This is a genomic window from Streptomyces sp. NPDC001549 (assembly GCF_042894025.1).
Classification (GTDB): Bacteria; Actinomycetota; Actinomycetes; order Streptomycetales; family Streptomycetaceae; genus Streptomyces; species Streptomyces kutzneri.
In genome coordinates this window covers 1-106,163 of sequence record NZ_JBIAVJ010000008.1, presented here as the reverse complement: position 1 = coordinate 106,163, position 106,163 = coordinate 1, and the positions used below count along the sequence as shown (strand labels likewise).

Below are 106,163 nucleotides of genomic sequence, written 5' to 3'. Positions count from 1 at the left end.
AACCCCGGGGGCCCCCCCCGCCGCCCCGGCCCCCCCCCCCCCCCCCCCGCCCCCCCGGGGGGGGGGGGGGGGGGGGGGGGGGGGGGCCCCCCCCCGGGGCCCCCCCCCCGGGGCCGGGGGCCGCCCGCACGGGCCGACGTGACGACGGACGCGCACCCGGGTGCCTCCCGGAGTCCGGTCCGGGCCCGCACCTTCGACATCGCGCCCGCGCGGGCCGCCCTGCGGCGGCTGCTTCCGCGCCACTGGGGGCAGTTCACCCTGGTGCCCGACACGACGGCCGCCTCCGACACCTTCACCGTGTCCGGCACCCCCGGCGCGATCACCGTGCGCGGCAGCACCGGGGCCACCCTGCTCACCGGCGTCGGCTGGTACCTCCAGCACGTCGCCGGGGTCGACATCGGCTGGCCCGGCGACAGCATCGGCATGCTGCCCGGCCGGCTGCCGGCGGTCCCCGCACCGGTCACCCGCAGCGCGCAGGTCCCGCACCGGTACGCGCTGAACGACACCGACGACGGGTACTCCGGCCCGTACCGCTCCTTCGAGGAGCACCAGCGGCAGATCGACCTGCTCGCCCTGCACGGCATCAACGAGGTGTTCGTACAGGTCGGCGCCGAGTACCCGTACTACCGGGCGCTCCAGGAGTTCGGCTACTCCGCCGGGGAACTGCGGGAGTGGATCCCCGGCCCCGGCCACCAGAGCTGGTGGCTGCTGCAGAACCTGAGCGGATTCGGCGGCCCGGTCACCGAGCGGCTGATGCGCGAGCGTGCCGAGCTGGGCGGGCGGATCGCCGAGCAGCTGCGCGGGCTCGGCATGACCCCGGTGCTGCCGGGCTACTTCGGCACCGTGCCGCCCGGGTTCGCCGCGCGCAACCCGGGGGCGGCAACGGTCGCCCAGGGCGACTGGGCGGGCTTCGACCGCCCGGACTGGCTGGACCCCGCCTCGCCCGTGTTCGGGAGGCTGGCCGCCGCGTACTACGCCGAGCAGCGCGAGGTGTTCGGGGACAGCACGATGTACCGGATGAGCCCGCTGCACGAGGGCGGCCAGACCGGATCCGTCGACGTCGGCGCCGCCGCGGGCGCCATCCAGGGCGCCTTGCACGCCGCCCACCCGGGTGCGCTGTGGGCGGTGCTGGGCTGGCAGGACGACCCCGCCCCGGAGCTGCTGGCCGGGGTGGACACCTCGAAGCTACTGATCCTGGACGGGCTGTCCGACCGCTACAACCGGCTCGACCGCGAGTCCCGTTGGGACGGGGCCCCGTACGCGATGGGCACCATCTACAACTTCGGCGGGCACACCACGGTCGGCGCGAACAGCTCCGTGTGGATCGAGCGGTTCGGCCCCTGGCGGGACAAGGCGAACAGCGCGCTCGCCGGGATCGCCTACCTGCCGGAGGCCACCGGGACCAACCCGGCCGCCTTCGACCTCTTCACCGATCTGGCCTGGGAGCGCGGGCCGGTCGACCAGCGCGCGTGGTTCGCCGGCTTCGCGGCCCGCCGCTACGGCCGTCCGGACGCCGAGGCCGCCGCGGCCTGGGAGGAGCTCCGCAAGGGGCCGTACAGCACCTCCTCGGGTCTGTGGTCGGAGTCGCAGGACAGCCTGTTCACCGCCCGGCCGAGCCTGACCGCGGCGGGGGCGGCCTACTGGAGCCCCCGGTCCATGCGCTATCCGGCCGGTTCGGTGCGCAAGGCCCTGGACCACCTGCTGAAGGTGGATCCGGCGCTGCGCGGCTCCAGCGCCTACCGCTTCGACCTGGTGGACACCGCCCGGCAGGCCCTCGCCAACCACTCGCGGGTGCTGCTGCCGAAGATCAGGGCGGCCTACGAGGCCAAGGACCTGGCCCGTTTCCGGGCCCTGACGGCCGAATGGCGGGACGGGGAGCGGAAGTTGGAGGCGGTCACCGGATCCGACCCGGCCTTCCTCCTCGGCACCTGGCTCTCCGCGGCGCGCTCCTGGGGCGCGGACCGGGCCGAGCAGGACCGGTACGAGTACGACGCCCGCTCGCTGCTGAGCGTGTGGGGCCGCCGCAGCACCAGCGAGGGCGGTTTCCTGCACGACTACGCGAACCGCGAATGGAGCGGCCTGATCTCGGAGTTGTACGCACCCCGGTGGGCGCACTACTTCGCTTCGCTGGACGAGGCACTGGTGCGGAAGACCGCGCCGCGGGAGATCGACTGGCACGCCTTCGAGGCGGAGTGGGCGGGGCGCACCACCCGCCATCCGGACCGGCCGACCGGTGACCCGTACCGGCTGGCCGCACAGATCGCCGCGGCCCTCCCGGCGGCTGCCGCCACCCGCTGACCCGCGCCACCGGCCTGCCCGGACCCCGGGCAGGTCCGGACCCCGGGCAGGTCCGGACCCCGGGCAGGTCCGGACCCCGGCAGGCCCGGACCCCGGGCAGGCCCGGACCCCGGGCAGGCCCGGACCCCGGGCAGGTCCGTGCACGGGGTCATGCACCTCGTTTCCGCCCCGCCCATGCGGCTCCGGCGGCCGCCAGGCCGAGGACGGCGATCGAGGCGGCCGAGAGCAGCAGGGTCTCCCGGGCTCCGAGCCCGGCCACCAGCGGGCCGCCCAGCACGGTACCGAGCGGCACCGCGAGCACCCCGACCGCCGAGCTCGCGGCCAGCGTCTGGGGAAGCAGTTCCGGCGGGGCCGAACGCTGGAAGAGGGCGGTGGAGAGCGAGGCGTACGGAGGCCAGAGCAGCCCGGCAGCCGCGAACCCGGCGACGGCGACGGCCGTCGGCGCTCCCAGCCCCGTCGGCAGCATGAAGGCACCGACGGCGGCGACGATGCCGGTCGTGGTCGGCCACACCGGCAGGCGGTTCAGGTAGCCGGTCAGGACGGAGCCGAGGACGGCGCCGACCCCGAACGCGGTGTAGAAGGCTGCGAGCAGTCCCGCCGGAGCGCCCAGCCCGTCCGACACGTACAGCGGCAGGGCGACGTACACGGGACCGAAGAGGCAGAAGAAGGCGAAGCTCAGGGCGAGCAGGCCCAGCAGGGCCGGGGTGCGGCGGATGACGGCGAAGCCCGCGGTCCGGGAAGTGCCCCCCTCGGGCGCGGGCGCGGCGTCGTGCGGCACGCCGAAGAGGAAGGTGGCGGCCAGGACGAGGAAGGTCGCCGCGTCGACGGCGATCACCGTCGCAGCGCCACCCCACAGGATCAGGGCGCCCGCGAGCGGCGGGCCGAAGACGGTGGAGAGCGAGCGGACGCCGGACAGGACGGCGTTGCCGGCCAGGTGGTCGCGCTCCGGCAGCAGCCGGGCCAGCAAGGTGTGGACGCCGGCCTGGCCCCAGGAGTGGAGGACGGAGGACAGGGCGAGCAGGGCGACGTACAGCTCGACGCTCAGCGTCCCGAGGGCGTGGCACACGGGGATCGCGCCCAGGGCGGTGGCGCGCAGCAGGGCGTCGCAGGCGACCAGCCGGGCCGGGGAGCGGTGCCGCAGGAACCGGCCGAGGAGGACGGCTCCCGCGGCGCCCGAGAGCGTGTAGGCCGCGGCCGCCAGGGCCACCCACATGCCGCGTTCCGCCGCCGGTGCGATCTCGATCGCCAGCCAGCTCACGGCGACCACGGCCATGCCGTCGCCGAGGGACGAGACGGTGAACCCCGGTAACAGGCGGCGCAGCGTCGAGTGGGTGAGTACGGGCCGGTAGGGCGAGGTCCGGAGGGTCCGGTCGGGTTTCAGGGGCACGGTGTCCACGCTTCCGGGGAACGATGAGGGGTCATGTCGTCATCGTTGCCGCGCGCCCGGCCGTCGCCGCGGCCCGTTCACTCCGGGCGTGGTCCTTTCACCCTGGGCGCAAGACGCCGGCACTGCCCGGCACGGCAAGGTCGGGCCCCGCGGCACGGCTGCGCGGCCGGGCCCGGCGGCACGGCGCCACCACAAGAGTGCCCGGGCGGGGGACACTGGCCGTGTGGAGTCAGACCCGAGCCGTTCCGCACGGCCGCGGCGTGCGATGGGCGCCGTCAGCGGGATCGTCGCGGCCGTGGCCGGACTGGCGTCCGCGCAGCTGGCCGCGGCGGCCGGCCGGCCCGAGGCCTCGCCGGTCACGGCCGTCGGCGGGGCCGTGGTCGACCTGACGCCGGTGGCCGTCCGGGAATGGGCCATCCGGCTGTTCGGCACCTCCGACAAGCTGGTGCTGGGCCTCGGCATCCTCGCCGTCCTGGCCGCGGTCGCCGTCGGCGCCGGGCTGCTCGCCGTACGCCACCTCCCGGCCGCGATCGCCGTCACGGGCGGATTCGGGCTGGTGGGAGCGCTGGCCGCGCTCAGCCGGCCGGATGCCTCCTGGCGGGACGCGCTGCCCTCACTGGTGGGCGCACTGGTCTCGGCCGGGGTGCTGTACCTGCTGGTCACGGCCGGGAGACGGACCCGCCCGGCCGGAGCCGTGCAGGGCGGGGCCGGGGCGATGGACCGGCGTGGCTTCGGCCGGCTGGTGGTCGCCGTCCTGGCTGCGTCGGCCGGGGTCGGACTCGGGGCACGACGTCTGGGTGCGCACGGCAGTGCCGACGCCACCGCCTCCCGGGCCCGCTTCGTCCTCCCCCGGCCCACCGTGCCCGCGCCGCCGGTGCCCGCCGGGGCGGACCTGCGGGTGCCCGGGCTCGGCCCCTTCCTCACCCCGGACCAGGACTTCTACCGGGTGGACACCGCACTGGTCGTCCCGCGCGTGGACGCGGACACCTGGCGGCTGCGCATCCACGGGGAGGGGGTCGCCCGGCCCCTGACCCTGGATCTGCGCCGGCTCCTCGCCCGCCCGGTGGTCGAGCACGACATCACGCTCACCTGTGTGTCCAACGAGGTCGGCGGCCCGTACGCGGGCAACGCCCGCTGGCTCGGCGTACGTCTCGGGGACCTGCTCCGGGAGGCGGGGGTGCGGCCGCCGTCCGAGGGCGGGCCCGCCGACCAGCTGGTGGCACGTTCGGTGGACGGCATGACCATCGGCACACCGGTCGAGGCCGTCATGGACGGCCGGGCGGCGCTGCTGGCCGTCGGCATGAACGGCCGGCCGCTGCCCTTCGCCCACGGGTTCCCGGTGCGGATGGTCGTACCGGGCCTGTACGGGTACGTCTCCGCCTGCAAGTGGCTCACCGAGCTGCGGCTGACCACCTTCGCCGCGTACGACGCCTACTGGGTGCGCCGGTCCTGGGCCCAGCAGGCCGTGGTCAAGACGCAGTCGCGGATCGACACCCCGCGCCCGTACGCCGACCTGGCACCGGGCCGGGTGCCGGTCGCCGGGGTGGCCTGGGCCCAGCACCGCGGGATCGAGCGGGTCCAGGTACGGGTGGACGGCGGCGCCTGGCAGGAGGCGCGGCTCGGGGCGGCGGACGGCGTCGACACCTGGCGCCAGTGGGTCTGGCCGTGGGAGGCCACCCCCGGGCCGCACACCCTGGAGGTCCGCGCCACGGACGGCACGGGCGCGGTGCAGACGGGAGTCCGCACCGGGACCGTGCCGGACGGGGCGACGGGGTGGCACACGGTGAACGTACGCGTCCGGGCTCTAGGAAGTGGCCTGTCGGCCGGGGCGGACCGGGAGTGAGCGGACGTTGTTGCTGATGAAGCTGTTCTGGTAGGGGAGTTCGGACTCCGGGACGGCGAGGTCGAGGTCGGGGAAGCGGGTGAAGAGCCGCTCCAGGGCGATCGTGGCCTCCAGCCGGGCGAGCGGGGCCCCGGTGCAGTAGTGGGCGCCGTGGCCGAAGGCGAGGCTGCGGGCGGCGGTGGGGCGGGTGAGGTCGAAGCGGTCGGCGTCCGGACCGTGGAAGGACTCGTCGCGGCCCGCCGCGCTGTATCCGGCGAGCACCGGGGTGCCCTGCGGGATCACGGTCCCGTCGACGGTCAGGTCGCGGGTCGGGTAGCGGAACGGGAACCAGCTGACCGGGGTGTCCCAGCGCAGGGTCTCGTCCACCACGTCCGACCAGGTGGCCTTGGCGTCCAGGACGAGCGCGAGCTGGTCGCGGTGGGCGCACAGCGCGCGGACCGCGTTGACGATGAGGTTGAGGGTGGTCTCGTGGCCCGCGACGAGCATCAGCCGCATGGTGCCGATGAGTTCGGCCTGGGTGAGCCGGTCCCCGTCGTCCTCGCGGGCGGCAATCAGGGCGCTGGTGAGGTCCTCGCCGGGGTTCGCGGCGCGGGCGGCCGCGATCGTGCCGGTCAGGGCCATGAGTTCCTGCAGGGCGGCCATCTTCTCGGCCGGGGTGATGTCGGTGGCGATGATCACCTGGTTGGTCAGGTGGTGCAGCCGGCCCCGGTGCTCGGGGTCCACGCCGAGCAGCTCGCAGATGACGTTCATCGGGAGCGGGAGGGCGAAGAGCTCGTACAGGTCGGCGGTCCCGTCGGGGGACCCGGCCGCGGCCCGCCCGAGGTCGTCGAGGAGTTCGGCGGTCAGCTCCTCGACGCGCGGCCGCAGCCGTTCCACCTGGCGGATGGTGAAGGCCTTGCCGACCAGCGCGCGCAGGCGGCGGTGGTCGGCGTCGTCCGCGGTGTGCATGCCCTGGGCATTGGCGAAGACCCGCAGGGGCCAGTCGGCGGGAATGGTGCCGTCCTGCAGGGCGGGGAAGTGCCGGGCGCCCTTGGCCACGTCGGGGTGGGCGAGGAACTCCTTCAGCGCGTCGTGGCCCAGGACGACCGCCCCGGGTACCCCACCGGGGAGCACGACCTCCGCCACCGCGCCGTGCTCGGCGCGCAGCCGGGCGTTGAGGGCGTGCGGGCAGCCGCCGGCGGGGTCGATCACGTGCGGGGCGGCCGGGCTCTGCGGGACGGGTGAGATGTGGGACGACAAGCCGGTTCTCCTGACCTGATGGACGAAACTCGGTCAACAGTGCGGCCTCGGGAGCGGGTTGGACAAGCCCGTGTCCGTCCCGTCTCAGAACCAGTTGAGGGTCAGGGTGAAGGTGGTGCCCGCGGTGGCTCCGGTGGCATCGCTCGCGGTGGCGGTGACCTGGAAGACGCCGCTGCCCCAGGGCTTGCCGGTGATCCTGCCGGAGGCGCTGTCGAGCGTGAGGCCCCAGGGCAGGCCTGTGGCGGCATACCGGACGGGGGGCTTCGCCCCGGTGGTGGTGAGCTGGACGGTGCAGGACTGGTTGAACCTGCACGTCTGCGGGCCGGGGCCGGTGAACTTCAGCCCGCCGGGGGTGGGAGTCGGGGTTGGGGTAGGCGTGGGCGTCGGGGTGGGAGTGGGCGTCGGGGTCGGGGTGGGGGTGGGGGTGGGAGTGGGGGTGGGCGTGGCGCCGCAGCCCGGGGTGGCCTCCGGTGGCAGCGGGACCCGCCAGATCTGCGTGTCGTTCTCCGAACCGACGAGCAGGTTCGCGCAGTCGGCGTACGTCACCGTCTCCCCCTGCGACTGGGCCGGGAGGGCGACGTCCGCGAGCTTGACCCCGGCCGTGTCGTACACGGAGGCCGTGTTCGCGCCCAGCGGCCCGCCACTGCGCAGGGTGTACGAGGCACCCGTCGGCGAGAAGGCGCCGTCGGTGGCGAACACGGGGCCGGGCCGGACCGCGGTGAGGGTGTTGACCTGACCGGTCACCGGCGGCAGCGGGGCCTGGTAGAGCCGGCCGGCGGCTCCGATGAGCTTGCTGGCGACGTAGAGGCGGCCGGTCACGGGATCGGCGAGCAGGGACTCGGCGTCGTGCTTGCCGTCGGCGTAGGCGAAGCGGTAGGTCACGGGCGTGACCGTGGCGTTCGTGAGCTGATCCGGCTCGGCGAACCGGTGCACGGTGATCTCCGCGCGCCCGCTGAGGTTGTCCCCGATGTCGCCGACCAGGATCGCCGGGCCGCCGCCCGCGTCCGTACCGAGCGCCAGGCCTTCCCAGTCGGTGTTGCCGACACCGGCGACGGTGAAGGTGGCCAGCAGGCGGCCGGTGGCGCCGTTGCAGTCGACGGCGAAGACCTGGTTGGTGTTCCCGCTGTCGTTGACGGCGTAGAAGACCCCGGGATGTCTGCGGCTCATGGCGAGGCCGCTGAGCTCGGCGAGCCCGCCGGGGAGGGTGCACTTCTTCTCCGGCGCCAGGGCCACGGCGGCGGCCTGCGGGGCGGCGGAGCCGGTGGAGACGGTGGAGGCGGTGGCCGTGGCCATCCAGGCGAGCGCGGGCAAAATCGTGGCGAGGACCGCGGTCGCGAGGGCGGCGGCCCGTGGGGGTGTCAGGAGTCGGGACATGCGCACAATGTGAGGGGACATCAGTTGGTGTGCCAGACCCCGCCCCCTCCTGTTCGAGCATCGTTCAATGCCGCGGCGGCATGTCCGGTCAGCGCACCGGCTCCCGAACGGGTGCCTTGTGCCCAGCCTGCGCGATGAACGCGCGGGCCGCCCGGCTGAGCGGCCGCCGGGCGTGGGCGATGCCCACCGGGCGCAGCAGCGGCGGTGTGAAGGAGCGGATCTCGGCCCGGCTCCCGAAGGCCCTCAGCACCACGTCCCGGTACCAGATGAGGGAGCCCCGGCCGTCCGTCACACCCGTCACCCACGCGAGGCGTTCGTCGACCTCCAGGGTGGGGACGGGCCGCACTCCGAGGCAGCTGAACATGGCCTCCATCTCGGTGCGCCGGCCGGTCCCCGGCGCGGGCAGCACCATCGGCAGCCCGTCGAGCATGCGCAGGGGCATCGGGTGGGGCAGCCGGGAGCCCGGCGGTGATATCAGCACCACCTCCCGCTCCTGGATGAAGTGGGTGGAGAGCTCCTTGTCGACGGGCAGGTCGACCAGGGCCAGCTCCGCGCGCCCCTGGGTCACCTCCTCGACCAGGGCCTCCCTGCTGTCGTGCTGCTGGAGCCGGACGTCGACGGCCGGGTGCCGTCCGGTGAAGGCCGCGATGAGGTCGGTGGCCAGGTCGAGGGCGAGCGTGGGAGTGGTGACCAGGGTCAGGACCGCCCCGGCGCCCCCGCCGTGCGGGGTCCCTATGTCGTCGATGGCCTCCACCGCGTTGAGCACGGTCCGGGCCAGCCGGACGACCCGGGCCCCCTCCGGCGTGAGGTCCACCCCCCTTCCCCGGCGGGCGAGGAGCTCGACGCCGAGATCGCGCTCCATGGCCTGCACGGCCCGGGACAGCGCGGACTGGGCGACGAAGACCGAGGCGGCGGCCCCGGTGATGGACCGGCAGTCGGCGACGGCGACGAGGTAGCGGAGCTGCGCGAGGGTGGGGGTCATGACCGGACGGTAACCGCGTGAGGCTGTACCTGTAAGGGCTCGTCGGGTGAACAACTGACCGGGTCCGGCGTGACGGTCATGCCCGGTCGGTGAGTAGGCATGCCGGCGCGGCATGCCCGCGAGGACGCGGTACGCCGGCCCGCGCGGCGGGGGCGGCCCCGCCCGGCGGAGAACGCCGCAGGCCACCGGCTCGGCCGGGGTGTGTCGTGGGTCCGCCCGGGCGGGAATCCGGGTGGCACGTGTATGCCGAGGGTGCGAAGCATCGTATTCCGCATGGCTGTTGACAGTGCAGGGTGGCCCCCGCACGATGCATCGCGGCATGCGGGTGTTTGATCACGGTTCAATCCCGCCGTACCCGCGGCGGGTGCCCCGGCCGGTGTGCGTGTGACCGCCGCGCTCCCCCTTCTTCCGCCCTGCCCCGCACCGCCGTTGCACGGCACATCGGCACATCGGCTCGTCGGCACTTCGGCTCATCGGCTCGTCGGTCCACCCGCCCGCCGTCCGTCCTTCCTTCCGTCCCGCACTGCGCCATGTCACACAGCATTGGAAGAGGAGCGCCCGTGACCCCCCAGCACCCGCAGCCCGCCGCCGCCACCCGTGACCTGGTCGTCGCGGTCAGCCCCTTCGAGGAACCCCACCCGGCCGTCGTGACCGCCGCCGAACGCGCCGGGGCCCTCGGCCTGCTCGACCTCGGCCGGGACGCCGATGCCGCGCGGCGCGGTTTCGCGGAGCTGGGCCGCCGGCTCGGCGGCGGCAGCGCCCGGTACGGGGTGCGGGTGCCGGCCGGCTGTCCGCTCGGCCCCGGGGAGCTGCCCGCCGCGGTGGACACCGTGCTGCTCGCCGACCCCGCCTCGCACACCCCCGAGCGGGTGGCCGCATGGGCCGCGGCGGCCGGGCGGCCCCGGGTGTGGGCCGAGGTCACCGGCGCGGCCGAGGCCGGGGCGGCCGTGGCCGCCGGGGCGGACGCACTGGTGGCCAAGGGGCATGAGGGGGGCGGCCGGGTGGGCCCGGCCACCACCTTCGTCCTGCTCCAGCAGCTCCTCGGCGACCCCGCGGTCCGGGTACCCGTACGCGCCTGCGGCGGGATCGGCCCGCACACGGCGGCCGCGGCCGTCGCGGGCGGGGCCGCCGGGGTACTGCTCGACGTACAACTGGCCCTGACCACGGAGGGCGAGGCCGGGCTCCCGGAGGAAGTCGCCGCCGCGCTGCGGGCGATGGACGGCTCCGAGACCCGGCTGGCCGACGGGCACCGGGTGTTCGCACGGCCCGGCCTGACCCCGCCCGAGGGACCCGTACCCACCCTGCTCGGCGCCCGCGACCTGCGGACCCAGCTGCTGCCCGTCGGGCAGGACGGGGCCTCGGCAGCCCGGCTGGCCGCGCGGCACCGGACCACGGGCGGCGTCCTGCAGGCCGTACGGGCGGCCGTCGCCGGGCACCTGGAAGCGGCGGTACGGGCCCGGCCCCTCGGGCGGTCGCACGCCGTCGCGCAGGGCCCGATGACCCGGGTGAGCGACCAGGCCGCCTTCGCCGCGGCGGTGGCGGCCGCGGGCGGGGTCCCGTACCTCGCGCTCGCGGTGATGGAGGGCCCCGACGTACGCCGGCTGCTGGCGGAGACGGCCGAGCGGCTCGGGGACCTCCCCTGGGGCGTGGGCCTGCTCGGCTTCGCCCCGCCCGGGCTGCGCCAGGAGCAACTGGCGGCCGTGACCGAGGCCCGCCCGCCGTACGCGATCATCGCCGGCGGCACCCCGGCGCAGGCGGCCCCGCTGGAGGCCGCCGGGATCCGGACCCACCTGCACGTGCCCTCCCCCGGCCTGCTGGAGCGGTACCTCGCCGACGGGGCGCGGCGGTTCGTCTTCGAGGGGCTGGAGTGCGGTGGACACGTCGGGCCGCGCGCCTCGTTCCCGCTGTGGGAGGAGCAGATCGAACGCCTGCTCACCTGCCCCGAACCCGAAGCCCTGGACCTGCTGTTCGCGGGCGGAATCCACGACGAGCGGTCCGCCGCCATGGCGGTGGCGGCCGCGGCCCCGCTGGCCGCCCGGGGCGCCCGGGTCGGGGTGCTGATGGGCACCGCCTACCTGTTCACCGAGGAGGCCGTGGCGGCGGGCGCCATCCGGCCGGGCTTCCAGCGGGCGGCGGTGGAGTGCGCGGACACCGTGCTGCTGCACACTGCGCCGGGACACGCCACGCGGTGCGCGGCCACCCCGTACGCCGCGGCCTTCGAGGCGACCCGCCACCGGCTCACGGAGAGCGGCATCGAGCCGCGCACGATGTGGGAGGAGCTGGAGCGGCTGAACCTGGGGCGGCTGCGGATCGCCAGCAAGGGCCTGCGCCGAAACCCCGACGGCACCGGCCTCGAACCGGTCACCGAGGAACAACAGCAGACCGACGGGCTGTTCATGCTGGGCCAGGCCGCCACCCTGCGCACGGGAACCACCACGATCGCCGCACTGCACGCGCAGGTCACCGACGGGGCCACTGTCCTGCTGGAGCGGCGGGCCCGCGAACTCGCCGCTGCCGGGGCGTCGGCCGAGGGGGCGCCGCACTCGGCCGACCCGCTCGACATCGCCATCGTCGGAATGGCCTGCGCCTACCCCGGCGCCCCCGATCTCGCCGCCTACTGGGCCATGGTCCTCGCCGGGACCGACGCCGTCACCGAGGTGCCGGCCGAACGCTGGGACCCGGCGCTCTACTACGACGCCGACCCGGCCCGGGCCGGGGAGCGCACCCCCTCCCGCTGGGGCGGCTTCCTCGGCCCGGTGCCCTTCGACGCCCTCGCGCACGGCATCCCGCCCGCCTCGCTCGCCGGGATCGAGCCGGTGCAGCTGCTGGCCCTGGAGATCTCGGCGCGGGCCCTCGGGGACGCGGGCTACGGCAAGGACCGTGCGTTCGACCGGTCCCGGACCTCGGTGGTCTTCGGCGCGGAGGCCGGTACGGAACTCGCCGGCGCGTACGGGCTGCGCGCCCTGCACCCCGCCTACCTGGGGGAGCTCCCGGCCGCGCTGGACGAGCAGCTGCCGCGCCTCACCGAGGACTCCTTCCCCGGGATCCTCGCCAACGTCATCGCCGGGCGGGTCGCCAACCGCCTCGACCTGGGCGGCGCGAACTGCACGGTCGACGCCGCCTGCGCCTCCTCGCTCGCCGCGCTGGACCTCGCCTGCCGCCAACTGCGCGACCACGACAGCGACATGGTGCTGTGCGGAGGCGCCGATGTGCACAACGGCATCAACGACTACCTGATGTTCGCCTCGGTCCGCGCCCTGTCGCCCGGCGGCCGCTGCCGGCCCTTCGACGCGTCCGCCGACGGGATCGCGCTCGGCGAGGGCGTCGGCGCGCTCGTCCTGAAGCGGCTCGCTGACGCGGAACGCGACGGCGACCGCGTGTACGCCGTGATCAAGGCGGTGGGCGCCGCCAGCGACGGCCGCTCCCTCGGCCTGACCGCGCCCCGGCCGGAAGGACAGCGGCGGGCCCTGGAGCGGGCGTACGCCCGGGCCGGCATCACGGCGGACGAGGTGGGCCTGATCGAGGCGCACGGCACGGGCACGGTCGTCGGGGACAGCACCGAACTCGCCGTGCTGAGCGAGCTGTTCACCGCGTCCGGGGCCGGGCCCGGGTCCTGCGCGCTGGGCTCCGTGAAATCGCAGCTCGGGCACACCAAGTGCGCGGCCGGGCTGGCCGGGCTGATCAAGGCGGCCCGGGCGGTCCACACGGGCGTGCGGCCCCCGACCCTGCACATCGACACGCCCAACCCGGCCTGGCGGGCGGAGAGCAGCCCGTTCTCCTTCGACACTGAGGCCCGGCCCTGGCCGGTGCCCGCGGAGCGGCGGTTCGCCGGGGTCAGCGCCTTCGGCTTCGGCGGTACCAACTACCACGCCGTGCTGGCCGGTCACGGCGGCTCGGCGGAGCCCCGGCACGGGCTGGAGGAGTGGCCGGCGGAGCTGTTCTGCTTCCGCGGCGAGGACCGGCGGGCGGTCGGCCGGGCGATGGCCCGGCTCGCGGGGCGGCTGGAGGAGAACGACGCGGCCGGGCGGCCCTGGGCCCTGCGGGACCTCGCGGCGGAGACCGCCGCGGCCCCCGGCCCGGTCAGGGTGTCGGTGGTGGCAGGCGGCCTGGACGAACTGGCGGCCCGCCTGGAGCAGGCCCGCACCTTCACCCCGGGCGCGGGGGTCCACGTACGGGAGGAGACGGCGGAGCCGGGCAAGGTGGCGTTCCTCTTCCCCGGCCAGGGCAGCCAGCGCCCGCGCATGCTCGCCGGCCTCTTCACCGCCTTCCCCGCCCTGCGCGCCCTGCTGGACTCGGGCCCGCCCCCGGTGGTGTCGACGATGTTCCCGCCGGCGGCGTTCACCGCCGAGGGGCGGGCCGCACAGCGGGCGGCCGTCACCGACACCCGCGTGGCACAGCCGGCCCTCGGCCTCGCGGGGGCGGCGGCGCACCTGCTGCTCGGCGAGCTCGGCGTACGGCCGGACTGCGTGGCCGGGCACTCGTACGGGGAGCTCACCGCGCTGTGGGCGGCCGGGGCCTACGACACCGAGAGCCTGCTGCGGCTGAGCGCGCGCCGGGCCGAGGCGATCGTGGCGGCCGCCGGCGCGGATCCGGGATCGATGGCGGCGGTGTCGGCCGCGCCGCAGGAGGTACGGGAGATCGCGGCCCGCGCCGGATGCGTGGTGGCGAACCACAACGCGCCCCGGCAGTGCGTGATCTCGGGCCCGACGGCGGCCGTGTCCACGGCGGTGACGGCCCTGCGCGAGGCAGGCCTCTCGGCCGAACCCCTCCCCGTGGCCTGCGCCTTCCACAGCGCGGTGGTCGCACCGGCGGCGGCATCCCTGAGCACCGAACTGGCGGCGACCCGGATGGCGACTCCCCACACCCCGGTCTGGTCGAACACCACGGCGGACCGGTATCCGGCGACGCCCCCAGAGATACGGAGCCTTGCCGCACGCCAGGTCGCGGAGCCGGTCCGGTTCGTCGAGCAGGTGGAGGCCATGTACGCGGCCGGTGTCCGGACGTTCGTGGAAGCGGGCCCCGGCCGGGTTCTCTCCGGTCTGGTCGGCCGGATCCTGCACGGCCGGCCGCACACGGTGGTCCCGCTGGACGTGCCCGGTGAGCACGGCCTGCTCAGGCTGGTCACGGCGGCGGCCGAACTCATGGCGGCAGGCGTTCCGGTGGCACCAGAGGCCCTCTTCCGCGGCCGCACCTCCCGCCTCCCGGACCACGCCCCGCGGCGACCGGGCTGGCTGGTGGACGGCCACCTGGTCCGCACCGCGGACGGCACACCGGTCCCGGGCGGCCTCCGCCCGGCCCGCCGGGTGGCTCCGCCGGCCACGGCAGCGGTCTCCGGATCCGACCGGCGGGAGGAGGCAGTACTGGAGTACCTCCGAGGCACCCGCGATCTGGTCGAGGCCCAGCGGAACGTCCTCCTCAGCTATCTGGGCTCCGTGCCGGCGGATCCCCTGGGCGGGGCCGGTGGGGCCGGGAGTGTGCCGGGGCGGTCCCCGCAGGGCGCCGAACGCACTGCCGCCGCGCCTTCCGGACCCTCGCCACGTTCGGCTCCCGAGGAGACGCCCCGGCGCGCGCCCGGCCACCCCGGAACCGGCCACCCCACCGGCCCCGCCCCCGCACAGCCGGGCCCCCGCACCGCCGAGGAGGTCATGGACCTCGTCCTGGAGATCGTCCACACCCGGACCGGATACCCCCGCGACATGCTCGACCCCGAACTGGACCTGGAGGCGGACCTCTCCATCGACTCCATCAAGCGGGTGGAGATCATCGGCGCGCTCGCCGACCGGATCGGACTCCCCCAGGACCCGGACGGCGGCGGCTCCGCCGAGTCCGCGGTCGAGGAGCTGTCCCGGATCAAGACCCTGCGCGGCATCGTCGCCTGGATCACCGCCCGCGCCCCCGCCGCACCCGCCACACCCGGCGGCGAACCCGTGGCACCCCCCGTCGGCCGGCTCCGGGTGGACCTGCTGCCCGTACCGGCGGCCGACGGCGCCCCCGGGACCCTGCGCGGCCTGCGCATCGGCGTCGTCGAGGACGGCCAGGCCATCGCGCCCGCACTCGTCGCGGCCCTGGACGCGCACGGCGCCATGGCGACGGTCCTGCCCTCGGCCGAGCCCGGCTTCGACGGCCTCGTCGACCTCTCCGCGCTGCGGACCACCGCCGATCCCGTACTGCCCGACGCCTTCCCGGGGCTGCGGGAGGTCCTGACGACCGGAACCCCACGGCTGCTGCTCGTCACCGGACCCGGCACCCCCGGCGCCGGTCTGCACGGCCTCGCCCGCAGCGCGGCCCTCGAATTCCCCGGCACGCTGGTCCGCGCCGTGGACATCCACCCCAAGGAGGACCCGGAACGTATCGCGGCGCAGCTGGTGGCGGAACTGAGCAGCGACGGCGGCAGCAGCGCCACCGACGCCGGCGGCGGTACCACAGGCGCCCCCGCCTCCGTGGGTTACACCGCCGAGGGAACCCGTGTCACCCGCCGCCCGGTACCGGCCCCGCTGCGCGCGTCCGACGGCCCACCGCCCCTGGACCGCGACGCGGTGGTCCTGCTCACGGGCGGGGCCCGTGGGATCACCGCCCGCACCGCGCTCGCGCTGGCCCGCGCCACCGGATGCCACGTGGAACTGGTCGGCCGCACCCCCGAACCCGCCACCGCGACCGCCACCGACGAATTCGCCCAGGCGCAGGACCGGGTCGCGCTGCGTGCGGCCCTGATCGCCGCAGGGCTGCGTACGCCGGCGGAGATCGAGGCGGCGGCCTCCCGGATCCTCGCCGAGCGCGAGGTGCGGGCCACCCTGGCCGCCCTCGGCACCGCGGCGGCATCCGTCCGCTACCACTGCGCGGACGTCACCGACGAGCGGGCCGTCCGGGCGGTCGTGGCCGGCGTACGGGAGCGCCACGGCCGCCTCGACGGCATCGTGCACGGCGCCGGGGTGCTGCGGGACGGGCTGCTGCGGGACAAGCAACCGGCCGACTTCAGCACGGTGTTCACCACCAAGGTCGACGGGGCCCGCCACCTGGCCGCCGCGGCGGCCGAGCACGGGCAGTGGCCCGCGCCGCGGTTCCTCGCCCTGTTCGGCAGCGTCGCAGGGGTGTACGGCAACCGCGGCCAGTGCGACTACGCCGCGGCCAACGACGCCCTCGACGGCCTCGCGCACACCTGGGCGGAATCCTTCCCCGGCCGGGTGCTGTCCGTCGACTGGGGCCCCTGGGCGGCGGAGGCGGGCGGGATGGTCGGCCCCGAGCTGGAGCGTGCGTACGTCCGGCGCGGGATCCCGCTCATCGCGCCGGAGGCGGGGACCGCCGCGTTCCTCGACGAACTGGCGTACGGGAGCGACGTACAGGTGGTCCTGATGGCGGAGGAGGGCCGGGGCGATGCGTGACGGAGAGCGGCGCGGCCCGCGCCCGGCCGATGCCGCGATCGTGGGGATGGGAGCGGTGTTCCCGGGGGCCGCCGATCTGGCCGCGTACCGGCGCAATCTGCTCGCCGGTACGGACTGCATCGGCGAGGTCCCGCCGGAGCGCTGGGACCCCGAGGTGTACTACGACCCGCGGGGCGCGGCCGGACCGGTGGCGGGCGACCGGTTCTACTGCCGGCGGGGCGGCTTCGTCGACGGTCTCGCCGCCTTCGACCCGACCCGGTTCGGGATCATGCCGACCGCCGTGGAGGGGGCCGAGCCGGACCAGATGCTGGCCTTGCACGCGACGGCCGAGGCGATCGCCGACGCGGGCGGCGAGGCCCGGCTGCCCGCCGACCGGTCGCGGATCGGGGTGGTGCTGGGGCGCGGCGGGTTCATGGGGGTGGCCACCGCGCGGCTGGACCAACGGGTGCGTACGGCACACCAGTTGGCGCAGACCTTGCGGGAGCTGGCGCCGGAGCTGGGTGAGCGGCGGATCGCGGCGGTGCGCTCCGCGTTCCAGGACGCGCTGGGGCCGGAGCGGCCGGACGCGTCGATCGGGCTGGTGCCGAGCTTCACCGCCGCCCGGACCGCGAACCGGCTGGACTTCCGCGGGCCCGCCTACACCCTGGACGCGGCCTGCGCCTCCTCCCTGCTGGCGGTGGACCAGGCGGTGGGGCTGCTGGCCGCCGGGCGCTGCGACGCGGTGGTCGCGGGGGCGGTCCACCACTGTCACATCGCGACGCTGTGGAGCGTGTTCACGCAGCTGCGGGCGCTCAGCCCGAGCGAGCGGATCCGGCCCTTCGACCGCCGGGCCGACGGAACCCTGCTGTCCGAGGGCACCGGGGTGGTGCTGCTGAAGCGGCTGGCGGACGCGGAGCGCGACGGGGACCGCGTGTACGCGGTGATCCGCGGCACGGGCGTGGCCGGGGACGGCCGTGCGGCGAGCCTGATGAGCCCGCTGGTCGCGGGCCAGGTGCAGGCCCTGGAACGGGCCTGGCGGGAGGCCGGGCTGGATCCGCGGGCGCCGGGCGCGCTGGGGCTGCTGGAGGCGCACGGCACGGGCACCCCGGTCGGGGACGCGGCCGAACTGGACACCCTGGCCCAGGTGTTCGGCCCGCCCGGGCCGACGGGCGGACGCGGGATCGGCTTCGGCTCGGTGAAGTCGATGCTCGGGCACACGATGCAGGCCTCGGGCATGGCCGGGCTGATCAAGGCCGCGCTCGCCGTGTACGAGGGGGTACTGCCGCCGACGCTGCACCTTGAGGAGCCGCACCCGGACCTGGCCCGGACGCGGATGCGGCCGGTGAGCGCGGCCGAGCCGTGGGAGCGCGGGCCGCAGCCGCGCCGGGCCGGGGTCAACGCGTTCGGCTTCGGCGGGATCAACGCCCATGTGGTGCTGGAGGAGGCGCCGACGGCCTCGCGCCCGGCTCCGGTGCGCCGGTTCCTGCCGCTGGGAGCCCCGGCCGCGCCGGTGGGGCCGGCCGCGGGAGGCGGCGTACTCCTCATCGGTGCGGACACTCCGGCGCAGCTGTCGGCCCGGCTGGCGTCCGCCGTCCCGGTGTCCGGCGGCGACGGGCCCTGCCGGGTCGCCGTGGTCGGGCCCACGCCCCAGCGGCTCGCGCTGGCCGCGAAGGCGGTGGCGCGCGGCCGGCCGTGGCGGGGGCGCGGGGACGTGTGGTTCACCCCGGAGCCGCTGGGCGGCCGGGTGGCGTTCCTGTTCCCGGGCCTGGAGCCGGAGTTCGCCCCTGTGGTGGACGACGTGGCGGAGCGGTTCGCGCTGCCGGCACCCCGGCTGACCCGCGGCGAGTCCCTCGTGGAGCGGGCCCTCGACGCGATCGCGACGGGCCGTTTCTTCGCCCGCGTCCTGCCCGAACTGGGCGTCGAGGCCGATGTGCTGGCGGGTCACAGCCTGGGCGAGTGGGCGGCGATGGTGGCCGCCGGCCTGTACCCGCAGGAGGCGGCCGACACCTTCCTCGACTCACTGCGACCGGGTGATCTCCGGGTCCCGGATCTCGTGTACGCGGCACTGGGCTGCGGCGCGGCGCGGGCCCAGGCCGCGCTCCACGGCCTGGAACGGGTGGTGGTCAGCCACGACAACTGCCCCCACCAGTCCGTGATCTGCGGGGATCCGGCACAGGTGGCCGCCGCCGTGGCGCGGTTGCGCGGTGACGGGGTGCTCGGTCAGGAGCTGCCGTTCCGTTCGGGTTTCCACACCCCGATGTGGAAGCCGTACCTCGGGCAGGTCCGGGCCGCCTTCGACCGGCTGCCGCTGCGGCCCGGGGGGCTCCCGGTGTGGTCGGCCACCACGTGCGCGCCGTTCCCGTCCGCACCGCAGGACGTACGCGACCTGGTCGTACGGCACCTGCTGGAGCCGGTCCGCTTCCGCGAACTGACCCTGCGGCTGTACGAGGACGAGGGCGTGCGCGGCTTCGTCACGCTGGGCCCGGGCAGTCTGCCGGGCTTCGTCGAGGACACCCTGCGCGAGCGCCCGCATCTCTCGGTCTCCACCTCCTCCCCGCGCCTGCCGGGCCTGGCGGCCCTCCGCCGCACCTGCGCCGCGCTCTGGACCGAGGGGTACGCGCCCCGGTGGGACCGGCCGGCCGAAGGGGCGGCCGCACCGGCTCCGGTGCGCTCCCCCGGGCGCGGGATGCCGCTGGACCTCGGGTCCCCGCTGGTCCGCCTCGGCGAGCCGGACCGGGCCGCACTCGCCGGCCTTCTCACTTCGTCACCCTCACCGTCACCGTCACTGTCACCGTCACCCTCACCGGCCCCGGACGGGCCCGCGGGTGACCGGCCCGTGCTGCTGTCCGCCCTGGACGCGGTACTGGCCGACGCGGGCTCGGCCGCCCGGGCCGTCACCGAGGCCTGGTCGGCCGTAGGACCGCCGAAGGCACCGGCACAGGAACCGCCGCCGGCCCAGGACCTCAATGGTTCGGGAAGGGCCACGGGGAAGCAGCTCCTGCGGCTGTCCCTCACCGCGCTCCCCTACGTACGGGACCACTGCGTGTACCTCCAGCCCGACGGCTGGCCGGAGGACTCCGACCGGTTCCCCGTCGTACCCATGACCACCATGCTGGAGCTGGCGGCCGGGGCCGCCCGGCGGCACGCCCCGCCCGGCCTCGCCGTCACCGGCTACGAGGACGTACGGGCCCTGCGGTGGCTGGCGGTCGAGCCGGCCGTCGACGTCGAGGTCACCGTCCGCGGTGACGGGCCGGGCCGGATGCGGGTCGGCCTCGGGGAGTACGCCTCGGTGGTCGTGCTGCTCGGCGAGCGGTACGGGGAGCCGCCCGCGCCCGACGGCACGCCCCTGCGCGACCCCGGACCCGCCCCGGTCAGCGCCGAGGCCCTGTACCGGGACCGGTGGATGTTCCACGGCCCGCGCTTCGCGGGGGTGCACGAGGTGCGGTCCGTCGGCTCGGACGGCATCCAGGGGGTCCTGCGGGCACTGCCCGACCCGGGCGCGCTGCTCGACGCCGCCGGGCAGCTCTTCGGGCACTGGATGCAGCTGCGCCTGCCGGTCGACCGGCTGGTGTTCCCGGCCACCGTGGACCGCATCCGGTTCTACGGGCCCCCGCCCGCTCCGCGGGAGCTGGTGACCGCCACGGCCCGGATCCGCGCGGTGCAGGACGTCACCGTGCGCGGTGACATCGAGCTGCGCGGGGCGGGGGGCGGGGTGTGGGCCCGGATCGAGGGGTGGACGTACCGCCGGTTCGGTGCCGACGAGCGGGTCTGGCCGATGAAGTTCACCCCGGAGGTGTGCGGGATCGGCGAACCCCGGCCCGAGGGCTGGTGTCTGGCCCGGCGCCGCTGGAACGATCCCGCCTCGCAGGAACTGGTGATGCGCCGCTACCTCGGTGCCGCCGAGCGGGCGGCCTACGAGCGGCTGGCGCCGCGCGCCCGGGCACCCTGGCTGCTGGGCCGGATCGCGGCCAAGGACGCGCTGCGGCAGCTTTTGTGGGACGGCGGGGCCGGTCCGGTGTTCCCCGCGGAGGTGCCGATCGGCAACGACCCGGCGGGCCGGCCGGTGGCCGGGGCCCCGCTGACCCGCGGCTTCCGGCTGTCGATCGCCCACAAGGACCGGATCGCGGTCGCCCTGGCCCACCCGGCCCGGCCGGTCGGCATCGATGTCGAGCAGGTGACCGCGGACCCGGACGCGCTGATCCGGATCGCCCTCGGACCGGCCGAACTCCGCCTCGCCGAAGGGCTGGCCGCCCGCGAGGGCACCGGTCTGCCCGCCGCGCTCACCGCCCTGTGGTGCGCGAAGGAGGCCGCGGCCAAGGCGGCCGGGGGCGGGCTGGGCGGCCGCCCGCGGGACTGGCGGGTGGCCGGGGACCCGGATTCCGGGGCGCTGCTCGTGACTTCCCCCGAGGGGGACCCGTACCCGATCCGCACCACACCGCTCACCACACCGCTCACCGCACCGCTTTCCGCACCGCTCACGACCCCGCTCACCGACACCGTGCCCGACCACGTCGTCGCCTGGACCGCCCACCTCGCGGCGCCCTCCCCCGTACCCGTCCCCCTTCCCCTCACGGAGGCCCGTCATGGCAACTGACATCCTCGCCGAGATCACCGGCATGCTCGTGGAGATCGTCGGCGACGAGTACCTGCTCGCGGAGGAGGTCACGATGAAGACGACGTTCAACGAGGACCTCGCCCTGGAGAGCATCGAGTTCGTCGCCCTCGCCGAGCTGCTCCACCACCGCTACGGCGCCGACGTGGACCTGATGGGCTTCCTGGCCGAGAAGGACATGGACGCCATCCTGGCCATGTCCGTCGGTGAGCTCGTCACCCACATCGGCCGGATCACCCACACCTCCCTGGCCCGGGCCGCGGCGGGGTCCTCCCCCGCGTCGGCCGGCTGAGCCGGCCATGGCCTTCGTCCGCGCGGGCTCCCTGCGCTTCCACGTCCAGCGGCTCCCGGCCACCGCCGGCGCCGCCGCCCCCGACCGGCCCGTCGTGGTGTTCCTGCACGGGCTGGTCGTCGACAACCTGTCCTCCTTCTACTGCCCCCTGGCCCTGCCCGTGGCCCGGACCGGGCACGAGGCCGTCCTCTACGACCTGCGCGGCCACGGCCGCACCGAGCGTCCGGGGTCCGGCTACGACAGCCGCACCGCCGTACGGGACCTCTTCGCCCTGCTCGGCGCGCTGGACCTCGGGCAGCGCCCGGTCCACCTGGTCGGCAACAGCTACGGCGGGACCCTCGCCCTGCACGCCGCCCTGGCCCGGCCGGACCTGGTCACCGGGCTCACCCTCCTCGAACCGCCGCTCGGCGGCGCCTGGGTGGAGAACATGGTGGACACCCTGTCGGCCGCCGCGCTGAGCCTGGAGGACAGCACGGTCCCCACCGAGCTGCTCACCCTGCGGCTGCGCAAGGCCGCCAACCTGACGGCCATCGCCGACGCCCTCCTCAACCGCACCACGCTCATCGACGACATCGCGGCGAGCCGCGTCTTCACCCCGGCGGACCACGCCCGGCTGCGCTGCCCGGTCCTGGTCGTCTGCGGCGAACACTCCGAACTGCTCGCGGGCGGGCGGGAGCTCGTGCACCACGCCCCGCAGGGCGCGCTGCGGATCCTGCCGGACCTGGGGCACGACGTCCTGAAGGAAAGCAGCGGGGTCCTGCGGGAGACCGTGCTCGCCCATCTCGACGCGACGGCCGGAGCGGTGAGGGCGGCGGCAGGGCCGCGGGTGGGAGCGCTGGTCCGGTGAGAGTGCTGTTCACGGTGCCGCCGCTGGCGGGGCACGTCAACCCGACCGTGGCCGTCGGGGCCGAACTGGCCGCCCGGGGGCACGAGATCGCCTGGACGGGACCGGCCTCGGCGCTGGCCCGGCTGCTGCCCGCGCAGGCCCGGATCCTGCCCGCCGGGGAGGAACCGGGCGCCGGCGGCTACGCGGCGCTGCACGAGAGCTGGCGCGATCTGCGCGGGGTCGGTGCACTGCGGTTCCTGTGGGAGGAGGCGCTGGTGCCGCTGGCCCGGGCGATGGTGCCGGGGGTGGCCCGGGCCGTGCGCGCCTTCGGGCCGGATGTACTGGTCGCCGACCAGCAGGCCCTGGCCGGGCCGCTGGTGGCCCGGCGGCTCGGGGTCCCGTGGGTGACGTCGGCCAGTACCTCGGCCGAGCTGACCCGGCCCTTCGCGGACTTCCCGAAAGTCGGGGAGTGGGTTTCCGGGCAGATCTCGGGCCTGCTCGCGGAGTTCGGAGCGGCACGGGATCCGGGGAGCCGCGCGGGCTGGGACCCGCGGTTCTCCGAGCGGCTGGTGCTGGTCTTCTCCACTCCCGAACTCGTGGGCGCGGGGCAGGACTTCCCACCCCACTACGCCTTCGTGGGGCCGGCCTTCGGGGCCCGTCCGCCGGCGCCCGGATTCCCCTGGCAGCGGCTGGACCCGGCGCGACGGCGGGTGCTGGTGTCCCTGGGCACCCTCAACCAGGCGGCCGGGGCCCGGTTCTACGGCGCGGTGCTGGGCGCCGCCGAACGGCTCGCCGGGGAGATCCAGTTCGTCCTGGCGGCACCCGCCGCCCTGATCGGGGCGGCACCGGACCACCTCCTGCTCCAGGAGAGCGTCCCGCAGCTGGAGCTGCTGCCGCACCTGGACGCGGTGGTCTGCCACGCGGGCCACAACACCGTCTGCGAGGCCCTCGCGCACGGGCTGCCGCTGGTCGTCGCCCCGATCCGGGACGACCAGCCGATCGTGGCCCGGCAGGTGGCCCTGGCCGGGGCCGGCGTCCGGGTCCGGTTCGGCCGGACCCGGGCCGAGGAACTGCGCGACGCGCTCACCGCCGTGCTGGACGACCCCGGCCCCCGCCGGGCCGCCCGGCGGATCCAGGCCTCATTCGCCGCGGCGGGCGGGGCCGCCGCCGCGGCCGACCGGTTGGAGAAACTGCCATGACGCCACCCCCGCTCTCCCGGGTCCCGTGGACCTCCGCCCTGTTGCTGGCCGCCCTCGGCGCGGGCACCGTACGCGCCAGGCGCCGGCTGCGGGCGATCCCGGTGCTGCCGGTGACCCCGCCCGCGGCGGCCGGGGTGCCGCGCGCCGCCGGATGGCGGCTGCTCACCGCCCGGGGGGTCGAGCCGGATCCGGCCACCTTCCTCGCCGCCTGCGCGTACGCCGAAGGGGAGGGCCTGCGGGTCCTGGACCTGCTGCCCGTGGACCTGGCCGCCGAGCGGGCGCTGGGGCTGCTGCGCCTGGTCGACCCGGCCCGGTACCGGCAGGACCGGCTCGGCGAGGGCCGCGGGGCCGGGTTCGCCGTGCTCGTCACCGAGGAGGTACTGGCCCGGGCCGGGGTGGAACCGGGCGGGCCGCGCCGGGATCCGGCGGAACTGCTCGCGCTGACCTGCCGGTTGAAGGAGTACGCCGCCGACGCCACCGGGCTGGCCGTCGCCCCCGGACTGCGCTGCGGTGGGGCCGGGGAGCCCGGGGGGCCGGGGCGGGCCGCCGAGCTGCGGGCCCAGGGGCTGCCGCCGGGGGCGCTGGCCGCCGCACAGCTCGGCGGGCTGGCGCTGCTCGCGGGGGTCGCCGCACGCCAGGGCCGGTGGGGCGCGGCCGCGGCCGGGCTGTACTGGCTCCAGCCGTACCTGGTCTTCGGCGGGCCCGGCTCCCCGCTGCGCCCCGCCGGTCTGGGCCGGGCCACGGCGGCCCGGCCGGTGCGCTCCCTCGGCGCGGGCCTGCGTACGGCGGCGGCAGCCGGCCGGGACACCCCGCCGGACGGCGCGGCGGAGGCCGCGCGGGCCGCCGCGTACCGGAAGGACCTGGCGGCGGGGGCCGGGCGGTTCCTCGAACCGCGCCGCACGGCCTGCCCGTGGTGCGGCTCCGGCCGGCTCACCGTCCGGGTCCGGGTGCCCGACCTGCTCCAGGGCAAGCCGGGCCGTTTCACGCTGGAGGGGTGCGGGGAGTGCCGGCACGTCTTCCAGAACCCCCGGCTGACCTCGGAGGGGCTGGAGTTCTACTACCGGGACTTCTACGACGGGCGCGGCGGCGAGGGCGCGGGCACGGTCTTCGGCAGGCTGGGCGCCGCCTACCGGGGGCGCGCCGAGATGCTCCTCCCGCACGCCGACCCGGCGTCCTGGCTCGATGTCGGCACCGGGCACGGCCACTTCTGCAACGCGGCGCGGGACGTCTGGCCGCGGACCCGGTTCGACGGGCTCGACATGGGTGACGGGGTGCGCGAAGCGGAGCGCCGCGGCTGGGTGGAGACCGGATACCTGGGCCAGTTCCCGGAGTTCGCCTCGAAGCTGGCGGGACAGTACGAGGTGGTCAGCATGTACCACTACCTGGAGCACACCCGGGAGCCGCTCGCCGAGCTGGACGCGGCGGCCACCGTGCTCGCCCCGGGCGGGTTCCTGGCCATCGAGCTGCCCGATCCGCAGTCACGGATGGCCCGGCTCCTCGGCCCCCTCTGGCTGCCCTGGTTCCAGCCCCAGCACCAGCACCTGATGCCCGCCGCCAATCTGCGCGAGGCGCTGGCCGACCGGGGGTTCACCGTCGTCGCCGAGGAGCACGGACCGGCCCACCAGGGCAATGACTTCTTCGGCGCGGTGGCCCTCGCGGCAACGCGGCTGGCCCCGGATCCGGACCGGCCGTGGGGCCCGGGGCCCACCCCGCGCGCCCGGCTCCTCGCCCACGCCGTACGGGGGGCGGCGCTGCCGTGCTTCGCCGCCGCGGCGGTGCTCGACGCGCTGCGCACGGTGGCGGCCCGGCGCACGGACGGCGGGAACGCCTACCGGATCCTGGCCCGCAAGGACACGCCGTGACGGGCGCGGCCGGCCACGTCGGACCGCCCGCGGGGAAGCGGCCCCCTTCCGCGGCAGCCCGCCGGGACACGGCAGGAGCATCCGCCGCCGCTGTACCGCCCCAGCGGCCCACCGCCTCGGCCGGCGCCACCGTGACCGCTGACCGCGCCGGAGGCGACCTGGCCCGGCGGGCGACGGCCGATCCGCTGTTCCGGCTCGTCGCCTACGCCCTGGAGGCCGCGCACGGCCGGCCCCCGGCCGCTGTGTGGAGCGCCCCGTACGCCTTCCACCTGGGCTCCCCCGGGCTGGTCGCGGCGGCCGGCTGGCCCACGGCCGCGGCGGCCGCCCCGCGCACCGACGGCCTGGTGCGGCTCAGCTCCCTCGGTCATCCCGCGGACAGCTGCGATCTGCCGCTGACCCTGTCCGGGCCGCCGCCCGCCGCCCCCGCCTGGGCGGCCCGGCCGTACGCCGTGCTGCGGGCGCTGGCCCGGGCCGGGTGCGGCACCGGCGGGACCGACCTGCACGTCCAGGGCTCGCTCACGGGCGCCGCCGGGCTGGCCACGGCGGAGCCCGCGGACTGCGCGGTGGCGCTGGCGGTGGCCGACGTACACACGGGGGCGGGTGAGGGACCGGACCGTGAGCAGCTGGCCCGGCTGCTGGCCGGGGCGCTCCCGGACGGGGACGACGGACTGCGCCGGGCGGTGCTCTTCGCCCGGTCCGGCAGGGCCCTGCTGCTGAGCGCGGAGCCCCGGCGGTGCCGGCGCTACGTCGCCTTCGACCCGGCGGCGTCGGGGGCGCGGCTGGTGCTGGTCGCCGTCCGCGGGGAAGCCGCGGACCGGCCGCGGGAGCTGGCGCGGGCCGTGGCCTGCGCCCGCCGGGCCGGGGCGCTGAGCGCCTGGCCGCCCGGGCAGGGGCGGGAGCCGGGGCGCAGCGTGCTGGTGCTGCTGCCCCGGGCGCGTCTGGCGGCGGTGCGGGCCTCGGTGGCGGAGGACTTCCGCGACCGGGGGCGGCCCGTACCGCGGTTCCTGAACATCGCCGTGGCCGGTGCGGCCCGGCGCGAGGAATGACCGGAGCGACCACGACCCGGGGCCGGACCCGGGCGACACCGAGGAGGAGAACACCCATGCCCACCCTTCGACCCTCACCGACGGCGCGCGCGAGACGCGGGGCCCGATGGCCGGCGCTCGTGGCCGGGATCGGCGCGCTCGGCCTGCTGGGCGCGTTCACCGTCGCCAACTCCGAGGCGGCCGTACCCGCCTCCGCCTCCGTCTCCGCGGCGGCCGCGGCCGCGGCCGCCGCGCTGCCGGCGTACGACCACGTGGTGGTCGTCGTGTACGAGAACAAGCAGTACGGGGAGATCATCGGCAGCGCGAACGCCCCGTACATCAACCAGCTGGCGAACGGCGGCGCGAGCCTGACCGGTATGAAGGCGCTGACCCACCCCAGCCAGCCGAACTACTTCAACCTCTTCTCCGGCGCCACGCAGGGCATCACGGGCGACGGCTGCTACACCCCGCAGTCGATGACGGCGGCGAACCTCGGCCAGGAGCTGATCGCGGCCGGCAGGACCTTCGCGACGTACAACGAGGACCTGCCGAGCGAGGGTTCCACGGCCTGCACGAACGGCCAGTACGCGCAGAAGCACAACCCGTGGTTCGCCTTCAAGAACGTGCCGCTGAACACGGGCAAGACCTGGGCGCAGTTCCCCCAGAACAACTTCGCGGCGCTGCCGAGCCTGTCCTTCGTGGTCCCCAACCAGTGCAACGACATGCACTCGTGCTCGGTCGGCACGGGAGACACCTGGACCAGGAACAACATCGACGCCTACGCCCAGTGGGCGAAGGCCAACAACAGCCTCCTGGTCCTGACCTGGGACGAGGACAACTATCTCGGCTCGAACCAGATCGCCACCGTCTTCCACGGCGCGAAGGTCAAGACGGGCAAGTACGCCACGGCCTTCAACCACCACCACCTGCTGCGGACCTTCGAGGACCTCTTCGGCACGGCAACGCACGCGGGCAACGCGGCCAATGTCCAGCCGATCACCGAGGTGTTCGACACCTCCACGGACCCGACACCCACCCCCACTCCGACTCCGACTCCGACTCCCACGCCGACCCCGACGCCCACTCCCACCTCGGGCGGCCTGCAACTGGCCAGCCCCGGCCCCCAGACCTGCAAGTTCAACCAGTCCTGCACCATCCAGCTCAGCGCCACCGGCGGCAGACCCCCGGTCCGGTACGCGGCCACCGGCCTGCCCTGGGGCCTGACCGTCGACCCCGGCTCGGGCCGGATCAGCGGCAAGCCGTGGGGCAGCGGCACGGTCCAGATCACCGCGACCGCCACCGACTCCACGGGCGCCACCGTCACCGCCGCGTTCCCGCTCACCGTCAACTGGTTCTAGACCGGGCCCGCCCTGGAGGCATCCGTGTACCTGTCGACCAGCCGGGCCTCGGACATCGCCGGGGACACCCCGGCCCCGAAGGGCCCCCTGCGGTCCGTCCCCGGCACGGTGTTCGCGCTCGGGCTGGTCAGCCTGGTCACGGACGTCTCCGCGGAAATGGTCACCGCCGTCCTGCCGTTGTACCTGATGGCCGGGCTCGGCATGTCCCCGCTCGCGTTCGGCGCCCTGGACGGTCTGCACCAGGGCGCCACCGCGGTCCTGCGCCTCGCGGGCGGGCGGATCGCCGACCGCACCCGGCGCCACAAGCTCGTCGCGGGCACCGGCTACGCGCTCTCCGCCGCCTGCAAGGCGGCCCTGCTCGCCGTCGCCACCCCCTGGTCGGTGGCGGCGGTGCTCGCCGCCGACCGGACCGGCAAGGGCCTGCGCACCGCCCCGCGCGATGCGCTGATCTCGCTGTCCGTTCCGCCCGGGGAGCAGGGCCGCGCCTTCGGGGTCCACCGCGCGCTGGACACGGCGGGCGCCCTGCTGGGGCCGCTGGCCGCGTTCGGGGTGCTGTGGGTGGCGGTGGACGGGTACGAGGCCGTGTTCACCGTGAGCTGCTGCGTCGCCGTCCTGGGCGTGGTGCTGCTCGCGCTCTTCGTCCGGGAGGCCCCGGTGCGGACTCCCGCGCCGGCCCGGGCCCGTCCTCCGCAGCCCCCGGTACGCACCCTGCTGCGCCTGCCCGGCCTGCGGGGGCTCTGCCTGACCGCCGCCGTGCTCGGCCTGTTCACCGTCGGCGACGCCTTCCTCTACCTGCTGCTCCAGCGCCGGCTCGACCTGTCGGCCGCGTACTTCCCGCTGCTGCCCGTCGGCACGGCGGCCGTCTTCCTGCTGGCGGCGCTGCCCGTGGGCCGGCTCGCCGACCGGCTGGGCCGGCGCCGGGTCTTCCTCGGCGGGCACGTGCTGCTGCTCGGCGCCTGCCTGCTGCTCCTGGCCCCGCTGCCGGCCGGGGCGCTGCTGGTCGCCGGTGTCCTCGCGCCGCTCGGCCTGTTCTACGCGGCCACCGACGGGGTGCTGATGGCCGCCGCCGGGCCGCTGCTGCCCGCCGAGCTGCGCACGACCGGGCTCGCGGTGCTCCAGACGGCCCAGGCACTGGCCCGGTTCGCGGGTTCCCTGCTGTTCGGGTCGGCCTGGACCCTGTGGGGGCCGGGCCCGGCGCTGGCTCTGGCGGCGGCCGGGCTGTTGCTGTCACTGGCGGCGGTGTCCGTCGTAGGGTCGGGGCATGCCGGGAACACAGCGGACTCTTGAAGGCAGGGTGGCCCTCGTGGCCGGGGCGACGCGCGGCGCGGGCCGGGGCATCGCGGTCCAGTTGGGCGCGCAGGGTGCGACCGTGTACGTGTCCGGGCGCAGCACCCGGGGCAGACGGTCGGAGTACGACCGGCCCGAGACGATCGAGGAGACGGCCGAGCTGGTCACCGCGGCGGGCGGGCGGGGCGTCCCCGTGGTCGCCGACCATCTGGTGCCGGCGGAGGTCGAGGCCCTGGTCGGTCGGATCGACGCGGAACAGGGCCGCCTGGACGTCCTGGTCAACGACATCTGGGGCGGGGAGCTGCTCTTCGAGTGGGACAGCACGGTCTGGGAGCACGACCTGGACAAGGGGCTGCGGCTGATGCGGCTGGCCGTGGAGACCCACGCCATCACCAGCCATTTCGCGGTGCCGTTGCTGCTGCGCGAGCCGGGCGGTCTGGTGGTGGAGATGACGGACGGAACCGCCGAGTACAACGCGAGCCGCTACCGGGTGTCCTTCTTCTACGACATCGCCAAGTCCTCGGTGCTGCGCATGGCGTTCGCGCTGGGGCACGAGCTGGGGCCGCGGGGGGCGACGGCGGTGGCGCTGACGCCGGGCTGGCTGCGCTCGGAGATGATGCTCGACACCTTCGGGGTGACGGAGGCGAACTGGCGGGACGCGCTGACCAAGGTCCCGCACTTCGGGATCTCCGAGACCCCGTCGTACGTGGGCCGGGCGGTCGCGGCCCTTGCCGCGGACCCGGAGGTGGCCCGCTGGAACGGCCGGTCCCTCTCCAGCGGACAGCTCGCCCGGGAGTACGGCTTCACGGACCTCGACGGCAGCCGCCCGGACGCCTGGCGCTACATGGTCGAGGTCCAGGACCCGGACCGTCCCGCGGACACCACGGGCTACCGCTGAGCGGTCCGGGCGAGCGGCAGCCGCGCGCGGCCCATCGGATTACCGCGCCGGACGGGAGCCGATCAGGTGGGCCAGGCCGTCCAGGACGCACCGGAGGCCGAAGGTCCAGAGCGTCTGCGGGTGGTATCCGGCGACCGTGGCGCCCACGCGGCCGGCCAGCGGGTAGCGCTCGGGGTCCAGTGCCCGGTTCAGCAGCGGCTCACTGACGGCCCACCAGTCATCCTGGCTCTGGCGGCTGTTGTGCGCCGCGTCGTCGGCGACCCCCAGGGCGTGCGCGTGGACGAAGCCGAGGAGGTGGGCCAGGCCCGCGTCCATCTCCACGTCGGTGAGGCCGATGCCCTCGAAGGCCGCCAGTTCGTACTCGTACTTCCCGATGACCCCGGGCCCCAGCGGCGGGCGGGTGACCGCCAGGTCCGCGATCCAGGGGTGGTGGACGAGCAGGTCCCGGTTGTCCTCGGCCACGCGGGTGACCTTGGCCTGCCACGGGTCCCGCGCGCCGGGCGCCCGGCGTTCCATGCGCTCGTACGCCTCGTCCAGCATGAGGTCGAGGAGTTCGGCCTTGCCGGGGACGTACGTGTAGAGGGTCATCGGTGTCACGGCCAGCCGCTGGGCCAGCGCCCGCATGGTGAGCGCGGCCAGTCCGGCCTCGTCGGCGAGTTCGGTCGCGGCCCGGACCACGGCATCGACGGTGAGGCCCTGCCGCGGGCCGCGGCGGCCCGGCCGGGCGGGCTGCTCTCCCCGCTCCCGCCACAGCAGCTCCAGCGTGCGGACGGGGTCGCCCGCCCCACTGCGGTCCTTCACCATGTGCGGTCCTCCGAGCGCGCGGCCAGTAATTCACTACACCGTATAGAGTACAGTGTATAAAGTAAGCTCGAGACACCGCCACGCGAGGAGTTCCGTGCAGATCGCCGCCGACAGTCATCAGGCCATCCAGGTCCGCGGAGCGCGGGAGAACAACCTGACGGACATCTCCCTCGACATCCCCAAGCGCCGGCTCACCGTCTTCACCGGTGTGTCCGGCTCCGGCAAGTCCTCCCTCGTCTTCGGCACCATCGCCGCCGAGTCGCAGCGGATGATCAACGAGACGTACACGGCCTTCGTCCAGTCCTTCATGCCGAGTCTGGGCCGGCCCGACGTGGACGGGCTGCACAACCTGAGCGCCGCCATCGTCGTCGACCAGGAGCGGATGGGCGCGAACTCCCGCTCCACGGTCGGTACCGCCACCGACGCCTCCACCATGCTGCGGATCGTCTTCTCCCGCCTCGGCGTCCCGGCCATCGGCGCGTCCACCGCCTTCAGCTTCAACGCCCCGGACGGCATGTGCCCGCACTGCGAGGGCATAGGGCAGGTCTCCGACATCGACGTGGACCAGCTCGTGGACCGCGAGCTCTCCCTCAACGAGGGCGCGATCACCGTCCCCGGCTTCGCCGTGGACACCTGGTACTGGCAGAACATGACCAACTCCGGCTTCTACTCCCCCGACGTGAAGCTCAAGGACTTCACGGAGCGGGAGTGGGCCGACTTCCTGCACATGAGCCCGGTGAAGGTGAAGTCCGGCTCCACCAACTTCACCTACGAGGGTCTGATCACGAAGATCCAGCGGACGTACCTGTCCAAGGACCGTGAGGCGATGCAGCCCCACATCAGGGCTTTCGTCGACCGGGCCGTGGTCTTCACCGACTGCCCGGCGTGCGGCGGCACCCGCCTGTCCGCTGCGGCGCTGTCCTCACGCGTCGAGGGGATGAACATCGCCGAGTGCTCGGCCATGCAGATCAGCGACCTGGCCTCCTTCGTCCGCCGGATCGACGACCCGGGCGTGGCCCCGCTGCTCGCCAGCCTGCGGGACCTGCTCGACTCCCTCGTGGAGATCGGCCTCGGCTACCTCAGCCTGGACCGCCCCTCCGGCACCCTGTCCGGCGGCGAGGCCCAGCGGGTCAAGATGGTGCGCCACCTGGGCTCCTCGCTCACGGACGTCACGTACGTCTTCGACGAGCCGACCACCGGCCTGCACCCGCACGACATCCGGCGCATGAACGACCTCCTGCTGCGGCTGCGCGACAAGGGCAACACCGTGCTGGTGGTGGAGCACAAGCCCGAGGTCATCGCGATCGCCGACCACGTCGTCGACCTCGGCCCGGGCGCGGGCACGGCCGGCGGGCGGCTCTGCTACACCGGGGACGTGGCCGGGCTGCGCGCCTCCGACACCCTCACCGGGCGCCATCTCGGACACCGGGCGCGGCTGCGGGAGCCGGTGCGCACCCCGCGCGGGCACCTGTCGGTCAAGGACGCCGATCTGCACAACCTGAAGGACGTCAGCGTGGAGGTGCCGCTCGGGGTGCTGACGGTGGTGACCGGGGTCGCCGGGTCGGGCAAGAGCTCGCTGATCCACGGGTACCTGGCCCGGCGGGACGGGGTGGTGGTGGCCGACCAGTCGCCGATCCGCGGCTCCCGCCGGTCCAATCCGGCCACCTACACCGGGCTGCTGGGGCCGATCCGGACGGCCTTCGCCAAGGCCAACGGGGTCAAGGCGGCGCTGTTCAGCGCGAACTCGGAGGGTGCCTGCCCGAAGTGCAACGGCCTCGGGCTGGTCTACACGGACCTGGCGATGATGGCTGCGGTGGCCTCGGTCTGCGAGGAGTGCGAGGGCCGGCGGTTCACGCCCGAGGTGCTGACGTACCGGCTGCGCGGCAAGAACATCAGCGAGGTGCTGAACATGCCGGTCGCGGAGGCGCACGCGTTCCTCCCCACCGGGCAGGCGCGCGCGGTCCTCGGCCGGCTGGTCGACGTCGGCCTCTCGTACCTGCGGCTCGGGCAGCCGCTCAACACCCTGTCGGGCGGTGAGCGGCAGCGGCTCAAGCTCGCCATCAGCATGGCCGAGAAGTCCTCGACGTACATCCTGGACGAGCCGACGACCGGCCTGCACATGGCCGATGTGGACCAGCTGCTGGCCCTGCTGGACCGGCTCGTCGACGACGGGAACTCGGTGATCGTCATCGAGCACCACCAGGCGGTGATGGCGCACGCCGACTGGCTGATCGACATCGGTCCGGGCGGCGGACACGCCGGCGGCGAGGTCGTCTTCGAGGGAACTCCGGCGGACCTGGTGGCCGGGGCGGACACCCTGACCGCCCGTCACCTGCGGGAGTACGTGGGCTCGTAGCACGGCGCCGGACGCCGTGCGCAGCCCCGAATGCGGTGTACGCAGGCTGCGTACGGTGTTCGCACCGTCGGTTAGGCTGGCGGTATGTCAGCAGAAGTGCAGCAGACCCGTCCCGTCGCACCGGCCGCGCCTGCCGTCGCCTCCGTCCGGCCCGGCCCGCGCCGCAAGGAACAGCAGCCCGCGCTCAGCCGGGCCCAGATCGTCGCGGCGGCCGTCCGGCTGCTCGACGCCGAGGGCATCGACGCGCTGAGCATGCGCAGGCTCGGCACCGGGATGGGCGCCGCCGCCACCTCCCTGTACCGGCACGTGACCGGCAAGGACGAGCTGATCGCGCTGGTCGTGGACGAGGTCTACGGCGAGCTGGAGGTACCCGGCGCGGCGAGCGCGGCCGAGTGGCGCGACGCCGTCTCGCGCGGCAGCCACAGCCTGCGCGCGATGGCCCTGCGCCACCCCTGGGTGGCCCCGGTGCTCGGCCAGGTGGGGCCGGCGCACCTCGGCCCGAACCTGATGCGCATGTCGGAGCGGATGCTGGCGCTCTTCCGGACGGCCGGCTTCCCGGCGGACGAGGCGGACGAGGCGGACCGCGCCATGAAAGCGGTCCTCTCCTACGTGGTCGGCGCCACGACCGGCGAGGCCGCCCACCTCTCGCGGCTCGCCCGCAGCGGGCGGAGCGAGCAGGAGTGGGTGGAGGGCCGGGACCCGCGGAAGCTGCGCGAGGAGACCTTCGACTACGGACTCCAGCGGGTCCTGGACGGCCTGGAGACGCGGCTCAGCCGCGGCTGAGGTCTTCCGGCGGCGGCAGGCGCAGTTCGCGGTCCTCCCCGAGCGGGGCGAAGAAGCGCTCCACGTCCGCGTCGGTCACCTCGGCCAGGGTCGCCGGGGACCAGCGCGGATCGCGGTCCTTGTCGACGACCTGCGCCCGGATGCCCTCGACCAGGTCGGGCGCGGTCAGCCCGTTGCAGGAGACCCGGAACTCCTGGGCCAGCACCCGCTCCAGCGGGCCGTGGTCCGCGGCCCGGCGCATTGCGGCGAGGGTGACCTTGAGGGCGGTCGGGGACTTGGCCAGGATCGTCTCGGCGGCCTCCTTGGCGGCGGGCTCCCCCTGGCCGAGCAGCCGTTCCACGATCTCCTCGACCGTGTCGGCCGCGTAGCAGTGGTCGATCCAGCCGCGCCGGCCGGCGAGTTCACCGGGCCCGGGGGTGGCGGCGTACCGCGGCAGCACCTCGTGGGCGGGTGCGCCGGCGAGGGCGGCGGTCAGCTCCGGGAGCCGCTCGGCCGGTACGAAGTGGTCGGCGAGCCCGCACAGCAGCGCGTCGGCGGCGCCGACCGCGGTGCCGGTGAGGGCGAGGTGGGTGCCGAGGTGGCCGGGCGCGCGGCCGAGCAGGTAGGTGCCGCCGACGTCGGGGACGAAGCCGATGCCGGTCTCGGGCATGGCGACGCGGGAGCGTTCGGTGACGATCCGGACCGAGCCGTGGGCGGAGACGCCGACGCCGCCGCCCATGGTGATGCCGTCCATGAGGGCGACGTACGGCTTGGGGTAGCGGGCGATGCGGGCGTTGAGCCGGTACTCGTCGCGCCAGAAGCCGGCGGAGGCGGTGTTCCCGGCCTTGGCGTCGTCGTGGATGGCCCGGATGTCCCCGCCCGCGCACAGGCCGCGCTCACCGGCGCCGCGGATCAGGACCTGCTGGACGGCGGCGTCGGCCGCCCATGCGGCGAGGGTTTCGTCGATGCGGATCACCATGGGGTGGGTGAGGGCGTTGAGGGCCCTGGGGCGGTTGAGGGTGACCACCCCGGTCCGGCCGTCGGTGTGGAACAGCACGGTGTCCGCGTCTTCCGGCTTCACGTCTTCGGTCTTCACACCGGCCAGTATCACCGCGGCCCGCGCCGCTCCCGCCGCCGGGCGCTCCCGGGGCGTACCGTGGGCTGTCATGCGGAAGATCGTGCTGATGGCGGGGATGTCGCTCGACGGGTACATCGAGGGGCCGGACCGGCAGATCGACTGGCACCGCGTCGACGACGAGCTGCACCGGCACATGAACGACGTACTCCGCCCGATGGGCGGTTTCCTCAGCGGACGCGTCACGCACGAGCTGATGGCGGACTACTGGCCGACCGCCGACGCCGATCCCGCGAACGCCGGCACGGTGGCCGAGTTCGCCGAGATCTGGCGGTCCATGCCCAAGTACGTGTACTCGCGCACCCTGCGGTCGGCCGAGTGGAACACCACGGTCGTGCGGGACGTCGTGCCCGAGGAGGTCGCCGCGCTCAAGGCGGCCCCGGGCGGCGACCTGACGCTGAGCGGGGCGGATCTGGCCGCCTCCTTCCTGCGCCAGGACCTCGTGGACGCGTACCGGATCTACGTGCACCCGGTGCGGATCGGGCGCGGCACGCCGCTCTTCCCCACCCTCGACTACGCTCCGGTGGCCCTGCGGCACACGGACACCCACACCTTCGGCAACGGCGTCGTCCTGCTGCGCTACGAGCGCGCGTGACGTGCCGGGGTACGACCCGGCTCAGTCGCGGGGGCGGGCCCGGTGAGCCTGCCACGCGGCCAGGGCCTGCGCTCGGTCCCCGTCCGGGTGCTGGGCGTGCCAGGCGCGCAGGAACCGGTTGAACTCGAACTGCGCGCCCACCTCCTGGGGTTCGGCCGCCCGCGCGCGGGTCGCGTGCCAGTGCGCGACGGCCTCGGCGAGGGTGTGCCCCGCGTGCCCGGCGACGTAGTCCCGCATGAAGGCGTCGAAGTGGAAGCCGGGTCCGATCTCGCGGACGAAGTACGCGCGCAGCACCTGGCTGCAGCGCTGGCCCGGCGGGATCACGGTCGCGCCGGTGACGGGGTCGGCCAGCTGGCGTCCGGCGCGGCGGGGTGCGGGGGCCGCCGGGGCGGCGGGCGCGGGAAGTCCGTCGAGGGCGGCGGCGAGCCGCGCGGTGACGGCTGCCTTGCCGCCGCCGGCCGGGAGTCCCATCTCCCGTGCGAGTGCGCTCAGTTCGGCCAGCGTCCAGTACCAGCGCAGCAGCTCGGACCCGGTCAGCGCGGCCGTCGGGGCGGGCCGGGATTCCCCCGTATTCGTACTCACGTTCCCATTCTACGTGCGGCGCCGACCCGCCGGCCCGCACTCCCCCACCCCCACCCCCACCCCCACCGCCACCCGAGGAGAGAACCCATGACCGCCGAACCCCACCGCCTCACCCTCGGCGGGGACACCGCCCTCGTGCTCATCGACCTCCAGACGGGCATCCTCGACCGGCCCGCCGCGAAGCCCACGCCCGAGATCCTGGGGAAGGGGATCGCGCTCGCCGAGGCCTTCCGCGCCCATCGGCTGCCCGTGGTGCTCGTCAAGGTGGCGTGGTCCCCGGACGGCGGTGACCTGCCCACGGCGAACGTGGACCGCCCCGGCCCGGCCGCCGCCCCGCCCGCAGCCTTCTCCGAGATCCCGGCCGAGCTGGCGGCCCTCGGGGACGTGGTCGTCACCAAACGCCACTGGGGCGCCTTCACCGGTACCGAACTCGACCTCCAGCTGCGCCGCCGCGGCATCCACCGCATCGTGCTGGCCGGCATCTCCACCAGCGTCGGCGTCGAGTCCACCGCCCGTACGGCGTGGGAGCTCAGCTACGACCTGGTCTTCGCGGAGGACGCCACCGCCGACACCGACCCCGACTCGCACGCCCACACCTTCGGCAAGATCTTCCCCCGCATCGGCAAGGTCAGCACCACGGACGAGATCATCGCGGCCCTGGACTCCTGACCCGGCCGCGCTCCGGGGGCGGTTCACCCGTAACCGGGCGGCCGCCCGCGGGTTAGCAGCACGGAAGGCGAGGGAGTTCTCATGGCGCAGCGGCACACGACGTCCTTACGGCTGCGTCTTCGGTACCGGTTCGACCATCTGGTCGCAGGAGGGACCACCGCGCTCATCGGCTGGTTCGCCCTGGCCTGTCTCGCCGTCGTGGTCCCGGCGAGCACGGTGCTCGTCTGGGCCGACCGGGCCGCCCCGGCGACCCTCTCCGGCCGGCTCACCGCCGTCTGGGTCAGTGTCGGGCAGACGCTCAAGATCGGGGGCGCGGTCGGGTCCCCGATCTACGTACTGGCCTCCGTGGCCCTCGCCCTGACCGCCCTGCTGTTCGTGTCCACGCTGGTCGGACTGATCACCACCGGCATCAACCGGCGCATCATGCTGCTGCGCCGCGGCCACTCCACCGTGCTGGAATCCGGGCACACCGTGGTGCTGGGCTGGTCGGACCAGATCTTTCCGGTGGTCGGGGAGCTGGTGGCCGCGAACGCCAACCGGCGCAGGTCGGCCATCGCCGTCCTCGCGCCGAAGGACAAGGTGGAGATGGAGGAGGAGATCTCCACCTCCGTCGCGGGCACCGGCACCGGCACCGGCACGACGCGGATCATCTGCCGCAACGGCCGCACCACCGACCCCGCTGAGCTGGCCCGGGTGAGTCCGCGGACCGCGAAGGCCGTGCTCGTCCTGCCCCCCGAGGGGGACACCGGTGACGCCCAGGTGGTGAAGACACTGCTCGCCCTCGGCGCCGCCGTCCCCGAGCCCGGCGGGGCGGTGGTGGTCGCCGCCGTGCGCGACACCCGCAACCATCTCACCGCCCGGCTGGCCGCCGGGCCCGGCGGGCACGTCCTGTGCGTCGACGACATCATCGCCCGGCTCCTCGTCCAGACCGCCCGCGAGCCCGGCCTGTCGCTCGTCTACCAGGAACTCCTCGACTTCGCGGGCGACGAGTTCTACACCGCCGCCGCCCAGGGCCTCGCCGGACGCACCTTCGGCGAGGCCCTGCTGGCGTTCACCACGTCCTCGGTGGTCGGACTGCTGCACGCCGACGGCCGCGTCGCGCTCAATCCGGCCCCCGGTACGACGATCGGCGCGGGCGACCGGGTCGTCCTCATCTCCGAGGACGACGACACGGCCCTGCCGGCGGACGCGTCCTCGTGGGTCGACGAGGACGCGATCGTCACGGCCCGCCCCAGGACGCCCGAGGCCGAACGGCTGCTCCTCCTCGGCTGGAACCGCCGCGCGCCGCTCCTCGTGGAGCAGCTCGACCGGTTCGTCGGCCCCGGGACCACGCTGGACGTCGTATCGCTCGCCGACGACGTGAGGACGCGCGCCGCCGCCGGCGCCACGGGGGCGCGCAGCCGCCTCGAAGTGACCTTCCGCAGCGGGGACATCACCGATCCCGGGCTGCTGGCCAAGCTGGACGTGCCCTCGTACGACAGTGTGATCGTCATCGGCGAGACGGGCCACGAGCCCGTCCCCCACGCGGCGGCGCTGCCGCCCGCCCGCGCGGTCGACCTCGGCCTCGCTCCGGAGACCGGGACGGAGACGGACGACCGGACGCTGGTCACCCTGCTGCACCTGCGGGCCATCGGGGAGGCGGCGGGGCGGGAGCTGTCGCTCACCACGGAGATGTCCGACGACGGCAACCGGCTGCTGGCGCCCGCCCGGGCGGGTGCCGACTTCATCGTCAGCGGCCGGCTGATCAGCCTCCTCATGACCCAGATCTCGGAGAGCCCCTATCTCGCCGCCGTCTTCGAGGAGTTGTTCGAGGCGGAGGGGAACGAGCTCCACCTGAGGCCGGTAGCGGACTACGTGCGCACCGGTCACGAGGTGGCGTTCGCGACCCTCGTCGAGTCGGCCCGCCGGCGCCGCGAGTGCGCGGTCGGCTACCGGCTGCGCGCCGAGGCCGCCGTGGGCCCCGCGTACGGGGTGCGGCTCAATCCGGACAAGGGGCAGCGGGTCCGCTTCGGCGAGCACGACTGGCTGATCGTGCTCGCCGAGAGCTGAGGCGGCCCCCCGGCCGGGGCCGTCAGAGGGTCGAGTGGACCTCCAGGGCGGTGCGTACCGCGGACTCCAGGGCTCCCTCGATCCACGCCGGCTTGATGGAGGTGTGGCACCCGGCGAAGTGCAGGTTCCCTTCGGCCTTGCGGACGTGGGGGAAGAGTTCGGTGTGCTGGCCGGGCAGCAGCACGGAGGCCTCGCCGTAGGCGTACGGGTCACGCATCCAGGACTGGGTGCGGCCGACGCCGGTGTAGAACACCTCGATCCGCTGCCCGAACACCTCCTGCACCCCGGCGAGCGCGCGCGGGTAGCGCTCCTCGTCGTCCAGGGAGTCCCACTTCAGGGCGTCGTCCGACCAGCTGTAGGAGGCGAGCACGACGCCGCCCGCGCTGCCCTCGACGGGGTAGGAGGGCTGGAACATGAAGCGGTTGGGGTTGTCGGTGGCCGAGCCGCCGCCGATGACGTGGGCCGCCTCGGGCTGGTCGCGGGTGACCGCTCGGCAGGCCGCGTAGTGCGCCCGCTGCCCGCTGGAGATGCCGCGGTCGGACACGGACGAGTGCGCGCCCAGCAGGGTGCCGTCCGCCGGGGTCTGCCCGAGCTGGTACTTGCGGTACAGGCCGGGCTGGACCGCCTCCAGCTCGCGCTTCCAGTCGGCCTCGTCGAACTCCCACCAGCGGCGGCTGAATTCGAGCAGGACCTTGGTCGCCGCGTCGTAGTGCAGCTCGGTGATCGCGCGCCGCTTGCCGTACGAGAGCGCGGGCGCGACCGGGATGTGGCGCAGCCCGGAGAAGGGCACGGTGATGATCGCGGTGTCGCCGGTGAAGGTCTCGCGCCGCACGGGGCTGCCGCCGCGGCCCTCGGAGACGGTCTCGATGCTGACCCCGCCCTCCCCGTGGGTGATCCGGGTGGCGCGGCGGTCGAGCCGGACGAGGTCGTCGACGCGGGCGTAGAGGGCGTCGGCCAGGGTGGCGGTGCCGCCGGGCAGTTCGAAGAAGGCGGTGTCCGGGCTGATCAGCGAGGCCCCGATGAAGCTGTGCACGAAGGCGAGGTGCAGGCGGGAGGTGAGGTTCTCGACGGTGCCGATCAGGTCGATCGTCCGCTCGTCGAGCTTCGCCTCCTCGGTCAGGTAGCGGTACATCGACATGTGGCCGTAGCGCTGGATCACGCGGGCCCAGCCCTCGACGAGCTGCTTGTCCTTCTTGCCCTCGATCTCCTTGCGTACGGGGGCGAAGGCGTTGCGGACGATCTGCGCGGCGGGCACGGCCTCGTAGGCCGCCGGGACCCCGAAGGACTTGTTGAGGGCCTGCGGGCTGCGCGCGTAGTCGGCACGGCGGACGCGGATGCCGTTGACGAAGATCCACGTACGGTAGGCGGGGCGGCCGGACCCGTCGACGTCGACCAGGTGGAAGCGTCGGCGCTTCAGGCCGAGACTGTCGATCAGCCCGGTGACCAGGGGGTGGCTGTCGGGAATGCGCATCGCGCCGGCCTCGGCGTACTGCTTCGGGTCGGCGAAGGGGGCCGCGGACCTCTCGTGGCCGCCGGCACGGAAGGTCTTGATCCGGCCGCCCACCCGGTTGCCGTTGGCCTCGATGACGGTGACCTGGTGTCCGGCCTCGCGCAGCAGGTGGGCGGCGGTGAGCCCGGCGGGCCCGGCGCCGACGATCAGTACCTTCTTGCGGGTACGCGACCGGGGCAGGCCGTTCTTCAGCAGGATGTCGGAGTAGCGGGGCACCAGGGGCTCGTCGTCTTCGTCGCGTACGAGGACGGCCCGGGCGATGGTGAGACAGGTCTCCCAGTCGGGGCGCGCCGATCCGGACGGGGTCTGCGGGGTCCCGGCGGAGGCGGCGGCGACCGACAGGGCGCCGACTCCCGCGACGGCGGCCGCACCGCCGATGACGGTACGGCGGGAGGGGCGGCGGGAAGGCGCCGGGGCGGGCTCGCCGGAAGGGCCGGGCGTGGGATCGGGCGCGGGCACGGGTTCGATGATCATGTATCAACTCTCCCGGCCCCCCGGCGCCTTGAGCGCCCAAAGGCGCCCAGGCGGGGAAGAATCACCCACACGTGCGGTGCGGACCTCCCGACGCTGACGAACTGGGATTCGTGCCGGTCCGGACCGGCCCGTCCCGCCGGACCCGGTGGACCCGCCGGACCCGGTGGACCCGGTGGACCCGGCGGGTCAGCCGATCCGGCGTACCCGCTGGCTGGTGAGTTCGTACCGGGCTCCGACGACGGCCAGGTGCCCGGCCGCGACCTTGGCGGCGAGCTCCGGTTCCGCGGCGAGCCGCGCCCGCACCAGCCGTACGTTCGCCGTGATCGCCGCGTCGATCCGCGCGGCCCCGCGCAGCGTGCGGTCGATCGCCGGGTGGATCTGATCGACCAGGTACTGCATGTGGCCCGGCAGCGGGGCCCCGCCCTCGTCGGCCCGGACGGCCGCGGCGACCGCCCCGCACGACTGGTGGCCCAGGACGACGACCAGCGGGATGCCCAGTTCGAGGACTCCGTAGGCGATGCTGCCGAGCACCGCCTCGTCCAGGACCTCGCCCGCCGACCGTACGGTCAGCAGATCGCCGAGACCCTGGTCGAAGACCAGCTCCGGGGGGACGCGGGAGTCGACGCAGCCGAGGACGACGGCGAAGGGGTGCTGGCCGGCGACCAGTGTCTGGCGCACGGTCCGCGTCTCGTCGGGGTGCCGCTCGTGCAGGGTCCGCCAGCGCGCGTTGCCCGTCTCCAGTTCCCGCAGCGCGGACGCGGGGCCGGCGGGCCGGACCCTTCCGGGGCCCCCGGTGACGGGAGCCCCGGGAGTGCGGGGGGAGCCGGCCACCAGGCCGGCTCCCAGGGCCACCGTGCCGGTCAGTACCACCCGGAGCAGCCGGCGCCGCCCCGGGACGCCGCGGCTTTCCGCAGGGATGCTCATATCAGCACAAGCTACGCATATCCATCCCCGAAGGGTGGGTGCCGCTCTCGGGTGGACCCGGGTGGGACCCGGGTGCGACCCGGGTGGGACCCGGGTGGGACCTCTCAGCGGGGCGTCAGCAGCCGTGCGAGCACCGTGCCGAGCCGCTCGCGCACCCCCTCGTCGGTGATGATCCCGTCCGAGCCGACCGTGCCCCGGTCCACCGGGATGCTCACGCAGGCCGGCTCCACGATGTCCGCGCCGGTGTAGCCCAGTACCGTGCGCAGCGTGGCCTCCGCGCCCCGGCCCCGGCCGGCGGCGGCCGCGTTGACCCAGGCCACGGGCTTGTCGCAGATCTCGGTGCCGCCGACCGTCCAGTCGAGCAGGTTCTTGAACGAGCCCGGCAGGGTGCCCGCGTACTCCGGGGTGCAGATCAGGACCGCCGCCGCCGCGCCGATCGCCGCGCGCAGCTCTGCCACCGGGCGCGGCAGCGGGTCGGTGTCGTCGTCGGGGTTGAAGTGCGGGAGGGCGGCCAGGCCCTCGTAGAGCTCGGTGCGCACCTGCGCGGGTGCCACGGCCTGCGCGGTGCGCAGCACGGACTCGTTGGAGGAACCGGTCCGCAGGCTTCCGGACAGGAGCAGGATCAGGGGTGGCGTGGACATCCGGTCAACCTACTTCGGAGGGGAATCGTTCGGGGAAGGAGGACGAATTCGTGCGGCTGGTGGCCGGGTTCGTGCCCGCCCCGTGATCCGCCGCGCGACGAGGACGTCGCGCGCGGCGCGGGCCCGGCCGGCCGGGCCCGCGGTCAGTGGAGGTCGGAGCGCGCGGCGGAGGTGTCGTCGAGGAAGCCCCCCGACTGGTGCTGCCACAGCTTCGCGTAGGCGCCCTCCGAGGTGAGCAGCTCCTGGTGCGTGCCGTGCTCGACGATGCGTCCACGGTCGAGGACGACGAGCCGGTCCATGTTCGCGACCGTACTCAGCCTGTGCGCCACCACGAGGGCCGTCCGGCCCTCCATGAGCCGCCACAGCGCCTCCTGGACGAGGATCTCGCTCTCCGAGTCCAGGGCGCTGGTGGCCTCGTCGAGGAGCAGGATCGGCGCGTCGCGCAGGATCGCCCGGGCGAGCGCGACGCGCTGGCGCTGTCCGCCGGACAGCTTGACGCCGCGCTCGCCCACCATCGTGTCGAAGCCGTCGGGCAGCGCGTCGGTGAACTCCGTGACGTGCGCCGCCTCGGCCGCGCGGCGGATCTCGGCCTCGGTGGCGTCCGGCCGGGCGAAGGCGATGTTCTCCCGCAGGGTGCGGTGGAACATCGCCGGGTCCTGCGGGACGTAGGCGATCAGGCTGCGCAGGTCGGCCTGGCGCAGTCGGGTGATGTCCTGGCCACCGATCAGGATCCGGCCGGATTCGATGTCCGTCATCCGCATCAGCAGCCGGGTGAGCGTGGTCTTGCCGCCCCCGGACCGGCCGACGAGGCCGATCTTCGTCCCGCCGGGCACGTTCAGGTCGAGGCCGTCGAAGAGCGGCTTGCCGCCGCCGTGGGCGAAGGTGACCCGCTCGAAGCGGACGTCGGAGGACCCGGTCCGCAGCGGCTCGGGGGAGGCCGGGTCGCGTACGGTCGGCGGCGTGAGCAGCAGTTCGGTGAACTGCGCGGCCTCCGTCATGGAGCTCTCCAGCCGGCGGTAGATCTGGTTGAACTCGATAACGATGAATTGGAACATTTCCGCAGGTCAGATGGCCTACTGGTCGGCGGGGGTCAGCAAAGTGTCAGCATCGGTATCCGAGGAGGCCAAGCGCATGGCAACGAAGAGACTCGCCCGAGGAATGGGTTCATTCTTCAAGGACTGCGGGCACCCCATGTCCCGATGGGCCAACTGCCCGCACCTGTACAAGGTCCGCTACAGGGGTGCCGGCGGGAATCAGGTCGAGGAGTCGGGCTTCCTGACGTCGGACGCGGCCATCGACCGATTGACCAGTATCTACAAGGCGAAGAAGGCCGTGCCTCCAAGCCAGGCGAGCCAGGCGAAGAGCGAGCGCATCGAGAAGTACGGCCAGATGCGCCTGCGGGAGTACACCGAGGAATGGAAGGCCGGCCAGCGCCACCTCGGGCCGGCGACCGTCATCAGCCTCGACTCGCTCCTCCAGCACCACATCTTCCCCGCCCTCGGAACTCGGAAGATGCTCACGTTCGACCCCAAAGTGGTGGACCACTTCATCCGGACAATGGAGCGCAACGCCGTCGGCCTGGCAACACAGTCCAACGCCTACGACAAGCTGAAGGCGATCCTCCTCGACGCCCACCGTCTGGGCCTCTACGAAGACAACCCCCTCCAAGGCGTCAACCCACCCCAGTACAACCCCAAACGCGCCATCATCCCCTCCCCCGAACAGCTCCAGGCCCTCCGCGGCGCCGGGGACGACACGTTCCAACTCATCGTGGAACTCATGAGCGGCTGCGGCCTACGCAACGGCGAGGCCGCCGCGGCCAACATCAACAACATCGTCGCCGACGACGCCTACCGCGTCAGCAACCAAGTCAACCAAACCACCAAACAATACGACCGCCTCAAGCACCGCAAGCCCGGCGAGTACCGCGACGTCCCACTCCCCCAGCGAACCAAGAACGCCATCGAGCTATACGCCGACAAACACGGCACCACCAACGGCTACCTACTGCGCCACCCCAACGATGTCGGCCGCCCCTTCCAGCCCTACCTCTTCCAAAACCAATGGCAACGACTGAAGAGACGAGGCGCACTCGCCATACCCGAAGGCATGGTCATCTACAGCCTCCGCCACTTCTTCGCCTCCAACTGCCTCAGACACAACATCCCCATCACAGACGTCGCCGAATGGATGGGACACAACAACATCGACATCACCTTCAAGACCTACCGACACCTCATGCCCGGCTCCATCGGCACAGCCGCCAAACTCCTCAACGCCGGCCTGGCCGCATGACGCACACACCGTCCGCGCCCTTTCGCCGCCTCTCGGCGCTCGCCACCAGTCCTGAATACCGTCAGGCACAGGCCCGTTCCGGTGACGTGGGCCCAGCCTCCACTGCGTGTGGAGGGCTCCGGACGCCAGCCGCCCTACCGCGTACATCGAGGGCGGCCCGGAGCCCCGGCCTGACCGACGCGCGACGCGCGGTGCGCGTGCGAGGTAGGCGGTCCGCCATTGTCCGATGATCGACCCGACCACTCCGGTTACGGCGCGAGAGGACGGCCAGCGCAGTGGCAGAGCATCCGGTGATCGGACACCTGGTCTGGGCCGTGCTGTTCGGCGCGATCTTCACATGGGAAGGCCTCGGCCTACTCCGGCCGGACGACGGCTTCCCCACCCTCAGCGACGCGACCAGGGCCGTCATGAGCTACCCCGTGGGCCGCTGGGCCCTATTCGGCCTGTGGCTGTGGTTCGGCTGGCACACCTTCGTACGCGGCTGGCACTTCCTACTCCGGGACCCCTCCTGAGACGGCCGGGAAGGCCATGCTGCCGGTCTCCCCCAACATCACCCTCATGATCACCGTCTACGTCATGGTCATGACCTACCTCGGCCTGGGTCTGCTCATGCTCCGCCGCCGCCCCGACCGACCCTGGGTGCCGGCGCGACGGCTCGCCCCTGTGGAGGCCAGACACGGCTGGCTCGCACTGGTCCGCCAAGTGGTAGGCGCTGCGGTCGGCGGATACGCGCTGCTGATGACCGTGGCACTCGGCTACTACCAGGGCGTGGCCCACCTTGGGGGCCGCTTCCTGTTGAGCGCGGCCACCGGCACCCTGCTCCTGACAGGGTCGCCCTGCCCGTCTTCTTCCTCGCCTCATGGTTCGCCACACGCCGACGCGGTTAAGGCAGACACCGGGTGCACACTCCCGCGTCGCGTCCAAGGAACTTGCCGATTCACGAAGCCAAGGAACCGCCCGACCGTTCTCCGCCCCGCTTGGGCGGGAGTGAGGGCGTGCGGCTGGCACTGCACGAAGCAACTCAGCACGCGGTTCACCCCGTCGTGGAGTTCCCCATCAGTCATCGTGTCGACACGCTCCTGCAGTTCGTCCAGCAGCTGGCGCGGAATGCTCGGCGCAGCGCCGAGTCGGCGAGCGGTCGGCCCGACCGCCGCAACGGTGAACTGCCTCGAATTCAGCCCGGACGGCGCACTCCTCGCCACCGGCTGCGAGGACGCCCGGGTGCGCGTCCACTCCGCCGAGGACTGGGTACCGCGTCACGAACAGGCCCACGACCTGCCGGTGTGGGCCATGGCCTTCGCATCGGACGGCAGCACGCTGGCCGTCGGAACGAACCGGGGTGCGGTTACCCTCTGGGCCCTGCGCGGGTCGCGACCAGGGCGCCGCAGGCCGTCATCGACGCGCTCGGAGCCGAGACGATCGTCGGGGCCACGGCAGGCCGCAGGTTCGCCCGCCACGCTCGGCCCCGCTCACTCCCGGGTACGGCCTCGGTCACCAGCCAGACCGCGGCGGCGGCCGCGCCATGCTCGACGGCGCGCCACCGGGACACCCGGCCCGGCCGCCCAGGCCGGGCCCTCGGCCTCGGCGGCCAAGTCGAGAGCGGGACGCGCGGCGCCGCCAGGGTGACCTTGGCGTACAGGTTCGAGCGCGGCCCAGGCGAGCAGCTGCACGAAGGATCCTGGGCAACCGTCAGTGACGGGCGTCCACTCGACTCCGCCCCGGCTCTGGGAGTCGGCGGGCAGGCCGTGAGTGTACGTCCTATCGTGGAAGAGCAGGCCACTCACAGCGCATGTCCCAGTGGAGGTGGCACATGTCGGACAGCACGAAGACCATTGCCGCGACCACGTCGGAGGGCACGGCCCTCCTCGTCGAGGTAGTCGATATCGACGGAGAACTGGGTGGCGGTGAGGAGCTCGCGGGGAGCCGGATACCGGATCTGAAGGACGTCATGCGCCAGGTCACCGACCTATCCACCGACTTCCGCAAGGCCCTGGAGTCGGCGAAGCCCAAGAAAGCGTCGCTTGAGTTCGGGCTCAAGATCGCGCTGAAGAGCGGCGCGATGACGGCCTTACTCGTGGATGCCACGGGTGAGGCCGCGGTGAAGGTGACCCTGGAGTGGGGCGGCTAACCGCCCCCCAACCAGCGTCATGTCCGGCTATCGCCAACGCCACCGTGGGGCACTGGACGCGGCCACGGTGCGCATCGAGACCAAGGACGCCAGTGGCAAGGTGATCGAGCACGGCACCGGGATCCTCGTCACCGCGGACTGGGTGCTGACCTGCGCGCACGTCGTCCCCCCCATGGGAACTCCGACCGTGGTGTACCGGGGGGTGGAGTACCCCGCCGAGGTACTGCAACGGCTTCCCGACCGTGACGGTATCAAGCTGTACACCTTCCCCGACATCGCCCTGCTCAAGGTCGGAACACCGGCCGAGCCCCTGCCCCAGCATACGTGCGTGGAGTTGGAGGACCGCGAACCGGGCAACCGCGACGATCTGTACGCGAGTGGCTGGCCGTCCATCGCGGGTCGGCCGATGTGGGACACGATGTCCATGAAATTCGACGGACAGCGTGGGGGCGAGGACGCGGATCCCCTCCTGTACAAGACGCAAGACGGCCAGGTACAGCCAGGGGCGAGCGGGGCGGGGGTGGTGCACCTCGACAGCGGCAAGGTCGTCGGAATCGTCAAGATGACCCGGGACAAGACAACGAACTTGGGCGCCGTGATCGTCCCGATGACGACTGTCTTCGCCAAGCTCGCGGAGTTCGAGCTACCGGCGAAGAACCAGGCCGCCGCGCCCGCCGACGAGCAGGCCAGCCTGGAGGCTCACCGTCGCCGGCTCGGCTGGGTCCTCCAGGCCGTCCTGAACGAACTCGACGCGATCACGGAACAACCGCGCAGGAGCATGCTGAAGGTCCTGCGGGTCGAGCCGGTGGGCCAGGTCGACATCAATGACCTCGCCTTGGAGTTGCTGGGCATCTCGCTGGACGATCTGCGCCGGGCCCTGCGGGCACTGGCGGAGGCACAGCACGAACACCGCCAGGCCGTCTATCTGCTGCGCGCCACAGCCTGCTGGTCCTCGGTCCGGGACAAGCCGTGGGTCGCCCCGGACGGTGCGGCGCTGCTGGCTGCCGAGCGCGAGTTCCCCCGCCCTCACGTGGTGCACATCGACTGCGCCACCGTGCGGACCGTCGAGATGTACGTGGGCCGCGCCGCCCTCAAGCCCGACTGGCACACGGTCGCGGTCAAAGCCCTGGACGCCGAGACCGACCCCGAGACGGGGTTGCCGGCGGGGCTGCTCCATTCGATCCGGGCGGAGCTGCTGGCGAACGCCGGCCTCCCCTGGGAGAATGAGGACGAGGTCCGGCGCGGGTGGCAGACGGAGCGGAGCCGGAACGCCGCTCTCCGTCAAGCCAGAGAGCTCCTCCTGGTGCTGCCTGCCGAGACCGGCGAGCTGGACGAAGACCTCCTGGAGCGGCTGAAGGCGGCGTTCCCCGCCGTCCTGTTCGCGATCTCCTCCCGGCAGCTGTCCCGGGGAATCGCCGGATCGCCCCTGCTCCTGTCCGTCCCGGCCGCACTGGACGCCGAGAACGAGGAGGAGGCGGTGGCGACGTACACGGCGATCGAGCGCCAGTTGGAGGAGGTGGCGGGACGGTGAACGAACGCCCGCACTACGACCGCATTTTTGACCCGCCACTGAAGCCGCCCGCGCCGGCGACCGGTCAGCGCATCGGCGACCGCACGACCGGCGAATCCAACGTCTACGTCTACGACGAGGAGATCGTGCTCGCGGTCAACGTCGCCCTGGCCACCGGCCGCCCCCTGCTCGTCCGCGGCCTGCCTGGGCGCGGCAAGTCGAGACTTGCGCCCAACGTGGCCGACCAGTTGGGGCGGCGCTTCTACAGCATGACCATCTCCTCCCGCACCCAGGCGCGGGACCTGAAGTGGACCGTGGACGAGGTAGCCCGGCTGAGCGACGCGTCGGCGGGCACGGCGGCGCCGCGGTCCCACTACGTCGTGCCCGGCGCGCTCTGGTGGGCGTTCGAACCGGAGACGGCGGCCCGCCGCGGGCTCCCCGAGGGAGAGACCCGACCCCCGCTGACGGACCCCAACCAGGGCACCGGCGGCGGGCCCAAGGCCGTCGTCCTGCTCGACGAGATCGATAAGGCCGATCCGGACGTACCCAACGACCTGCTCGAATCCCTCGGTTCGTACCAGTTCCAGCGGGAGGACGGGCCAGTCGTCGAGGCGAGCACGGCACCGCTGGTCGTGCTGACGACCAACGAGGAGCGCGAACTCCCCAAGGCTTTCCTCCGCCGGTGCGTGGTGTTAGTGCTGCAACCACCGGGGCGGTACCGCCTCCTTGACATCGCCGAGGCGCACTTCGGCCCCAGGACGGACGCACTCTACGACGACATCCTCCAGTCGTTCGGCGTACCTGCGGCGGGCGGTGAGGGCGGCGTCGAGGTAAGCACAGCCGAGTTCCTGGACGCCATCGCAGCGGCCGTCAAGCTCGACATCGTTCCAGGGCACGAACTCTGGCCGAGCGTCATCCAGGCGTCCGCCCTCAAGCCTGAACCGGAGCTGCGGTGAACACCACCACGCCCGCCACGACAGCCGCCGTACCGACCGGCTGGGACCGGCATGCTGGCCGACGGCCGCCGGTCTCCCTCGGCGACCTGATCCGCGTCGCGGGCGTTCTGCGCCCGGCGCCGGAGATCCTGGCCCGCGCCGCCCGCCTGCTGTGGCCGCCCGCCGAACCGGGCCCGGCCGCGCCGACGGCGCCCGCCCCCGCGCCCCTGGTCCCGGCCACCCCGCTGGCCGGACCGCCCCCGGCACCCGAGGTGGACCGCGAGCAGCTCGGCTACCGGGTACGGCCTGCCGGAAACGACCCGCGCCCGCCCCACCCGGACGTCTGGGTCGAGCGGCTGACCGTCGCGTCCGGCCCGCCCCGGCGGGCCCGGCTGCCCGTGCACGAGCTGCTTCCGCAGCCGCCCGGCAGGCCCGGCCCGACCGCGCCGTCCCTGTTCCGCGCCGACTACCAGCGCGCTATCGTCGCGGAGCTCGCCCGGGCCGCCCGTCCGGGCCCGGACATCGACGTCGGGCACCTGATCGAGCTGCTCGCCACCCGTCGGCCAATCCAGGACGTCCCGCGTGCCACAGCCCGGACGACCCGGGCCGGCCTGCACCTCCTGCTGGACATGGGCCCGTCCATGCGGCCCTTCCTGCGGGACCTGCGCCTGCTCGTCCTGGCGTCGAGAAGCGTCATCGGCCAGGACGCGGTGACCGCACTGCGCTTCGCCGGTCGGCCGACCGTGGTCCGCGATTTGGACGGCGGGATGACTGACCGCGCATACGAGCCCCCGGTCACCCCGTGCGCCGTGCTGGTGGCCACCGACCTCGGCACGGCGGCAGCTGCCACCGGCACCTCCCCGGCCCGGCCCAAGGACTGGGCCGCGTTCGTGCGGACCGTCCACGGCGCCGGCTGCCCGCTGGTCCTCCTCGTCCCCTGTCCACCGGAGCGGTGGCCAGCCTGGGCGGACCGCCGGCTCGCGATCGTCACCTGGGACCTGGTGACGGCCGTGGGGCAGGCCCGCCGGGCGGCCAAGCGGGCGGCGGGCCTCGCCCGGAGCCCGCTGTGAAGGCCGCCGCCCGCGTCGCCCTGTTTCGTCAGGCCCACCCGGCGGCGGCCGAGCTCGCCCAAGCCTGCTCGCTCGCGGTGCGCGTGGAGCCGCCGCTGCTGCGCAACCTGCGGCTGCTGCTGCCGCACGCGGACGTCGCCGCCGAGGCTGACCTGTGGTTCAGCGACCTGCTGTCGGCCCGGGACGTGACCGCCATCGTGCTAGAACCGCCGGTGGCCGAGGTGCTGCGCCGTGAGCTGTCGGCTCCCGGACACGCACGGCTGCTGCACGACGCCTGGGAGCTCATCCGGTCCGCCCACCAGGGCGCTCACTGGTCGGTGCGGCTGGAGGAGCAGGTGCACTACCTGGACACCGCCCGGCCCCCGGGTGCCCGCGAGGCCATTGAACAGCTCCTGCTCGCCGGCCTGGAGGAGCTGAACGGAGAGCACGACCCCGCGGCGGGTGTGGCCCGCTGGCTGCTCGGCGCCGTCGGGCGCCTCCCGTCGGACCTCGCCCGCACGCAAGTGCCGCGCGTCGCCAAGGTGGCCGCCGGAGCCCGCCTCGACGGCCGCGCCGAGCAGGTGACCGACCTGACCGCGGCGGAGGCCGAGGCCTGGCTGCCCTGGCACCTCCGGTCCCTCCCAAATACGACCTTGTCCGTCCAGTTGCTGGACGGGGCCGTGGTGCTGGGCGGCGATCCCGGCCCGCAGGCGATACTGCTGGACGGGATACCGGAAACCGACCCGTTGGTCGTCGAAGTGCGCTGGCAGGACGGCGAGCGGGCGGTGAGCCTCCAGGTAGCCGTGCGCCCCGACGAGCCCATCCAGGTCGAGACCGGAACCGACAGCGTCACCCTGGTCGCCCTCTCCGGCCTAGCGTTCCGGCTGCACCGGCAGGAGGAGCGGGAGTCCCGGTTCGACCGCGGCGGACTGCGGCATGACGCGGTGAAGGTCGCCCTCCGCCCCTGCCTCGAGCGCCGGGAGGAGCTGGACCGATTGCGCGAGGCCCTGGCGGACCCACCCCTGGACGGCGGCTGGGTCGTGGTGCACGGACCGCAGGGCATGGGCAAGTCGGTGCTGCTCGTCGCCGCCGCCGACGAGCTGCCCAGGCGCGGTGTCGCCGTCATCGAGCACTTCTACGGCTCCGGGCCGCCCGAACGCGACGACCCCGACGTGGTTGCCGAGTCGCTGCTGGCCCAACTGACGGCCGAATACCGGCGCCTCCCCACCACCGCAGCCGAGGGCACGATCCAGTCCACGGGCGAGGCCAGCGCGGCGGAGCGCTCTCCCCAGCTCCTCCTGGGAAGGCGGCTACGGGAGCTGGCCGAAGCTGACGCGTTCGACGTCCGTCCACTCGTGATCCTGATCGACGGCTGTCACACCCCCGGGGACGACCTCGCCGACCTGGAGCCGCCACCGCCCCTGCCGGTCCGGCCGCCCGAGGGCGTGCGGTACGCGGTCAGCGTACGGTCGGACGTCCCGCCCGGATTCCGCCGGGGCCGGGCGTCGCGGGGCCTGCGGTGGCGGAACATCACCGGCAGCCGGGAGAGCGACTACGAGGTCTGCACTGCCATGCTGGCACGCGACCGGACCGGTCTGGTGAAGGCGTTCGGCGGCGCCGTCCCGGACGACGACCTCGTCACGCTCACCAACGGACTGCCGGGCCGGTTGGCGGGGCTGATCGCCTGGGCGCTGCGACAGCCGCCAGGAACGGCCGCCGTCGAGGCCGTGCCGCCGTCCCTGACGACCCGCTGGCAGCAGGTGCTGGAACAGCCGTCGCCGCGGGGTACCGGCGTGCCCTGGCTGAACTGGCTGTACCTGGTGGTCGCCGCCGACGGCCGGAACACGTGGGCCGACTGCGCCGACGCCGTGCGCAGCGACCGGGCCACCGGTCCATGGCAGCAGCTCATGGACCAGTTCGTCGCCGAACGCCTGGTAGATCCACCTATCGCGGACGGGGTGATCCGGCTGTCCGACATCTCGGTGAGCGAGCGGCTACGTGAGCTGGACCGCGGCGGAGACGAGCTGCGCCGCGCTCATCGCCGCCTCGCGCTGCCCCCGGAGCCGGGGCGTTCCATGGAGCCGGATCGGCGCCCGCTGCGGACCGAGCGCACCACGCCGACCTGGCGGGCCACGGCGGTCCGGCACGCCCTGGCGGCGTCCGATCCGGGACTCGCTATGGAGCTGTGCCTCAGCCTGCGCTACCTGCGGGTGCGTTATGCGGACGATCCCGCCGCGCTGACCGCCGATCTCGCGGCGGTAGTGGCGAGCACCGGCGATCCCCGGGTGGAAAGCCTTCGTCAGTCTGTTCACGCGCTGGCGAACGCGCGGGTGGCGCCGGCCGCGTTCGCCGCCCGCCTGCACGACCGGCTGCGGGCGCACACCACCGACGGCGAGTGGATCGACGGCGTCTTCTGGGAGGCGCTGGCCCGGACGCCGCTGCGGGTAACCCGGCACCTGGACGACGAAGCCCTGCGGGGGGCGACGCTGACCCGCCGTGAGCACGGCCCCTTCCTGGCCTGCGCCATGACGCCAGACGGCCTCACCACGCTGCTGGGGCCAGACAACCTCCGTTCCCTGGACGAGCCTGACGCGGTGCCGCTGCCGGTACGGTCGGTGAATGGTGCCGTGGCGGGCCCGGCCGGTTCGTTCGCGGCGTGGTCGGACCAGGAGCTCGTCGTCACGGGCAAAGAGCCGCCGATGCTCCTGGACCTGCCCAGCCTGGTCGTTGTTCCGGGCCGGCCCGGGGTCGTCGACTTCGCGGCCCGGCTCCCGTCGGCAGTCGTCCTCGCCACCCCCGAGGGGACGGTGCGGCACTACACCTGGGACGGGACCCCTGGACCCGGCGGGTGGCGGCGCCGCCTGCTCGTCGGCCACGGTGCCCGGGTCACGGCGGCCTCCGACGGCGAGCTGCTGCTGACAGCGAGCGAGGACGGCACGATCAGGCTGTGGGACGCCGGACGCGACCGGGCCCGCATCTGCGCGGCCCACCGCGGCGCCGTCCGCTGTGCCGCCTACCTGCCCGACCGGCGGACCTTCGTCTCCGGTGGCGACGACGGCGACGTGCTCCGGTGGGACGTCGGGCGCCGCTCGCCGATCGCCCGGTGGGCCGGGCACGTGGGGCCGGTGCTGGCGTTGGCGGTCCTCGCCGACGGCCGAGTGGTCTCCGCCTCGGCCGACACCACACTGCGGGTGTGGGGGCTGACGGGGACCGACCCACTGGTGCTCACCGGGCACGAGGACGCCGTGGCCGGCTGTCTGGAGACCGACAGCGGGATCCTGTCGTGGAGCGCCGACGGCACCGTGCGGCTGTGGTCGGCCAGGGGTGGCCCGGCCTGGCACGTGGCCCGCGGTTTCCCCGGCGGCATCCGAGCCGTCACCGCAGCCCGGGGCACGTACGCCGTGCTGTGCGGTGACGGATCGGTCGAGCGCCGGGTCCTGCCGACGTCGCCGTCGGACGTGCGGGCCGGGCTGGGTGCCCTCGCCATCCGGGGGACCGACGTACTCGTCGGCCTCGACTACCTGCTCGGGGTCTTCGACCGGCACGGAGTGGCCGGCGACCCCCACCGGCTGTCTGTGGAGCCGGTCGCCCTGGCGGCCGCCCCCGATAGGGACGAAGTCATCCTGCTGGACCACTCGGGCGGGCTCTGGAACGTGGATGCCTTCGGAAGCGCGGGGCTCCTGCCGTCGCCGGCCCAGCCGCTGCCGGAACGGCTGGTGCGGCTCGCGGGTGGGCGGATCGTGACCTCAGCGGGACCGGAGGTGCGTGTCACGGACCTGGCCTGGTCGCCCATAGCCGTCACAGAACTCCCAGAGCGGGTCACCGCGCTCGGAGCGGCAGAGCTGGAACCGGCGCTCGGCATGGGCGCCGGCGTCGCCGTCGGCACGGCAGCCGGGAACGTTTTCCTCCTCGACCCGGCCACCGCTGCCGCCGCGCGGACGATCACCGTTGGTGCCAGCGCCGTCACGGCCGTCACGGTGGCCGGCGGCGATCGTATGGTGACCGGCTCGGCCGACGGGACCGTGTGCGTAGTCCCGCTCGACTCCGCCCGCCCGGGCGAGGCGCGGCCGGGGCACGACGGACCGGTCACGGCGGTCGCGAGCGCTGGCCCGTGGGTGGTCTCCGGCGGGCGGGACGGGCGACTGCTCCTGTGGCACGACGCCTCGCCGAAGCCGGTGCACGCCGTTGAACTGGACAGCGCCGTCGAGACCCTGGCGATCGCGCCGGACGGGACGTGGCTGGCAGCCCGTGACGCGGCGGGCGGCCTGTGGCTGCTCGATCTGGCGCCGCCGGGCAGTCTGCGGAGCACCGACCTCGTGGGTCTGCTTCCTCCCGCCGGTGGCACCGTCGTGGAGATAACCGGCGAGGGAGAAACACCGTACGAGGCGCTCATGGTGCGCCACCTGATCGCCGTGCGCGAGGACTTCGAGTTGCGTGCGGCGACCATCAGGGTGGGCGGTGCCGAGCTGCCAGCCAGTGTATCGATCGGCGACACGGACGCTCCTGGGAAGGAGTGGGCGACGGTGGAACCGGACGGTGCCCTGCGGCTGCCGCTCTGGGTGGAGGCGGGCGAGACGGCCGTGTTCTGGCTGCGCACACCGTGGGGGGAGGGCGCCATACCAGCCGGGGGGATCACCTTCGACCTCTGGTTGGCCTCCCCGAATCTCGACGGCCAGGTCGGTGTGGTCCGGCCACCCTCCGGCCGCCCGGCCAGCGCCTGACCGTCCTGCGGTATACGAGCCCCGGATCGGGGTCGCGGGGCGCCGGGATTCCGTGAAGGTGATCAAGAGGCGGTTACGGTCTGTGGTCGGCCGGAGTCTTGCTCGGACGGCTGTGCTGGGCGGATCTCTGTGAGCGAGAATGCTCGGCATGACGACTTGAAGAGCACCGGCCGGGCGACAGCATTGGCGAAAGGTCGGGAGCTGGGACACGATTCCCGACGGCGATCGACGAGTCTGCGCCGTCTGCGGAACGCCCGTCTGTTCGTACCAGTATCGCTTCCATCCGCCCGAGTCCTCGATGTTCGAGCGCATCGCACGCCGTTTCCCAGACTCCAGAACGGGCCAAGGGTTTCAGAGGATGCGCTCGCGGGTCTCCCAGGGGGTGGTGAGGCCGTGCTCGGCGCGGTAGCGCTGGAGGCCCTCCTCGACGCGGTCGGCGAGCCACAGCAGGGCGAGCTCCCTCAGAGCGGTGAGGTTGCCGACACGAAAGTAGTGGGTGAGGGCGGCCTCAATGCGGTCCGACGGATAGATCTCGCCGTGCAGCATGCGCCGGCGCAGCAGTTCGGGCGGCAGGTCGACCAGTTCGATCTGGTCCGCGCGGCGTGCCGCCTCGTCGGGAAGAGTCTCCCGCTGCGTGACACCGGTGATCTGCTGGACCGTTGGCCTCACGACCGACGTGTTAAGGGCATACACCGCACGCGATGCCGCACTCTGGTCGGCGTTCTTCGCCCACCTCGCCGACTCCCTTCTGCCGGACCTGTTCCCCGTACGCCTATTCCTGGGCCGGGGAGCGACGCCGTACCGCTGGCCGACACCGAGTTCCGCAAACGGGAGGCACTGGAACGCTGCGCCGCCTCTCCCCGACTCGACGACGTAGGCCGGGCGCCGCGACCAGCTGAGCCGCAGCCGCCAGGAACTCGGCTATCCGGCGGCCGGGCCGTCGTGCACCAGGAGTGGGGCCTGTTCGAGGAGGCCGCCGCAAGGCCGGTGGAGGCGGCCCGGCACACCGAGGACGCCGGCAACCTCTACCGCACGCACCGCTTGTACCGCGCAGCCGAACGGTTCGGCGACGCCGACGGGGTCCGCACCGACGGCGTCTGGGGCTGGTCCGACCAGGTCGCCTACTACCTCGACGGCTACAGGCTGGCACCGGGGCCAGCGCTCGGCCACCACCTCACCGCGCAGGCGCCGCACCGCCCCGACGTCCCTGGCCCGGATGCTGAGCGCGGCCGGCAAGCTCGTGCGAACCGAGCCCAAGTGATTACTGACGGGCCGCCCGGCATCCCCCCGAGGCACCGCCGGGCGGGTCAGCCGGGATGCTCCCTGAGCTTCCTGAGGGTGTCGTCCGCCCGCTGTTCCCATGCCCGGGTCTGCTTCGGCCGGAGGTGCCGCAGGTGCTGTCGCATCTCGCGCACCACATCCTCCGCGCCGGCGTCGTCGCCCTCGACGATGCGTGCGGCGGCCCAGCCGATGTAGGACTCGAACCACCGCTCGACGTATTCCGGTTGTCCTCGCTCCGACCTCAGCCTGCGGTAGCTGTCTACGGCGATCCGGAATCCGTGCTCTGCTGCCCCGCCGCGCCCGCATTGCATGGCGTACCGGCCCAGGAGCTGCCCGGTCTCGGCGCGGAGCCGCTCCACCTCATCGCCTGGGAAGGTGGCGGCCAGCCAGGTCAGCTGCCCGGCGGTGTCCTCCAGCTGATGGCTGGCTTCCTGCACCTCGCCGTTCCGGCCCATCTCCCCTGCGTCGGAGTAGCTCTTCCGGAATCGGGCCAGAAGCTCCGGCACCTCGACGGGGCCGGAATCGAGGGTGGCGCGCACCTGCGCAAGAAGGTCCGTGAGGGATTGGACGATGCTGTCACGTAGCGCTGCCCAGGCCGGACGGGGAGCGTCACCGGAGGGCAACTCCTCGGCGGGCTCACCGGACGGACCGGAGCGCATCCGCGCATCCTTGGCCAACGCCACGTCCGTGGCAGGCAGGTTTCGGAAGTGGTGGACGCCCTCCTCCAGCTCCCATGCCGCACTGCGGAGTTCACCGGTCCGCATCAGGGCGAGGGCGAGGATCCTCCGCGTGTTGGCCGCATTGGAAGCGAGGTCGAGGCGGCCGTCTGCGATGAGCCGTTCGTAGGTGGCCAGTGAGGAGCGGGCGGCGGCCGCAGCGTCATACGCGAGGCCGAACTGTATCCGGACAACGGCCAGCCGGCGGAAGCCGTCGGCCAACTCGAAGGCGGGGAGGGTGCCCTGTCGGACATATGCGTCGGTCTCCGACATGGTGGCCTCGCATTCCTCCAGGGCGGCACGGTGGAGCCCGCAGTCCCTGTAGAGGCCGGTGACGGTCTGCCGGATAAGGATGCGCATCAGTACCACGTCGTGTCCTTCAGCTGGTGCCAGGACATCGAGCGCGGCCTGGCACCAGTGAAAGGCTTCGTAGAATTGGCCACGGCGGCGATGTGCCACTGCTCGGTTCCGGTACACCCTTGCCTTGGTCACGTCGCCGTGACTGCCGCAGGAGTACTCCGGGTCGTCGACGACGCGCAGGCCTTCCGCGATCCGCTGCTCGGATTCGTCGAGGCGGCCTGCGTCCCGCAATGCTTCGGCAAGCTTGGACAGCGCCTCGGCCAGTGATTGACCGCCGGTACCCAGACCATCCAGCGCGGTAACGTGGCGCCATATGTCGACCGCTCGCTGTGCCGGTTCGACCGCCTGCTCCGGGTTGTTGAGCTGCCCGACCAGAGCCGATTCATAGTCGTAGGACTGTGCGAGATACTCCGTGAGCTCCGACTTGCCGTCCCGGAGCACGGCTGCCTCAAGTTGCTCAGATGCCTCGCGGTAGGCCGTAAGGGCTTCCCGGACGCGACCTCTGAGTTCATGGCATCGCCCAACAAGGAGGAGCGCTCTGCCCAGATTCCCCGCGTAGTTGTGCATCCCGTGCGCGCGGATCAGGGGTGTGTAGAGCTCCACGGCCCTTCTCGCATGGCCGAGTTCGGCATCCGGCCCAATGCAAGTCAGAATAGCCCGGTTGAACCAGAGGGAGGCGCGTACCGCCTGTAGGTCCCGGTGCTCGGGTCCGTCGAAGCGGGCCAGCCTTTGGTCGGCGTCGTCCCACAACTCGGCGGCACGGTCGGGCGAGCCGTTCTGCTCTATGCAGATAGCCAGGTTTGTGATGGCCTTGGCCTGCCCCTCGTCGTTACCAGCCGCTTGGGCGGCTGTGGCAGACGCCCTGTACAGCGCTTCCGCCTCACCCGTGCCGGCCAAGGCGTTGGCCTTGGTCAGCAGCGCGTCGCTGAGTGCATTGTCAGCCCCCGTCGAGTCGCTCTGCTGCCGTGCGGCCTCGATGGCCCGGTCGGAGACCCGGAGGGATTCCTCGGTGGACCCATCTCGACGGAGCAGTACCGCCAGGCAGTTGAGCGCCGGTGACAGATGCCCTTGGGATTCCTCCGGGGCGAGAGCCTCAAGGATGCGCACGGAAGTGCGGTAACGCTCGATCGCATCGGCCAGATCACCCAGGTCGGCTTGTACCTCGCCCAGCGCGGCGGCACACCGCGCTCGTACGATCTGCGGGCCCGGATCGGCGCCGTCGGGAATCTCCGCTAGGACCCGCCAGACCTCGTTCAGGGCCCGCAGGTCCTCCAGGAGCTGGGACTTGCGGCCGCCGGTACGGGTGGGCCAGTAGCTGACGGCCTCATGTTCGTCGAGGCCCGCGACCGCGTACGCGTACCGGAGAAACTCGCGGGGATCCTCCCTCTCCACCCCGATCATCGAGCGGCGTCCGTGCGTCTGCCGGTCCGGGGACCAGGGGGAGGGCCGTGGAGGGACCTCGTCCGCCAACGGGCCTCCCGTCTCCCGCTCCGCGATGCTCCGCAACCCGGCCGCCAGCTGTCGCAGCGAGACCGGTCGAGCCTGCGGGTCCTCCTGGAAGCAGGACCCCAGCAGCTCGGCCACAGGCGGTGGTATGGCGATGGACCGGTCGGTGAGACGCTCCCGTCGAGCCGCTTGCAGTACCGGCATCGCGACGGCCCCGGACTGCCACGTCCGATCGCCGACGAGCATTTCGACCACGGTGAGTGCCCAGCTCCACACGTCCGCCGCCGGCCCGACCGGCAGACCGTCGCTCTGCTCGGGGGACGCGTAGGCCGAGGTGTGCCCTCGAGCCTGCGGCGCCATCAGCCCCGGCAGGTGCTCATACTCGGGCACCATCCGGTCGCCGATCGATGCCTTAACGAGGACCTGCTCGATCTGGAGCTTCGCCTCCAGGCCTGCCTGCGGTACATCGGCGAGACCGAAGTCGGTGATCTTCGCGAGGCCATCGGCGTCGAACAGAATATTGGCCGGTTTGACGTCGAGATGGAGAAGCCCGGTCGCGTGAGCGGCGTCGAGCCCGTAGGCCACCTGCGTCGCGACGGTGAGAATCCGGCGCAGGGTGAGCATGTCGTCGTCGGAGTACAGCTCTCCGGACCGGATGCGGTCGTCCAGAGAGCCGCCGGGGACGAACTCGCTGAAGACGACGAGCTGGTCCCCCACGGTCCGGGTGAACCTGCACTCGGTGATGTACGGATGGGCGGGGAGGGCGACCCAGCGCTGTGCTTCGGCGATCATGTGCCCCTGGTGTACGAGGTCGGCGCCGTACAGGCGCTTGGCCGCGTATTGTTCCCCGGACCTCAGGCTGCGCACGAGAGCCACCTGGCCGAAGCCACCCGCACCGATGATCCGTTCGACGGTGAACTCCTTCAGCACCGTGGTGCCGGGCTGCCAGTCGGTGGTCATGGGCGGGCCTGCGCTTCCGGGCTCAGGGGCGCGCCAACGCCTCGGCGAGCATCTCGGCCGTGGGGTACATCTCGTCCGGCTCGTCGCTGAGCGCCCGGTCGAGGACTGCGGCGAGGTCCTTCGGGAGCGGGACGCCGCGGTCCGAGACCGGAACGGCGGGGGAGTCGGTGACCGTGAGCCAAGGGTTGCGACCGGGGACGAAGTCGCGGGGGGTGTGTCCTGTCAGGACGTAATAGAGCGATGCGGCGGTGGACCAGACGTCGACGGGCGGTTTGGCGTACTTGTAGTTGACGACCTGTGCTCGCGGCATGAACGCGGGTGTGCCCGCGACCGTACCGGTCTGCGTGAGCCCGCTGATGCCAGCAGTCTGATAGGCCTTGGCTAGACCGAAGTCGGCGACCTTGGCCGTCTTTCCGCTGCCCGGGCTCCCGGTCAGCAGAATGTTCTGCGGTTTGATGTCGCGGTGCACGGTCCCGCCCGACGTGTGCGCGTAGGAGAGGGCGTCGAGCACGTCCAGGAACAGCGGCACCGCCTCCGTGGCGGGCATCGGGCCGTCCGCCTCCACGCGGTCCATCAGGGAACCCGCGTCGCACAGCTCCATGACGAGATAGCACAGCGAGCCCGCCTGCCCGAAGGTGTCCAGCCGAACGATGTGCGGATGCACCAGTCCCATGGAAACGCGGATCTCACGTTCGAAGAGCGCGACCGCCTCCGAGGAGGGCTCGGCCACCGTGGTGTTGATGGTCTTGAGTGCACGCCGCTCGCCGCTCGTAGAGTCCACCGCGGCGTACACCACACCCATGCCGCCCCGCCCCAATTCCCTCTCCACCACCCACCCGGGGATGTTGGGATACCGGTTCTCGTCTGCCATGACAGCACCGCCTTCTCCTGCCCATGCTCCTCCGCCGATGCCGTGGGCGCATCAGAAGACCAACGCGCAGAAGGGGCTCTGCGCGCGATGCCGCACATCCTTGACACCCTCCCTTCAACTGGACGAGCCTGGTGGCACCTGAGTTGAGGGACTATCTAAGCAACACCTACTTTCGCGAAGACAGCGTTATCGGTTTTGCAGCGCAAGCAGGGATACCGCCGGGGAAGCCCGAGTGGTCCGGTTGCATCAGCAGGGAAGGCGAGTAAACCTGACCGTATGAACACACGCGCGTCCCGCCGAATCATCGGATGGTCGATAGCGGCAGTACTCGTGGGAGTTCTTACGATCTTGGCCTACGTGGGCCAATTCGAGTGGACTACAGCCTGGGCCGTAATCGGAGCAACCCTCATAGTTGCTGCAGCCGCATTCGCTATAGGCATGCTACTCGGTTTCATATTTGGACTCCCGCGCACATTTGAAGACTCCGCTTCCGGATTACAAACGGACGATCCACCGGCAAGGCGTCGCCTTTCCCTCTATTCGTGGTCGCTCTATCGATCCAATACGAATTTGGAGCAGATATCTGACTGGTTGACGAAGATACTAGTCGGCGTAGGTCTTGTGCAATTGATAAAACTACCCGCAGCGGCTCAGTCGCTAGGTCGGTGGCTCAAGCCGGCGCTCGGAAATGTACCGAGCACCGAAGCATTCGCCATCGGCCTGACTGCTTACTACACCGTAACCGGATTCTTTGTCGGCTATCTACTCACCAGGCTATGCATGGCTGCGGCCTTGAGTTCCGCCGACGCAGGGGTTCACGAACTGCAAAGAAAGATCCAGACGCTGATTTTTGCCCAGAAAGGCGAGGATCCAGAAAAGAAAAAGGTTGAGGAATTGGGTAAGAAGGTAGAGAGGTTCGAAGAAGAGACTGGGCTGCGATTGGACGCTAATGCATATGTGGCTCTTGCCCAGCAACTCAAAGATGTCGGCAAGTACGACAGTGCAGTTGAGGCGTACCTGAGAGTTGCCGAGCTACGACCGGAAGACCCCGCACCACTTGATCAAGCAGGCGTCGTACGCGGAAAATTCCAAGCGAGATATAAAGAGGCGAATGAGTTGTACCGTAGGGCGCTCCTCGTGGATCCTTCCTATGCCGGCGCCCTATACAACTCGGCCTGCAATTCCATGCGTCAGGATAAGAGGATCGAAGCACTCGGGCTGCTCGCCGCCGCCATCGAATCAGATAGCGAAAGCCGCGACAGAGCGAAGGATGAGTCGAGACCTGGCGAGGTTTTCCATCCACTGGCAGATGACCCTACATTCCAGATACTCGTCGGAACTGACAACCGTGACGATGAGGATCACCGTGAGGAGGAAGGAAAATCTGGCCTGGGCGATAACTCTCCCGAATCTGACGAATCAACCAGCAACGGATAACGTCTGCGGTATCCAGTCCGAGGGTGGATGGGAGGCCGCTATGAGCATGGATCAGTGGGTCACTTTGCCGCCAGAGCCGAATGAAGTGGTGCTCTGCGTGAAGAGAGGGTCGGCCCTCGTTCCTGGAACCGAGCTTGCACTGGTCGGCGGTCTGCTTATCCTCACCAACCAGCGGCTCTATGTGGGCCCCTGGGACACGCGTCTGGTATGTGAGCTGCTAGCCAAGATGGTGGGGCCTCTCGGCCCTGCGGGGACAAGCAAAGCGATCGAGCCACGAGCTCGTTAGCCGAAGTACGGCGGGTCCTCCAGCCAGCCGACGGCGTGGAGGTCGCGTGCGAGCCAGGTGTAGGCGAGGTTTGTCGCCTTTCGCTCGTGGTCTCCGGAGACTTCCTGCTGGATGACTCCAGGAACGAGAAAAACCGATGAGGCCTCGTCTTCGGCCAGGTCCATCCACTGGTTGGGTGGCACGTCGGATTCCTCGACCAGTTCGAGGTGCACCGTGGGTTCGGCGGACAGCGTTGCCACGGGGTCGGCGTGAAGTGTGTATTCCAAGGTCGGTGGCCAGGCGGCGGGGGCGGCCGGGCCAGGCAGGATCAGGAGCCCTTTGGCGCGTGCGGGCAGGTTGCTGTAGAGGCCCAGGGCGTGTCCGAAGCGGGGGAAGTTGGTTTCTACGAGTTGCCGGTAGCCGGTGAGCGCGTCGCGCAGGACGGCGGTGGCGATGGACAGGGTCAGCTCTGGGGAGTACTCCTGCCAGAGATATTGAGCACTGCCCCTTCTGCGGTCGCCTGGTGGGCGTGGTGCTGTGAGGGCGTCCTCTTCGGTGTGCTGGAGTTCGGTGTGAAGCCAGAAGACGTCGTCGGTGTCGATCGTGTCGCGCCCGACCCTCCAGCTGGACCACTCGGTGTGCTCGGCGTGCTCCATCATCGCGTTCACCGACAGCCGGAGGTCTTCGACGGAAATCGGCGCATCGTCTCGGAACCGCTGGTCCGAGAGCACACGGCGGGCGAGGAACCACATGCGCTCGGTGGCAAGGGGGGACAGCCGCGGTACGGGCAGCACCCTCCGGCGGACACAGGTGGACAGGGTTCTACGCAGACGGTTCCGTGCCCAGACCCACCTCGACAGGTCGTCCTGCGGCAGCTGGAAGCCGTCCCGGCTGCAGAACTGCGATCGCGCCCCGCCCCCACGCCGGAGTTCCGGCCGAGCCACGAGTTCCGCATCCAGGACTCCCCTGCGACCTTCGGCCACCCACATGAATTCACCGTCAAGACAGACACCCCACGGCGCCAGCACCCCGTCGTACTCGCGGGCCAGCCGGGAACCGAGGCTGCCGAGACCTTCGATCCAGGCCAGCACCGCATCCCTGAGCCACCACCCTGCAGCCAGCGCCGGCTCTCCATCACGGTCCCATCGCCTGCGCCCCGCGGCTGCCTGTCTCGTGTGCCCAGAGAGTTCGTCGAGCACCCACGACGCTGCGGCAGGGTTGGCGCGAACCAGCCGCAGCATAAGATCCGGTCCTACGTCTACAGCCGCGGTGTCCACGGCGAAGGCGAATGCGTATCGCCAGCGGGGGAAGCTCTCGGGATCCGCAGCCTCCTCAAGCCGCGCTACACCATCCTGGAGTGCCTGTGCGGCGAAGTGCTGCTCGAACAGCGGCAGAGCGAACCGCAGCCGGTCACCGTCCCGGACGACCAGGCCCGTCTCCTCCAGCTCCCAGAGGTCATACTCGCGCCCGAACGAGGAGGCTTTGACCTGCCCTCCTGAGTCCAGCACCAACGCGGCGAGCCGCGCCAGGCTGCTCCGCACCTCTTGACTGACTGGCCGCCGCTTGCGACGGAGAACCGCGCCGGCCAGGCCCGCGAGGAGTTCCTGAGTGGAAACCCTGACGTCGCCGCCGTCAGACAGCCGACTGGCCAACGCGTGGACCAGCAGCGGACTCGTCAGAAGCTGCCTCGTTTCGTACTCTCTGACGGCCCGGAAGGCCGCGTCGCCCACGACGATGCGGAGCAGGTCCAGTCCCCGCTCGAGCGGCCATGGTGCGACGTCGATACGCTCGTGCGGCTCAACACGGCCCACCCCGGGCCGGGTCGTGGCCAGCACGCTCACGGTGGGCCAGGTCGCCACGAGTTGACGGGCCTGCTCCAGCAGGTCGTCGCTGGCCTCCGTGGGACTCGCGAGCTCCAGATTGTCGATCACGATGCGGCACTCACGCTCGAGGTCTGCGCCCAGGGCATCGCGTACAGCTGATTCGAGACCGCGCTTCACCAGGTCGCGAGCATCCAGCCACACGGGCACCGCGACCCTGCTGTCGGCCCCGGCACGCGTTGCGCCTTCGTTCCACCAGCGCTCGGCCTTCTCGCTCTTGCCCGCCCCCATCGGCGCCACCAAGACCCTCGCACTGCCTGCCGGGACGGTGACCACCGCTCCGGACTGGCCGAGCATCCACGCAGCCACGTCGTCCCGCCGGTCATCAGGGGTACTGCTCAGACGAGCCTGAATGCGAGCGCGGGAACGCCGTTCAGCCAACTCCAGCGCCGTCCGCTCCGCACCGTTCGGGATCGTGGAGCCCGGGAGCTGCGCTCGGTCCGCCTCAGAATCGGCGACCTTCGCAACAGCGCCGGCAGCCCGACGCTGAAGATCCAGCAACTCACGCAAGTCCAGACTGAGCGCCTTGCACAGCCCGCGACGGTCTGCGGAGACGGCGGCCTCGCCTGGTTAAACGCTTTGCTGACAGTCGTGCGCCCCAACCCTGCCCGTACAGCCAGCCGGGCGATGCTGAACCCCATCGCCGCGCGCCCGTCGGACAGGCGTGCCTGCAGCTCAGCAAGGGCCGCCCGCTGCTCATCCTGCCCCTCGTGCACGCTGCTCCCCGTTGCCCTCCACGCGACTGTTCAACGTTGTTCATCTTCGACCACTTGAACCCCGCTGCACACCGATTCCGGGAGTGTCGACGACACCAACCTCACCGAACATCTGGGAGCTAATCGTGTCCGGCCTTACCGCAGTCCTGTTCGCCATCGCCCTCGTGCTGATCGCGGCGCTCCTTGTTGGAGCAGGCGCCGGGAAACTCGCCCGTCTCGACGGCGCCACCTACCCCACCGCAATCCTCCACGCGGCGGCCGCATTCACTGCAGTAGTCACCCTTGCCGCTGCCGTTACTGCAGCCCTGGCCACAGTTCTCGCGTGAGCTCTGAGGACAGCGCCCTCGGTAGCGACAGCCAGGACCATGGAAAGTGCGATCTCTCGGATTCGTGTCTCGAAGGAAGTAGTCGACGCCGGATCTCGGTACCTCACGTGCTGGGGCTCCCGTCGGTCCCAGCCGAGTCGGTTGGGCCGCCCTGCTCCTCGCGGGGGTCAGGTGCTGAGCATCGCGAGCAGGCCCACGGCCATACCGACGACCGCTGCCGACTTGGACACCCCGAAGAGCCGGGCGAGTTGGCGCATCGTCAAGTTCGTGCGCCGGTACGCCGCGACGAGCAGAGCCCAGTCATCCAGGACGTGACAGGGGACAGGGTTCACTTGTCGACTACCCGCAACGACGGGATATCCCGATCCACGCAACGCGACGACGTGGGCTCCAGCCTCGTAAGAAGGCCTCCGGGCCACTGACAGCCACCGATAGGGCAGGGATGCGCCCCCCGGCACCGCGCATTTCGCTCCGGGAGGCGCTCACCATCCGACGACTCACAACCCCTGACTACTCGTCATCAATGTCAGTATGGGGTCAGCATTCGCCTGATCAAACCAGACCACAGCTTGATACACCTGAGACTCACCAACAGGACCCAAGGCGCTCCAGGGGGCCCTACGGACCTCCGGAAGGGGAAGCCCAGAACATCCACCAGGCTCAACAAGCATCCATCCCCACATGGTCAGTTCGGTGAATCCCGCCCGCTATCTGGAAGCGAGCTCGCAGGGAATCCCGGACCCCATTGAACTCGAACATGATCCGCGTCGCGCTGGCGTAGTAGGTGAAGGCGACGATGATCGCCTCCACGCCGTGCTCTCCCCCGCCGAGCGTGACGGCGAGCAGCAGGCCCAGCGCGTTGGTGAGTACGGACATCGGTGCGACCAGCGTATCGATGCGCAGGTTGCCGTAGTCCCAGGAGCGCAGGGTGAGGCGGCGCGACTCGGCGACGCGCGAGCGGTGTTCGGCCGCCTCGCGTTCCTCGGCGGCGAAGGCCCGGACGGTGTCCATGTTCATCAGGCTGTCGGCGACGTGGCCCGACACCCGGGCGATCGCCTCCTCGCGCTGGGCGACGAGTCCTTGGCGGCGGCGGATCAGCGGCGCAACGCCCAGTGCCGTCACGGCGATCAGGACCAGGAGTCCGGCCACGAGCAGCGGGTCGTACTGCCACAGCACCACGGAGGCGAACACCAGCGGTACGAAGCTGCCCATGACCGAGAAGGTCAGGGTGTCGACGAACTCCTCGAAGCGGGAGGCGAAGCTCAGCACCCGCTTGGTCAGCGACCCGGCGAAGTTGTCGTGGAAGAACGCGGCGTCCTTGGCGAACAGTTCGTCCATGCCGACCACGTACAGGTGCTCGACGCCGCGGGCGTCGAGGCGGTTGAGGCAGTGCAGGCCGAGGCGCCACAGTGCCTCCGCGAGGAGCAGGACCCCGGCGAAGGAGAGGACGTACGGGAGCATCGCGTCGACGGTGGCGGTGCCGCCTCCGGCGATGCGGCCGACGAGCTTGGCGACGATCAGCGGCGCGATGTAGTTGATGCCGATGTTGCCCAGCGCCGGGAGCAGCATCGCGGGTGCGGTCAGCCGTCGGAGGCGGGCCAACTCCCGTCCGTAGTAGCGAAGTGCGAGGAGTACCGGGCCTTTGCCCGGTGGGCTTACGGGCGATTCAGGCGTTCCCATTACAACCCTGTGCTGTCGTGTGCGGGTGGCTTGCAGGAAACCGAAGTGTCCCGTGGCGGTGTCCGCGCGGTCCAAGGATTTTCCCGTATGGCGGTATCTCGTACCTGTTCGTGCCCGGAAACGGTGGAGGGCCGTTCCGGATCGCTCCGGAACGGCCCCCGTGGTCCTTGGCGCTCTGCTGTGGATGTGGGTGTGGTGTGCGGGTGCCGGTTACGGGACGGGCTGCTGCTGCTGGGTGACGCAGTGGATGCCGCCGCCGCCGGTGCCGAGCCGGTCGATGTTGAGCTGCTCGATGGTGCGGCCGGGGTAGAGCCGGGCCAGGGTGGCCTTCGCCGCGGTGTCGGCGCGGGTGTCGCCGAAGTGGGCGCTGATGACGGCACCGTTGCACAGGTAGTAGTTGGCGTAGGAGGCGAGGAAGTCCGGGTTGGAGGAGCGGATCTTGTTGTAGTCGGGGCCCTGGATCTGATCGACCCTCATGCGCGTGCCGTCGGCGGCGGTGGACGCGGAGAGGATCTGGTACTGCTGGCGGGCGTCCTTGGCGTACACGTCGTTGTCCGAGGCCAGGGGCATCTGGACGGCGGCCCGGCCGGGGGCGAGGAAGCGCGAGGTCGCGTCGACGTGGTCGTCGGTGATGTCCTGGCCCTTGACCCCGTCGAACCAGATGACCTTGGTGGCGCCGTAGGCGGCGAGCAGGGCGGATTCGATCTGCGCCTGCGACTTGTCGGGGTTGCGGTTCTTGTTGATCAGGCTGCTGCGGGTGGCCATCAGGGTGCCGGCGCCGTCCTGTTCGACCGCGCCGCCCTCGCCGACCAGGGCTGCGGCGGTGAAGGGGACCCCGACGTACGAGGCGATCCGGCCGGCGACCAGGTTGTCCCGGGAGTGGGCCTGCTTCTTGCCCCAGCCGTTGAAGTTGAGGCCGACGGCGTCCAGGCCGCCGGATCCGTTCGTGCGGAAGACGGGTCCCGTGTCGCGCATCCAGCAGTCGTCAACGGGAATGGTGCTGATGACGGTGACGGTGGATCCGCACTTCGAGCGGGCCTTGGCCGCGCTGCCGGAGTTGGCGCAGATGAGGACCGGCTCGTACCTGGCGATGGTGCGTGCGATGAGCGCGATGTCCTGCTGGACGCCGCCGAGCGTGTTGCCCCAGATGGAGGTGGAGTCCGGCCAGGCCATCCAGGTGCGGGTGTGCCGGACGTCCTCGACGGGGACGCGGAAGGCGCCGGCCGCCGCCGGACGGAGCGCGGACGCGGCCCCGGCCCGTCCTTCGGCCGCCGCCAGTGCGGCCGCGGCGGCGGTAAGTCCCGCCGCTGCCAGGAACCTGCGTCTGCCCATGCCCTCGCCTGCGGGCCGGTTCACTGCGTGATCGTTCATGTGAGGGTCCTCCGATGGCTCAACTCCCCGCGGGGACAGCGGGGTTGACCGGAAAGCTAAAACTGGCCAAGCGCTCGGTCAATAGTTTGGACGAGGTCATTCCGGTGGATCACGGAAAGCCCCAGGTCGCGGTCCGAAGGCTGGTTAGAGTGACGCCATGACAGCTGTCGCGAAGGGCTCCGGGGGCCAGCCGGCCACTCCCCCTGCAAGGGCCGGCCGGCCACGGGTCTCGGCGAAGGGCGAACAGACGCGGGCACGACTGATCGCCGCCGCGCGGACCCTGCTCGCGGGCGAGATGAGCGAGGGCTTCACCACCCGCAACGTCGCCGCACTGTCAGGCGTTTCGCACGGAATGTGCCATTACCACTTCCAGGACCGGACGGATCTCGTCCTCGCGGTCATCGAGGACATCCGCCCGGAATGGATCACGCCGCTGGAGGCGGCGGTGTCCGGCCCCGGACCCTTCGCCGAGCGCGCCGAACGGGTCGTCGAGCTGCTCGGCCGGCCCGAGGGTGCCGAGCTCTCCCACCTCCATTCCGCCCTGCACTGGCAGGCGTTGAACGATGCCCGGGTCCGGGAGAGCCTGGAAGCCGAGTACCGGCGCTGGCGCGCCTGCTTCGTCGCCCTCTTCCAGGTCCTGGCCGACGAACGCGGCGGGGACCTCGACCCGCGCCCCCTGGGACTGGCCGTGGCCGCCGCCGTGGACGGTCTGGCGGCCATGGACTCCCTGGGCGCCGACGGCGGTACGGGGCCGGTCCTGCGGACCCTGATCCGTACTCTCGCCGCGGGAGCCGGAGCGGGAGCCGGATCCGGGCCGTGACCGGCACGGGCTACAGCGCCCGGCGGGCCGCGGCGATCGCCTCCGGGTCCCACCCCGGGCGCGGCACCGACTCCAGCAGCAGCCGCGTGTACGGGTGCCGGGGCGCGGCCAGCACCTGGGCGGTGGCGCCCGCCTCGACGATCCGGCCGCGGCGCATCACGACGATCTCGTCGGTGACGCACCGTACGACGCCCAGGTCGTGGGTGATGAAGAGGTACCCGATACGGGTCTGCTCCCTGATGTCCGCGAGCAGGTTGAGGATCTGCGCCTGTACGGAGACGTCGAGCGCGGCGACCGCCTCGTCCAGGACGAGGACGGACGGCTCGACGGCCAGGGCCCGGGCGATGGCGACGCGCTGGCGCTGGCCGCCGGAGAGCTGGCGCGGCAGGGCGTCGGCGGCCCGGGTGCCCAGACCCACCTGATCGAGCAACTCCCGTATCCGGCCCGCGTGGTCCCGGCCCGGGAAGTGCAGGCGCAGGGTCTCGCGCAGGGCCGCCTCGACGCTGGTCCGCGGATCGAGGGAGAGGTACGGGTCCTGGAAGACCATCTGGACCTCGCGGGCGCGGGCCAGGCGCCGCGCACGGCCGCGGCCCTCGCCGCGCGCGGTCCGGTTCCGGCCGCCGACCAGGACCTCGCCCTCGTCGGCACGCTCCAGGCCGACGACGATCCGCGCGGTGGTGGTCTTGCCGGAGCCGGACTCCCCCACGATCCCCAGCGAACCGCCCTCGGGGAGGACGAAGGACACGTCGTCCACGGCGCGCACGGCTCCGTAGGAGCGGTGCAGCCCCGTAACCTCCAGGACGTTGTCGGGAAGTCCGTTATCGGGCATCGACGGTGCTCCCTTCGAGCCGGTCGCCGTGGTGGCAGGCGGCCAGGTGTCCCGGCTGGCCGGGGGCGGCCACCGGCAGGGGAACCTGCTGGTCGCAGACCTCCGTGGCGAGCGGGCAGCGGGCGGCGAAGGCACAGCCGTGGAGGGCCTGGCGCAGGTCCGGCGGCTGGCCCTCGATGGCGGCGAGCCGGCCGCGCGGGCCGTCCATCCGCGGGGTGGAGGCCAGCAGGGCGGCCGTGTACGGGTGCCGGGGGCGCGCGAAGAGGGCCTCGGCGGGCCCGCTCTCGGCGATCCGGCCCGCGTACATGACGTAGACGCGGTCGCTGATGGCCGCCGCGAGGTCGAGGTCGTGCGTGACGAACAGCAGGCCGGTGCCGAAGCGGGCGCGGAGCCCGGCCAGCAGGGAGATGACCTCGGCCTGGGAGGTGACGTCCAGCGCGGTGGTGGGCTCGTCGGCCAGCAGGAGGGAGGGGTCCCCCATGAGGGCTGCCGCGATCACCACGCGCTGGAGCATGCCGCCGGAGACCTGGCCCGGGTACTTGCGCAGCACCGCCGGGTCCAGGCCCACGGCCTGCAGGAGCTCGGTGGCGCGCGCGGTCGCCTCGGTCCGGCTCATGGCCCGGGTCAGGGTGGCGCTCTCGGTGAGGAAGTCCCCGATGCGGCGCAGTGGGTTGACGGCGGCGCGCGGGTCCTGGAAGACCATGGCCACGGCGGAGGCGCGTACCGTGCGCAGCCGGTCGGCGTTCATGGTGAGGACGTCCTCGCCGCCGACCCGCACGGCTCCCTCGACGACGGCGCCGGGCGGCAGCAGGTTCAGCGCGCTGCGCGAGGTGAGGCTCTTGCCGGAGCCGGACTCGCCGACGAGGGCGACGGTCTCACCGGTGGAGACGGTGAGACCGACGCCGTCGAGGACGGGCCGGGCGGTACCGGGCAGGGTGATCCGCAGCCCCTGAATGTCGAGGGTGTGCACCGGTTTCGTGGGGTGCGGTGGTTGCGGCGGTCTCATCGGGCCCTCCTGGCTATACGGTCGGCCCAGCGTTCGCCGACCACGTTGAAGGCGACCACGGTCAGCACGATGAAGGCGCAGGGCAGGATCGCGGACAGCGGGTAGCCGTGCTGGATGGCGGTCTGGCCGTCGAAGACCATGCGGCCCCAGTCGGGGGTGAGGGCGGGTACGCCGAGCCCGAGGAAGGACAGTCCGGCCAGGTCCATCAGGGCGTAGCCGAAGTTGATGGTGGACTGGGCGAGGACGACGGGGGCGATGTTGGGCAGGATGTGGCGCAGGCAGATCTGCAGCGCCGGGTGGCCCTGCACCTGGTAGGCGCTGACGTACGGGCGGGCCCGTTCGGCCAGGACCAGGGACCGGGTGAGGCGGCTGACGTAGGGCAGGTAGGCCACGGCGAGGGCGATGACCGGGGCGAGCAGCCCCTCTCCGTAGACCGAGATGATCAGGATGGCCAGCAGCATGCCGGGGAAGGCGAAGACGAGCTCGGTGCTGCGGGAGAGCACGGAGTCGATCCAGCCGCCCCGCCAGGCCGCCGCCGTACCGATGGCGATGCCGGCGACGGTGGAGAAGGCGACGACGCCGAGCGGTCCGAGCAGCGAGGTGCGGGCGCCGAGCAGGAGCCGGGAGAGGGTGTCACGGCCGGCCGCGTCCACGCCGAGCGGGTGCGCGGCGGAGGGTGCGGCCAGCGCGTTGCCCAGGTCGACGGCGTTGGGGTCGTGGGGTACCAGCCAGGGTGCGAGCAGGGCGGCCAGTACGACGACGGCGACGAGCACCAGGCAGACCAGGTGGAGCGGGGAGCCGGCGGCGCGGATCCGGGAGAGGCCGGGCCGGCGGGTCAGGACGGCGGTCATACGGCGGCGCTCCTCGATCCGAGGGTGACCCTGGGGTCGACCAGGGGCAGCAGCAGGTCCACGATCAGGTTCACGATCATGAAGAGGGCGACGATGATCAGGGAGATCGCCTGGACGGTCGGGAAGTCCTTGGTGGTGGTGGACAGTTCGAGGAGCTGGCCGATGCCGCCGATGCTGAAGGCCGTCTCCACCAGGATGGTGCACACCAGCAGCGTGGAGACGATGAGGCCGCCGGTGGTCAGGACGGTGCCGAGCGAGTTGCGGAAGACGTGGCGCTTGATGACCTGGCGTTCGGGGACGCCCCGGCTGCGGGCGACGGTGACGTGGTCGCTGTCGAGGGCTTCGAGCATGGCGGAGCGGGTGACCCGGGCGAGCATGCCGATCAGGTAGAGCGCGAGGGCGACGGAGGGGAGCGTGAGGTGCCAGAGCATGTCGCCGAGACCGCCGTCCCCCGCCCCGCTGCTGGGGAACCAGCCCAGGTTGACGGCGAAGAGGCCCTGGAGCAGGACCGCCGCGACGAAGGACGGGGTGCCGACGGCGAACGTCGTGGTGACGAGGATGGCGGAGTCGGCGGCCCCGCCGCGGACGGCGGCGATCCGGCCGAGGAAGAGGCCGACGGCGACGACCACGACGAGCGACATCACGATGAGCATCAGGGTGGTGGGCAGGCGGTCCGCCAGCAGCCGCGAGACATCGGTGCGGTAGGTGATCGACCGCCCGAAGTCGCCCTGCAGTACGTCGCCCAGCCACCGGAAGTACCGCATGAGGAAGGGGTCGTCCAGGTGGTACTGGGCGTTGATCGAGGCGAGGGCCTCCGGGGAGGCCGAGCGGCCGGCGAGCAGGAAGCTCGCCGGGTTGCCCGGTGCCAGGTACATGGCCCCGAAGACCACGAACGAGGCGGTCAGGAGGGTGGCGGCCATCTCCGCCACCCTCCGCAGCGCGAATCTGACGAAACTCACTGCGCGGCCCCCACGTCGGCGGCCCACGGGTAGTACATGTACGAGATGGTGGTGGGGGCGCCGGTGATGCGCTTGTTCATGAACAGTGCGGTGGGCCACTCGGCCACCGGGATCCACAGCAGCTGTTCCGAGGCGTGGTGCTGCAGCTTCGCCTCGATGTCCATCCGCTGCTCGATCGGGTAGACGGCGCTCGCCTGGTCGACGAGCTTGTCGTACCCGGGGTCGCTGTAGCCGGCGAAGTTCATGTACGCGCCGGTCTTGAAGTTCTGCAGCAGGTCGAGCGGGTCGGTGATCGAGTCGTAGTAGGTGAGCGGGAACATGTCGATGCCCTCGCGCGCCTGAGGGTCGGTGAACAGCGCGGTGAAGGCGTTCGGGGCGATCGTCTTCAGCTGGATGTCCAGGCCGATCCGGGTGCCGGCCGCCTGGACGGCGGTGGCGAGGAGGGAGACGTCCTGGCCTATGGAGCTGGTGGCCACGGTCAGCGTCTTGCCGGTGGCGCCGGCCTCCTTGACCAGGGCCTTGGCCTTCTCGATGTCCTGGCCGGTGGGCGGCAGGCTGTCGAAGGCGGTCTTCAGGGTGCGCTCGGGGGCGGCGGCCCAGGCGGCGCGGGTGGTGAGGGAGTTGGTGACGGTGCCCGCCCCGCCGAGGCCGGCCTTGACGAAGCCGGAGCGGTCCAGCGCCAGGGACAGCGCCCGGCGGACGCGGATGTCACCGAGGGGGCCCTGCATGTTGGTGACGTTGACGTTGACCGTGCTCAGGCCCTCGCCGAAGTAGAGGGTGCCGGTGCCGCTGCTGCGCAGGCGGGCGTAGCTCTCGGTGGGGATCAGGTAGCCGCCGTCGGCCTCCCCGCTGAGCATGGCGTTCGTCCGGGCGGAGGGGTCGGTCAGGACACGGAAGACGGCCTTCTTCGACTTGGCCTTGGTGCCCCAGTAGCCGTCGAAGCGCTCCAGCTCGATCGACTGGCCCTTGTTCCACGTGCCGAGCTTGAAGGGGCCGCTGCAGCCGAGGCCGCCCGTGGTGCCGTAGTCCTTGCCGGCCGCCTCGACGGCGGCCTTGGAAGCGACCACTCCGGCAGCGGTGGCCATGTACTGGGGGAACTGCGAGTCGGGCTTGTCGAGCTTGACGGTGACCTGCAGCGGGCCGCTCTTGGTGATCGAGGCGACGTTCTGGAACACCTGGGCCCAGGCGGCGGCGTTGTCGGGGTCCGTCTGGCGGCCGAGGCTGAAGACCACGTCGTCGGCGGTCATCTCCTTGCCGTCGTGGAAGCGGACGCCGGGGCGCAGGTCGTAGACCCAGGTGGTGGGGTCCGGGTTGGACGCCTTCTGGGCGAGACCGGGCTCCGTGGTGAGGCCCGGGGTCCAGCGCATCAGGCTCTCGCACACGTTGGACAGGACGGTGTTCTGCGGGTAGTCGAAGGCCACCGTGTAGTCGAGGGTGGGCGGTTCGGCGTAGACGGCCCAGGTGAAGGAGTCGATCTCGCCGGCGGCCTGGGGCGTGGAGACCGACAGTCTGACGTCGGTGACACCGCCGGCCTTCTCCTTCGGCGGGCCGGAGCAGGCCGCGAGCAGGGAGACGGACGTCAGGGCGGCGGTCGCGGCCGCGGCAACGGGGCTGAGCCGGCCGCGCCGGCCGCGGAAGCGTCTGCCGGTGCGGGGCGGGGTGGTGGTCATCGTCGCGCTCTCGATTCCGTGAGGGATGCGGGGGGGGGGAGGAGCGGGCGGACCGCCGGAGCGGTCCGCCGGGAGCGGCCGGTTTCCCGGGTCAGACGGTGGTCCGCGCTGCGGGGATCTGCTGGGTGATGCAGTGGACGCCGCCGCCGCCGAACGCGATGGCGAGCGCCCGTACCCCGACGACCTTGCGGCCCGGGTAGGCCGTGGCGATCACGGCGAGGGCTTCCTCGTCCTGGGGCACGCCGGCCACCGGGACGACGACGCCGCCGTTGGCGACGTAGTAGTTGAGGTACGACACCTCGATCTCGCCGTCGGCCAGGTCGGCGAAGGCGGTCTGCGGCACCTCGATGATCTCCAGGCGGCGGCCGCGGGCGTCGGTGGTGGCCTCCAGCACGGCGCGGTTGGCGCGCATCCGGGCGTGGTCGGGGTGGTCCGGGTCGGAGGGCAGGGAGATGACGACCGTGCCGGGGGCGGCGAAGGCGCAGACGCCGTCGACGTGACCGTCGGTCTCGGTGTCGAGCAGGCCGCCGTACGGGAGCCAGATGACCTTGGTGACGCCGAGCCGGGACTTGAGCTCGGCCTCGATCTGGTCGCGGTTCATGCCGGGGTTGCGGTTGGGGTGCAGGAGGCACTGCTCGGTGGTGATCAGCGTGCCCTCGCCGTCGACGGTGACGGCCCCGCCTTCGAGGATCATGCCGGAGGGGATGCGGTCGACCCCGAGGTGCTCCAGCAGCAGGCCGCTGATCCGGTCGTCGGCGTCGAACGGGTGGTGCTTGCGGCCCCAGGCGTTGAAGCGGAAGTCCACTCCGGCGCGGTTGCCGTCGCCGTCGAGGACGAAGAGCGGGGCGGAGTCGCGGAACCAGGAGTCGTCGAGCGGCAGCTCGATGACGGTGACGCCGTCGCCGCACCGCGCACGGGCGTCCTCGCCGAAGCCGGGCGGGGCGACCATCGTCACGGGCTCAAACGCGGCGATGGCGCGGGCGACGTTCGCGTACTCCTCCTTCACCTCGGCGAGCACGCTGCCCCACAGCTCCTCGCGGGTGGGCCAGGCCATCAGGCAGCCGTCGTGCTGGGACCACTCGGCGGGCATACGGAATTCGGTCATCAGGTGTCTCATTTCTTGCGTGGGTGGAGTCTTCCACTCGACTGAAAATTCAGTCAAGAGTGAAGGTGCGGGGCGAGGCAGGGCGCGCGGGAGGACTGGAGGGAGCGACTAGAGAAAGTAGAGGCGGTTCAGGGAGACCTGCTGGGCCGGCTCTGAGCGCAGGGGCTCGCCGTCGAGCGTCACGAGCCCGGTCCGGGCGTTCACGTCGACACCGCCGAGGCGGGCGTTGCCGACCATGTCTTTCGGCCCGATACCGCGCGTGCCGCGTACGGCGACCCGGCGGCGCCGCGTGGCCAGGACCCCGGAGGAGCCCGACTCGGCGGCGGCGCGGCTGACGAAGGCGACCGAGAGGTCGGCGGGCGCCGCGCCGTGCGCGCCGAACAGGGGGCCGAGGACGAGCGGTTCGCAGCAGTCGGTGGCGGCGTTCGGGTCGCCGGTGACCCCGTAGGCCGGGAAGCCGGACTTCAGCACCATCTGCGGCTTGGCGCCGAAGAACGGGGGGCGCCAGAGGACGATGTCGGCGAGCTTGCCGACCTCGATGGAGCCGATCTCGTGCGCGAGTCCGTGGGCGATGGCCGGGTTGATGGTGAGCTTGGCGATGTAGCGCAGGACGCGGGCGTTGTCGTCGCCCTCGCCGTCGCCGTCCATCGGACCGAGCTCGCCCTTCATCTTGGCGGCCATGGCGAAGGTGCGGCGGATGGTCTCGCCCGCGCGGCCCATGCCCTGGGCGTCGGAGGAGGTGATCGCGATGGCCCCGAGGTCGTGCAGGACGTCCTCGGCTCCCATCGTCCCGGCACGGATGCGGTCGCGGGCCATGGCGGCGTCGCCGGGCAGGTCGGGCTTGAGGTCGTGGACGGAGACGATCATGCCGTAGTGCTCGGCGACCGCGTCCCGGCCGAAGGGCAGCGTGGGATTGGTCGAGGAGCCGATCACGTTCGGCACACCCGCCATCTTCAGGACGTTGGGGACGTGCCCGCCGCCGCAGCCCTCGATGTGGAAGGCGTGGATGGTCCGGCCGTCCAGGACCCGCAGGGTGTCCTCGACGGAAAGACACTCGTTCAGGCCGTCGCTGTGCAGGGCGACCTGCACGTCATGCTCCTCGGCCACGCGCAGGGCCGTGTCCAGGGCCCGGGTGCGGGCCAGTTCGGCGGCGGTGAAGAGCAGCAGCCGGTCACGTTCGGTGGGGGTCAGGGGCATGACGTCCCCCGGCCGTCCCGCCCGGCGTCGGGGCCGGTCGAAACCATCATGATCATTCCTTCCTCCGGAAGGCGGGCGAGGGTACGGCCGGGGCCGGGGCATCGCCGTCCGGATGTGTGGTGCGCGAGGCGCTGGCCGAGGGCCGGTGGCGCGCCGGGGGACGCCTCAAGGGGTGCGTAGAGGAGTACGTAGAGGAGTGCGGGCCGGCCGCGGGCCCGTGAGGTGGCACGGGCCGGCCGGCGGTCCGAAGGGGGCGGGAGGTTCGGTCCGCCCTGCTCGGAATCCTCACTCTGACATTGACTGAAAATTCAGCCAAGAGGCTGAACAGAGCCCAGTCCGCAAGGAATCACGGGAGTCGAGCGGAAGGCGCGCGGACGACGCGTGTGAGTCGTGCGGGCGACCTGTGGGAGGCATGCCGGGGCCCGAGGCCAGGGCGGCACGGGGGCAATGCAAGAGCGGACCGAGGTCGTGGAACGGCCCCGGCCGGCGGACGTCAGCCCTGCCCGAGCCCCGAAAGCTCGGCGTCGATGGCGCCCCGCATCAGCTCGCGGGCGTGGCCGATCTTGATGCCGCCGCTCAGCCAGCGCATGCTCAGCCCCTCCAGCAGGGCGGTGAGCCGCTCGGCGGCCGCGGCGAGCGCGGAGGCCGGCACCATCGGCTGGACCTGGCCCAGCAGCGCGGCCACCTCCTGGACCCACACCAGGGTCGCCCGCGCCAGGTCCTCGCGCAGGACCTCGTCGAAGACGGCGCTCGCCCGCAGTTCGCCCCAGGCCGAGCTGTTCTCCCGCACCTCCACGGTGTCCTGGAGCTCCAGCAGGAGGGTCTCCTCCAGCTCTTCGCGCGGGGTCAGCGGCGGGTCGTCCGGATCGCGGTCGGTGGTGTAGCGCTCGGCCCGGTCGTTGATGAACTCCAGCGTCTGGCGCAGGACACCCGTGCGGTCCTTGAAGTGGTAGTAGATCAGGGCGGTGGAGACGCCGGCCTCGGCCGCGAGTTCCTCCACGCGCAGCCCGCGTACACCGCGCCGGGCGATCACCCGGGCGGCGGCTTCGAGGATCTGAGTACTACGAGACGACATGCTCCGCACCCTACCGGGATGATCGGGTGCGTACGTACGCGGCCTGTCACCAGGAGTGCCGGACGGCGCGCGGGCCGCCCCGGCGGGCGGGACCGGCCGCGCCGACCGGGGCGGCCCGGCCGTCAGAGCGCCGGCGGTACGGCCGGGTGGGACTGGGTGGCGCAGTGGATTCCGCCGCCACCGGAGGCGATGCCGTCGATCGGGAGCTGTTCGACGCGGTAGCCCGGGTAGGCGGCCTGGAGGATGGCGTAGGCGACGCCGTCGGCGTAGCCGTCGCCGAACTGCGGCGCGATCACCGCACCGTTCGCCGTGTAGTAGTTGGTGTAGCTGGACAGGAACTCCTCGCCCCGGCCGCGGATCTCGCGCCGGTCCGGTCCGGGCAGCTCGGTGATGGCCAGGCGGCGGCCCCGGCCGGCCGGGGCCGCCGGACGGGCCGGACCCCGCGGACTCCCCGGCCGGGCCGGCGTCCGTCCGGCCCCCGACCTCCTCCAGCACCGGCCGGGGCAGCCAGCCGTCGGTGAACTCCGGCCGCGGACCGACGAGGGGGTGCGCGTGGACGGCCACGATCAGGTCGGCGGTCGTGGGACGGTCCTGCGGAGACTTGGCCAGGCACCACGACAGCAGGTCGTGCAGCTCGCGGGGGGATCCGGCCGAGGTCCGGGTGCTCGTGGACCACCCGGTACAGGGCGCCGGACTCCGGACCGTTCCCGAAGGGCGGGACCCCGCCCGCCACGAAGCCGGCGAGCGCCCCGAGCGCGAACACGTCGGTCGCCGGCGTCACCGGGTGGCCCAGCGCCTGCTCGGGCGCCATGAAGGCGGCGGTGCCGATCCGCAGGCCGACGCCGGTCAGGGCGGCGGCGTCGGCGGCGCGCGCGATACCGAAGTCGATCACCCGCGGCCCGTCCCCCGCGACCAGCACGTTCGCCGGTTTGAGGTCCCGGTGGACGACGCCCGCCCGGTGGATCTCCTGGAGGGCCTCGGCGATGCCGGCGATGAGCAGCAGCACCGTACGGACCGGCAGCGGCCCGTGCCGCTGCACGACCTGGTGCAGCGAGGGGCCGGGCACGTAGGCCGTGGCCAGCCACGGGGTGCGGTCGTCCTCGCCCGAGTCGACGACCTGCGCCGTGAAGAGGCCGTGGATCCGGCGGGCGCTCGCCACCTCCTGGGCGAAGCGCTCGCGGAACTCGGGGTCCGTGGCGAACTCCCGCCGGACGGCCTTCAGCGCGATGTGCCGGCCGCCCGGCGTGTACGCCAGGTAGACCACCCCCATGCCGCCGGAGCCGAGCCGGGCGTGGAGGCGGTAGCCACCGATCTCGTGGGGGTCGTCGGCGGACAGGGCCGTGAGGGCGGACTGTACGCCGGGAAGCTGAGCGAACATGCGGTGGCTCTTTCAACGATGCGGCAATGACCTGGGGCGCATCGTGCCGCTAACTAAAGTTTCAGTCAATGTGTGACAATGCGAGACGCACACCGCCAGAAGGGAGGATCGACCGGTGTCGGATCGAAGAAGGGCCATCCTGGAGGGCGCCGCCCGGGTCATCGCCAGGCGCGGGGTCCGCGGGCTGCGGGTGGGCGACCTGGCGGCCGAGGCCGGCGTGTCGACGGCCTTGATCTACTACCACTTCAAGGACCGGACCGGCATCCTGCGGCACGCCCTGGCCTTCATCAGCGACCGGGCCGACCGCTACACGGGCGCCGCCGACGAGGTGGGCGCCGCACCCCCCGCCGCGGACCCGCACCGGCTCCTGGAGCGGATCCTGCTGCTCGAATTCCAGGACCTGCCCGAGGTGCGCGAGAACAGCACGGCCTGGGGGGAGCTGCGGGCCCACACGATCTTCGACCCGGAGCTGCGTGAGGAGCTGACCGCGGCCGGTGCGGCCTGGGTGGAGGAGGTCGCCGGCCTGCTGGCCGCCGCATGCCCGGCCGCGCCTGGCGCCGCCGTCACCGCCGCCGCCGAGCGGCTGACCGCCCTCCTGGAGGGCCTGAGCAGTCGCTGGCTGAGCGGCCTACTGCCCGTGGGGCACGCCCGTGACCTGATGCGCGGGGCGATCGGAGTCGAGATCGGCCGGCTCGGTTCCCTCGCCATGCAAATTGACTGAAATTCCAGTCAGTGCAACAGTGGACGACATCCGGCCGCACCCTTTCCCGTGCGTACCGGATGTTCTCGGTGCAAAGCGTGCACCCTTTGGATAGGGCTCGGCCCGACGGCCTGTGTCACGCCTCCCGTGCCCGACCTGGCCGGACGTCCCTCGCTCCGCCAGCACCCGATCGGAGTCCCCCGTGTCGTTCACTCCCCCCACCCGCCGGTCCGTCCTCCGTACCTTCGCCGGGATCGGCGCCGCCGTCTTCGGTGCGGCGGCCTGCGGTCCCGCCGAGTCCGGCACGCGGCCCGGCGCCGCCGGCTCGGGCTCCCCCCGGCCCGCCGCGGACGGAAAGCGCCGGTTCGGCGCCGAGTGGGAGAGCCACACCCGTACCTTCATGTCCTGGCCGGCCCTCGCCTCGGTCTGGGAGCAGGACCTGCCCTACGTACGTGAGGACATCGCGCGGATCGCCCGGGCCGTAGGCGGCTACGAGGAAGTGGTCATGATGGCCCGGCCCGAGCAGGCGGACGCGGCCCAGAAGGCCTGCGGCTCCCAGGTCGAGGTGATCCCCCTGCCCGTCGACGACCTGTGGGCCCGCGACACCGTCCCGGTGTTCATCGAGGAGGGCGCCAAGGTCGTCGGCGTCGACTTCAACGGCTGGGGCAACAAGCAGGAGCACACGAACGACGCCCAGGTCGGACGCCTGCTGCTGCAGAAGTACCAGATCCCCCGGGTCCAGGCCCCGCTCGTCGCCGAGGGCGGTTCCTTCGAGACCGACGGCGAGGGCACCTTGATGGTCACCGAGAGCTCGATCGTCAACGACAACCGCAACAAGGGGAAGAGCCGGGACACCATCGAGGCCGAGCTCAAGCAGACCCTGGGCGTCCAGAAGGTCATCTGGCTGGCCGGCGTACGCGGCGAGGACATCACCGACGCGCACGTGGACAGCCTCGTACGCTTCACCGCCCCCGGTGTGGTCCTGCTGGACCGCGCCCACCCCGGCACCCCGCCGGACTCCTGGTCCCACTCCGCCGACCAGGCGAAGTCCGTCCTGTCGAAGGCGACGGACGCCCGCGGCCGCCGTTTCGAGGTCATCGACCTGCCGCAGCCCGACCTGAACCGGATCACGGGCGAGGGGGACGACTTCGTCTCCGCCTATGCCAACTTCTACGTCGCCAACGACTCGGTGTTCATGCCCCAGTTCGGGGACCGCAAGGCCGACGACCGCGCCCGCGGCATCCTGCGGGAGCACTTCCCCAAGCGGGACGTCGTCATGGTGAAGATCGACACCATCGCCTCGGGCGGCGGCGGCATCCACTGCTCGACCCACGACCAGCCCGGCAAGCCCGCCGCCTGATCCGCCCCCGCACACGCCCCGCCCCCGCACCACCGGAGCCACCGCGTCGAACTCCCACCGCCCCGCACGACCCGCGCGCCGCGTCCCGCTGCTGCCGGGCCTGGTCCTGATCGCCATCGTCGCAGCGGTCACCCGTCACTCTCACCACCCGACGCTCACCCCCGGGACTCGTTCTCCGGGGCTCGTTCCCCGGGACTCGTTCCCCGGGGCTCAGCCTCCGGGTCTCAGTCTCCGGAGCGCGCCGCGGGGCGGCCGGCCCGGCGGGCCTCCAGCGCGAGCTTCACTCCCGGCCATTCCGGCCGGGTGATGCTGTACACCGCCGTGTCGCGGATCCAGCCGTCCCGCATGACCATGTGGTGCCGCAGCACGCCCTCGTGCGTCGCACCCAGCCCGGCGATCGCCGCCCGTGACTTCGTGTTCCGTACGTCCGTCAGCAGCTCGACCCGGTTCATCCCCAGCGCCTCGAAGGCATGCGTCAGCATCAGCAGCTTCGCCTCGGTGTTCACACCGGTCCGCTGACGGGACTCCGCGAGGAAGGTCCAGCCGATCTCCAGCCGCCGCTGCGCGGTGTTGATCACCATCAGCCGGGTCGAACCGAGGACCTGCCCCGTCGCCGCGTCCACCGTCGCGTACGGGATCTGCGTGCCCTCGGCACGGGCCGCCATCGCCTCTTCGATGAAGCCGCGGACGTCGTCCGGGTGCGGTACGAGCGTCACGGCGAGCTCCCACAGGCTGCCGTCGCGAACCGCCGCGCACAGCCCGTCGTGGTGCCGCAGCTCCAGCGGCTCCAGCCGGACCCGCTCCCCCACGAGTTCCACCCGCTCCACCGCCGCCGCCGGCGTCGGCGCCTTCGCGTGTTCCATGCCTGACCTGCCCGTCCCCCGCGTCCCACACGACAGGTCGACCCTACTCGGCGAAGATCACCGGCCCCACCGGAATTCCCCTGGCGGGGCGGCACGGCCGGCCGGCCACGGCACCTCGCGCACTCACACCAGTTCGGGCTGCTGTTCGCGTCGCGGTTCCGGCACCCGCACCGCCGCCGCTGCCGCGGTCTCCCGTTCCCACATCCTGGTGATCCGTACGTAGCCGTAGATCACCGAGCCCATCGCGAGGAGGAGCAGCGGCCCGAACACCCACGGGTACGCGGCCAGCTGCATCGACAGATAGCGGTACGAGGCCAGGTACGCGACGAATACCGCCGCGCCATAGGCGGTCAGCAGGACGCCGGGCCGGTCCCAGCCGCGGGCGAGCGAGCGCAGCCCCGTCTCGATCGTGACCGTGAACACCACGCCGGCGATGATGTCCGCGCCGTAGTGGTAGCCGAATCCCAGCGTGGCGCCGAGCGTGGCGATCAGCCAGAACGTGCCCGCGTGACGCAGCGCCCGCGGGGCCTTACGGGAATGGATGAAGATCGCGGTGGCCCACGCCGTGTGCAGGCTGGGCATGCAGTTGCGCGGGGTGAACTCGTCGAAGGGCATCGGGCCGGGGGCACCGACCGGCGGCGGCGTGTTCGGCCACAGGTCGGCCACCGCCCAGTGGGCGCCGTCGGCGCCGTAGGCGAAGATCGGCCCGACCACCGGGAAGATCATGTAGATGCCCGGCCCGAGCAGACCGATGACCAGGAAGGTGCGCACCAGGTGGTGGCTCGGGAAGCGGCGCAGGGCCGCCACGTGGCGCAGCTGGTACAGCGCGACGGCGACCGCGGCCACCGCGAGCTGGATGTAGACGAATTCGAGGACACGGAAGCCGACCGTGCCGGTGGCCTCGACGATCCGGCCCGCCACCCACGACGGGTTGCCCAGTGCGTGATCGGCGGTCGCCACGTACTGGTCGAGCACCATCGGGCGGGACTTCGAGGTGATCAGCAGCCAGGTGTAGCCGGTCTTGCGGCCGGCCACCAGCAGCAGCGCCAGTCCCACGCCCTTCAGCAGCAGGAGCCGCTCATGGCCGGTGCGGCGCGTGACGGCGATGACGGCCCAGGCCAGGGTCACCAGCAACGCGCCGTTGCCGAACATCATCTCGGCGCCGACCAGCCACCGCACGAGCCAGAAGACGAGGTCGATGCCGATCGCGGCGGCGAGCCCGATGAAGCGCTGCCGCCAGGTGAGCACCACCATCATCAGCGCCATGCTGGCGTACAGCACCGTCCCCGACTGGGGGGCGAAGATCACCTCTCGCGTCTGGACGGTGATCGGACCCGGCACGCCGTACCGGCGCGCGGCCAGCTCCAGTGCGACGAGGAATCCGAGGCCGATCACACCCACCGCGGCCCACAGCACCACCCGTGGTCGGGGCCGCGCGGCGGACCTGGCGCCGTCGCCTATTCGAGAAAGAACCCGCGATATCGTAGATGTCAATTTCCGGCCGCTTATCGTGGTCCAACGTGAACATTGTCAGGTCGAACATGTTAACGGAGTGAGCAGGTTTGATTGAGCGTGGGTGTACCGAACGGTGCACCCGGGTACCTGCCCCGGCCGGCGCGGTCTGACCGGAAAATTCGGTTCCGCCAGGTACCGAAGTCCCGCGAGCGGGATGCCTTCCTTCCCGGCCTGAATGCCACCGGCGGGTCCGGGAGCATCAGCGCGGCACCGAGCGGCACGGGACCGCGCTGTACCTTGGTTGGTTCCGTCCCCCGTACGCCCGCCTGCCGGTTGGCGGTGTGCCCGCCTGACAGGTCTCCTTCCCTTGCCTCACTCCGCTGTGTCCACATCCGCGCGGCTGCGCGACTTCCGCCCGGCCTGGCTTTCGCCGAAGGTGCTGCGCACCGAGGTGCTGGGCGGTCTGGTGGTCGCTCTGGCGCTGATCCCGGAGGCGATCTCGTTTTCGATCATCGCCGGGGTGGATCCGGCGATCGGCCTGTTCGCCTCTTTCACCATGGCCGTCACCATCGCCGTCGTCGGCGGGCGTCCCGCGATGATCTCCGCCGCCACCGGTGCGGTGGCCCTGGTCATCGCCCCTCTGAACCGGGAGCACGGGTTCGGGTACCTGGTGGCCGCGGTCATCCTGGCCGGGGTGTTCCAGATCGCGCTCGGCGCGCTGGGGGTGGGCAAGCTGATGCGGTTCATCCCGCGCTCGGTGATGGTCGGCTTCGTCAACTCACTCGCCATCCTGGTCTTCATGGCCCAGGTGCCGGAGCTGCGGAACGTGCCGTGGGCCGTCTACGCACTGCTGGCGGCCGGACTGGCGCTCATGGTGCTGTTCCCGAGGATCACCACCGCGGTTCCGGCCCCGCTGGTGGCGATCGTGATCCTCACGGTGATCACCATCGCCGCGGGCATCGCGGTACCGACCGTGGGAGACAAGGGCGCGCTGCCCTCCTCGCTCCCCGAGCCCGGGCTGCCCGACGTGCCGTTCACGCTCGACACGCTGACCACGGTCGCCCCGTACGCCTTCGCCATGGCACTCGTCGGGCTGATGGAGTCCCTGATGACGGCGAAGCTGGTCGACGAGATCACCGACACCCGGTCCTCCAAGACCCGGGAGTCCATCGGGCAGGGCATCGCGAACATCGTCACCGGATTCCTCGGCGGCATGGGCGGCTGCGCGATGATCGGCCAGACCATGATCAACGTGAAGGTCTCCGGCGCCCGGACCCGGCTCTCCACGTTCCTCGCGGGCGTGTTCCTGATGGTGTTGTGCATCGTCTTCGGCCCGGTCGTCTCCGACATCCCGATGGCCGCCCTGGTCGCCGTCATGGTCATGGTCTGCTTCGCGACCTTCGACTGGCATTCCATCGCGCCCGCAACCCTCAGGCGCATGCCGACGGGCGAGATCACCGTCATGGCGGTGACCGTGGTCTGCGTGGTCGCCACCCACAACCTCGCCGTGGGCGTGGTGGCGGGATCCGTCACAGCGGTGGTCATCTTCGCCAAGCGTGTCGCCACGCTCGCCGATGTCACAGCGGTCACCGACCCGGACGGCAGCCGGGTCGTCTACACCGTCACCGGCGAGCTGTTCTTCGCCTTCTCCAATGAGCTCGTGGGCCGCTTCGACTACGCCGGCGACCCCGCCGAGGTCGTCATCGACCTGTCCGCCGCGGACATCTGGGACGCCTCCTCGGTCGCCGCGCTCGATGCGATCGAGCACCGTTACGCGCAGCGCGGCAAGAACGTCCGGATCACGGGCCTGAACGAGCGCAGCGCCCGATTGCACAAGACCCTGAGCGGCGAACTCGCCGCCACCGGCTGACAGGGATCCTGGGGAATCGGACGATGCGCCCGGTGGCGACGACACCGGACGTCAGTCGGTGATCGCGATCTTGCCGTTGACCGGGACGGCTTCGGGGGTCGTCGCCGGCCTGGCCGCGGTGAGGCCCTTGAGGAGCTGGGCGAGGTCGACGCCCGTGGTGGAGCCGAGCAGCTCCATGCCCTGGGCGACGTTCTCGGCGACGGTGCGGGACAGCTTGTTCGCGCCGTCGGTGGAGATGACGGTCATCTTGTCGATGGCGCTGAGCGGTTCGGCCGCCTTGGCGACCACCTCCGGGAGCACCTCGACCAGCATCTGGACCATCGCCGCATCGCCGTAGCTCTCGAAGGCGTCGGCCTTCTTCTGCATCGCCTCGGCCTCGGCCGCGCCCTTGGCGGCGATCGCCGCCGCTTCCGCCTCGCCCTCCAGGCGTACCGCGTCGGCGATGGCCGTACGGTGGGCGAGCTCCGCCTCACCGCGCTTGGCACCCTCGATGGCCTCGGCCTCGGCGAGGGCGGAGCGGCGCTGCTTCTCGCCCTCACCCGTGAGGCGGGCCCGCTCGGCCTCCGCCTGCGCGGCGGCGATGGCGGCAAGGCGCTCGGCCTCGGCCTGCTTGACCCGGGCCACCCGCAGCGCCTCGGCCTCCTGCTCCGCCTGGTAGCGGCGGGCATCGGCGGGCTTGCGGACCTCGGTGTCGAGCTGTCGGTCGGTCAGCGCGGCCTGCCGCTCGGCCACCTTTTCCTGCTCGGCCAGGATCTGCTGCTGCCGGTCGGCGTCGGCCAGCGGTCCGGCGGCGTTCGCCTGGGCGGCGGCAGCGTCGGTCTCGGCCTTGATCTCGGCCTGGCGCAGGTACAGCGTGCGCTCCGCGACCGCGATCTCCTCCTCGGCCTTCAGCCGTGCCTGTTCGGCGGCCCGGCGGGCGTTGGCCTCGGCGATGTCGGCCTCCTGCTTGGCGCGCGCGGCCTCAGGGCGGCCGAGATCCTCCAGGTAGGAGCCCTCGGTGGTGATGTCCTGGATCTGGAAGGCGTCCAGGACGAGGCCCTGGCCGGAGAGGCTGGCCTCGGCCTCCTCCGCGACCTGCCCGGCGAAGGCGGCCCGGTCGCGGATGATGTCCTCGACCGACATCCGGCCGACGATGGCCCGCAGCGCGCCGGACAGCACCTCCTGGGTGAAGCCGACGATGCCGTCCTGCTGCTGGAGGAAACGCTGGGCGGCGGCCCGGATGGCGTCCTCGTTGCCGCCGACCTTGACGATCGCCACGCCTTCGAGGTTCGCCTTGATGCCGCGCAGGGTGACCGCTCCGCGGACGGCTATGGGGATGTGCCGGCTGGACAGGTCGAGGGTGTAGCGCTGCTGGACGAAGGGCACGACGAACACCCCGCCGCCGACCACGACCTTCTGGCCGCTGGTGTCGGTGAAGACCTGTCCGGTGGCCGGATCGGTGGACTTCTTGCCGCGCCGGCCGGTGATGAGGAACGCCTCACTGGGACCGGCGACCTTGTAGCGGGTGACGACGACCAGGGCGAGCAGCACGAGGAGTACGAGCACTCCCACGACCGGAACGACGACTGAACTCATGGTGGATCCCCCCTGCCCGCTCTCGCGAGGGCAGATCGGTGGTGGATGAGGAGGTGAAGCGCTCGGACCGGCGCACGGACCGATGCACGGGGCGGCGCACGGGGCGGCGCTGAGTCAGCGTTCGACGGCGCGCACGCCGACCGACGTGGATGAGGGCGTCGCCGTCACCCACACCTCGGCGCCGAGGGCCACCGGGCCGTCGGCGGTCGCGGCGTACTTGACCGGCTGGCCGCCCAGCGTCAGCAGGACCTCGCCGTACCCGTCCGCCGGAATGGCCGTGACCACGGTCCCGGCCGACCCGACCAGCTCGCCGTGGCGCGGGGCGGCCCCGCCGGTGTCCCGGGCGAGGGCCCGGGACAGCCGGTACGCCGACCAGCCGGCCCCGGCACCGGCCGCGGCACCGGCGGCGGCTGCCGCTCCCGGCCCGAGACCCGTGGTCCCGAGCACGATCGCCCCCGTGAAACCGAGCATCGAGACGAAGCCCGCGACCACCGGGAGCGACAGCCACCCGTCGAACAGTCCGTCCAGGGCACCGTCGAAGACACCTTCGAGGACCCCGTCGAACACCAGCGAGCCGGCCAGCAGGACGATTCCCCCGATGCCGAGACCCAGAAACAAGTCCATGAGCACCTCCCCCGCTCGGCCGGTATTTCCGCCGGACAACGGCATCGTGCCAGCGCGCGAAGGTGCCGCACATTGCCTGCCTTCGGCAATCTTTACGACTCTTTGACGCCGCGGTACGGCAGGGTGTCCCGGCGGTCGCAGGCGCCGACGGGTCACGCCGTGGTGTCGGGCCAGCCCAGCAGCTGTGATCCGATCACCGCGGTCTGCAGTGTGTAGCGGTCCGCCGGATCCGCCGGATCCGCGCCGGTGAGGGTGTGGATGCGCCCCAGCCGGTACGTCAGTGCGCGCACGCTCAGCGAGAGGCGCCGGGCGGTCTCCGTCGCCACGCAGCCGCTGTCGAAGTAGGCGGTGAGGGTGTCCAGCAGGGGCCAAGGGCCGCCGCGCGCCTGGCGGAGCGGGCCCAGGACACTCTCCACGAGGTCGGCCATGGCCTGCCGGTCGCGGCTGAGGACCGGATAGACCAGCAGGTCGGAGGCGTACAGCAGCGGCCCCTCCAGCCCCATCCGCTCAGCGATGTCAAGGGCGTTGAGGGCCTCTTCGTAGGAGTGGACGACCCCGCCGGGGCCCGGGTGGGAGCGGCCGACGGCGACCCGTCCGCCGTCCGTCACCGCGTGCGCCTGCTTGGCGAAGTAGGCCAGGACATCGGGCTGATCGCCGGGCGCCACGCAGATGAGGCTGCCGTCCTTGGTGGCCAGCAGGATCTGCCGCTTGCCGAACCGGCCGAGGACCGCCTCCTCGATGCGGCGCGCCACGGGGTAGCCGTCGCCGTACGGCTCGGGGCCGGCGGCCACGGCCACCGCGTGGGCCTGTGACAGGCGCAGCCCGAACCGTTCGGCCCGCTCCGCCAGCAGGCCCAGCCCACTGCGCCCGTGCAGCAGGTCGTCGATGAACTCGCGCCGGGCCGCCTCCTCCTGACGGACCGCCTGGCGCTGGGACCGCTCGTACCCCTCGACGAACGCGTCCACCGCCTGCTCGACAGCGGCCAGCAGCGGCGCCGGCGATCGCGTCAGGACGCTCTGGGCGGCGGCCAGGTGGTCCCGTATGAGCCCGCGCAGCGGCAGACCCGCCTCCGCCGCCCGCTGCCCCTCGGCACGGCGGGACTCGAGCTCGGCACGGGTGAGGCGGCGCCCCGTGGCACACGCGTCCCGCAGTATGCCGACGTACCCGCCGAGACGATCCTCCGGCGCTTCCCGGTCCGCCACGTTCCTCCCCCGATCCCGACGGGCACCCTCACCCGCCCTCGCCCCGGTACCAGGGTGACACGCGCATCGGGGCGCGCCGGCACGCCGGTAGCCGGCGCAGTGCCGTACGGGGTTCCGCCGGCTCGTCGGAGACCGGCCAGGCGTCAATCCGCAGGGGCGGATCCGCACCGGGCCCGGCGCCGAAGACCCACTGGCCGGCCGCCGACCCCGTACGAGGTCCGCCTTCGATGAAGTGATCCGGTCCCTGTTCACCGGAGACGAGGCCGCGGGGTCGCACGGGGTCACACGGAGCGGATCAGCAGGTCGACCTCCTTCTCCTGGTCTCCGGACACGGTCCCCCTTCTGTCCACCACGAAGGTGTCCGCGAGGGCGGCCACGACCCGATCCACCGCGCGGGGGCCGCCTTGCAGACCGATGTCGACGGTTCCGTCCAGGCGCACGCGCTCCGTCGTTCTGGGCGGGTCCGCCGCGTCCACGGTCGTGCACCACACGGTGGCCGCCCCGTGCGGCCCCGGCTCAAGAGCCACGCCTTCCGCCGAGGAAGCCGGAAAGGCCCGCTCGAGAACGTCCAGGAGGACTCGGGCGGCTTCCTCCGAGCAACCGGTGGCCGTGACCACCACTTCTGCCGAAGGCCGCTGTGCTGCGTCGGCGTCCGTGGTCATCGCCTCGTGCCTTCCGGTGGGATCTCGGGCATCGCGGACCTCCTTCATCGGCGGATGAGTCACCGTCATGCTGCGAGACCACGTGGATTCCCGCACCCCGGATCCGCCACATGGCGCCGACACCCGTCGGCCGAGTCGGCGTACGGGTGAAACCGTGGTGCCCCGGAGCGGCGGACCCGCGCCGGCGCGTCACGACCGGGTTCGGGGGGGCCTGACGTCCGCGTTCGTCCCGGAGGAGTATCACCTTGCTCGAACGCAGGCGGCCTCCGCCGGTCACTGCCCCTCGGTGGCCTCCGGATCGCTGTCGGCGGGCGGGGTCGTCTCGACCACGTGCACGGCGGCTTCCTCGGCCGATGCCGCGCCGCCGTCGATCCCGACGTCGTGGGCCGGTACGGAGATGTGACGCTGCGGAACCGGTTCTTCCACCGGGGTCGGGCGGCCGGCCCGGCCCGGTCCGGCCAGCGGGGTCTCGCCGGCCTCGTCAGGGCTGTCGTCCCGCGCGGACACCTCGGGTTCCTCCGGCGCGAGCCGCTCCCCCAGGCTCTCGCCCGTGCGCTGTTCGGCGGCCGTCGTGCCGCTGTCGCCGACCGCCAGGGGGCGGTCGGGCGGCACGAACGCCGTGTCGGCCGTTCGCGCGCGCTCATCCCCGTTGCCCGTGCTCAGCCCTCGCCACGGGGGGTGGCCTGTGCGAGCAGCCCGTCGACGAACGTGCGGAGTCCCTGGGGGTAGATGTCCCGTGCGGCCAGCGCGGCCCATCGGACGCCGATGGCGGCCAGGTGGGGCACCTGGGACGGGTCCAGGTCGTCGCGGTAGGCGAAGGGCCGGCCTTGGTCCTGTCGGCGGGCGGAGTGGGCGCGGACGAGGACCTCGCCCACGGTGTAGTACCAGATGCTGCGGAAGGTGTCGACGCTCTGTTCGGGTGTGCATCCGTGGGCGTCTGCGCCGGCCACGATGGCTTCGACCATCCACATCGCCGATTCGTCGAGGAGGCCGACGAAACCGTCGGCCGAGAGAACCTCGGCGGCCCATGGCCAGGCCGCGAGTGCGTCGTGCATCGCGGTGGCGGCCGTGACGATGCGCTCCCGCGGGTCACCGGGCAGTCGGGGGCGTCCGATCTGCTCGATGTGCTGGTTGAGCAGGAGGAGCAGAAGGTCTTCCTTGTTCCGGATGTGGTGGTACAGGGTCGTCGCCCCGACGCCGATCTCGGCGGCCAGGCGACGGATCGTCAGCTTCTCCCAGCCGTCCTGGTCGATGAGCCGACGGGCGGCCACCAGGATCTGCGCACGGGAGGTCAGGGGTGGCCGGCCGGTGCGGCCGTGCGGCGCGGGCGCTCGGGACATCGTCCCATCATGCCGCCCGGCCGTCCTCCGCCTCGAAACGGGTGCGGATTCGGCCTTTCGTGTTTCCCGGCGGCCCGCCCGATGATACTTTCCGAACATGTTCCGAAAGTTAGACGACAGTGTGCGGGGGCGGAGTTCGTGATGACGCATGGTTCGGGTGCTCGGCCAGGGCTCACGCTCGCCGCGGTGGCGCTCGTGCAGTTCATGGTGTCGCTGGACCTGTCGGTCGTGAACGTCGGACTCCCACAGATCGCCGCCGGCCTCGGCTTCGGCGCGGTGGGCCTGACCTGGGTGATCCACGCCTACGCCCTCACCTTCGGCGGGTTGCTCCTGCTGGGCGGCAAAGCCGCCGACCGGTACGGCCGCAAGCGGATCCTGCTGCTCGGGCTCGTGGTGTTCGGGCTCGCCTCTCTCGTGGGCGGCTTCGCCCAGGAACCCGGCCACCTCGTCGCCGCCCGAGCGGCACAGGGCATGGGGGCCGCCGCGCTGGCTCCGGCCGCTCTGGCGCTGCTGACCGCGACGTTCCCCACGGGCAGGGCCCGCATCCGGGCCTTCGGGACATGGAGTGCGGCGAACGCCGCCGGAGGCGCCCTCGGCGTCCTGGCGGGCGGCGTGCTCACCGAGTACGCCGGCTGGCGGTGGGTCATGTTCGTGAACGTGCCGATGACGGCTTGCGCGCTGGCCCTGGCATGGCGCGGCGTCACCGGGGGACCTCCGGCCGCTCGCGGTGGCCGTCCGGACGTGCTCGGTGCCGTCCTGGTCACGGCGGGCATGACCCTGCTGGTGTTCGGCGTCGTCCGCACGGACCAGTACGCGTGGACCTCGCCGGTCACCCTGACGACCCTGGCGGTCGCCGCCGTCCTGCTGGCCGCGTTCATCCGTGTCGAGCTGACCACCGCCCGCGAACCGCTGATCCGGCTCGGGCTGTTCGCCAACGGCTCGGTCGCGGGCTCGAACGCCTACACGCTCCTGATCGGCGCGGCCATGACCTCCTCCTTCTACTTCGCGTCCCTCTACCTCCAACAAGTCCTCGGAACGGGACCGGCGCGGACCGGGATGATGTTCCTGCCGCTCGCCCTCGCGCTGGTCGCCGGCTCCGTGCTCGCCGTCAAGCTCGGCTACCGTCTTGCGCCCCGCACTCTTCTGGTCGTCGGCGGACTCCTGGCTGCGACCGGGCTCGCCTGGTTCGGCCTGATCAGCCCCGGCGGCGCCTTCACCACGGACGTCCTCGGGCCCTCAATCGTCACCGGCGGCGGCTTCGGGCTCTGCCTCGGACCGGTCGTCTCCCTCGCCACCGCCGGCGTCGCGCCCCACGAGACCGGCACCGCCGCGGGCCTGCTCAACAGCTCACGCCAGATCGGCGCTTCACTGGGACTCGCCGCCCTCGGCGCCGCGGCGCACCACCGCACCGGCCGGACGGCCACACCCGGGGCACTCAACGACGGATACGCGCTCGGGCTGACCCTCAGCGCCGCGCTCCTGGTCGCCGCGGTCCTCGTGGCCCTCACCGTCCTGCGCCGAACCACACCCCCGTCCGACGCCGAGTCCGCAGCGGGACCGACCATGGCGGGGCTGCTGCGCCCCTTTTACCCGTGCTTCGCCGCCGTTGTGACCCTGCAGGTCATCGGCGCCCTGGCGGGCCTGGTGCCGCTGCTGGCGGTCGTCGAACTGGGGCGCACTCTGCTGGCGCCCGGACCGATCGATCACGGTCATGTCCGGATCATCGTGATCGCGGGTGCGGCCGGCCTGTTCCTCCGGCTGCTGTTCACGGCCGCGTCGTCAGGCATCGGGCACATCGTCGACGGCCAGGTCCAGCTGAGGCTCCGCCTGCAACTGGCCGCGCAACTGGGGCGCGTACCGATCGGATGGTTCTCCCGGCGCCGGACCGGTGAGCTGGCCAAGGTGGTGGGGGAGGACGTCAGCGCCGTGCACCCGTTCATCGCCCACACCCCCGGCGAACTCGTCTCCGCCTTCGTGGTGCCGCTGGTGTCGCTGATCTACTTGTTCACCGTCGACTGGCGGCTCACACTGATCACGCTGATACCGGTCGTCCTGGCAGTGGGGCTGGTCCCCCTGATGATGACCCCGGCCCGGCTGCGCGAGCAGGAGGAGTTCGACGCGGCCCTGGGACGGATATCGAGTTCCGTCGTCGAGTTCGTCCAGGGCATCTCGGTGGTCAAGGCGTTCGGCGGATCCGGGCGCGCCCACCGTCGGTTCCTCATGGCGGTGGACGAATTCGTCGGCAGCTTCTTCCGGGTGCGCGGCCTCGCCGGGATCGCCGCCGGGATGCAGGTCGTCCTGTCGCCGCCCTTCGTGCTGTTGGTCGTCCTGATCGGCGGTACGGCTCTGATCACCACCGGTGGCATGGCTCCGGCCGACCTGCTGCCCTTCCTGCTGCTCGGACTGGGCCTGACCGCTCCCGTGGCGGCCCTCGGCCACGGGTTCGACGACATACAGGCCGCCCGGCGCGCGCTCGGCCGGATCCGGGAGGTGCTCACGGTGCGGTCGCTGCCGGAACCCGCGCACCCGGTCGCTCCACAGGGTCACCGGGTGGAACTGCGTGACGTTCGATTCGGCTATGAAGCCGGTCACGAGGTCCTGCGCGGGGTCGACCTGGTGCTCGAACCGGGGACGACCACCGCGATGGTCGGGCCGTCGGGAAGCGGAAAGTCCACGCTGGTCCAGCTGTTGCCGCGGTTCTTCGACCCGACCCACGGTTCGGTCACCCTGGGCGGTGTCGATCTGCGCGAGCTCGGCAGCCGGGAGCTCCACCGGAAGGTCTCCTTCGTCTTCCAGGACGTCCGGCTGCTGCGCGCGTCGGTCGCGGACAACATCGCGCTGGCCGTCCCGCACGCCGGCCTCGACGACGTGGTGCGCGCCGCCCGGCTGGCGAACATTCACGATCGGATCCTCGAGCTGCCCCGCGGATACGAGTCGGTGATCGGTGAAGACGCCGGCCTGTCGGGCGGCGAGGCGCAGCGGATCGCGCTCGCACGCGCACTGCTCGCCGACACGCCGGTTCTCGTGCTCGACGAGGCAACCGCCTTCGCGGACCCGCAGACCGAACAGGCGGTGCGCCGGGCACTGGCAGCGCTGGAGGGTGACCGGACGATCCTGGTCATCGCCCATCGCCTGGAGACGATCGCCGACGCCCACACCGTCGTGATGCTGGACAACGGGTCGGTCGTCGAACGCGGCAAGTCGGCCGAACTGCTGGCACAGCAGGGAAGATTCGCCGCGTTCTGGCAAGCCCAAAGGTCGGTGACCGCCGACCGGACCGAAGCCCACGGTGGCGTATCGCGAGGAGGCGAGCCCCGATGATCCGCCTGCTGCTGCGCGTGCTGGGACACGAATACGCCGGTCCGGTGCGTCGCACCGTGGCCCTGATGACGACGACCGCCCTCGTCGAGGGTTTGTCCTACGCACTGCTGGTTCCCGTGCTGCGGGCACTGTTCGGGAGCACACCCGGGGGCGCCTGGCCCTGGCTGACCGCGTTCGGGGCCGCGGTCGCCGTCTACGCGGTGCTCCGCCATGTCAGCGACCGGTCCGGTTTCCATGCCGGGACCACGCTGTTGCGCGGCACCTACCAGCGTCTCGGCGACCATCTGGCCCGGCTTCCCCTCGGCTGGTACGACGCCGGCCGCCTCGGGGAGGTGTCCGTCCTGGCCGGCCGGGGCGTCCTCCAGGCGATGAGCGTCATCGCGCATCTGCTCGCACCGTTCATCTCCGCCTGCGTGACCCCCCTGACGATCGTTGCCGTCATGCTGGCCTTCAACTGGCAGATGGGCCTGGCCGCGTTGGCCGCCGTACCGATCGTGGCGGCGATCCAGACCCGGACGGGACGCTCGATGGCCGCCACGGACACGGAGCGCCACGAACGCGACCACGAGGCCACCGGGCGAGTCGTCGAATACCTTCAGGCCCAGCCGGTGTTGCGCGCCGGCGGCCGGACCGCCGAACGCTTCCGGGTGCTCGACGACTCGTTGCGGGAAGTCCGGCGCGCCTCCCGCCGAACCGCGCTGACGGCACTGCCCGGCGTGGTCGGTCTGGCACTCACGGTGCAGGCGATGTCCACCGTCGTGCTGGCCCTGGGTGCCTGCCTCGCGCTCGACGGGAGCATCGGTGCGGCCGAGGTCTTGGCGATGCTCGTGCTGGCCGCCCGCTGCGCGGATCCGCTGCTGTCGCTGTCGGACATCGGCGGCCGACTCCGCGGCGCACGGTACGAACTGGCGCGTCTCGACGCGGTACTGCGCACCGAGCCGCTGCCGGAACCGGCCGAACCGATCCAGCCGGTGCGCCATGACCTGGAGTTCGAGTGCGTCGCCTTCCGGCACGGCGACCGCACGGTGATCGACAACGCGTCGTTGTCCGTGCCGGAGGGACAGCGGATTGCCGTCGTCGGACCGTCGGGCGCGGGCAAGAGCACCCTGCTGCAACTGCTCGCGCGGTTCTACGACGTGGACGTCGGCGCGGTGCGCGTGGGAGGTGTGGACGTGCGCGCGATCGACACGGAGGTGCTGATGGCGCAGATCGCCATCGTCTTCCAGGACGTCTACCTCTTCGACGGCACGATCGAGGAGAACATACGCCTCGGCCGTCCCGACGCCGACGAAGCCGAGGTGCGGGCGGCAGCCACCGCAGCACGGCTGGACGAGGTGATCGAGCGGCTGCCCGGCGGATGGGCGACGAATGTCGGCGAGGGCGGCGCACGGCTGTCGGGCGGTGAACGCCAGCGCGTCTCGATCGCGCGGGCGCTGCTGAAGAACGCGCCCATCGTCCTGCTGGACGAGGTGACCTCAGCGCTGGACCCGGTGAACGAGGCGGCCGTCCATGAGGGCATCGAACACCTGATGGCCGGCCGGACGGTGGTGATGGTCGCGCACCGGATGCGTACCGTCCGAAGCGCCGATCGCATCGTCTTCCTGGACCGCGGCCGGATCGTGGAAGAAGGCAGCCACGAGGCACTGCTGCGCCGTGGCGGCCGCTACGCCGATTTCTGGAATGCTTCCCTCGCACCGGCGCCGGGTGAATGAACCGTGGCTTTCATTCCTTTTTGATCGGTACGGTGATGTGCCTGTTGCGGATCACCACTCGTTCCTTTTTGTCATCGATGCGGAACTCTTCTTTGACCGGCGTCGTCGTGATGACTTGAGGAACTCGCCCGCCGGGTGCGTGTTCCACCAGTTCCAGATGAAGTTCTTCAGGAACCGGAACGATCGGCGGGGACGCGAGCACCAAAGCCAGTTCGAAGCCCTCGGTGTTGCATGCGCACGTGCCCTCCACCGTGACCCAGCGTTCACCCTTGCTGTTCCGATACGCCGTGGCGGTGAAGTCCTCACCAACAGCCTTGCAGGCGAAGCCGTTCTCATACCCAGGCATTCCGACTCCCTCGATTTTCTCGCTTGCGCGACAGTTGACACAGCGCATTCAGTATCAGCGCGTTCACCGGCTGCCACAATCGGAGGGAAGGCATTCATCCATCTGGCTGCGCATATCGTGTGGAGGTCTTCGGACGGTGGTACGCGCAAGGCGAAAAAGGCGCTTGGGCCAAACTCGGTCCGACCAGGTCGCGGAGGCCCACATGCGCCGTGACGCGCTCAGCGCTGATAGGTCCCGATCAGGGTGCCGGAGACCAGCTCCCGGCCCTTCAGTGCACGGTGCACGTCCTCGACGCCCGGGCGGTCGTGCAGCGGCAACGGCTCGGACAGGGCGTACAGGCGGAAGAGGTACCGGTGCGGCCCGCGCCCCGGTGGGGGCATCGGCCCTCCCCAGCCCACGTGCCCGAACCCGTTGGGCCAAGGCAGGCCGCCATGGGGCTTCTGGTCCTCCGACACCCCGGTCGTCCCCGGATCGATGCCTGTCACCAGCCAGTGCAGGAAGGTCGCCCCCGGTGCGTCCGGGTCCTCACACAGGAGCACCAGCTCCGTGGCCTCCTGAGGTACTCCCGACCAGGTCAGGGGCGGTGAGATGTTCTCTCCCTCTCCGCTGTACCGGCGGGGGATCACCGTGTTGTCCTCGAACGCGCTGCTGCTGAGTTCAATTCCGCTCATGCGCGCGCCCATACCCGCCTGCGGCGGCGCAGGCACCGACCCGTACCCCGAAACCCCCGTTCGGCGGAGCCCACCCGGCCCGGATGCGGGAACGGGAGCGGGAACGGGAGCGGATGCGGGAGCGGGGCAAGGATGGCGCTCCCCTTCATGACCCGCACCGGTGCTTGACGAGCCGACGTCCGCAGACCCTGCGGCACGCCACCCGGTCGACCACCGCCGACATCTACAGCCGAACGCCTTGCCTGGCGGATCTACATGGCCTACGTGAAGGAGGCCACAGCAGCCTCTGCCATACATCCCGCTTCATCCGCCGGCTCGTACTCGGCGAGCCGAGAGACCGGAGCGGCCCCGGTCGTACTGCGTCCCGCGAGGGGTACCCGCGCCTGTCCAGCACACTCCATCCTGGTGCGGGCCGACTGCGAGCTTGGAGGTTGCCTCACATGGCACGTTTTGCGAGCTTCTTGATAGCAGGTCAGGGCGGGGCGGCCATGCCAGGCCTCGGCTCTGCCGGTCGTTGCTGACCACGTAAGGGATCTTGAGACCACGAGCAGCCCATGGCAGGCTCATGCCGCATGATCGATGGATTCGCGAAGGACAACCTGCACGGGAGACTGCGGCGGGACCGCAAGGCGCTGCTCTGGAAACTCGACGGCTTGTCCGAATACGACGCCCGCCGGCCTCTGACAGCGACCGGGACCAACCTCCTCGGCCTGGTCAAACATGTGGCCACCGTCGAGGCCAGGTACTTCGGCGAGGTCTTCGGCCGCCCTTCCCCGGAACCGCTGCCCCGGTGGCAGGACTCCGACGGCAGCGATCTGTGGGCGACCGAGGACCAGACCCGCGATCAGATCATCGGGTTCTACCGGCGCACGTGGGAACACTCGGACGCGACGATCAACGAGCTTCCCCTCGACGCCCCCGGCCACGTGCCGTGGTGGCCGGAGCCTTATTCCAACACGAACCTGTTCGCCATCATGGTCCATGTCCTCGGCGAGTCCATCCGGCATGCCGGGCACGCCGACATCCTGCGCGAGGGCCTCGACGGCCGGACCGGGTTGCGCGCCGAACACGAGAAGCAGATCGACGAGCAAGCCCGTGCAGCCTACTGCGCGAAGATCGAGCGGGCCGCCAGGTCGGCCGCACCAATCAAGGCTTAGAGGTTGTCTCACGTGACGTGATGTTCGTGCGGCATGGTGCCGGTGGTGGGTGCTGATCTATCGAGGCGTCTGGTTCCTGATGAACTCCGGGAGCCGGCCGCCCGGTTGCCGCCGTCGTTCGCTGCTCGTCCGCAAGGCGGTGGGACCGCTCCGTGGGACGAGCGGGCCGTGTTCACGGCAGTGGTGTACGCGCTGACCAGCGGCTATGCCTGGCGGCATCTGCCGCCGACGTTCGGCACGTCGCCCGCCACCGCGCATCGCCTCTTCACGGTATGGACCGAGGCTGGCCTGTGGCGTCGGCTGCACCGCTACAAGAAGCTCGCGAAACGTGCCACGTGAGACACCCCCTTATAGTGCGTGTTTCAACGGTCCGAGTTCAGGAACGCCATCGCCGAGATGTGCGTTTGGTTCCCTTGTGTAAGCCTGGAAGTGACGCGTTGTAACCTCGCGGGGTGCCCTAAAGCCAGCATTATGACTGCTACTAGTGGCACTGGAGGATCGCGATGCTGGACAGCAACGACAACAAGGCAATTCAAACCACTCGGGCCTGGGCTGGTCTTCTCGTCGTGCTCTTCGGTGATATCGGCATCGCGCTAGCCGCGATTCTGGTTGCGCTCCACCTCAAGACGGGCTCCGAGGCGGTAGCCATTCTCACCAGCGCATTTACCGCAATAACTGCGATGACTTCGGCGTACTTCGGGATTAGAGCGGCCGCAAATACAGCTCAGTCTGCCGTATCTGCAGGAGTTCAGTCTGGTGGTGGGCAGGGTGCTCAAGGCGGGCAAGGGGACGGACAATAGTTCATCTCTTGGCGATGCGTGTCCCGCACACTCCATTCCGGCACGGGCTGGGGGCAAGATGAGGGTATGCACAGGGCGGTGAAGTGTGGGATCTGATCTTCGAACAGCAAAGTCAGAAGCGCTGGGGCTGCGTCGCGAGGCCCACCGGATGATGTCCGGGGCGGGCGTGCGCAAGGTGCGTCTGTACGACGCCCGCCACGCGTGCCTCACGTGGATGGCCGACAACGGCGTGCCCGACACCGTGGTCTCCGCGTGGGCAGGGCACAGCGATCTGTCCTTCACCAACCCCAGGCCTGTGACGAAATGCGACACGGCAGTCCCGGAGGACACACAAAAGCCCTGTCTCACCGAAGTGAGACAGGGCTCTGATCTGCGACTACGAGGCGAACCTCTAGTCGGGACGACAGGATTTGAACCTGCGACCCCTTGACCCCCAGTCAAGTGCGCTACCAAGCTGCGCCACGTCCCGTTGTGCCTGCGACCTGGGGTTTCCCCCTGCCCGGCGGCACATGCAGAACATTACCCCACGCCGAGGGGTGTGCATGCACGGGTAATCGCGAGGGGGAGGATGGGGTGGTGAACGCACGGGATCGGGACGTCGACGGGCGGGCGCGCAGTGCGCGGCCGAGGGATGGGCTGGGGCGGCCGCTCGCCTACGGAGTGGCCGGGGTGGAGCGGCAGCCCGAAGGGGTGGTGCGCTCTCCCGGCGAGACCGTGCGGGAGGCGCAGCGGCTGTTGGACGCCGGGATGCCGTTCCACGCGCACGAGGTGTTCGAGGATGCCTGGAAGTCCGGGCCCGAGGCCGCGGCCCCGCTCTGGCGGGGGCTCGCGCAGCTCGCCGTCGGGTTGACGCACGCCGCGCGCGGCAACGCGGTGGGCGGGGCGCGGCTGCTGCGGCGCGGGGCCGCCGGGATCGAGGGGCTGGACGGGGGCCCGTACGGGGTCGACGTGCCGGGCCTGGTCCGGTGGGCCGGGGAGCTGGCCGACCGGGTGGCGGACGGCGGCCCGGCCGTCGATGCCGCGCGCGAGGCGCCGAGGCTGGGACTCTAGGCGGCGGGCTGGAGGAGGTCCCAGCGGTTGCCGTACAGGTCTTCGAAGACGGCGACGGAGCCGTACGGCTCGTGGCGCGGCTCCTCCAGGAAGCGGACGCCCTCGGCGGTCATCCGGGCGTGGTCGCGGGTGAAGTCGTCGGTGTACAGGAAGTGGCCGACGCGGCCGCCGGTCTGGTCGCCTACGCGCGAGCGCTGGGCCTCGTCCTTGGCCCGGGCCAGGAGGAGCGCGGATTCGGTGGCGCCGGGCGGGCGGACCACGACCCAGCGGGATCCGTCCGGGCGGGCGGTGTCCTCGGCGAGGTCGAAGCCGAGGGCACGGGTGTAGAAGTCGATGGCCTCGTCGTAGTCGTGGACGAGGAGGGCCGTGAGGGCGATGTGCGAGGGCATGCCCTCATTGTGTGCCCACGAGCACCACCTCCAGGGTGCGGGGGCCGTGGACGCCCTCCACCCGGTCGAGTTCGATGTCGCTGGTGGCGGAGGGGCCGGAGATCCAGGTCAGGGGGCGGGTCGGGTCGAGGAGCGGCAGGGCCTGCGGGACGGAGTCCACCACCTGGTCCGGGACCCGGACCACGCAGATGTGGTGGTCCGGGACCAGGGTGATGCGCCGCCGGCCCTGGTCGGGGCCGCCGTCGAGGATGATCGTGCCGGTCTCGGCGACGGCCAGGGCGCAGCCGGTGACCACGCTGTCGACCCGGTCCAGTTCGTACGGGGTGGAGGCCGCCCGGTCGGGTACCCGGGTGGGGCCCCCGGCCGGGAGCCAGTGCGGGGGCAGGCCGGGCGGGACGAGCACCGACCGGGCGCCCCGCGCGTCGAGGAGCCGCGTCAGCAGCGCGGGCAGTGCCTCCTCGTCCGTGCGGTGGACCACGGCCCGGTACTCGGCGAGGTGGGCGGCGAGCAGGTCCACCCGCTCCGCCGGGGTCCGGGCGCCGTGGACGGGGAGGTAGTCGCGGGGGATCTCCACCGCGGGTGCGTCGTCGCGCAGCGCCCGGCGGATCCGGCCCAGGATGCGGTCCTTGCTGCTCATTGCGGGGTGCTCCGTTCCCGGGCCCACCAGTCGCGGAAGGACTGCGCCGCCACGGCGGGCAGTTCGCGGCTGTCGGTCCAGGCCCGCCCGGCTCCGGGGAGCCGGCGGGGGGCCAGCCGCCGGGCCCTGGCCAGCAGGCGCTCCCCCGCGCGCAGGGCTCCCGGATGGTCCAGGAGCAGCCGGGCGGCGCGCATGGCGGCCCGTTCGGCGGTGTGGCCGTCGGCGGGGCGGAGCGTGACGCGGACGCCGGCGCGGGTCACCGGGCCGCCCTGGACGACCCGTTCGCGGAGGTGGACGAGGACCTCGGGGATGTCGATGGCGACCGGGCAGACCTCGTAGCAGGCTCCGCACAGGGTGGACGCGTAGGGCAGCGAGGCGTCGATCGCGCTGCCCGTGCCGCGGAGTTGGGGGCTGAGGATCGCGCCGATGGGGCCCGGGTAGACGGAGCCGTAGGCGTGGCCGCCGACGCGCTCGTAGACCGGGCAGACGTTGAGGCAGGCGGAGCAGCGGATGCAGCGCAGGGCCTGACGGCCGGTCTCGTCGGCGAGGGTGTCGGTGCGGCCGTTGTCGAGGAGGACGAGGTGGAAGGCGGCGGGCCCGTCGCCGTCCGCCCCTTTTGAAGGACCCAGCCCGGTCCACATCGTCGTGTACGGGTTCATCCGCTCGGCCGTCGAGGAGCGCGGCAGCGTCTGGAGGAAGATCTCCAGGTCGCGGAAGGTCGGAACGACCTTCTCGATGCCGACGACGGAGATCAGGGTCTCGGGCAGGGTCAGGCACATCCGGCCGTTCCCCTCGGACTCCAGGACGACCATCGTGCCGGTCTCGGCGACCATGAAGTTGGCCCCGGACACGGCGACCTTGGCGCGCAGGAACTTCTCGCGCAGGTGCAGGCGCGCCGCCTCGGCGAGTTCCCGCGGGTCGTCGCCGAGCGGTTCGGGCGCCGGCCTGCCCCAGCCGCCCATCTCGGCGCGGAAGATGTCGCGGATCTCGGCCCGGTTGCGGTGGATGGCCGGGACCAGGATGTGGGAGGGGCGGTCGTGGCCGAGCTGCACGATGAGTTCGGCGAGGTCGGTCTCGTACGCGGCGATCCCGGCGGCCTCCAGGGCCTCGTTGAGCCCGATCTCCTGGGTGGCCATGGATTTGACCTTGACGACCTCGCGCTCGCCGGTCGCGCGGACCAGCTCCGTGACGATCCGGTTGGCCTCGTCCGCGTCGGCGGCCCAGTGGACGGTGCCGCCGGCCGCCGTGACCGCTTCCTCCAACTGCAGCAGGTAGCGGTCGAGATGGCGGAGGGTGTGGTCCTTGACGGCCTTGCCCGCGGCGCGCAGCCGGTCCCAGTCCGCGAGTTCGGCGACGGCCCGCGCGCGTTTGTCGCGGATGGTGTGCGTGGCGTGCCGCAGGTTGGCGCGCAGCACCTGGTCCCGTACGGCCTCGCGGGCCGCCTCGGGAAAGGCCGGAAAGGCGGGAAAGGCGGGCATGCCCAGGTAAGTGCCCGTGGTACCCGTAGTACCCGTGGTGCCCGTCACGACAGCGGTTCCTCCTCGGTCGCGGCCAGGATCTCGGCGAGGTGCAGGGTCCGCAGCGGACTGTCCGCGCGGCGCAGCAGGCCGCCCAGGTGGGCGAGGCAGGAGTTGTCGGCGCCGCACAGCACCTGGGCGCCGGTGCCGGCCGCTGCCGTGATCTTGTCGGTGCCCATGGCGGTCGAGACGTCCGGGTTCTTGACGGCGAAGGTGCCGCCGAAGCCGCAGCACTCCTCGGCGCCGGGCAGCTCGACCAGGTCCAGGCCCTTGACCGCGGCCAGCAGCCGCCGCGGCCGGTCCCCGAGCCCCAGGCCGCGCAGGCCGTGACAGGAGGGGTGGTAGGTGACGGTGTGCGGGAAGTACGCGCCGACGTCGGTCACCCCGAGCACGTCGACGAGGAACTCGGTCAGCTCGTACACGCGCGGCGCGAGCGCGGCGGCCGCCTCGGCGAGCTCGCTGCCGCGCCCCTCGGCCTCCGCCTTCCGGCCGATGCGCGGGTAGTGCTCGCGGATCATCGCGGCGCAGGATCCGGAGGGGGTGACCACGTACGCGTGTCCCGCGAAGGCCCGCACGGTACGCCGCATGAGCGGTTCGGTCTCGTACCGGTAGCCCGTGTTGTACTGCGGCTGCCCGCAGCAGCTCTGGGCCGCCGGGAAGTCCACGCCGACCCCGAGCCGCTCCAGGAGGCGTACGACGGCGATGCCGGTCCGCGGGTAGAGCGCGTCGTTGACGCAGGTGACGAACAGGGCGGCTCGCATGATGGGCACAATAGCCCGGTGAAGAAGTTCTCAGTGATCGGCATAGGCGCGGGCGACCCGGACCATCTGACCCTCCAGGCGGTCAGGGCGATCGGCGCGGCGGACGCATTCCTCATCCTGGAGAAGGGCGAGGAGAAGGCGGATCTGACCGGGCTGCGGCGCGCGATGCTCGACGCGCACGCCCGCCCCGGCCACCGGCTGGTGGAGGGCCGCGACCCGGACCGGGACCGGACGCCCGCCGACTACGCCCCGACGGTGGACGGCTGGCGCAGCGCGCGGGCCGGGCTCTTCGAGCGCTTCATCGCGGAGGATCTGGCGGACGGCGAGACCGGGGCGTTCCTGGTCTGGGGCGATCCCTCCCTCTACGATTCCACGCTCGCGATCCTCGACGAGGTGCTGGAGCGCGGCCGGGTGGCCTTCGAGCACGAGGTCGTGCCCGGCATCAGCAGCATCTCGGCGCTGCTGGCACGGCACCGGACCAACCTGAACCGGGTCGGGCGCCCGGTCCAGATCACCACCGGCCGCAGGCTGGCCGAGGGCTGGCCGGACGACGTGGACGACGTGGTGGTGATGCTGGACGCCCGGCACGCCTTCACCGCGCACCTGGACCAGGACCTCTACATCTACTGGGGGGCCTATGTGGGCACCCCGGACGAGATCCTGGTCTCGGGCAAGCTCGCGGAGGTCGCCGGGCGGATCGAGGAGCTGCGCACCGAGGCCCGCGCCCGCAAGGGCTGGATCATGGACACGTACCTGCTCAGGCGCGGCTGAGGTAGGACGGGAGGACGGCGGCGAGGCGTTCGTACTCCTCGGGGTGGTTGTAGATCTGGCCGCAGACGCGGATGCCGCCGCCGCCCGGCCAGGGCCAGATCAGCACGCGGATGCCCTGCTCGGCCGCGATTCGCTCGCGCAGCGCGCGGGCCCGGTCCGGGGTGTCGGCGACCCAGGCCGGCAGGCGCAGGGTGCGCATGGCGAGGGCCTCGCCGTGCGGGAGCGGGGTGAGCCCGGGGAGCTCGGCGAGCAAGGCCGCTCCGTGGGCGGCCAGTGCGCTGTTGTGGGCCCGGACCTTGGCCGCGTCGAGGCGTTCGAGAAGGTCCAGCCCCTCGGGGGCGGCGAGCCAGCCGGTGTAGTCGGCGGTGGCGCGGTTCTCGACGGAACGCGGGAATCCGTGCTGGTCCTCCCAGGACGGTACGAGGGCCCTGATCCGGCGGCGGTGCTGCGGGGCGACGGCAAGGACCGCGCTGCCGGAGGGCGCGTAGCCCCATTTGTGCAGGTTGCCGAACCAGAAGTCGGCGCCGCCCGCGAGGGGGTCGGCGAGCATGCCCAGGGCGTGGGCGCCGTCGACGACGGTGGTGACCCCGCGTTCGCGCAGGTCCGCGAGGAGCCGGGGGGAGGCGATGATCCGGGCGGTGGGCGAGCTGACGTGGTCGAGTACGGCCACCCTCGTACGGGGGGTCAGCGCGGCCAGCACGGTCTCGCGTACGGCGTCCTCGTCGGGCAGGTGGGGGTCCAGGGCCACGGTGGTGACCGGGGCGCGGCGGGCGGCGGCCGCGACGACGGTGCCGTAGCCGTGGTCGGTGACCAGGATCTCGTCGCCGTCGGCGAGCGGGACGGCGTCCAGGGCGAGGTTGGCGCCCTCGGTGGCGTTGGCGATGAAGGCGATCCCGTCGGGGTCGGCGCCGAGGTGGGCGGCTATCCGGGTACGGGCCTCGGCGAGGCGGTCCGGGACGGCGATGAAGAAGGCGTCGGGGTCGACGTGGACCTCGGCGCGGAGCGCGGCCTGGGCCTCCTGGACGGGGACGGGCACCGCGCCGAAGGAGCCGTGGTTCAGGTGGGCGACGCGGGGGTCGAGGCGGAACAGGGCGGGTCCGCCGGGGAACGCGTGGGCGAACCCGGCGGGGCGTATCGGCTCGGTCACTGCTCCTCCGGGGATGCGGCGCGGCTGTCCTCCGGATCATCTCCCGCCGCCGCCGGCTCCGGTAGACCGCCGCCGCCGAAGGCCCGGCGCCCGTGCGCGAGCAGCTCGCGCACGGCGGGGCCGTGCGGGGCGCGCCAGACCAGGCAGAGCAGGGCGGGGATGTCGACGTCGTCGAGGACGCGGGCGCTGAGCGTGTCGCGGTAGCTCTCGGCCATGGACTCGCTGAGGACGGCGACGCCCAGGCCGCGGGCGGCGAGGTCGGCGATGGCGTCCGCGGCCCCGGCCTGCAGGGCGATCACGGGCCGGACCCGCCGTGCGGCGCAGGCCTGGTCGAAGACCGTGCGCAGGCCGGTGCCGGCGGGCATGCAGATGACCTGGTGGCCGGCGAGGTCGCGCAGGGTGACCCGGCGCCGGCGGGCCAGCGGGTGATCGGGCGGGACCGCGACGACGAGCCGCTCGCTGACGATCGTGAGGGATTCCAGTCCGGCCGGTGCGGCGGTCGCGGTCCCGATGAGGGCCACGTCGACCGTGCCGACGCGGACCCCTTGGACGAGCCGGTCGGAGTTGTCCTCCAGCAGGGCGATCTCCACGCCGGGGTGGGCCCGGTGGAAGGCGGCGAGGGCGTCGAAGAGCGGGGTGCCGGTGCAGCCGACGACCATGCCGACCGTGATCCGGCCCCGGATCACGCCGGCCACGTCCCCCACCGCCTGGCCGACCGCCCCGGCGGCGGCGAGCGCGGCCCGGGCGGGTGCGAGCGCGGCCGCTCCGGCCGCGGTGAGGGTGGCGGTGCGGGCCGAGCGGTCGAACAGCTCGGCGCCGAGCTCCCGTTCCAGCTGGCGGATCTGGGCGCTGACCCCGGACTGACTGATGTGCACCCGCTCGGCCGCCCGGGTGAAGTTCTGTTCCTCGGCGACGGCGACGAAGTATTCGAGCTGCCTCAGTTCCATGACTTGAGATTCTAGTTATTGAGCCGAAACTCCTCGGTTGCCTGGTCGTTGGTCGGGTGTGATCGAGAGTGGGGATATGCGCCGGCTGTCGCCGGATGCGCAGGAGGA

The 106,163-nt window shown here is 72.4% G+C and carries 77 protein-coding genes, 1 tRNA gene and 5 pseudogenes; 38 read left to right on the top strand and 45 right to left on the bottom strand.

All coding sequences use genetic code 11. The annotated features are described in order from the left end of the window. Nucleotides 1–138: 138 nt before the first annotated feature. Nucleotides 139–2,298, top strand: a complete 2,160-nt coding sequence (locus tag ACFY04_RS16120) for an alpha-N-acetylglucosaminidase (RefSeq protein WP_389117109.1) — start codon at nt 139–141, stop codon at nt 2,296–2,298. A gap of 148 nt (nt 2,299–2,446) precedes the next feature. On the opposite strand, the gene ACFY04_RS16115 is transcribed toward ACFY04_RS16120, so the two are convergent. Next, the gene (locus ACFY04_RS16115; RefSeq protein WP_389117107.1) at nt 2,447–3,685 is read right to left on the bottom strand and encodes an MFS transporter; all 1,239 of its coding nucleotides are present in this window, start codon (nt 3,683–3,685) and stop codon (nt 2,447–2,449) included. Between the two features lie 265 nt (nt 3,686–3,950). Here ACFY04_RS16115 and ACFY04_RS16110 point away from each other — a divergent pair, with 265 nt between their 5' ends. Next, nucleotides 3,951–5,528: a molybdopterin-dependent oxidoreductase gene (locus tag ACFY04_RS16110; RefSeq protein WP_389117372.1), complete on the top strand. Its 1,578-nt coding sequence runs from the start codon at nt 3,951–3,953 to the stop codon at nt 5,526–5,528. On the opposite strand, the gene ACFY04_RS16105 is transcribed toward ACFY04_RS16110, so the two are convergent. The 3 genes from ACFY04_RS16105 to ACFY04_RS16095 all read right to left on the bottom strand — a co-directional run bounded on the left by ACFY04_RS16105 (nt 5,490) and on the right by ACFY04_RS16095 (nt 9,123). After that, on the bottom strand, nt 5,490–6,767 hold the full coding sequence (locus ACFY04_RS16105) for a cytochrome P450 (RefSeq protein WP_389117105.1): 1,278 nt from the start codon (nt 6,765–6,767) through the stop codon (nt 5,490–5,492). The genes ACFY04_RS16110 and ACFY04_RS16105 overlap by 39 nt on opposite strands. A gap of 84 nt (nt 6,768–6,851) precedes the next feature. Continuing rightward, the gene (locus ACFY04_RS16100) at nt 6,852–8,141 is read right to left on the bottom strand and encodes a putative Ig domain-containing protein (protein WP_389117104.1); all 1,290 of its coding nucleotides are present in this window, start codon (nt 8,139–8,141) and stop codon (nt 6,852–6,854) included. A gap of 88 nt (nt 8,142–8,229) precedes the next feature. Then, complete coding sequence (locus ACFY04_RS16095; protein WP_389117102.1) at nt 8,230–9,123, bottom strand: LysR family transcriptional regulator; 894 nt, start codon at nt 9,121–9,123, stop codon at nt 8,230–8,232. Between the two features lie 560 nt (nt 9,124–9,683). Here ACFY04_RS16095 and ACFY04_RS16090 point away from each other — a divergent pair. The 10 genes from ACFY04_RS16090 (at nt 9,684) to ACFY04_RS16045 (ending at nt 29,840) form a co-directional block, all read left to right on the top strand. Next, entirely contained in the window at nt 9,684–16,502 is a 6,819-nt protein-coding gene (locus ACFY04_RS16090) for an SDR family NAD(P)-dependent oxidoreductase (RefSeq protein ID WP_389117100.1), read from the top strand. After that, entirely contained in the window at nt 16,495–21,075 is a 4,581-nt protein-coding gene (locus tag ACFY04_RS16085) for a beta-ketoacyl synthase N-terminal-like domain-containing protein (RefSeq protein WP_389117098.1), read from the top strand. The genes ACFY04_RS16090 and ACFY04_RS16085 overlap by 8 nt, the downstream gene beginning before the upstream one ends. Continuing rightward, nucleotides 21,065–21,385, top strand: a complete 321-nt coding sequence (locus ACFY04_RS16080) for a hypothetical protein (RefSeq protein ID WP_030716857.1) — start codon at nt 21,065–21,067, stop codon at nt 21,383–21,385. Before ACFY04_RS16085 ends, ACFY04_RS16080 begins: the two co-directional genes overlap by 11 nt. A gap of 7 nt (nt 21,386–21,392) precedes the next feature. Then, entirely contained in the window at nt 21,393–22,232 is an 840-nt protein-coding gene (locus ACFY04_RS16075) for an alpha/beta fold hydrolase (protein ID WP_389117096.1), read from the top strand. Nucleotides 22,233–22,234: 2 nt separating this feature from the next. Beyond that, a complete protein-coding gene (locus ACFY04_RS16070) occupies nt 22,235–23,410 on the top strand; it encodes a glycosyltransferase (RefSeq protein ID WP_389117370.1) in 1,176 nt (391 codons plus the stop codon). After that, the gene (locus ACFY04_RS16065; RefSeq protein WP_389117094.1) at nt 23,407–25,272 is read left to right on the top strand and encodes a methyltransferase domain-containing protein; all 1,866 of its coding nucleotides are present in this window, start codon (nt 23,407–23,409) and stop codon (nt 25,270–25,272) included. Before ACFY04_RS16070 ends, ACFY04_RS16065 begins: the two co-directional genes overlap by 4 nt. Nucleotides 25,273–25,403: 131 nt before the next feature. Continuing rightward, on the top strand, nt 25,404–26,318 hold the full coding sequence (locus ACFY04_RS16060; RefSeq protein WP_389117093.1) for a galactokinase: 915 nt from the start codon (nt 25,404–25,406) through the stop codon (nt 26,316–26,318). Between the two features lie 56 nt (nt 26,319–26,374). Then, nucleotides 26,375–27,655, top strand: a complete 1,281-nt coding sequence (locus ACFY04_RS16055; RefSeq protein ID WP_389117092.1) for an alkaline phosphatase family protein — start codon at nt 26,375–26,377, stop codon at nt 27,653–27,655. A 24-nt stretch (nt 27,656–27,679) separates the two neighbouring features. Further along, a complete protein-coding gene (locus ACFY04_RS16050) occupies nt 27,680–28,942 on the top strand; it encodes an MFS transporter (protein ID WP_389117090.1) in 1,263 nt (420 codons plus the stop codon). After that, a complete protein-coding gene (locus ACFY04_RS16045; protein ID WP_389117087.1) occupies nt 28,917–29,840 on the top strand; it encodes an SDR family oxidoreductase in 924 nt (307 codons plus the stop codon). The genes ACFY04_RS16050 and ACFY04_RS16045 overlap by 26 nt, the downstream gene beginning before the upstream one ends. Nucleotides 29,841–29,879: 39 nt before the next feature. Here ACFY04_RS16045 and ACFY04_RS16040 read toward each other — a convergent pair whose 3' ends face one another. After that, the gene (locus ACFY04_RS16040) at nt 29,880–30,644 is read right to left on the bottom strand and encodes a TetR/AcrR family transcriptional regulator (RefSeq protein WP_389117085.1); all 765 of its coding nucleotides are present in this window, start codon (nt 30,642–30,644) and stop codon (nt 29,880–29,882) included. A 94-nt stretch (nt 30,645–30,738) separates the two neighbouring features. Between ACFY04_RS16040 and ACFY04_RS16035 the strand changes: the two genes are divergently transcribed. After that, nucleotides 30,739–33,000, top strand: a complete 2,262-nt coding sequence (locus ACFY04_RS16035) for an ATP-binding cassette domain-containing protein (protein WP_389117084.1) — start codon at nt 30,739–30,741, stop codon at nt 32,998–33,000. 84 nt (nt 33,001–33,084) lie between these two features. Then, nucleotides 33,085–33,783: a TetR/AcrR family transcriptional regulator gene (locus tag ACFY04_RS16030; RefSeq protein ID WP_389117082.1), complete on the top strand. Its 699-nt coding sequence runs from the start codon at nt 33,085–33,087 to the stop codon at nt 33,781–33,783. Here the strand turns inward: ACFY04_RS16030 and ACFY04_RS16025 are convergent. Then, entirely contained in the window at nt 33,770–34,930 is a 1,161-nt protein-coding gene (locus ACFY04_RS16025; protein WP_389117081.1) for an enoyl-CoA hydratase/isomerase family protein, read from the bottom strand. The genes ACFY04_RS16030 and ACFY04_RS16025 overlap by 14 nt on opposite strands. Between ACFY04_RS16025 and ACFY04_RS16020 the strand changes: the two genes are divergently transcribed. Further along, complete coding sequence (locus ACFY04_RS16020; RefSeq protein WP_389117079.1) at nt 34,929–35,492, top strand: dihydrofolate reductase family protein; 564 nt, start codon at nt 34,929–34,931, stop codon at nt 35,490–35,492. The genes ACFY04_RS16025 and ACFY04_RS16020 overlap by 2 nt on opposite strands. Before the next feature lie 21 nt (nt 35,493–35,513). Here the strand turns inward: ACFY04_RS16020 and ACFY04_RS16015 are convergent, their stop codons facing one another. After that, a complete protein-coding gene (locus tag ACFY04_RS16015) occupies nt 35,514–36,074 on the bottom strand; it encodes a DUF6434 domain-containing protein (RefSeq protein ID WP_389117078.1) in 561 nt (186 codons plus the stop codon). Between the two features lie 87 nt (nt 36,075–36,161). Here ACFY04_RS16015 and ACFY04_RS16010 point away from each other — a divergent pair, with 87 nt between their 5' ends. Both ACFY04_RS16010 and ACFY04_RS16005 read left to right on the top strand, forming a co-directional pair. Further along, entirely contained in the window at nt 36,162–36,743 is a 582-nt protein-coding gene (locus ACFY04_RS16010) for a hydrolase (RefSeq protein WP_301364728.1), read from the top strand. Between the two features lie 81 nt (nt 36,744–36,824). Continuing rightward, the gene (locus ACFY04_RS16005) at nt 36,825–38,792 is read left to right on the top strand and encodes an NAD-binding lipoprotein (protein WP_389117076.1); all 1,968 of its coding nucleotides are present in this window, start codon (nt 36,825–36,827) and stop codon (nt 38,790–38,792) included. A 22-nt stretch (nt 38,793–38,814) separates the two neighbouring features. Here the strand turns inward: ACFY04_RS16005 and ACFY04_RS16000 are convergent, their stop codons facing one another. The 4 genes and pseudogenes from ACFY04_RS16000 to ACFY04_RS15985 all read right to left on the bottom strand — a co-directional run. Further along, the gene (locus tag ACFY04_RS16000; RefSeq protein ID WP_389117074.1) at nt 38,815–40,776 is read right to left on the bottom strand and encodes a flavin monoamine oxidase family protein; all 1,962 of its coding nucleotides are present in this window, start codon (nt 40,774–40,776) and stop codon (nt 38,815–38,817) included. A gap of 186 nt (nt 40,777–40,962) precedes the next feature. After that, the gene (locus ACFY04_RS15995) at nt 40,963–41,700 is read right to left on the bottom strand and encodes a carbonic anhydrase (RefSeq protein ID WP_389117073.1); all 738 of its coding nucleotides are present in this window, start codon (nt 41,698–41,700) and stop codon (nt 40,963–40,965) included. A gap of 104 nt (nt 41,701–41,804) precedes the next feature. Beyond that, complete coding sequence (locus ACFY04_RS15990) at nt 41,805–42,341, bottom strand: NADPH-dependent FMN reductase (RefSeq protein WP_389117071.1); 537 nt, start codon at nt 42,339–42,341, stop codon at nt 41,805–41,807. A gap of 143 nt (nt 42,342–42,484) precedes the next feature. Beyond that, nucleotides 42,485–43,384, bottom strand: a pseudogene (locus ACFY04_RS15985) (ABC transporter ATP-binding protein); the annotation flags it as partial. Between the two features lie 88 nt (nt 43,385–43,472). Between ACFY04_RS15985 and ACFY04_RS15980 the strand changes: the two are divergent. From ACFY04_RS15980 to ACFY04_RS15945, 8 genes are all read left to right on the top strand, one after another. Then, nucleotides 43,473–44,636 (top strand): tyrosine-type recombinase/integrase, encoded by a 1,164-nt coding sequence (locus tag ACFY04_RS15980; protein WP_389117070.1) that lies wholly within the window; start codon nt 43,473–43,475, stop codon nt 44,634–44,636. A 275-nt stretch (nt 44,637–44,911) separates the two neighbouring features. After that, on the top strand, nt 44,912–45,148 hold the full coding sequence (locus ACFY04_RS15975) for a DUF6186 family protein (protein ID WP_389117069.1): 237 nt from the start codon (nt 44,912–44,914) through the stop codon (nt 45,146–45,148). 16 nt (nt 45,149–45,164) lie between these two features. Beyond that, on the top strand, nt 45,165–46,262 hold the full coding sequence (locus tag ACFY04_RS15970; protein WP_389117067.1) for a DUF6256 family protein: 1,098 nt from the start codon (nt 45,165–45,167) through the stop codon (nt 46,260–46,262). A gap of 184 nt (nt 46,263–46,446) precedes the next feature. Next, nucleotides 46,447–46,764: a CU044_2847 family protein gene (locus tag ACFY04_RS15965; protein ID WP_389117066.1), complete on the top strand. Its 318-nt coding sequence runs from the start codon at nt 46,447–46,449 to the stop codon at nt 46,762–46,764. 19 nt (nt 46,765–46,783) lie between these two features. Then, nucleotides 46,784–48,295, top strand: coding sequence for a serine protease (locus ACFY04_RS15960; protein WP_389117064.1), 1,512 nt, complete (start codon nt 46,784–46,786; stop codon nt 48,293–48,295). Beyond that, the gene (locus ACFY04_RS15955) at nt 48,292–49,230 is read left to right on the top strand and encodes an AAA family ATPase (protein ID WP_389117063.1); all 939 of its coding nucleotides are present in this window, start codon (nt 48,292–48,294) and stop codon (nt 49,228–49,230) included. The genes ACFY04_RS15960 and ACFY04_RS15955 overlap by 4 nt, the downstream gene beginning before the upstream one ends. Next, nucleotides 49,227–50,279 carry a hypothetical protein gene (locus tag ACFY04_RS15950; RefSeq protein WP_389117062.1) on the top strand — a complete coding sequence of 351 codons (1,053 nt, stop codon included), beginning with the start codon at nt 49,227–49,229 and terminating at the stop codon, nt 50,277–50,279. Before ACFY04_RS15955 ends, ACFY04_RS15950 begins: the two co-directional genes overlap by 4 nt. Further along, complete coding sequence (locus tag ACFY04_RS15945) at nt 50,276–54,979, top strand: AAA family ATPase (protein ID WP_389117060.1); 4,704 nt, start codon at nt 50,276–50,278, stop codon at nt 54,977–54,979. The genes ACFY04_RS15950 and ACFY04_RS15945 overlap by 4 nt, the downstream gene beginning before the upstream one ends. Before the next feature lie 354 nt (nt 54,980–55,333). Here ACFY04_RS15945 and ACFY04_RS15940 read toward each other — a convergent pair. The 3 genes and pseudogenes from ACFY04_RS15940 to ACFY04_RS15930 all read right to left on the bottom strand — a co-directional run. Next, nucleotides 55,334–55,636, bottom strand: a pseudogene (locus ACFY04_RS15940) (sensor histidine kinase KdpD); the annotation flags it as partial. Nucleotides 55,637–56,286: 650 nt separating this feature from the next. Then, entirely contained in the window at nt 56,287–59,742 is a 3,456-nt protein-coding gene (locus ACFY04_RS15935; protein ID WP_389117058.1) for a protein kinase, read from the bottom strand. Nucleotides 59,743–59,764: 22 nt separating this feature from the next. Further along, nucleotides 59,765–60,613, bottom strand: coding sequence for a serine/threonine-protein kinase (locus ACFY04_RS15930; protein ID WP_389117056.1), 849 nt, complete (start codon nt 60,611–60,613; stop codon nt 59,765–59,767). A 276-nt stretch (nt 60,614–60,889) separates the two neighbouring features. Between ACFY04_RS15930 and ACFY04_RS15925 the strand changes: the two genes are divergently transcribed. After that, nucleotides 60,890–62,050, top strand: coding sequence for a tetratricopeptide repeat protein (locus ACFY04_RS15925; RefSeq protein ID WP_389117055.1), 1,161 nt, complete (start codon nt 60,890–60,892; stop codon nt 62,048–62,050). A gap of 282 nt (nt 62,051–62,332) precedes the next feature. On the opposite strand, the gene ACFY04_RS15920 is transcribed toward ACFY04_RS15925, so the two are convergent. After that, entirely contained in the window at nt 62,333–64,705 is a 2,373-nt protein-coding gene (locus tag ACFY04_RS15920; protein WP_389117054.1) for a hypothetical protein, read from the bottom strand. Nucleotides 64,706–65,036: 331 nt separating this feature from the next. On the opposite strand from ACFY04_RS15920, the gene ACFY04_RS15915 reads away from it, so the two are divergent. Then, nucleotides 65,037–65,237 carry a hypothetical protein gene (locus tag ACFY04_RS15915; protein ID WP_389117051.1) on the top strand — a complete coding sequence of 67 codons (201 nt, stop codon included), beginning with the start codon at nt 65,037–65,039 and terminating at the stop codon, nt 65,235–65,237. 212 nt (nt 65,238–65,449) lie between these two features. Here the strand turns inward: ACFY04_RS15915 and ACFY04_RS15910 are convergent. The 3 genes and pseudogenes from ACFY04_RS15910 to ACFY04_RS15900 all read right to left on the bottom strand — a co-directional run. Beyond that, nucleotides 65,450–65,677 (bottom strand): annotated as a pseudogene (locus ACFY04_RS15910) (transposase family protein); the annotation flags it as partial. Nucleotides 65,678–65,893: 216 nt separating this feature from the next. Further along, nucleotides 65,894–66,917: pseudogene (locus tag ACFY04_RS15905) on the bottom strand (ABC transporter transmembrane domain-containing protein); the annotation flags it as partial. A gap of 210 nt (nt 66,918–67,127) precedes the next feature. Then, on the bottom strand, nt 67,128–68,288 hold the full coding sequence (locus ACFY04_RS15900) for an agmatine/peptidylarginine deiminase (RefSeq protein ID WP_389117049.1): 1,161 nt from the start codon (nt 68,286–68,288) through the stop codon (nt 67,128–67,130). A 157-nt stretch (nt 68,289–68,445) separates the two neighbouring features. Between ACFY04_RS15900 and ACFY04_RS15895 the strand changes: the two genes are divergently transcribed. Further along, entirely contained in the window at nt 68,446–69,108 is a 663-nt protein-coding gene (locus ACFY04_RS15895; protein ID WP_389117047.1) for a TetR/AcrR family transcriptional regulator, read from the top strand. Nucleotides 69,109–69,118: 10 nt separating this feature from the next. Here the strand turns inward: ACFY04_RS15895 and ACFY04_RS15890 are convergent, their stop codons facing one another. The 10 genes and pseudogenes from ACFY04_RS15890 to ACFY04_RS15845 form a co-directional block, all read right to left on the bottom strand. Then, on the bottom strand, nt 69,119–69,937 hold the full coding sequence (locus ACFY04_RS15890; protein WP_389117046.1) for an ABC transporter ATP-binding protein: 819 nt from the start codon (nt 69,935–69,937) through the stop codon (nt 69,119–69,121). After that, complete coding sequence (locus ACFY04_RS15885; protein ID WP_389117045.1) at nt 69,927–70,943, bottom strand: ABC transporter ATP-binding protein; 1,017 nt, start codon at nt 70,941–70,943, stop codon at nt 69,927–69,929. Before ACFY04_RS15885 ends, ACFY04_RS15890 begins: the two co-directional genes overlap by 11 nt. Next, on the bottom strand, nt 70,940–71,794 hold the full coding sequence (locus ACFY04_RS15880) for an ABC transporter permease (protein ID WP_389117043.1): 855 nt from the start codon (nt 71,792–71,794) through the stop codon (nt 70,940–70,942). The genes ACFY04_RS15885 and ACFY04_RS15880 overlap by 4 nt, the downstream gene beginning before the upstream one ends. Next, entirely contained in the window at nt 71,791–72,753 is a 963-nt protein-coding gene (locus ACFY04_RS15875; RefSeq protein ID WP_389117042.1) for an ABC transporter permease, read from the bottom strand. The genes ACFY04_RS15880 and ACFY04_RS15875 overlap by 4 nt, the downstream gene beginning before the upstream one ends. Then, nucleotides 72,750–74,423 (bottom strand): ABC transporter substrate-binding protein, encoded by a 1,674-nt coding sequence (locus ACFY04_RS15870; protein WP_389117041.1) that lies wholly within the window; start codon nt 74,421–74,423, stop codon nt 72,750–72,752. The genes ACFY04_RS15875 and ACFY04_RS15870 overlap by 4 nt, the downstream gene beginning before the upstream one ends. A gap of 91 nt (nt 74,424–74,514) precedes the next feature. Beyond that, on the bottom strand, nt 74,515–75,528 hold the full coding sequence (locus ACFY04_RS15865; protein WP_389117039.1) for an agmatine/peptidylarginine deiminase: 1,014 nt from the start codon (nt 75,526–75,528) through the stop codon (nt 74,515–74,517). A gap of 108 nt (nt 75,529–75,636) precedes the next feature. Beyond that, a pseudogene (locus ACFY04_RS15860) lies at nt 75,637–76,668 on the bottom strand (urease subunit alpha); the annotation flags it as partial. A 550-nt stretch (nt 76,669–77,218) separates the two neighbouring features. Further along, nucleotides 77,219–77,800 carry a TetR/AcrR family transcriptional regulator gene (locus ACFY04_RS15855; RefSeq protein ID WP_202198696.1) on the bottom strand — a complete coding sequence of 194 codons (582 nt, stop codon included), beginning with the start codon at nt 77,798–77,800 and terminating at the stop codon, nt 77,219–77,221. Between the two features lie 122 nt (nt 77,801–77,922). Further along, complete coding sequence (locus ACFY04_RS15850; RefSeq protein WP_389117368.1) at nt 77,923–78,159, bottom strand: agmatine deiminase family protein; 237 nt, start codon at nt 78,157–78,159, stop codon at nt 77,923–77,925. Then, nucleotides 78,093–79,178 (bottom strand): serine/threonine-protein kinase, encoded by a 1,086-nt coding sequence (locus ACFY04_RS15845; protein ID WP_389117037.1) that lies wholly within the window; start codon nt 79,176–79,178, stop codon nt 78,093–78,095. Before ACFY04_RS15845 ends, ACFY04_RS15850 begins: the two co-directional genes overlap by 67 nt. Nucleotides 79,179–79,293: 115 nt before the next feature. Here ACFY04_RS15845 and ACFY04_RS15840 point away from each other — a divergent pair, with 115 nt between their 5' ends. Both ACFY04_RS15840 and ACFY04_RS15835 read left to right on the top strand, forming a co-directional pair. After that, nucleotides 79,294–79,899 carry a TetR/AcrR family transcriptional regulator gene (locus ACFY04_RS15840; RefSeq protein ID WP_389117034.1) on the top strand — a complete coding sequence of 202 codons (606 nt, stop codon included), beginning with the start codon at nt 79,294–79,296 and terminating at the stop codon, nt 79,897–79,899. Between the two features lie 181 nt (nt 79,900–80,080). Beyond that, entirely contained in the window at nt 80,081–81,238 is a 1,158-nt protein-coding gene (locus tag ACFY04_RS15835) for an agmatine deiminase family protein (RefSeq protein WP_389117033.1), read from the top strand. 224 nt (nt 81,239–81,462) lie between these two features. Here ACFY04_RS15835 and ACFY04_RS15830 read toward each other — a convergent pair whose 3' ends face one another. Together ACFY04_RS15830 and ACFY04_RS15825 are read right to left on the bottom strand one after the other, a co-directional pair. After that, nucleotides 81,463–82,101, bottom strand: coding sequence for a GNAT family N-acetyltransferase (locus ACFY04_RS15830; protein ID WP_389117031.1), 639 nt, complete (start codon nt 82,099–82,101; stop codon nt 81,463–81,465). A 123-nt stretch (nt 82,102–82,224) separates the two neighbouring features. Then, a complete protein-coding gene (locus tag ACFY04_RS15825) occupies nt 82,225–83,517 on the bottom strand; it encodes a DUF5933 domain-containing protein (RefSeq protein WP_389117367.1) in 1,293 nt (430 codons plus the stop codon). A 421-nt stretch (nt 83,518–83,938) separates the two neighbouring features. On the opposite strand from ACFY04_RS15825, the gene ACFY04_RS15820 reads away from it, so the two are divergent. Next, complete coding sequence (locus ACFY04_RS15820; RefSeq protein WP_389117030.1) at nt 83,939–85,426, top strand: SulP family inorganic anion transporter; 1,488 nt, start codon at nt 83,939–83,941, stop codon at nt 85,424–85,426. A gap of 51 nt (nt 85,427–85,477) precedes the next feature. Here the strand turns inward: ACFY04_RS15820 and ACFY04_RS15815 are convergent, their stop codons facing one another. The 6 genes from ACFY04_RS15815 to ACFY04_RS15790 form a co-directional block, all read right to left on the bottom strand. Beyond that, on the bottom strand, nt 85,478–87,001 hold the full coding sequence (locus tag ACFY04_RS15815; protein ID WP_389117028.1) for an SPFH domain-containing protein: 1,524 nt from the start codon (nt 86,999–87,001) through the stop codon (nt 85,478–85,480). A gap of 114 nt (nt 87,002–87,115) precedes the next feature. Further along, the gene (locus ACFY04_RS15810) at nt 87,116–87,625 is read right to left on the bottom strand and encodes a hypothetical protein (RefSeq protein WP_389117025.1); all 510 of its coding nucleotides are present in this window, start codon (nt 87,623–87,625) and stop codon (nt 87,116–87,118) included. Between the two features lie 152 nt (nt 87,626–87,777). Continuing rightward, nucleotides 87,778–88,827, bottom strand: coding sequence for a PucR family transcriptional regulator (locus ACFY04_RS15805; protein WP_389117024.1), 1,050 nt, complete (start codon nt 88,825–88,827; stop codon nt 87,778–87,780). 281 nt (nt 88,828–89,108) lie between these two features. Continuing rightward, entirely contained in the window at nt 89,109–89,489 is a 381-nt protein-coding gene (locus ACFY04_RS15800; RefSeq protein WP_389117023.1) for a hypothetical protein, read from the bottom strand. A 273-nt stretch (nt 89,490–89,762) separates the two neighbouring features. Beyond that, nucleotides 89,763–90,101 carry a DUF5709 domain-containing protein gene (locus ACFY04_RS15795; RefSeq protein WP_389117022.1) on the bottom strand — a complete coding sequence of 113 codons (339 nt, stop codon included), beginning with the start codon at nt 90,099–90,101 and terminating at the stop codon, nt 89,763–89,765. A 47-nt stretch (nt 90,102–90,148) separates the two neighbouring features. Then, nucleotides 90,149–90,829, bottom strand: coding sequence for a TetR/AcrR family transcriptional regulator (locus ACFY04_RS15790; RefSeq protein WP_389117019.1), 681 nt, complete (start codon nt 90,827–90,829; stop codon nt 90,149–90,151). Between the two features lie 186 nt (nt 90,830–91,015). Between ACFY04_RS15790 and ACFY04_RS15785 the strand changes: the two genes are divergently transcribed. Together ACFY04_RS15785 and ACFY04_RS15780 are read left to right on the top strand one after the other, a co-directional pair. Next, nucleotides 91,016–94,150 carry an MFS transporter gene (locus ACFY04_RS15785; protein WP_389117018.1) on the top strand — a complete coding sequence of 1,045 codons (3,135 nt, stop codon included), beginning with the start codon at nt 91,016–91,018 and terminating at the stop codon, nt 94,148–94,150. Continuing rightward, a complete protein-coding gene (locus tag ACFY04_RS15780) occupies nt 94,147–95,862 on the top strand; it encodes an ABC transporter ATP-binding protein (protein WP_389117016.1) in 1,716 nt (571 codons plus the stop codon). The genes ACFY04_RS15785 and ACFY04_RS15780 overlap by 4 nt, the downstream gene beginning before the upstream one ends. 10 nt (nt 95,863–95,872) lie before the next feature. Here ACFY04_RS15780 and ACFY04_RS15775 read toward each other — a convergent pair whose 3' ends face one another. Both ACFY04_RS15775 and ACFY04_RS15770 read right to left on the bottom strand, forming a co-directional pair. Next, the gene (locus tag ACFY04_RS15775; protein WP_389117015.1) at nt 95,873–96,208 is read right to left on the bottom strand and encodes a hypothetical protein; all 336 of its coding nucleotides are present in this window, start codon (nt 96,206–96,208) and stop codon (nt 95,873–95,875) included. A gap of 218 nt (nt 96,209–96,426) precedes the next feature. Then, nucleotides 96,427–96,879, bottom strand: a complete 453-nt coding sequence (locus ACFY04_RS15770) for a YbhB/YbcL family Raf kinase inhibitor-like protein (protein WP_389117013.1) — start codon at nt 96,877–96,879, stop codon at nt 96,427–96,429. 572 nt (nt 96,880–97,451) lie between these two features. Between ACFY04_RS15770 and ACFY04_RS15765 the strand changes: the two genes are divergently transcribed. From ACFY04_RS15765 to ACFY04_RS15755, 3 genes are all read left to right on the top strand, one after another. Beyond that, on the top strand, nt 97,452–98,036 hold the full coding sequence (locus tag ACFY04_RS15765; protein ID WP_389117011.1) for a DinB family protein: 585 nt from the start codon (nt 97,452–97,454) through the stop codon (nt 98,034–98,036). 33 nt (nt 98,037–98,069) lie between these two features. After that, nucleotides 98,070–98,375 carry a transposase gene (locus tag ACFY04_RS15760; RefSeq protein WP_389117009.1) on the top strand — a complete coding sequence of 102 codons (306 nt, stop codon included), beginning with the start codon at nt 98,070–98,072 and terminating at the stop codon, nt 98,373–98,375. Nucleotides 98,376–98,539: 164 nt separating this feature from the next. Next, the gene (locus tag ACFY04_RS15755; RefSeq protein WP_389117007.1) at nt 98,540–98,836 is read left to right on the top strand and encodes a hypothetical protein; all 297 of its coding nucleotides are present in this window, start codon (nt 98,540–98,542) and stop codon (nt 98,834–98,836) included. Nucleotides 98,837–99,231: 395 nt separating this feature from the next. Here the strand turns inward: ACFY04_RS15755 and ACFY04_RS15750 are convergent. Further along, nucleotides 99,232–99,305, bottom strand: a tRNA-Pro gene (locus tag ACFY04_RS15750). Between the two features lie 107 nt (nt 99,306–99,412). On the opposite strand from ACFY04_RS15750, the gene ACFY04_RS15745 reads away from it, so the two are divergent. After that, nucleotides 99,413–99,886, top strand: coding sequence for a DUF309 domain-containing protein (locus ACFY04_RS15745; RefSeq protein WP_389117006.1), 474 nt, complete (start codon nt 99,413–99,415; stop codon nt 99,884–99,886). On the opposite strand, the gene ACFY04_RS15740 is transcribed toward ACFY04_RS15745, so the two are convergent. The 4 genes from ACFY04_RS15740 to ACFY04_RS15725 are packed head-to-tail and all read right to left on the bottom strand — an operon-like array spanning nt 99,883 to nt 103,190. Then, the gene (locus ACFY04_RS15740; RefSeq protein WP_314246601.1) at nt 99,883–100,275 is read right to left on the bottom strand and encodes a VOC family protein; all 393 of its coding nucleotides are present in this window, start codon (nt 100,273–100,275) and stop codon (nt 99,883–99,885) included. The two genes, ACFY04_RS15745 and ACFY04_RS15740, sit on opposite strands and share 4 nt — an antisense overlap. Before the next feature lie 4 nt (nt 100,276–100,279). Then, nucleotides 100,280–100,912: a lactate utilization protein C gene (locus tag ACFY04_RS15735; RefSeq protein ID WP_389117004.1), complete on the bottom strand. Its 633-nt coding sequence runs from the start codon at nt 100,910–100,912 to the stop codon at nt 100,280–100,282. Beyond that, the gene (locus ACFY04_RS15730; RefSeq protein WP_389117003.1) at nt 100,909–102,390 is read right to left on the bottom strand and encodes a lactate utilization protein B; all 1,482 of its coding nucleotides are present in this window, start codon (nt 102,388–102,390) and stop codon (nt 100,909–100,911) included. Before ACFY04_RS15730 ends, ACFY04_RS15735 begins: the two co-directional genes overlap by 4 nt. 44 nt (nt 102,391–102,434) lie before the next feature. After that, the gene (locus ACFY04_RS15725; protein WP_389117001.1) at nt 102,435–103,190 is read right to left on the bottom strand and encodes a (Fe-S)-binding protein; all 756 of its coding nucleotides are present in this window, start codon (nt 103,188–103,190) and stop codon (nt 102,435–102,437) included. 18 nt (nt 103,191–103,208) lie between these two features. Here ACFY04_RS15725 and cobF point away from each other — a divergent pair, with 18 nt between their 5' ends. Next, nucleotides 103,209–103,961: a precorrin-6A synthase (deacetylating) gene (gene cobF / locus ACFY04_RS15720; RefSeq protein WP_389117000.1), complete on the top strand. Its 753-nt coding sequence runs from the start codon at nt 103,209–103,211 to the stop codon at nt 103,959–103,961. On the opposite strand, the gene ACFY04_RS15715 is transcribed toward cobF, so the two are convergent. Both ACFY04_RS15715 and ACFY04_RS15710 read right to left on the bottom strand, forming a co-directional pair. After that, the gene (locus ACFY04_RS15715) at nt 103,948–105,108 is read right to left on the bottom strand and encodes an aminotransferase class V-fold PLP-dependent enzyme (protein ID WP_389116999.1); all 1,161 of its coding nucleotides are present in this window, start codon (nt 105,106–105,108) and stop codon (nt 103,948–103,950) included. The two genes, cobF and ACFY04_RS15715, sit on opposite strands and share 14 nt — an antisense overlap. After that, nucleotides 105,105–106,055: a LysR family transcriptional regulator gene (locus ACFY04_RS15710; protein WP_389116996.1), complete on the bottom strand. Its 951-nt coding sequence runs from the start codon at nt 106,053–106,055 to the stop codon at nt 105,105–105,107. The genes ACFY04_RS15715 and ACFY04_RS15710 overlap by 4 nt, the downstream gene beginning before the upstream one ends. Nucleotides 106,056–106,163 lie beyond the last annotated feature (108 nt).

What these genes read in the sequence shown, in the direction of transcription:
- ACFY04_RS16110 (WP_389117372.1), top strand. Translation starts at nt 3,951, where the DNA reads ATGGGCGCCGTCAGCGGGATCGTCGCGGCCGTGGCCGGACTGGCGTCC.
- ACFY04_RS16100 (WP_389117104.1), bottom strand. Translation starts at nt 8,141, where the DNA reads ATGTCCCGACTCCTGACACCCCCACGGGCCGCCGCCCTCGCGACCGCG.
- ACFY04_RS16095 (WP_389117102.1), bottom strand. Translation starts at nt 9,123, where the DNA reads ATGACCCCCACCCTCGCGCAGCTCCGCTACCTCGTCGCCGTCGCCGAC.
- ACFY04_RS16085 (WP_389117098.1), top strand. Translation starts at nt 16,495, where the DNA reads ATGCGTGACGGAGAGCGGCGCGGCCCGCGCCCGGCCGATGCCGCGATC.
- ACFY04_RS16080 (WP_030716857.1), top strand. Translation starts at nt 21,065, where the DNA reads ATGGCAACTGACATCCTCGCCGAGATCACCGGCATGCTCGTGGAGATC.
- ACFY04_RS16075 (WP_389117096.1), top strand. Translation starts at nt 21,393, where the DNA reads ATGGCCTTCGTCCGCGCGGGCTCCCTGCGCTTCCACGTCCAGCGGCTC.
- ACFY04_RS16065 (WP_389117094.1), top strand. Translation starts at nt 23,407, where the DNA reads ATGACGCCACCCCCGCTCTCCCGGGTCCCGTGGACCTCCGCCCTGTTG.
- ACFY04_RS16055 (WP_389117092.1), top strand. Translation starts at nt 26,375, where the DNA reads ATGCCCACCCTTCGACCCTCACCGACGGCGCGCGCGAGACGCGGGGCC.
- ACFY04_RS16045 (WP_389117087.1), top strand. Translation starts at nt 28,917, where the DNA reads ATGCCGGGAACACAGCGGACTCTTGAAGGCAGGGTGGCCCTCGTGGCC.
- ACFY04_RS16040 (WP_389117085.1), bottom strand. Translation starts at nt 30,644, where the DNA reads ATGGTGAAGGACCGCAGTGGGGCGGGCGACCCCGTCCGCACGCTGGAG.
- ACFY04_RS16030 (WP_389117082.1), top strand. Translation starts at nt 33,085, where the DNA reads ATGTCAGCAGAAGTGCAGCAGACCCGTCCCGTCGCACCGGCCGCGCCT.
- ACFY04_RS16020 (WP_389117079.1), top strand. Translation starts at nt 34,929, where the DNA reads ATGCGGAAGATCGTGCTGATGGCGGGGATGTCGCTCGACGGGTACATC.
- ACFY04_RS16025 (WP_389117081.1), bottom strand. Translation starts at nt 34,930, where the DNA reads ATGACAGCCCACGGTACGCCCCGGGAGCGCCCGGCGGCGGGAGCGGCG.
- ACFY04_RS16010 (WP_301364728.1), top strand. Translation starts at nt 36,162, where the DNA reads ATGACCGCCGAACCCCACCGCCTCACCCTCGGCGGGGACACCGCCCTC.
- ACFY04_RS16005 (WP_389117076.1), top strand. Translation starts at nt 36,825, where the DNA reads ATGGCGCAGCGGCACACGACGTCCTTACGGCTGCGTCTTCGGTACCGG.
- ACFY04_RS16000 (WP_389117074.1), bottom strand. Translation starts at nt 40,776, where the DNA reads ATGATCATCGAACCCGTGCCCGCGCCCGATCCCACGCCCGGCCCTTCC.
- ACFY04_RS15995 (WP_389117073.1), bottom strand. Translation starts at nt 41,700, where the DNA reads ATGAGCATCCCTGCGGAAAGCCGCGGCGTCCCGGGGCGGCGCCGGCTG.
- ACFY04_RS15990 (WP_389117071.1), bottom strand. Translation starts at nt 42,341, where the DNA reads ATGTCCACGCCACCCCTGATCCTGCTCCTGTCCGGAAGCCTGCGGACC.
- ACFY04_RS15980 (WP_389117070.1), top strand. Translation starts at nt 43,473, where the DNA reads ATGGCAACGAAGAGACTCGCCCGAGGAATGGGTTCATTCTTCAAGGAC.
- ACFY04_RS15970 (WP_389117067.1), top strand. Translation starts at nt 45,165, where the DNA reads ATGCTGCCGGTCTCCCCCAACATCACCCTCATGATCACCGTCTACGTC.
- ACFY04_RS15965 (WP_389117066.1), top strand. Translation starts at nt 46,447, where the DNA reads ATGTCGGACAGCACGAAGACCATTGCCGCGACCACGTCGGAGGGCACG.
- ACFY04_RS15960 (WP_389117064.1), top strand. Translation starts at nt 46,784, where the DNA reads ATGTCCGGCTATCGCCAACGCCACCGTGGGGCACTGGACGCGGCCACG.
- ACFY04_RS15935 (WP_389117058.1), bottom strand. Translation starts at nt 59,742, where the DNA reads ATGACCACCGACTGGCAGCCCGGCACCACGGTGCTGAAGGAGTTCACC.
- ACFY04_RS15930 (WP_389117056.1), bottom strand. Translation starts at nt 60,613, where the DNA reads ATGGCAGACGAGAACCGGTATCCCAACATCCCCGGGTGGGTGGTGGAG.
- ACFY04_RS15925 (WP_389117055.1), top strand. Translation starts at nt 60,890, where the DNA reads ATGAACACACGCGCGTCCCGCCGAATCATCGGATGGTCGATAGCGGCA.
- ACFY04_RS15900 (WP_389117049.1), bottom strand. Translation starts at nt 68,288, where the DNA reads ATGAACGATCACGCAGTGAACCGGCCCGCAGGCGAGGGCATGGGCAGA.
- ACFY04_RS15895 (WP_389117047.1), top strand. Translation starts at nt 68,446, where the DNA reads ATGACAGCTGTCGCGAAGGGCTCCGGGGGCCAGCCGGCCACTCCCCCT.
- ACFY04_RS15890 (WP_389117046.1), bottom strand. Translation starts at nt 69,937, where the DNA reads ATGCCCGATAACGGACTTCCCGACAACGTCCTGGAGGTTACGGGGCTG.
- ACFY04_RS15885 (WP_389117045.1), bottom strand. Translation starts at nt 70,943, where the DNA reads ATGAGACCGCCGCAACCACCGCACCCCACGAAACCGGTGCACACCCTC.
- ACFY04_RS15880 (WP_389117043.1), bottom strand. Translation starts at nt 71,794, where the DNA reads ATGACCGCCGTCCTGACCCGCCGGCCCGGCCTCTCCCGGATCCGCGCC.
- ACFY04_RS15870 (WP_389117041.1), bottom strand. Translation starts at nt 74,423, where the DNA reads ATGACCACCACCCCGCCCCGCACCGGCAGACGCTTCCGCGGCCGGCGC.
- ACFY04_RS15865 (WP_389117039.1), bottom strand. Translation starts at nt 75,528, where the DNA reads ATGACCGAATTCCGTATGCCCGCCGAGTGGTCCCAGCACGACGGCTGC.
- ACFY04_RS15855 (WP_202198696.1), bottom strand. Translation starts at nt 77,800, where the DNA reads ATGTCGTCTCGTAGTACTCAGATCCTCGAAGCCGCCGCCCGGGTGATC.
- ACFY04_RS15845 (WP_389117037.1), bottom strand. Translation starts at nt 79,178, where the DNA reads ATGTTCGCTCAGCTTCCCGGCGTACAGTCCGCCCTCACGGCCCTGTCC.
- ACFY04_RS15830 (WP_389117031.1), bottom strand. Translation starts at nt 82,101, where the DNA reads ATGGAACACGCGAAGGCGCCGACGCCGGCGGCGGCGGTGGAGCGGGTG.
- ACFY04_RS15815 (WP_389117028.1), bottom strand. Translation starts at nt 87,001, where the DNA reads ATGAGTTCAGTCGTCGTTCCGGTCGTGGGAGTGCTCGTACTCCTCGTG.
- ACFY04_RS15810 (WP_389117025.1), bottom strand. Translation starts at nt 87,625, where the DNA reads ATGGACTTGTTTCTGGGTCTCGGCATCGGGGGAATCGTCCTGCTGGCC.
- ACFY04_RS15800 (WP_389117023.1), bottom strand. Translation starts at nt 89,489, where the DNA reads ATGACCACGGACGCCGACGCAGCACAGCGGCCTTCGGCAGAAGTGGTG.
- ACFY04_RS15790 (WP_389117019.1), bottom strand. Translation starts at nt 90,829, where the DNA reads ATGTCCCGAGCGCCCGCGCCGCACGGCCGCACCGGCCGGCCACCCCTG.
- ACFY04_RS15780 (WP_389117016.1), top strand. Translation starts at nt 94,147, where the DNA reads ATGATCCGCCTGCTGCTGCGCGTGCTGGGACACGAATACGCCGGTCCG.
- ACFY04_RS15775 (WP_389117015.1), bottom strand. Translation starts at nt 96,208, where the DNA reads ATGCCTGGGTATGAGAACGGCTTCGCCTGCAAGGCTGTTGGTGAGGAC.
- ACFY04_RS15770 (WP_389117013.1), bottom strand. Translation starts at nt 96,879, where the DNA reads ATGAGCGGAATTGAACTCAGCAGCAGCGCGTTCGAGGACAACACGGTG.
- ACFY04_RS15765 (WP_389117011.1), top strand. Translation starts at nt 97,452, where the DNA reads ATGATCGATGGATTCGCGAAGGACAACCTGCACGGGAGACTGCGGCGG.
- ACFY04_RS15760 (WP_389117009.1), top strand. Translation starts at nt 98,070, where the DNA reads ATGGTGCCGGTGGTGGGTGCTGATCTATCGAGGCGTCTGGTTCCTGAT.
- ACFY04_RS15755 (WP_389117007.1), top strand. Translation starts at nt 98,540, where the DNA reads ATGCTGGACAGCAACGACAACAAGGCAATTCAAACCACTCGGGCCTGG.
- ACFY04_RS15740 (WP_314246601.1), bottom strand. Translation starts at nt 100,275, where the DNA reads ATGCCCTCGCACATCGCCCTCACGGCCCTCCTCGTCCACGACTACGAC.
- ACFY04_RS15735 (WP_389117004.1), bottom strand. Translation starts at nt 100,912, where the DNA reads ATGAGCAGCAAGGACCGCATCCTGGGCCGGATCCGCCGGGCGCTGCGC.
- ACFY04_RS15730 (WP_389117003.1), bottom strand. Translation starts at nt 102,390, where the DNA reads ATGCCCGCCTTTCCCGCCTTTCCGGCCTTTCCCGAGGCGGCCCGCGAG.
- ACFY04_RS15725 (WP_389117001.1), bottom strand. Translation starts at nt 103,190, where the DNA reads ATGCGAGCCGCCCTGTTCGTCACCTGCGTCAACGACGCGCTCTACCCG.
- ACFY04_RS15710 (WP_389116996.1), bottom strand. Translation starts at nt 106,055, where the DNA reads ATGGAACTGAGGCAGCTCGAATACTTCGTCGCCGTCGCCGAGGAACAG.